Source organism: Bradyrhizobium sp. WSM3983 (genome assembly GCF_000473045.1).
Lineage (GTDB): Bacteria > Pseudomonadota > Alphaproteobacteria > Rhizobiales > Xanthobacteraceae > Bradyrhizobium.
This window is the reverse complement of record NZ_AXAY01000028.1, coordinates 1-110,523: the sequence shown is the minus strand read 5'-3', so window position 1 is coordinate 110,523 and position 110,523 is coordinate 1. Positions and strand designations below refer to the sequence as shown.

Below are 110,523 nucleotides of genomic sequence, written 5' to 3'. Positions count from 1 at the left end.
CTGCCGGTGGCGGCGTTGTTCTGGCGCCGGCCTAGCCTGTTTCGGCCCGGCTGGCTTGATGTGGTTTCTGGCCGGACCGCCACCAGCCTTGTTACGGCCGGTTTCCGTGGCCAGCATGTCTTCCGAGGACATGCTTTTGCGGAAGGCGGAAGTCCAGTATGTTTTGCCGAAATGCCGCTCGACAATCGCACGGTAGATCTGCTTCGGCCGTCGCCGCCTGTTCGGCCACTCTTAGAAATGCCACCCGACACTAAACGATCTAAAATTTCGTGCGGGTCGATCGTTTTGTAACATTGAACCCAAGATACGTCAATATGCCTGACATAAATTTCGCGACTCCCTCTCAAGACGCTGCCGAGCCACGGCCGGCGGCAGGCGATGGAGGCAATTTGCGCTGGGATATCATCGAACTGCTGTTCTTCGCCTATCGCGATTTCGTCGGCGATCCCGACCATGAGTTGGAGGCTTTTGGCTTCGGCCGGGCCCATCACCGGGTCATGCACTTCGTCTACCGCTATCCCGGGCTGAAGGTCGCCGACCTGCTCGACGTCCTGCGCATCACAAAACAGTCGCTCGGCCGCGTGCTCAAGCAGCTCCTGGATGAGGACTACATCGTGCAGAAGACCGGCGACAACGACCGCCGCCAGCGCCTGCTCTATGCGACGCCGAAGGGCGAGGCACTGGTGCAGAAGCTCGCCGGACTCCAGACCACGCGGATCACCAAGGCCCTCGCCGAGATGGCGCCGCAGGATGCCGAAACCGTCAAGCGCTTCCTGCGCGCGATGATCGACCGCGACGATCCGGACAAGGTGCTGGAGACGATCTTCGCCACCACCCATCAAGACGCAAAGGAGTGACCGTGCCGCTCGCTGCCACGCTCGCCCGCCCGCCGGTGCAACCGGCTGACGACGCCCCCCATCTGCTGCTGGTCGACGACGATCGCCGCATCCGCGATCTGCTGTCGCGCTTTCTTGCGGCTGAAGGCTATCGCGTCACCACCGCTTCGAGCGCGGGTGATGCGCGTTCAAAGCTTTTGGGGCTGCATTTCGATTTGCTGATCCTCGACGTCATGATGCCCGGCGAGACCGGGTTCGATCTCGCCCGGTTCATCCGCACATCCTCGTCGGTGCCGATCGTGATGCTGACGGCGCGCCATGAAGCCGAAGCTCGTATCGAGGGCCTTCAGATCGGAGCCGACGATTACGTGGCAAAGCCGTTCGAGCCGCGCGAGCTGGCGCTGCGCATCAACAACATTCTCAAGCGCGCCGCGCCGCCGGTCCAGGCCGCGGCGGTGGAGAAGATCGCGTTCGGTCCTTACGTCTACCATCTCGATCGCGGCGAATTGCGCCAGGGCGAGGAGGTCATCCATCTCACCGACCGTGAGCGCGAGATGCTGCGGATTCTCTCGGAGACGCCGGGCGAGACCGTGCCGCGCAGCGCGCTCACCGGCAATGGCAGCGTCAACGAGCGCGCCGTCGACGTGCAGATCAACCGCCTGCGGCGCAAGATCGAGACCGATCCCGCCAATCCGCTGTTCCTCCAGGCAGTGCGTGGCATCGGTTACCGGCTGGTCGCCTCGCCATAAAAGCAGTGAAGCACGACCGATGAGCACGATCGATACCGGCCTGACGCTGCTCAAGAGCGCCGCCGGGCGCGTCTCTGCCGCCAATGGCTGGATGGGCAACGCCTTCAAGGGCTGGATGCCGACCGGCCTCTATGCGCGCGCACTGCTCATCATGATCGTGCCGATGGTGATCCTGCAGACCGTGGTCGCCTTCGTGTTCATGGAGCGGCACTGGAACACGGTGACGCGGCGACTGTCGGCCGCAGTCGTGCAGGACATCGCCGCGCTGATCGATGTCTACAAGAGCTATCCGCAGGACAAGGACCGTGCGCAGCTCAAGAGCATCGGGCAACGGTTACAGTTGGTGGTCGATTTCCTGCCCCCCGGCGATATGCCGCCGCCCGGACCCAAGCCGTTCTTCTCGCTGCTCGACCAGACGCTGTCGGTGCAGCTCGGCCGCCAGATCGGACGCTCGTTCTGGATCGACACGGTCGGCCGCTCCAACCTCGTCGAGATCCGCATCCAGCTCGACGACGCCGTGATGCGCGTGTTCGCGCAGCGTAGCGCCGCCTATGCCTCGAACTCGGAAATCTTCCTGTTCTGGATGGTCGGCACATCGTCAATCCTGCTGATCGTGTCGGTGCTGTTCCTGCGCAACCAGATCAAGCCGATCCTGCGGCTCGCCGACGCCGCCGAAAGCTTCGGCAAGGGCCGCGAGGCGCCGAACTTCAGGCCGCGCGGCGCGCGTGAGGTGCGGCGGGCCGCGGGCGCCTTCCTCGAGATGAAGTCGCGCATCGAGCGCGCGATGGAGCAGCGCACCGCGATGCTCGCCGGCGTCAGCCACGACCTCCGCACCATCCTCACCCGCTTCAAGCTCGAGCTGGCGCTGATCGGCGACAGCCCCGAGATGGAGGGCATGCGCAAGGACGTCGACGAGATGTCGATGATGCTGGAGGATTATCTTGCCTTCGCCCGCGGCGATTCCGGTGAGCAGTCGCAGCCGACCGACATGGCGCAGGCGCTCGAGGAGCTGCGCAGTGACGCCGAACGCCACGGCCACGCCGCCACAGTGACATTCAGCGGTCTACCCGTGGTGACGGTGAAGCCGGCCTCGTTCAAGCGCTGCCTGGCCAACCTCGTCACCAATGCCGCGCGCTACGGCAGGGCCATTGCCATCTCCGGCCAGCGCGATCACCGCTATCTGACCGTCACCGTCGACGACGACGGCCCCGGCATTCCCGTCCATTTGCGCGAGGAAGTGTTCAAGCCGTTCCTGCGGCTGGACAACGCCCGCAACCAGGACGAAGGCGGCACGGGCTTGGGGCTAGCGATCGCCCGCGACATCGCCCGCTCGCATGGCGGCGACATCACGCTGGGCGACAGCCCGATCGGCGGATTAAGGGCGAGCGTGCGGATTCCGGTGTAGCTGCAGTAGCCCTAGCCTACTTCGGCAGCAGCGCCTTCAGCTTGTCGACGTCGCGCACGTTCATCTTGAAGCCGCCGGGCATCACGATGTCGCCGGGCTTCTGGTCCGGCTTGCAGGCGCCGAGCCATTTCGCTTCGAGCGTCATGGTGGTGTCGCGCCCCGCGGCACCGACAGCGCCACCTTGCGCATGCGACGAGGTCTTCACCGTATAGGCCGAATTGAAATCGCCGGTGATCTCGGCATGCGACGTCGTGGACATGCCGGCGACGCTGCACTCGGAATCGCTGACATAGCCGGTCGCCGTCTTCTTGATGTCTTGCTTGGAGCAGACCTGCTTGGCCATCGGCGAGATGTTGTTATTCATCTCCTTGTCGACAGCCTCGTCGGTGCAGTGCTGCATGGTCATTTCCGGCATCGCCGAGCCGGTCCTGACCATCTTCAATTCCCAGAGACCGGCCTTGCGTACCGGCAGATCGTCGGCCACGGCGCTCCCCGCCGACAACACGAGGCAAACGGCTGATCCGAGCAAAGCAAGCTTGCGCGTCATGCGAGAGACTCCCGGCTGAGACGTCGAGGCGTGACCTTTGGCGTTCTGAAACGCCTCAGTAGAGCGTGCGGATCGGCCGATCGGCGGCGCCGTAGGGCACCCAGCGGCAGGCGAACGAGATGTAACCGCCCTCATAGGCCTGCACCGCGAGGAATTTCACCACCTTGCCATAGCGTGCGCAGTGATCGGCCGCGACTTGGCGCGCATCGGTCTGCGTCGCCATGGAATAGGCGATGATGCCGCCGGTGTCGTTGCCCTTGAAGGGCGGCACCGGAAGAATGTCGGCGCGCGCCGACTGGCTCGCCATGATCCCCAAGACAACAAGGCTCGCAAGAAGGCCCGCGGCCGCAATGATTCGCATTCCCGTCACTCCGATTGGTTGGAGGCAGTTTACGGTGCCGACGCGGCGGTGAAAAGAACGGAAGGCCGGCTGACTGTGGCGTTGTGATCAACTCCTGGCCAAGTGTTGCCGCGTTGCACTTGACCTCTCCCGCCCTTCGCGGCACCGTCGGACCCTCGCAGATCATGCTGTCTGGATTGCCCATGCGCGCCTCGACCTCCCTGAAATCGCTCCGCTTTGCTGCCGTTCTCGGCCTCATGTTCGGGGCGCTGTCGCTCGGTGAGGCCAGGGCCGCCAATCCGCTGGAGCTGAATTTCTGGCTGAGCGGCCCTCGCTATGACGGCAATGTCGCCGAATGCGACAAGGCGCTGCCGACGATCGCCACCCAGTTCTGGGAGAAGGAAAGCTCGTTCTGGAATTCGTCGTTGAAGATCACGGGCTTCTCGGACGTTCACGAGACCGCGTTCCGGCCCTGGGCGTCCGACAACATTCCGCGCCGCTACTGCACCGGCGAAGCCATGCTCACTGACGGCAAGATGCGCAGGGTGCACTTCTCGATCGTCGAGGATGGCGGCTTTGCCAGCTTCGGCCAGGGCGTCGAATGGTGCGTGGTCGGGCTCGACCGCAACTGGGCCTACAATCCGTCCTGCCGCGCCGCCAAGCCCTAGCGCGCCGCGAAGTCCCAAGTCGAAGAGCCCTGATTCGAACCAATCAAGCGGCCGATTGGCGGTCCCTTCAATTTTGTTCTTGAAATGTTCTTGTTGCCTGCTAGGCTGATTGCACAGTCTAGTTGAGGGGCGTCGCCATGTTTTATTTTAGATTGAACTCGCTCTCCCGCCTGATGATCTCGCTCACCCTCGCTGCCGGGTTGGTTGGGCTCGCAGGCGGCGCCAAGGCCCAGGACAAGCGGCAGAACGCGCCCGGCGAATTCGATTTCTATGTGCTGTCGCTGTCATGGTCGCCGTCCTTTTGCGAGGAAGCGGCCGAGCGCGGCCGCGGCGGCGGGCGGTCGAATATCCAGTGCGAGGGACGGCCCTATTCCTTCGTGGTGCACGGGCTGTGGCCGCAATATGAGAACGGCTTTCCGGAATATTGCCAGCGGCCCTCGCCGCGGCTGAACCGCAACATCGTCTCCTCGATGCTCGACCTGATGCCCGCGCCGGGGCTGATCTTCAACGAGTGGGACAAGCACGGCACCTGTTCCGGGCTCGACGGCCGCAACTATTTCGAGACGATCCGAAAGGCGCGCGCCGCGATCAAGATTCCGGCCGAATATCTCGACCTGTCGCAGGCCAAGAGCGTGGCACCGGCGGAAGTCGAGGAAGCCTTCATCAAGGCCAATCCGGGCCTGAGCAACGCAGCCGTCTCGGTCACCTGCAACCGGACCCGGCTCTCCGAGGTCCGCATCTGCCTCAGCAAGGACCTGCAATTCCGCGCCTGCGAGGAGATCGAACGCCGCGCCTGCCGCCGCGACCAGGTGACGATGCCGCCGATCAGGGGTGGGTAGAAGGCCCCTGAACTCGTCATTCCGGGGCGCGCGAAGCGCGAACCCGGAATCCATCGCTCGGCATTCTCGGTGGGGAAATGGATTCCGGGCTCGGTGCTGCGCACCGCCCCGGAATGACGGGAGTTACTTTCATCGCGCGATATCGTAACTCTCCGCCATGAACTACCGCCACGCCTTTCACGCCGGCAACTTCGCCGATGTCATCAAGCACATCGTGCTGGCACGCATCCTGACCTATTTGCAGGACAAGCCGGCCGCCTTCCGCGTCATCGACACCCATGCGGGCGCTGGCCTCTATGATCTCGACAGCGACGAGGCGCGCCGCAGCGGCGAGTGGCTGACGGGAATCGCGCGGTTGATGCAGTCGCGTTTCTCGAACGAGACGGTCGCGCTGACCAAGCCGTATCTCGACATCGTTCGCGCCTTCAATCCGAAGGGCGAGCTCAAGGCCTATCCGGGCTCACCCTTGATCGCGCGTGGCCTGATGCGGCCGCAGGACCGGCTCGTGGCGTGCGAGCTGGAGCCGAAGGCGCGCAAGGCGTTGATTGACGTGTTGCGGCGCGACGAGCAGGCTCGCGTGGTCGATCTCGACGGCTGGATGGCGCTGCCGGCTTTCGTGCCGCCGAAGGAGCGGCGCGGTGTTGTGCTGATCGACCCACCGTTTGAGGCGAAAGACGAGTTCGAAAGACTGGGCGAGGCCTTCGCAACCGCGTTCGCGAAATGGCCGACCGGTATCTATGTAATCTGGTACCCCGCCAAGAGCCGGCGCGCCACCGACACGCTGGCGCAACTTGTGGCGCGGACCGCAGCCGCAGCAAAGACTCCGGGCAAGTGTCTGCGGCTCGAATTCAGCGCCGCGCCGCAGCTTGACGGTGCGGCACTCACTTCGGCGGGGCTCCTGATCGTCAATCCGCCCTACACGCTGCAAAGCGAACTCAAGACGATCCTGCCCGAGCTGGAAATACCGCTCGGCCAAGGCGGCGCTGCCAGATTCCGATTAGAGGTACCGAAGCCCTAAGCCGCCGCCATTCTTGGGAAAAATATGCAGTATCGGTAGTCAATCTGCAAAGAACCGTATTATGCTGTTTGCGTGACTGGCTTTACGTTCCGCTTCCGCGAATGGTTGCGGCGGAGTGAAGGCCTAAGAAAGATCCAGTCGGACCGAAGGGTCTGCCCAAGGATGGCCAGCTCTCCCGGGCTTCGTGATGCCCGGTCATGTCGCGACGCGCGTCTGCGTTGCGACGGAGGAGCAATGAGGGGGAGTTTCCCGATGGCCAATACGGGAACGGTTAAGTTCTTCAACGGCGAGCGCGGCTACGGCTTTATCAAGCCGGACGACGGCGGTCGCGATGTCTTCGTTCACATCACCGCTGTCGAGCGGGCGGGACTGAAGGATCTTGCCGAAGGACAGCGTATCACATTCGAAGTCGAACCGGACAAGAAGGGGAAAGGGCCGAAGGCGGTCAATCTCGTGATCCTTTCGTAGCGCACCTGACCCAAGAAACCTGGCGCAAAAAAATCCCGGCCGCAAGCGGCCGGGAGGCTGTAGTCCGGTATTTTCTTATTTGGCTATCAGAAGTGATAGTTCACGCCTGCGCGAACAACGCTGGCGCTATAGCCGTTTGACACGCCTGTAATTGCAAACTGGCTCGACGACAGATCGATGTAGAGATATTCGAGCTTCGCGCTCCAGTTCGGCGCGAAGCCGACTTCCGCGCCGACGCCTGCGGTCCAGCCGGCTGTGGTGTGCGACTCCGTCCAGCCGAAGGTCTGCGCGCGCAGCTCGCCGAAAGCGAGGCCGGCAGTGCCGTAGAACAGGATGTTGCTGAAGGCATAGCCGGCGCGGCCGCGCAGCGTGCCAAACCAGGGATTGGAGAACTTCCAAGGCGCGAACGTGTCGTCGGCCCCTGCGGCCTGGATGTCGCCCTCGACACCGAACACCCATGGGCCGTTCTGGAAATTGTAGCCGGCCTGCACGCCGCCAACGAAGCCGGAGGGCTTCACAGGCGTGTTGCTCACCGAACCCCATTCATAGCCGAGATTGGCGCCGAGATACGGGCCGGCCCAACTATAGGCGTTGAGCGGCTGATTGACCGTATAAGGCGCACGCTGCCCGTAACTGAGATCGGCGGCCCCTGCCGAAGCCGTCCAGCCGGCTGCAACCAACGCGGCTGCGCCCACAACGAGCCCCTTCATCACACACTCCAACGCAACTGCCGCAACCTCCTGCGATGCCCGCGCGGCCGCGCAAGGCCAGACCGCTTGGTTACGGAACCACCACTTTTTCGCGTAGGATTTATCGAGAGTTTTAAGTTAAGGGCCTGTTAAGTCCCGTTACCGCGCTGTTAACAGACTTAAGGAAGCGTTACCGGGAACTGCGCGCCATCCCGTGTGTGCGGCACAGCCGGAACTTCAAATCGGTCCCCCCAGCGCCTAAATTCGCTCCATGGTTCACGATTCTACCGACAAGCCGGACGACGCCCGCGCGCGCAAATCGCAGCAGGCTGCCCCGACTGACGCCCTGTCCCAAGAGACGGCTGCGACGGCGCCGCCCGACCTCGATCCCGCCACCACAGGCGGCGATGACGAGGACGATGCGCGGCTGCCGGATATTCTGGAAGAGAGCGGCGCGGTCGACGAAGAGCCGCTGGCGACCGGTCACGAGGCGATCGAGCGCGCGGTCCGCCTTGCGCCGACCTCGCCCGGCGTCTATCGCATGCTCAGTGCGAACGCCGACGTGCTCTATGTCGGCAAGGCCAAGAACGTCAAAAAGCGCCTGTCCAACTACGCGCGCCAGAGCGCGCCGCTGCCAGCGCGCATCCTGCGCATGATCGCGGCCACGGTGACCGTGGAGATCGTCTCGACCGCGACCGAAACCGAGGCGCTGCTGCTGGAAGCCAACCTCATCAAGCAGCTGCGGCCGCGCTTCAACGTGCAGCTGCGCGACGACAAATCGTTTCCCTATATCCTGATCACCGGCGACCATTGGGCGCCGCAGATCCTGAAGCACCGCGGCGCGCAGACCCGCCCGGGGCGCTATTTCGGTCCATTCGCCTCCGCCGGAGCCGTCAACCGCACCATCACGGCCTTGCAGCGCGCGTTCCTGATCCGCTCCTGCACGGATTCCTTCTTCGAGAGCCGCTCGCGGCCCTGCCTGCTCTACCAGATCCGCCGCTGCGCCGGTCCCTGCACCCGCGAAATCGACTTCCCCGGCTATACGACCCTGGTGCGCGAGGCGACCGACTTCCTGTCCGGCAAGAGCCAGGCGGTGAAGCAGGAGCTTGCCGGCGAAATGGAGAAGGCGTCCGGCGAGCTCGAATTCGAGAGTGCGGCGCTCTATCGCGATCGCCTCGCCGCGCTGTCGGCGATCCAGTCGCAGCAGGGCATCAATCCGCGCACGGTCGAGGAAGCCGACGTGTTCGCCATCCACCAGGAAGGCGGCTTCTCCTGCGTCGAAGTGTTCTTCTTCCGCACCGGACAGAACTGGGGCAACCGGGCCTATTTCCCACGCGCGGAAAAGACCTATACGCCGGAGGAAGTGCTGGGCTCATTCCTCGCCCAATTCTACGACGACAAGCCGCCGCCGAAGACCATCCTGCTTTCGCATGAGATCGAGGAGAGCGAGCTGCTTGCCAACGCGCTGTCGATCAAGGCCGGCCACAAGGTCGAGGTCATCACGCCCAAGCGCGGCGAGAAGAAGGAGCTCGTCACCCACGCGCTGACCAATGCGCGCGAGGCGCTCGGCCGCAAGCTCGCGGATACCGCGACCCAGAGCCGCCTGCTCGACGCCATGGCCACGACGCTGAGCCTGCCGCACGCGCCCAAGCGCATCGAGGTCTACGACAACAGCCACATCCAGGGCACCAATGCCGTCGGCGCCATGATCGTCGCAGGTCCCGATGGTTTCGTGAAAAACCAGTACCGCAAGTTCAACATCAAGTCGGAAGGGCTCACGCCGGGCGACGACTACGGCATGATGCGTGAGGTGCTGGAGCGCCGCTTCAAGCGTCTCATCAATCCGCCGGAAGAGAGCGCCACCAAGACCAAGGACGACGACTTCCCGCAATGGCCGGATCTCGTGATCATTGACGGCGGTCGCGGCCAGCTCAATGCCGTCCGGGAGATTTTTGTCAATCTCGGCCTGACCCAGGTGTCGCTGATGTCGGTCGCCAAGGGGCCGGACCGGGACGCCGGCCGCGAGACCCTGTTCATGCCGGAGCGCGAGGCGATCAAGCTGGAGCCGCGCGACCCCGTGCTCTATTTCATCCAGCGCCTGCGCGACGAGGCCCACCGCTTCGTCATCGGCTCGCACCGCAAGCTGCGCAAGAAGGACATTCGCGAGGCCGGCTTGCAGGAGATTCCGGGCATCGGTCCGTCACGCAAACGTGCCTTGTTGCATCATTTCGGAACCCTGAAGGAGATCGAACGGGCCTCGATCGCCGATCTCGGCAAGGTTCCTGGGGTGAGCGCCGAGAGTGCCCGCAGGATTTTCGACTATTTCCATCCCCAGCCGGGGTGAACTAAAGGGGCTGTAGTCATATGGTCGTCGCATCCCGTACCCCAATTGGGGACGGACGGTTGACCTTCAGGCTTGAGCGGTATTGGTAGGACGGATGAACATCGCCACGACACGAGGGACGACCAGCCGCGCGATGTCCCTCCCGAACATCCTGACCTATGGCCGGATCGCCGCGATCCCGGTCGTGGTCGGATGCATCTATGCGCAGTCGATCATGGACTACCCGCTGTGGCTGCGCTGGGTTGCGGTCGCGATCTTCATCGGCGCCGCGGTGACGGACTATCTCGACGGCTATTACGCGCGGATCTGGAATCAGCAATCGGCGTTCGGCCGGATGCTCGACCCGATCGCCGACAAGCTGCTGGTCGCCTCCTGCCTCCTCATGCTGGCCGCCGACGGCATCATCCACGGCTGGTCGCTGTGGGCCGCCATCGTGATCCTGTGCCGCGAGATCCTGGTCTCTGGCCTGCGCGAATACCTCGCCGCACTCCGTGTCAGCGTGCCCGTCACCAAGCTCGCGAAGTGGAAGACCACGGTTCAGCTCGTCGCCATCGGCTTCCTGCTCGCCGGTCCGGCCGGAGACGAGGTGCTCCCCATGGTGTCGCTGATCGGCCTCGTCCTGCTGTGGGCCTCGGCGATCCTGACCATGTACACCGGCTACGACTATTTCCGCGCCGGCATCCATCACCTCATCAAGGAGGATGAGGGATGAAGGTAAAATACTTCGCCTGGGTGCGCGAACGCGTCGGCAAGGCCGAGGAGACCATCGAGCCGCCCGCGACCGTGCGCACCGTCGAGGAGCTGATCACCTGGCTGTCCGGCCAGAGCGAGGCCTATGCCTACGCGTTCGAGAAGCCGAAGGTGATCCGCACCGCGATCGACCATACCCACGTCAAATCGGACACCGCGATCGCGGGCGCCCGCGAGATCGCGTTCTTCCCGCCGATGACCGGCGGCTAGGCCATGACCTCTTCCGTCACCAATTGCCCCGTCGCCATCCGCATCCAGGAAGACGATTTCGACATCGCGCGCGAGATCGCAGTCCTGACCAAAAGCCGCACCGACATCGGCGCGGTCGTCACCTTCTCCGGCATCTGCCGCGCCGACGAGGATAGTTCGAAGATCGCCGCGCTCACGCTCGAGCATTATCCGGGCATGGCGGAAGAAGAGATCAAGCGGCATGTCGACGAGGCCCTTTCGCGCTGGCCGCTCAACGGCGTCACGGTCATCCATCGCGTCGGGCGGTTCATGCCCGGCCAGAACATCGTGCTGGTGCTCACCGCGTCGCAGCACCGCCGGGCGGCATTCGAAGCGGCCGAATTCCTGATGGATTATCTCAAGACCAGCGCACCGTTCTGGAAGAAGGAAGAAAGCGCCACCGGCACTGGCTGGGTCGAGGCCCATGCCCGTGACGACGATGCCGCCGCACGCTGGACCCGATCCTGATGGCAAGAGCTGTGAGAAAGACCACGCGCGGCCGCGCCGCGCCAGAACTCGCGAAGGTCGGCCGCGGCGAGCTGCTCACGCTGATCGATTTCGTCCGCTATGCGGTGAGCCGTTTCACCGCGGCCAAGCTCGCCTTTGCCCACGGCACCACCGATCCCGTCGCCGAAGCCATCTTCCTGGTCTGCGAGGCCCTGCACCTGCATCCCGACCAGTTCGAGATTTTTGGCCATGCCTGCGTCACCGCCGCGGAAGGCAAGACCCTGCTCGATCTCATCCATAAGCGCGTGACGACGCGCAAACCGACGGCCTATCTCGTCAACAAGATCTACATGCGCGGCCTGCCCTTCTATGTCGACGAGCGCGTCATCGTCCCGCGCTCCTTCATCGGCGAGCTCCTGGACTCCCATTTCGGCGGCGACGGCGAGGTGGGTTCGCTGATCGACGATCCCGCGGCCGTCGAGCGCGTGCTCGATCTATGCACCGGGTCGGGATGCCTCGCGATCCTCGCCGCGCATCATTTCCCGAATGCCGTGGTCGATGCGGTCGACGTCTCCAAGGGCGCTCTCGAAGTTGCCGCGCGCAATGTTGGGGAACATGGGCTGGATGAGCGGATCGCGCTCCACCGGGGCGATCTGTTCGCGCCGCTCGGCGACAACAAATACGATCTGATCATCACCAACCCGCCTTACGTCGACGCCGAAGGCATGGCGGCATTGCCGCCGGAATGCCGGGCCGAGCCGAAGCTCGCCTTCGACGGTGGCCCCGACGGTCTCGACGTGATCCGCCGCATCCTGCGCGATGCGCCCGACCATCTGACGCCGGATGGCGGGCTGCTTTGCGAAATCGGCCGCGGCCGCGAGTCGGTCGACGATGCCTTTCCGGAACTGCCGCTGCTCTGGCTCGATACCGAGGAGTCCGAGGGCGAAGTGTTCTGGATCGCAGCCGCCGATCTCGGCTGATCTGTTACGGCAAACGCATCCCGGCGGAACAAGTCAAATTCCGCCACGTTCATTCCCCGACGAATTTCTCGCTCTCGGAGGATGTCCGCATGCTCGCGCCATCGGGCGAATTGCTGCGCGCCGGCATGGCGCTGAAACTCAACCATCTCAAGCGCGCGGCGCGGTCTTACTTGCGTGACCGCACCAGCCAGATCACGGGACGCCTGACGTCTTACGCTGTCGCCGCCGGACTGTTCGCAGTGGCGGGGCTGTTCCTGATCGCGGCCCTCTTTGTCGGCCTGATCGCACTCTACCATTGGGTTGCCATCACCTACGGACAATTCTGGGGCCTTGGCGCCGTTGCGGCCATGCTTTTGGTGCTCGCCACCGCCTGCGCCGGAGTGGCGATGGCGCAAATGAACCGTCGGACCAAGCCGATCGTGCCGCTCGCCAGCCGCATGCGCGTTGCGATCGCCACGCCGCGGATTCCGCGCGGAACGATCAAACGGGCGGTCAAGGAGGTCGCGACGACGATTCCGCTGGCGCCGCTCGCGCCGGGCGAGCGTAGCCATGGCGGCAACATTTCGCCGATGCGCGCCAACCGCCCCGTACAGCTTGGCCTGATGCTCGCGGCAATCGGATTGCTGGGCTTCACGGCCGCGCGCCGGCGACGCCACGGCCACGGACTGGACGCCTGACATGCGTGCGCGGCACAGCGAGCAGCTCGACTCCTGGCTGCTGGTCGCCGCCACGGCTATTTTCGTCCTCACCGCGGAACGCTACTTCCAGGAGTCGGGGCTGATCCGGCCTGGACCTCCCCAAGATCATCGCAATCAGGAAGCGCATTCACCGGAAACGAACCCGGCAAGCGCGGGCGCGCAGCCCGGCCATGGCCGTCGCTCGAAGAGCCCGTTCAAAATCCCCTGGGCTGGCTGGAAGGATATTTTCTGGCGCACCTATCAGCGCATCGACGACGATCGCCTGCTCGCGACCGCCGGCGGCGTCGTGTTCTTCGGGCTGCTCGCGATCTTTCCCGCCGTGACCGCCCTGGTCTCGTCCTACGGACTGTTCGCCGATCCCTCGACCATCAGCCACAACCTCCAGACGCTCGCGACGATGCTGCCGGAGGGCTCGTTCCAGATCGTCGAGGACCAGGTCGCGCGCGTGGTATCGAAGGGCAATACGGCGCTGGGCGCCGCCTTTCTGTTCGGCCTTTTGCTCGCGGTCTGGAGCGCAAATGCCGGCATCAAATCCATCTTCGACGCCCTCAACGTCGCCTACGAGGAGCGCGAGAAGCGGAGCTTCATCAAGCTGAACCTGATTTCACTGGGCTTCACGGTCGGCGCCATTGCAGCACTCTTGCTGATGGTGTCTGCCGTGGTCGCTTTCCCTCTTGCGCTCGATCATCTCGGGATTGCGCCGGAGAGCAAGCTGATCGTCGCGCTGGCGCGCTGGCCGCTGCTGCTCGTCATCCTGCTGGCCGCGCTCGCCATCGTCTACCGCTTCGCGCCCAGCCGCGACTCGCCGCGCTGGCAGTGGTTGAGCATCGGCGCGGTGACGGCCGCCCTGCTCTGGATTGCCGGCTCGGCACTGTTGTCCTGGTATCTTTCCGCGTTCGCCAATTACAGCGCCACCTACGGCTCGCTCGGCGCGGCGATCGGCTTGATGACGTGGATGTGGATGTCGGCGATCGTGATCATGTTCGGCGCCGAGCTGGATTCGGAGATCGAACGGCAAACCCTGCGCGATACGACCACCGGGCGGCCCAAGCCGCTCGGCAGCCGTGAGGCGGTCTCGGCCGACACGGTCGGCGCCGCCGCGCCCTCCTGACAGCCTCCACTCGCACCTGCGGTCGCTATCCCCTCGAATCAACAATGATGTTAACGTCATGCATGCTTGGGGAGCATGAGGCGTGACGGGTCCGAATTGCGGCCCGTGTTTTCCCGGGTGAGGCAGCCAGCTCTTGAGGCGTAACGCGCGGCATGATTCGCATTTCAACGGTCTTCATCGCCATCTGCATGGTTCTGGTCGCGGCCTCGCTCGGGCTCGTGCTCTATGCGGTCGCCGGCATCAGCGGAACCGAATCCGCGATCGTGGCGCTCACCGCGCTGACCTTCCTGATCCTCTACAACGCGGTCTCGATGCGGCTGCGTGACCGCAGCGACGTCGGCGGCCAGATCGCCGACCTCTCGCGCGGCACCGCCGACCTCGCCCGCCAGGTAGCCGAGTTCGGGCGCCGGCTCGCCGCGATCGAGGGCCGTGTCGCCTCGTCCAATTCGACCAATTCCGATCGTGTCCAGTCGGTGGTCGGCGAGATCAACGAGCTCGGCGGACTGGTCAGGCAGCTTGCCGCCACTGTGTCGACCCATGAGGACCTGCTGGCCGGTCATGCGCCGGCGTCCGCCCCCGCTCCGGTCGCCAGGCTGGAGCCGGAAGCGCCGATCGACCTGATTGCGCCCTTCGAGGAGCGACCGGCCGCTCCACCGCCGCTTCCCGTACCGCCGCCGCGGCCGATGTCGCCCACAGTCCAGACCCAGACCGCCAATGCCGTTCAGGCGGCCAACGGCCGCAACCAGACCCAGATGCTGGCGACGCTGCGCAACGCCATCGACGAGAACCGCATCGACATCTTCCTCCAGCCGATGGTGACTCTGCCGCAGCGCAAGGTCCGCTTCTACGAGGCGGTGACGCGGGTCCGCGACGAGCGCGACCAGCTGATTGCCGCGGAAGAGTTCATCAGCATCGCCGAGGCCTCCGGGCTGATCGGACGCATCGACAACATGGTGTTGCTGCGCTGTGTCCAGGTGTTGCGCCGCCTGATGGTGCGCAACAAGGATGTCGGCGTGTTCTGCAACGTCGCGGCCTCGACGCTCGGCGATTCCACCACCTTCGCGCAGTGCCTCGATTTCCTCGAGGCCAACCGGGCCCTGGCGCCGTCGCTGGTGCTGGAGTTCAAGCAGTCGACCTTCCGCGGCCTCGGGCCGGCCGAGACTGAGAATCTCGCCGCACTCGCGCAGCGCGGCTTCCGCTTCTCGATCGACCACGTCACGGACTTGCGGATCGAGCCGCGCGAGCTCGCCGACCGCGGCGTGCGCTTCATCAAGGTGCCGGCCTCGCTCCTGCTCGACCCCAAGCAGGCGTCTACCTCTGACATTCACGCCTCCGACCTGTCCGACCTGCTCGGCCGCTTCGGTATCGACCTGATCGCGGAACGGATCGAGGGCGAGCGCGCGGTCGTCGACTTGCTCGACTATGACGTGCGGTTCGGCCAGGGCTTTTTGTTCGCGCCGCCCCGGCCATTGCGGCCCGAGGGGGCATCTGCTACCGGCGGGGCCGCGTCGAACCCGGCGCAGGACATTCAGGGATCCAATGGCTCCGGTACACCCAGCCCAGGCGCGGCGCCTGCCACGCCGTCATCGCGCATCACCGGCAACGCGGCGCTGGCACGCCGCATCTGATCGGCCGCACGCATCATGACCACACTGCATTTCGCCCAAAGCCTGCGCGAACTCGTGGGCGGGGTCGACGTCGTGCTCAGCGACATCTGGGGCGTGGTCCATAACGGACTGGAATCCTTCCCCGAGGCCTGCGAGGCGCTGCACACCTATCGCAGCCGCGGCGGTACGGTGATCCTGATCACCAATGCGCCGCGCCCCGCCGCCTCCGTGCAGCGGCAGCTACGCAAGCTCGGCGTCGCCGACGAGACCTATGACGCGATCGTCTCCTCGGGCGATTTGACGCGGCTCTATGTCGCTGAGCATCCCGGCCGCAAGATGTTTTGGCTCGGCCCCGAGCGCGACAACTCGATCTATCGCGGCCTCGATGCGACGACCGCCCCGCTGGAAGAGGCCGACTACATCGTCTGCACCGGTCTCTTTGACGACGAGACCGAGACCGCAGAAGACTATCGCGGCATGATGCTGAAGGCGCGCGAGCGCAAGCTGACGCTGGTCTGCGCCAACCCCGACATCGTGGTCGAGCGCGGCGACCGGCTGATCTACTGCGCCGGCGCGATTGCCGAGCTCTATCGCGAGCTTGGCGGCGAGGTGATCTTCTACGGCAAGCCCCACCGGCCGATCTACGAGCGCGCGATGGCGCTCGCCGGCGAACGCCAGGGCCACCCGATCGACCGGAAAAAGGTGCTGGCGATCGGCGATTCCGTCCGCACCGACCTGACCGGCGCGCGCGAATTCGGCATCGACTGCCTGTTCGTCACCCGCGGCATTCATGCCGAGGAGTTCGAAGGTCTCGACCAGCTCGATCCCAAGTCAGTGACGGAATTGTTCGGCCACCCACCGAAGGCGCTGATGCGCGAATTGAAGTGGTGACGGCCTAGCCATCATCGCCTCCAACGCAGAAAGCCCGGGACGAGCGCCCGGGCTTTCCAAATTCAGCTGATGGTTTCGAAGCGCGGCTTACGCGCTCGCCATGTCCGGGAAGACCGCCTCGATCTTGGTCTTCAACGTCGCCGCGTTGAACGGCTTGACGATGTAGTTGTTCACGCCGGCCTTCTTGGCCGCAATCACGTTCTCGGTCTTCGATTCCGCCGTGATCATGATGAAGGGCGTGGTGGCGAGGTTGGGATCTGCGCGCACTTCGCGGAGCAGGTCGTAACCCGTCATCGGCTCCATGTTCCAGTCGGAAATCACGAGCCCGTACTTCTTGCCGCGCATCTTGTTCAGCGCCGCCGAACCATCGCTGGCATCATCGATATTCTCGAAGCCAAGCTGCTTCAGGAGATTCCTGATGATACGGATCATGGTGCTGTAGTCGTCGACCACCAGAACCGACATCGACAAATCAACCGCCATCTCGACTCCCCCAACGCAAACCCAGGAAATATTACGACCGGACCTGCAGGCCGGAGCCCGCGGTTCCACGTTTCAAGGACTAGCACCAAGGCGTTAAACAGCGCGTTAACTGGGCCCGCCCCCGATGAATTGAAATCGGCGTTCAACGCGGCCGCCCCTCCCGCTTGACTTCATCGGCCGGGTCACGCCACGGTCGCAGCCGGTCCCGCCGGCTCGAGAATTCCCCTGATGGCCCCGCAATTTACCGTTATCCGCGATACCACGCCGGATTCTGCGATCCTGAAGGGGGCGGTGGTCGCCATGGGCAATTTCGACGGGGTCCATCTCGGACACCGGGCCGTCATTGCCGCAGCCCTGGAAATGGGTCGGGCGCATGGCCGCCCTGCGCTGGCGCTGACCTTCGAGCCACATCCGCGCCGGTTTTTCAGCCCCAACACCCCGCAATTTCGCCTGACGGACGAGCCGGCCAAGCTGCGGCTTCTGGCGGGGACGGGGCTTGCCGGCGCCGTGGTCATGACCTTCGACAAGGCCCGCGCCGGCACCAGCGCGCAAGATTTCATTCACCATGAGCTGATCGGACGCCTCGGCGTCAAAGGAATCGCGGTCGGCTACGACTTCCATTTCGGCAAAGGACGCGTCGGCTCTCCGAGCCTGCTGGCCAACGAAGCGCCCCGGCTCGGCATCGAGATCGACGTGCAGCCGCATGTCGATATCGACGAGCGGCCGGTCTCCTCCAGCGCGATCCGGATCGCACTTGCCGAGGGGCAGGTCGAAGAGGCCACCACCATGCTGGGCGCGCCCTGGTTCATCAACGGCGAGGTCATCCACGGCGAGAAGCGCGGCCGCGACCTCGGCTATCCCACCGCCAACATCCGGCTCGATGCCAATTGCGGCCTGAAGCACGGCATCTACGCCGTGCGGGTCGGCCGCGGGCCTGAGCGTCTGAACGGCGTGGCGAGCTTCGGCCGTCGGCCGACCTTTGATAATGGCGCGCCGCTGCTCGAAATCTTCCTGTTCGACTTCAAGGGAGACCTTTACGGGCAGGCGCTGGATTGCGCCTTCGTCGGCTTCATCCGCGACGAGATGAAATTCGACAGTGTCGAAGCCCTGATCCGCCAGATGGACGACGATTCCGCCCGCGCCCGCGCCATGCTGGCCGCCGCCCCGGACGCGTTTCCGCGGCTCGGGGTCGTGGATTGATCAAGTCTCGCTAACCGAGCAGCCGTGGATCGAAGGGAGCTCGGATCACCTCGGCCACGCTAGCGCGCGCTGCGTGTGGGTGTGCAGGGTTCAGGAGAAAGTTCGCCCCTTCAACGCTTATCGCAGAGGTCACCTGTAAAAGTGCACTTGTCGATCGGTCGAGCCATCGATCTCCAATCTCACGGCTGACCATCGTCTGGGTCCGCCAATCCGGAGGCAATTCCGGCCCGACGACCTCAACGACAATATCGTCGGGAATCGCGATTCGCAGCAACTGGTAGGTCGGAGGAACGAGATCGCGGTCCATGTGGACCAGCATTTCCAGCAATGCGCTCGACGGATGATCCGCTAAGTAGACGATCCGCCTGCCCTGCGAATGCCATCTGCCGGCGGCTTTCAGCCCGCCAGCCCCGGAGAGATCGGCATAGTTCGAAATCCGCCAGAGCTTCATCTTGCGGACTCAGGCAAAAATTCCGTGATCGATCTGTTCTAGCAACTCGCGGACGACAGCCGCGCCGAGTTCGTCTTGCAGCAGATCTACCGGCTTCTGGCCTGATAGGGATCGATTTGGTCGATCAAGCCAAGCCGCTGCTTTTGCCATGTCACCAAAGACGCGGTTGGCTAGCGTCCTGATCTCTAAAATTCTGACCAGCGACCCGGATTTTTCCAGCGGAGAAAGGCCGTCTATCACCCGGCGGATTAGTTCCGCGGTATCATTCTGGCCAGCCTTGACCAACAGGGCGTAAGCGTCCTCAAGGGAGGACGTAATCCCTGGATGTGCGTGGGCATCTCGCCTTCCACCAAGCCGGCGAAGCTGCTTGAGCTCCTCGAACACTTCGGCAAGCGGCTCTGCGTTCATGGAATTAGTCTCCGTTAATCAATACATTAGTTCTGCAGTAGAATTCCGCAATAGCGTCCTCACCGACAGGATTGGGCCGTTCGCCCCTTTGCGCTTCCCTTGGCCCCCTGCTATGGAGAGCCCATGTTTGCGCGGCGCATCATAGGGATTAGCGGCCCGGCTTCCGCCTGAGCCTTCGGCTCGGCGCAAGACCGGGATTTTGTCGTTTCACCCCGCGATTCCGCATCGCCATCGGTTCCCGCGCCATTCCGAGCCAGTCAGCCTCATGTCCGAAAAGCCGCAAAAGTCCCAAAAGTCTGAAGTCAAAGACTATTCGAAAACCCTGTTCCTGCCGCAGACTGAATTCCCGATGCGCGCCGGCCTGCCGCAGCGCGAGCCGGAGATCCTCAAGCGCTGGTACGAGATCGGCCTCTACGAGAAGCTGCGCCAAGCTGCGAAGGGCCGCGCCAAATTCGTGCTGCATGATGGCCCGCCCTATGCCAACGGCAACATCCACATTGGCACGGCGCTGAACAAGATCCTCAAGGATCTCGTCACCAAGAGCCAGCAGATGCTCGGCTTCGATTCCAACTATGTGCCGGGCTGGGACTGCCACGGCCTGCCGATCGAGTGGAAGGTCGAGGAAGAGCACTATCGCAAGAAGGGCAAGCAGAAGCCCGACTTCCGCGACAGCGCCGCGATGATCGATTTCCGGAAAGAGTGCCGCGCCTACGCCACGCATTGGCTCAACGTGCAGCGCGAGGAGTTCAAGCGACTCGGCGTGATCGGTGACTGGGCTCATCCCTACGCCACCATGAATTATCCGGCCGAAGCCCAGATCGCGCGCGAGCTGATGAAGTTCGCTGCCAACGGCACGCTCTATCGCGGCTCAAAGCCAGTGATGTGGAGCGTGGTCGAGAAGACCGCGCTGGCAGAGGCCGAGGTCGAGTACGAGGACTACACCTCCGACATGGTCTGGGTGAAATTCCCGGTTACCTCGCCCGCGCATGGCGCGCTGGCGTCGGCAAGTGTCGTGATCTGGACCACCACGCCCTGGACGCTGCCCGGCAACCGCGCCATCTCGTTCTCGCCGAAGATCGCCTATGGCCTCTACAAGGTGACGGACGCGCCCACGGACAATTGGGCCAAGACCGGCGATCGCCTGATCCTTGCGGACGCTCTTGCCGAAGAAGTGTTCAAGCAGGCGCGCGTGACCGCTTTCGAGAAGGTCCGCGATATCCCCGGCGACACCATGGACGCGATCGAATGCGCCCATCCGCTCAAGGGGCTCGCCGGCGGCTACGAATTCATCGTGCCGCTGTTGTCCGGCGACCACGTCACCGACGACACCGGCACCGGCTTCGTGCACACCGCGCCGAGCCACGGCCGCGAAGACTTCGACGCCTGGATGGCGAATACCCGCGAGCTCGATGCCCGCGGCATCAACAGCGCGATCCCCTACACTGTCGACGAGAACGGCGCCTATACCGACCAGGCACCGGGCTTCACCGGCAAGCGCGTCATCAACGACAAGGGCGAGAAGGGCGATGCCAACGAGGCCGTGATCAAGGCGCTCGTCGAGAAGGGCATGCTGCTCGCGCGCGGCCGGCTCAAGCACCAATATCCGCACTCCTGGCGCTCCAAGAAGCCGGTGATCTTCCGCAACACGCCGCAATGGTTCATCGCGATGGACAAGCCTATCGTGGACGCCCCGGGCAAGCCCGGGGCTACGGACATCGCGACCGATGGCAAGACCAAGTCCGGCGACACGCTGCGCGCCCGTGCGCTGCACGCGATCTCGGTGACGCAATGGGTGCCGCCCTCCGGCGAGAACCGCATCAACGGCATGATCGAGGCCCGCCCCGACTGGGTGATCTCGCGCCAGCGCGCCTGGGGCGTGCCGATCGCCGTGTTCGTCCGCGAGAAGGGCGACGGCTCGGCCGAGGTCCTTCAGGACGAGGCCGTCAACACCCGCATCGGCGACGCCTTCGCAAAGGAAGGTGCGGATGCCTGGTACGCTCTGGGCGCGCGCGAGCGCTTCCTGGGACCGCGTGCCAGCGAGGACTGGCAGAAGGTCGACGACATTCTCGACGTCTGGTTCGATTCCGGCTCGACGCACGCCTTCGTGCTCGAAGATCCTGTGCAATTCCCCGGCCTTGCCGGCATCAAGCGCAAGGTCGACGGCGGCGCCGATACGGTGATGTACTTGGAAGGCTCGGATCAGCATCGGGGCTGGTTCCACTCCTCGCTGCTGGAGAGTTGCGGCACGCGGGGCCGCGCGCCCTACGATATCGTGCTGACCCACGGCTTCACCCAGGCCGAGGACGGCCGCAAGATGTCGAAGTCGCTCGGCAACACCATCGAGCCGCAGGCCGTCATCAAGGAATCCGGCGCCGACATCCTGCGGCTCTGGGTCGCGTCCTGCGATTACACCGACGACCAGCGCATCGGCCCCGAGATCCTGAAGAACACGGTCGAGACCTACCGCAAGCTGCGCAACACCGTGCGCTGGATGCTCGGCACGCTGCATCACTACAAGCCGGCCGACGCGGTCGCGCCCGCCGAGATGCCCGAGCTCGAGCGGCTGATGCTGCATGAGCTCGCGCTCCGCGCCGAATTGGTCCGCAAGGCCTATGAGACGTTCGATTTCAAGAGCGTGGTCGCCACGCTATCCGCCTTCCTGAACAGCGAGCTCTCCGCATTCTATTTCGATATCCGCAAGGATACGCTCTATTGCGATCCGCCGTCCTCGCTGACGCGCAAGGCGGCGCTGACCACGATCGACCTGTTGTGCAAATCGATCCTGAAATGGCTGGCGCCGGTGCTGAGCTTCACCGCGGAAGAAGGCTGGCGCATGTACAAGCCCGATGCCGAGCCGTCGGTGCATCTGACGCTGTTCCCGGAAAGTCTCGAGCAGTTCCGCGACGACAAGCTCGCCGCGAAATGGGAAACCATCCGCAACGTCCGCCGCGTCGTCACCGGCGCGCTCGAACTCGAACGCGCCGCCAAGAACATTGGCTCGTCGCTGGAGGCCTCGCCGGTGATCTATGTCGCCGACCGCGACATGCTGGCGACGCTGTTCGACACCGATCTCGCCGAGATCTGCATCACCTCGAACTACGAGGTGCGTGAGGGCGAGGCGCCGGCGTCCGCATTCCGTCTCGATGCCGTGCCCGGCGTCGCCGTCATCGTCGAGAAGGCCGTTGGCACCAAATGCGCCCGCTCCTGGAAGATCTCGCCGACGGTCGGCGAAGACGCTGAATACCCCGACGTCACCCCGCGCGACGCCCAGGCGCTGCGCGAATGGAAGACGTTGGGCGTGAGTGTCTGATCCCCGGCCATGAGCCCGCTCCGCGCCGGCATCCTCGCGGCAATGGTCACGCTTGTGGCCGACCAGGCCTCAAAGCTCTGGCTGCTGAATGGATTCGACCTCGCCCGTCGCGGCGTGGTGAAGGTGATGCCGTTCTTCGACCTGGTGCTGGCCTGGAACATCGGGATCAGCTTCGGCTGGCTCCAGAACGACGGTCAGGCCGCGCAGCTCGCGCTGATGGCGGTGAAGATCGTCGCGGTGATCGCGCTCGCGATCTGGATGGCGCGGTCACAGACCCGGCTCGCCACCGTGGCCCTGGGGCTGATCATCGGCGGCGCCATCGGCAATGGCATCGACCGCCTGGCCTATGGCGCGGTGGTCGATTTCGCCCTGTTCCACATCGAAATCGGCGGAAATACCTATAATTGGTACGTGTTCAACCTGGCGGATGTGGCCATCGTTGCTGGGGTGGCGGCCCTATTGTATGATTCCTTCCTGGGGGTACCCGCCGCAAAAGCGCCCTGATCCCGGCCGATACGGACCGGAGGCGGAACCTTGCTTGGCGAGGGGTGGTCGCGCGAGACGCGGCAAGACCGGCACAATCAAGACTGCCACAATATGGAACAGGTACAGGCATGCGCAGCTCCGAGACCAGCGGTTCGATGGGTCGAGACCCCCGGCGGGGACTTTGGCTGGCGCTGAAATTGTCAGCCGTCGCACTCGGCATCGGTCTGGTCATGTCGGCAGGCCCGGTCCGCGCCGGTGACGGTGACGACGATGACGACGACATGACCTTCGAAGAGAAGCTCATCGACAATCTGATGTCCGGCATCGGCGCCAAGAGCATGGAAAAGAAGGGCATCGAGTACCGCGAGCGTTCGCCACTGGTGGTGCCGCCGAGCCTCGACCTGCCGCCGCCCGCCAGCGCCGACGCCAAGAACGCGCCGAACTGGCCGAAGGATCCCGACGAGAAGCGCCGCAAGGAGGCCATCGCTGAGCGGAAGAAAGCGGGCAACAAGGCAACGGAGTACTGGAAAAATGCCCGACCGCTGTCGCCGGCCGAGTTGGACGCCCACAAGACGGCCGGGCCCGACAAGACCGTCAATGATCCGATCCAGCCGGGTACCAACATCAGCAACCCGACGATGAGCCCGGCCGAGCTCGGTTACACCGGCGGTCTGTTTAAGATGTTCTCGGGCAACAAAGGCGAATCCAAGCAATTCACGAGCGAGCCACCGCGCCAATCGCTCGTCGAGCCGCCGCCAGGATATCAGACGCCTTCGTCGAACTATGCCTATGGCGCCGGAGAAGATAAGTCGCGGCGGACCTATTTCGACGTCCAGTCGGGTAAGGAAAAGGAGCAATAAGCTCCTTGCCCGTCGCACCCAGGCGTGGACCCGCCGCAATCGTCCGGTATAGGCCGGACGCGGCAGATGACTTATTTTTAAGTACAACTTGACCGCGTTCTCTGCTTCGTGACCCGAAGCTCAAAGCCGCGCGGTGTAGCATACCGTGCTTTCACGCCCGGACATCAGGGTCCGGGCTTTCACAAGGATCGTGATGTCCTCACACCGATCGGTTGCCTGTCTCTTCGCCGCGCTGCTCTCGACATCTGCTTTCTCCGTCGGCAACGCACTCGCCCAGACGACGGTCACATCCGCGCCGCCCGCCAGCTTCACGCTCAGCAACGGCCTCCAGGTCGTGGTGATCCCGGACCACCGCACGCCGGTGGTCACAGAAATGGTCTGGTACAAGGTCGGCTCGGCGGACGAGACGCCCGGCAAGTCCGGGCTCGCTCATTTCCTCGAGCATCTGATGTTCAAGGGCACCGAGAAGCACCCGGTCGGCGAGTTCTCCCAGACCGTGCTCCGCGTCGGCGGCAATGAGAACGCCTCGACTTCGGTCGACTACACTGACTTTTACCAGCGCGTACCGCGCGAACAGTTGCCGTCCATGATGGCGTTCGAGGCCGACCGGATGACCGGCCTCGTGCTCAAAGACGAGAATGTGCTGCCCGAGCGCGACGTTGTGCTCGAAGAATACAACATGCGCGTCGCCAACAGCCCCGACGCTCGGCTCAACGAGCAGATCATGGCCGCGCTCTATCTCAACCATCCCTATGGCCGGCCGGTGATCGGCTGGCACCAGGAGATCGAAAAACTCAATCGCGAGGATGCGCTCGCCTTCTATCACCGCTTCTACGCGCCGAACAACGCGATCCTGGTGATCGCCGGAGACGTCGAGGCCACTGAAATCCACGCGCTCGCCGAACGCAATTTCGGCGCGATCCCGGCCCAGCCCGCGATCCCGGCGCGGCGTATCCGCCCGCAGGAGCCCGAGCCGGCCGCACCGCGCACCGTCACGCTGTCCGACCCACGCGTCGAACAGCCGAGCCTGCGCCGCTATTACCTGGTGCCCTCGGCGACGACGGCCGCGGCCGGCGAGAGCGCCGCGCTCGACGTGCTCGCGCAGTTGATGGGCAGCGGCAGCAACTCCTATCTCTACCGCGCACTCGTCGTCGACAAGCCGCTCGCGGTCTCCGCCAGCGCCAGCTATTCCAGCATCTCGCTCGACCCGACCCAGTTTGCGATCTCGGCCTCGCCGAAGTCTGGCGTCAGCTTCGCAGACGTCGAGCAGGTCATCGACGGCGTCATCGCCGACATCGTTGCAAACCCGATCCGCGCCGAGGATCTCGAGCGGGTCAAGACCCAGCTCATCGCGGAGGCGATCTACGCCCAGGACAATCAGGCGGTGCTGGCGCGCTGGTATGGCAGCGCACTGACCACGGGCCTGTCGATCGAGGACATCCGAAGCTGGCCAGACCGCATCCGCGCCGTCACCGCCGAGCAGGTCCGTCAGGCTGCACAGAAATGGCTCGAGAAGAAGCGCTCGGTGACCGGCTATCTGATCAAGGACACCGCTACCGCCAAGCGCGAGGAGAAGCGTTCGTGACCCATCCCTTCCTTCGCGCAAGACACTTCTTACGCACAAGACACTTCGCGTTGTCCTTCGTCACCGGCGCGGCACTCGCTTTCACCACGATCTCGCCGTCGCAGGCCGCTGCAAAGATCCAGCATCTGGTCTCGCCCGGCGGTATCGAGGCCTGGTTCGTCCAGGACGCGACCGTGCCGCTGATTGCCATGGAATATTCCTTTGCCGGCGGCTCGGCACAGGATCCCAAGGACAAGCCCGGCGTCGCCAATCTTGTCGGCGACCTCCTCGATGAGGGCTCCGGCGATCTCGATTCCAAGACGTTCCATGAGCGGCTTGACCGCCGCGCCATCGAGCTTTCCTTCAGCGCCACCCGCGATACTTTCCGCGGCAGCCTGCGCATGCTGCGCGACAACAAGGACGAGGCCTTCGACCTGTTGCGGTCGTCGCTCACCTCGCCGCATTTCGAAACGGCCGATGTCGAGCGCATCCGCTCGCAGGTCATCTCGGGCCTGCGCCGCGACACCACCAATCCGACTTCGCTCGCAAGCCGAAGATTCCTGGAGATGACGTTCGGCGATCACCCCTATGGTCGGCAAACCACCGGCACGCTGGAGAGCGTGCCGACCATCACGGTCGCCGACATGAAGGACTATGTCGGCCGCGTCCTGGCCAAGGACACGCTGAAGATCGCCGTGGTCGGCGACGTCGATCCGGCCACGCTCGGCAAGCTGCTCGATCACACGTTTGGTAGCTTGCCCGCCAAGGCCAATCTCGTGCCTGTCCCCGACGTCGAGGCCGCCACGCCGCCGCAGCGCGGTTTCGTGCCGCTCGACGTGCCGCAGACCGTGATCACCTTCGGCGGCCCTGGCGTGAAGCGCAGCGATCCGAACTTCATGGCGGCCTATGTCGTTAACCATATCCTCGGTGGCGGTGGCCTGTCTTCCCGGCTCTATCGTGAAGTCCGCGAGAAGCGCGGCCTCGCTTATTCCGTGTTCGAATCGCTGCTCTGGATGGAGCATTCGGCGATCTTCATCGGCAACACCGGCACCCGCGCCGACCGTGCCGGCGACACCATGGATGCCATCGAGAAGGAAGTGCGCCGCATCGCCGACGAGGGCCCGACGCAGAAGGAGCTCGACGAGGCCAAGTCGTACCTCAAGGGCTCGCAGATGCTGGCGCTCGACACCTCCTCCAAGCTTGCGCAGGCACTGCTGCAATATCAGCAGGACAAGCTGCCGATCGACTATATCGAGAAGCGCAACGGCATCGTCGATGCGGTGACGCTGGACGACGCCAAGGCCGCCGCCAAGCGGCTGTGGGGCCAAGGGCTCCTGACCGTGATCGTCGGCCGTGCCCCGCAGGCCGCGGCGCAGCCGGCGGCGGCACCGGCGACCAAGTCGAACTGACGTCGCCTACGTGTCCTGAAATGGCCGGGTTAGCCCGGCCATTTGCGTTTCGCATGAGCTCCATTGCCGAAAATGGGCGTCCGCGGTATGTCCGGGCATCACGAATGGTGCCATCATGCTGCGGATATCCCGCGATCTCGTCATTGACGAGGACGACATCGAGATCGATTTTGTCCGCGCCTCCGGCCCGGGCGGGCAGAACGTCAACAAGGTCTCGACCTCGGCCCAGCTGCGCTTCGACACGCGCAAGCTGACCATCCCGGAGGATGCGGAGATCCGGCTCGCCCGCATCGCCGGCCAGCGTATGACCAAAGACGGCGTGATCGTGATCCAGGCCCAGCGCTTCCGCAGCCAGGAACGTAACCGGCAGGACGCCATCGACCGGCTCGTCGAGATCCTGACTGAGGCGATGATCCGGCCGACGCCGCGCCGTGCAACGCGGCCGACCTACGCGTCCAAGAAGCGCCGGCTCGACGGCAAGAAGCGCCGGAGTGACGTGAAGGCCGGGCGCGGCGGCCGCTTCGACGATTAGCAAGACGGACGCAGCCAAAGGAGCTCCGGTCGCAGGGCGACCGGAGCTCTACCGTCCTAGTAACGCTTGCCCGTGGCTGCGCCGCCCGTCGCGGCATCGTCGGCGGCCCCCTTATGCACAGCGCTGCCCGTCGTGCCGACCGTGCCCCTGGTGCCCTTGGTCGATTTCATACCGGTCTTCTCACCCGCTGCGCCGGGCTGAGCGCTCATGTCCTCGTCGCCGCTGCCCATCGTGCTGCCTTGCATGGGTTTGCTTTGCACGGTGCCGCCCGTCCTGGCGGGTGGCGCGCCTTGCGCAAGTACGGGCGCGGCAACGAGAGCCGACAGAGCGCATGCGATCATCGAGGTCTTCACCAACTTCATCCATTTCTCCTGGATTTTCTCGTGACGAATGGCTCGGCGGCTCGCTACGCCGCTCGTCTGCACCGGGCCATTACATCGCGTAAGGAAATCAAGCGGCGCGATCGTCATGCAATCCGGATCGTGTGGTGATCGTTTAGGGATTTGACGGCGGTTTCGCGGAATTGTGCTCCGCATATAAGGCAGCGCGGAACACTGCGCACACCGAGTACCTTCTCTTCCTGCGAAATAGCCCGCTACTACCACCGCATCTTTGACGCCGCCTAGAATCTGCGCACGCTGAATTTGACGTGGATGGGCAGGCTCTTGGCAATACGCGCAATCGTACTGGGGTTGTGCACCGCGATGGTGCTGATGATGCGGATCGCCAACGCGCAAATGCCCTTGCCGGCAGCAAAGCCGGCGGATGGAGCGACGCTGTTCAAGCAGCAATGTGCGGTGTGCCACACGACGAACCTGTCCGAGCCAGTGCGACAGGGCCCGCCGCTGGTCACAGTCGTGGGCCGGCCCGCCGGCAAGGTCGAAGGCTTTCACTATTCAGACGGCCTCGCCAAAGCGGACTTCACCTGGGACGAAGCCCGGCTGGACGCCTGGCTGACCAATCCGCAAGCCGTCATCCCCGGCGTGGTCATGGCCTATCGCCAAGGCAAGCCTGAGACGCGCGCGGCCATCATTGCCTATCTCAAGGAGCTGAACTGAATGGCCAAGCCCGTCCATTCCATGATCCGCGTCTTCGATGAAACGCGATCCCTCGACTTCTACAGGCGTGCCTTCGGCCTCGAAGTCGCCGACCATCTGAAGTTCGCAGACTTTACACTGATCTATCTGCGTCACCCCTCCTCACCTTTCGAGGTCGAGCTGACGGTGAATTTCGATCGCAAGGAACCGTACCAACTCGGCGCCGGCTACGGCCATCTCGCCGTGGTGGTCGATGATCTCGATGCCGAGCATGCCCGCTTCGAACGCGAAAAGCTCGCACCGGGGCCGCTGCGCGACTTCAAGCATGACGGCAAGACCCTGGCGCGCTTCTTCTTCGTCAGCGATCCCGATGGCTACAAGATCGAGGTGATCCAGCGGGGCGGACGTTTCGGTTGATCAAAACATAAAATCAAACTCTACGGAGGAATGCCATGAGAGAAGTCGATCGTCGAAGCAAGCACAGCCGTCGTGTCTTTCTCAAGGGCGCGGCGACCGCCGTGCCGGTCGTGGCTGTCGCGACCAACCTCAGTGTCAGTATCGAGGACGCCTGGGCCGATGAGGCCGGCACACTTTCGCCCGCGACGATGAAGACGCTGCTGAAGGTCGCGCGCGACATCTATCCGCACGACGTTCTCGGCGACAGCTATTACATCACCGCGATCAAGCCATGGGACGACAAGGCGGCGAAGGACGCCTCAGTCAAGTCGCTGATCAGCGACGGCATTGCCAGGCTCGATCAGAACGCGAGGGATCGCCACAAGGCACCCTATGCCGAGGTGCCCTGGGAAGCCGATCGCGTGGTGCTGCTGAAAGAAATCGAACAGAGCGACTTCTTCCAGAAGGTGCGCGGCGACCTCGTCGTCTCCCTCTACAACCAGAAAGAGGTCTGGCCGCGTTTCGGCTACGAGGGCTCCTCCGCCGAGCACGGCGGCTACATCAACCGCGGCTTCGCCGACATCGACTGGCTGCCGAAAGCCTAAGTCGCACCCCAACGGGTTGAGGAGAACGCAAATGGCAAAATTCGATCTGAACGATAACAGCGTTGTGGTGATCGTCGGCTCCGGTGCGGGCGGCGGTACGCTGGGCAACGAGCTGGCGCAGAAAGGCGTCAAGGTGGTCATCCTTGAGGCCGGGCCGCGCATCGAGAACCAGGACTTCATCAACGACGAATGGGACAGCTTCTCCCAGCTCGCCTGGAGCGATGCCCGCACCACATCAGGAACGTGGCGCGTCGCCAAGGATTTCTCGGGTCTTCCCGCCTGGATCGTCAAGGCGGTCGGTGGCTCCACGATTCATTGGGCCGGCGCCTCGCTGCGCTTCGACGAGCACGAGTACAAGGTGAAGAGCACCTACGGCAGTATTCCCGGCGCGAATTTGCTTGACTGGCCGGTCACGCTCGCCGAGATGGAGCCGTGGTACGCCAAGGCTGAGAACAAGATGGGCGTGACCCGCACCAACGGCATCCCCGGACTTCCCGGCAACAACAATTTCAGGGTGCTCGAAGCCGGCGCAAAGAAGCTCGGCTACAAGACTGTGCACACCGGCAACATGGCGATCAACAGCCAGCCGCGCGATGGACGCGGATCCTGCCAGCAGATCGGTTTCTGCTTCCAGGGCTGCAAATCCGGCGCGAAATGGTCGACGCTCTACACCGAGATCCCCAAAGGCGAGGCGACCGGCAATCTCGAGGTCCGCCCCGGCAGCATGGTGGTCAAGATCGAGCACGATGCCAGCGGCAAGGTCACCGGCGTGGTCTATGCCGACGAGACCGGCGCGATGCAGCGCCAGAAGGCGCGGATCGTCGCGGTCGCAGGCAATTCGATCGAGAGTCCGCGGCTGCTGCTCAACAGCGCGTCGAGCATGTTCCCCGATGGGCTCGCCAATTCATCGGGACAGGTCGGCCGCAACTACATGCGGCACATGACCGGCAGCGTCTATGCCGTGTTCGAGAAGTCGGTGCACATGTATCGCGGCACCACGATGGCTGGCATCATCCGCGACGAAGCCGCCAACAATCCGAAGCGCGGCTTCGTCGGCGGCTATGAGATGGAGACGTTGTCGCTCGGACTGCCCTTCATGGCGGCGTTCCTCAATCCCGGTTCATGGGGCCGGCCGTTCACCGCTGCGATCGACGGCTATCCGCGAATGGCCGGCATGTGGCTGGTCGGCGAGGACATGCCGCAGGAGACCAACCGCATCACGCTTGATGCAACCGTGAAGGACAAGTTCGGGATGCCGGTGGCGAGCGTGCATTACGACGATCATCCCAACGACCTCGCGATGCGGGCCCATGCCTACAAGCAGGGCGCGGCGGTCTATGACGCGGTCGGCGCCACGGTGACCTATCCGACGCCGCCCTATCCGAGCACGCACAATCTCGGCTCCAACCGAATGAGCGAGAAGCCGCGCGACGGCGTCGTCAACAAGTTCGGCCAGAGCCACGACGTCAAGAACCTGTTCGTCTCCGACGGCAGCCAGTTCACCAGCGGCGCAGCCTGCAATCCGACGTTGACCATCGTCGCGCTCGCGATCCGGCAGGCCGATTACATTGCGGGGGCGATGCAGAAGAAAGAGATCTGAGGTCCGATACGACAAAGCGGCTCCGTCTTGCCTGACGGAGCCGCTTTTGCTTTTGCGAGAGTGCCCGGAAGCGTACGCGGCTATTCGGCCGCGTCGAGAATGGGCGCAACCGTTGCCTTGAAATCCTGCGCCAACGCTAGGCTCTTGGAGCGATAGATCAGGCAGGAGCAGCGCAATAGCGACGCGAAATTATTGACCTCGCCATGATGGTCGAGCACTTCGTTATAGAGCGTGGTCAGGAACTTTCCGACGCTCATGCTCTCCTTGGCTGCGATCTCCTCCAGCGTGTCCCAGAACGCCATTTCCAGCCGGATCGAAGTGCAGTGACCGCCGATCCGCAGCGAGCGGGTCTGCGATTCATAGTCGCGTTGGGGCTGGTGCGCGAAGAGATGGCACATGGCGTCCTCCCGTCCTGTTGCCGTTTTTTCACGATGCTACACCGCGGCCCGGCACCCCACAATCATGACGGTAGCTGGAGATCGGCCTGGGCCGGTTGCGCGATTTTCTCGAACGTCCAATATCTTCAATGTGATAGGCATCCCTCTTCCCCAGGCCGCCACGTAGCAGTTGCCCAACACATGCTTTTGACGCAACACGGCCTAGAATAGCGCCGTCAGCGAATCCAGATCGAAAGCCCCATGCCCGTCCGCCAATTGCCAGAGCAGGTCGTCAACCGCATCGCCGCCGGCGAGGTGGTCGAGCGTCCGGCGAGCGTGGTCAAGGAACTCGTGGAAAACGCGATCGATGCCGGCGCGAGCCGGATCGACGTCTTCACCGATGGCGGAGGGCGGCGGCGGATCGGCATCACCGATGACGGCAGCGGGATGACGGCGAAGGATCTCGCGCTCGCGGTCGAGCGCCACGCGACGTCCAAGCTCGACGACGAGGATCTGCTCCAGATCCGCACCCTCGGGTTCCGCGGCGAGGCGCTGCCCTCGATCGGCTCGGTCGCGCGGCTCTCGATCACCACGCGGCATGTCAGCGAACCGCATGCCTGGGCGCTGAATGTCGAGGGCGGCGAGAAGTCCGAGATCATGCCGGCCGCGCTCGCGCACGGCACCCGCGTCGAAGTCAACGATCTCTTCTATGCGACGCCGGCGCGGCTGAAATTTTTGAAGACCGACCGCACCGAGGCGGAGGCGATCCGCGAAATCGTAAGGCGCCTCGCCATGGCGCGGCCCGATGTCGCCTTCACGTTGGCGGGCGAGGAGCGCGCGCCGGTGACCTGGGCTGCTGCGCTGCCGGGCGCCGCCGGGCGGCTGACGCGGCTCGGCGACATCCTGGGCGCGGAGTTCCGCAGCCATGCCTTCGAGGTCCATGCCGAGCGCGAGGGCGTCGTCGTCGCCGGCTATGCCGCAGCACCTGCGCTGACCAAGGCCAACGCGCTCGGGCAATATCTCTTCGTCAACGGCCGTCCCGTCCGCGACAAGCTGATCTTAGGGGCGGTGCGCGGCGCTTACGCCGACTATCTGCCGCGCGACCGGCATCCGGTGCTGGCGCTGTTCGTCACGCTCGATCCGCGCGAGGTCGACGCCAACGTGCATCCAGCCAAGACCGAGGTGCGCTTCCGCAACGCCGGCCTCGTGCGTGCGCTGATCGTGCATGGGCTGAAGGAAGGTCTTGCGCGCGAAGGACGGCGCACGGCCGCCAACGGCGGCGAAAGCGCATTGTCTTCGTTCCGGCCCGCTTTCACACCGCCGCGTCCGGCAAGCTGGGACTGGCGAGCCTCGCCATCCGCTCCGGTCGTGCCAATGCCGTCATTTGAAGGCTCCGCCGCGCCGGCCTTCGCCGAACGCGCGCAAGCTGGGTTCGATGTCAGTGCGCCGAGCGCGGACGTGCGCTTCGACCCACAGCCCGTGACCGACCTCGTCGACCGTCCGCTCGGCGCGGCGCGCACGCAACTGCACGAGACTTATATCGTGTCGCAGACCCGCGACGGTCTCATCATCGTCGACCAGCACGCCGCGCATGAGCGCATCGTCTATGAACGACTCAAGGCCTCGCTCGCCGAAAACGGCGTGCAGCGGCAGATCCTGCTGATCCCCGAGATCGTCGAGATGGACGAGGCCACGGTGGAGCGGCTGCTGGAGCGCAGCGAGGAACTCGGTTCACTTGGCCTTGCGATCGAGTCCTTCGGCCCCGGCGCGGTCGCGGTGCGCGAAACACCGTCGCTGCTCGGCAAGACCAATGCGGGCGGGCTGCTACGAGATCTCTCCGAGCACATGGCCGAATGGGACGAGGCGCTGCCGCTGGAGCGCCGCCTGATGCACGTCGCCGCCACCATGGCCTGCCACGGCTCGGTGCGCGCAGGGCGAAGGCTGCGGCCGGAGGAGATGAACGCCCTGCTCCGCGAGATGGAGGAGACGCCGAACTCCGGCCAGTGCAATCACGGCCGACCGACCTATGTCGAGCTGAAGCTGTCAGACGTCGAGAAGCTGTTCGGGCGGAGGTGAAGGTGCCGTAGGGTGGGCAAAGGCGCAACGCGCCGTGCCCACCATCTGTCCATTATCGTGAGAGAAGCGGTGGGCACGCTTCGCTTTGCCCACCCTACGAGAGCTTCGCTCGTCGGCTACGGCTTCCTCAAAAACACGAACTCAGTGTCGTCATACGTCCTCCGCTCCAGCTCCTCAAACCCTTCCGGCGCCGCGAACTGCGCGGCCTTCGCCTCTTCCACCACCAGCAGCGCGCCCGGCGTCAGCCAGCCGCCATCGCGCAAGCTCACGAGCGCCTTCTCCGCAAAACCCTTGCCATAGGGCGGATCGAGGAACACCAGCGAGAACGGTTCGACGGGATGCGAGGGGCCGAGATCGGTCGCATCGCGGCGATAGACTTTTGTGACGCCGCCGAGGCCGAGCGACTCGACATTATTCCGGAGCAACGCGCGCGCCTCCGCACCGTTATCCACGAACAACGTGAATTTCGCGCCGCGCGAGGACGCCTCGATGCCGAGCGCGCCGGTGCCGGCGAAGAGATCGAGCACGCGCGCGTCCTCGATCGGGTCATCGTAGGCGTGGGCGAGGATGTTGAACACGGACTCGCGCAGGCGATCCGCCGTGGGACGGATGTCGCGCGAAGACGGTGAGGCGAGATTGCGCCCCTTCAAGCGACCGCCGACCACGCGCATGCTAGTCGTCCTTTGGCGTCAAATCGCGCTTGCCGTGATAGCCGCGCTTCGGGCGGCGCGGCGGCCCGTAACCGTTGGCCTCGTCCTCGTTGCGCTCGCGGGCTTCGTCGCTGCCGGTGCGCTGCACCAGCACGCGGCGGCCCTTGCGGTCAGCGATCACGGCGCGCTTGGACGTCTTCTTCTCGCCCGATGCCTCGCCCTCGCCTGACGGCGATTTCTTCGGCACGTCGAACTGCGCCCCAGACTTCTCGATCACCTTGTCGCCGAGCTGCTCGCGCAGCACGCGCGCGCGGATCTCCTCGACCTGGCCCTCGGGCACTTCGCCGAGCTGGAACGGACCGTAGGAGACGCGGATCAGCCGGTTCACCTCGAGCCCGAGATGGGCGCAGACGTTACGCACCTCGCGGTTCTTGCCTTCGCGGATCGCGAACACCAGCCAGACATTGGCACCCTGGTCCCGCTCCAGCGTCGCTTCGATCGGACCGTATTTCACGCCCTCGACCTCGATGCCTTCCTTGAGCTGGTCGAGCTGCGCCTGAGTGACATCGCCATGGGCGCGGACGCGATAGCGGCGCAGCCAGCCGGTGTCCGGCAGCTCCAGCGTGCGCGCGAGGCCACCGTCATTGGTGAGCAGCAGCAGGCCTTCGGTGTTGAAGTCGAGCCGGCCGACGCTGATCAGCCGCGGCAGGCCTTCGGGCAGATTGTCGAATACGGTCGGACGACCCTCGGGATCGTCATGCGTCGTCATCAGCCCGCGCGGCTTGTGGTAGAGGAACAGTCGCGTGCGCTCGCGTTCGGGCAACGGCTTGCCGTCGACCATGACGACATCGTTGGGCGTGATGTCGAGCGCGGGCGAATTGATGATGCGGCCGTTGACGGTGACGCGCCCCTGCGTGACCATCTCCTCGGCATCGCGGCGCGAAGCGAGCCCCGCACGCGCCAGCGCCTTGGCGATGCGCTCGCCGGCCTTCTTTGGCTTCGGCGCCTCTTCCCGGCGCGGCCGTCCCTCAAAATCCCGCTCGCGCGCACGATAGGCGCCACGGCCGCCGAAGGCCGGACGCTTCTCGAAGATCCTGCTCTCATCCTCGTTTTCGCGGCGCGGACGATCGCCGAAGCGGCCTTCGCTGCGCGGATGCTCGTGCCAGTCGGAGCGGCCCTCGGAGCGCTCGCGCGGACGATCGAATTTGGGGCGGTCGCCGCCGCGGGGTCGGTCACCATCACGATGGGGCCGATCGAACTTGGGACGATCATCGCGCGAACGATCGAACTTCGGCCGATCAAATTTGGGCCGCTCGCGGAACGGACGATCGCCGGAGGCGCGATCGTCCCGCGAACGCGAGAACCGCGGACGGTCCTCGCCGCTGCCACCTTCACGCTTCTGCCAGGGCTTGTCTTCGCTACGGTCGCGGCCGCCAAAATCCTTGCGCGGGCCTTTGCTGAAATCCTTGCGCGGCGGACGGTCACCGCGCGGAGCCGAGTCCCGTTTCTGCCACGGCTTTGAATCGCTCCGCTCGCCGCGATCGCGCGGTCGGTCGCTACGGTCCGGCGCGCCGCGCGAAAATTTCCGCTCGCTGTCGAACTTGCGCTCCGGGCGGTCGCCGCGCGGCGCGTAAGGCCGCTTGTCGCCGAACTTCTTCTCGCCGGAGCGACCAGCGGGACGGGAATCGTCGCGATCGCGGCTCCGCGGTGGACGATCGTCGCGCCCATAGGACGGCCGATCACCGCGCGGCTTGAACGGCCGCTTCTCGGCATCACGCGACGAGCGATCGGAAAACGGCCGGTCACCGCGCGGCTTGAAGCTGCGCTCGCCGCGGCCCTCGCCAGCGCGATCGTCGCGCTTGAAGCGCGGCCGCTCGCTGAAATCCCGGCGCGGGGCATCGCCCTCCTCACGCCGGCGGAATGGACGAGCCTCGCGGTCGCCGCGGGGCGGACGGCTATCACGGTCGCCACGGGGCGGCGGGCGGCTGTCGCGGTCGCCCTTTCCTTCAGGGCCGCGCTTGGCGAATTTCTTGTCGGGACCGCGCGGCTTGCCGCTACGGCCGCCTTTGGCCGGGCCTCGCCGGCCGCGGGAATCGTTGTCTTTGTCGCTGTCGCGAGGCATGAATAATCTCACTCAGGGGGTGGCCAAAAAGCATTGTGCGCGCTCATTCGGAGCCGCATGCTCAGGCAATATCGGTAAGCACTTCTGCTGAAGGCGCAGCTACTAGCAGGTTTCTTCGGATGATACGAGGCTTGAAAGCCCCCTCTTTCATGGAATTGGCGCTCAAAACGGCCGAAAATGCCGGAAAGGCGGGCGAAGTTCCGATCGGATGCGTGGTGGTCCGCAACTACGAGGTGATCGCCACGGCCGCCAACCGGACGCTGACCAATTATGACCCCACGGGCCATGCCGAGATCATTGCGCTGCGCGAGGCGGCCAGGAAAATCGGCAGCGAGCGCCTGGTCGACTGCGACCTCTACGTGACGCTGGAGCCCTGCACTATGTGTGCGGGCGCGATCTCCTTTGCAAGGGTCCGCCGGCTCTATTACGGCGCGGCCGACCCCAAGGGCGGCGCGGTCGAGTCCGGCGTGCGGTTCTTTGCGTCGCCAACCTGCCATCACGCGCCGGATGTCTATTCCGGGGTCGGCGAGAGCGAGGCGGCGCGGCTGCTCAAGGAGTTCTTTCGCGAGCGGCGTTAACTCCTCGCGAAAAACTCCCGCAGCGCCTTCGCGGTGACGTCGGGGTCCTCCTCGGTGAGGAAGTGGCCGGAGTCCACCGGCTGGCCTTCGACATTGGTCGCCCATTGCTTCCAGATATCGAGCGGGGTCGCGGCGGCCTGGGCGATGCCGACGCCGCCCCACAATGCCAGCATGGGAACGGTGATCTTCTTGCCGGCCTCGAAATCGGCCTTGTCGAGGTCGTAATCGATATAGGCGCCGGCGCGATAATCCTCGCACATCGCATGCACGCGGGCGGGGTCGCCGAACGGCGCGATGTAGTGCTCGAGCGCGCGCTTGTCGATCGCGTCCAGCGTCTTCGACTTGGTCTGGCTCGCCATCTTGAAGCGCAGGAAGAATTCGCCTTGGCCCGAGATCAGCGTTTCCGGCAGCGGCGCGGGCTGGGCGAGAAAAGTCCAGTGATAGATCTTCAGCGCATAGGCGCGGTTCATGCGCTCCCAGTAATTATAGGTCGGCAGGATATCGAGCACGGCAAGCTTCGACAGCCGGCCGGGATGATCGAGCGCCAGCCGATACGACACGCGGCCACCGCGATCGTGGCCTGCGAGCGCGAAGTGGACGTGGCCGAGTTGCTCCATCACCTCCACCATGGCCTTGGCCATCGCGCGCTTGCTGTAGGGCATGTGCAGCGCATCGCTCTCGGGCATGTCGGACCAGCCATAGCCCGGCAGGTCGGCGATGATCAGCGTGAACTGGTCGGCCAGCTGCGGCGCCACGCGGTGCCACATCACATGCGTCTCGGAGAAGCCGTGCAGCAGCAACAGCGGCGGCCCCTTGCCGCCGACGCGGGCGAAGATGCGCCCGAACGAGGTGTTGACCCATTCGGAGGCGAAGCCGGGATAGAGATCGGCGAGATCGGACATCAGTTCCATCCCTCAAAATGTCGAAAACAACCCCATGCACAGTAGCACGGTGATTTCGGCGGAGGACGCTAAGCCCAACAACCAGTTGCGCATTTTTGAAAAGTCGATGTGGCGGCCCGATGGCGCGCGCGAGCTAGCCCCTGGGCTTCTCGGTTTCCACCGCCTGCCAGCCGATGTCGCGGCGGCAGAAGCCCTCCGGCCAGTTGATGCGGTCGACGGCCTGATAGGCGCGGGCCTGCGCTTCGGTCACGGTCGCCCCCAGCGCGCAGACATTGAGCACGCGGCCCCCATTGGCGAGGACGGCGCCGTCCTTCGCAACCGTGCCGGCGTGGAAGATCTCGACGGTGTCGATCTTGGCCGCGTCATCGAGCCCCTCGATCCGCGTGCCCTTCTGATAGTCGCCGGGATAGCCCTTCGCCGCCATCACCACCGTGAGCGCGGATTCCGGATACCAGCGCAGATCGAAATTCTTGAGCTGACCATCACATGAGGCCAGGAACGCCGGCACGATGTCCGACATCATGCGCAGCATCAGCACCTGGCACTCGGGATCGCCGAAACGGACGTTGAACTCGAACAGCTTTGGGCCCTGCGTCGTCAGCATGATCCCGGCGTAGAGGATGCCGCGGAACGGCGTGCCGCGCTGCTTCATGCCGGCGACCGTCGGCAGAATGATCTTGGCCATGATCGCGTCGTGGATCGCAGGCGTCACCAAAGGCGTCGGCGAATAGGCGCCCATGCCGCCGGTGTTCGGCCCGACGTCATGGTCGAACACGCGCTTGTGGTCCTGGGCGGAGGCCAGCGGAATGGCGGTCTCGCCATCGCAGAGCGCGAAGAAGCTGATCTCGCGGCCCGGCAGAAATTCCTCGATCACCACCTCGGCGCCGGCTTCGCCAAACGCACCCTCGAACATCATGGCGATGGCGTCCTCGGCCTCGCGCACGGTCTTGGCGACGACGACGCCCTTGCCAGCGGCGAGGCCGTCTGCCTTCACGACGATCGGCGCGCCCTGGCTGTTGACGTAGTCGCGCGCGTCCTCAGGCTTGGTGAAGCGCTTGTAGGCGCCAGTCGGAATGCCGAACTCGGTGCAGAGCGCCTTGGTAAAGCCCTTGGAGCTTTCGAGCTGGGCGGGGATCTTGTTCGGCCCGAACGCCTTGATGCCGGCGGCGGTGAGGTCATCGACGATGCCAGCGGCCAGCGGCGTCTCCGGGCCGACCACGACCAGCTCGACCGCATTGTTTTTGCAGAAGGCTATCACGGCGGCATGGTCGGCAACGTCGAGCGCCACGCATTCCGCCTCGCGCGCGATGCCGGCATTGCCGGGCGCACACCAGAGTTTGGTCACCAGGGGAGAGGCCGCGATTTTCCACGCCAGGGCATGTTCGCGGCCGCCGGAACCAAGCAGGAGAATGTGCATCGAAGGCTCAGAATGAGGGGTTTGCTGGGGCGGAGGTCGCACGAATCGGGGTGGGGCTCAAGGGGGGTGGCCCAAACTCCCGTCATTCCGGGGCGCGGCGAAGCCGCTGTCCCTTCTCCCCTTGCTGGAGTGTAGAGCCCTATAGATATCAGCCGGTTACGGTTTCAAGTCCCTTAGAAGTCCCTGCGGGTGATCCGGAAGCCAAGGCTTACACGGCGATCACGGTAGCGGCCTTGCTACCGTGATTTTTGTTTGCTGCTCCCTGTGAATAGCGGGTGGGCGGTAGCAATCTGCGCATTGGTCGCCTGTGTTGTGTCATCGTCGCTGATCTTTGATTCTCAGGATGTCCTATGAACGCAGTCAATGACGGCAGTCAAATGCAGCAACTGAAAGCCGGAGACCGGCTTTGGGTGTGGCTGGCGGAAGAGCCGTCAGCCCTCGAAATCGAGCTAGCGGATGCCCTCACCGTTTTCCCAAAATTAGAAAACGCTGAAGATAACAATGGAGTCTTTCACGTTAGAGTATACTCATGGCGCGGCAGCCCTGACTTCACTCAGGACTTTCTGAAAACGCATCTGCCTAATTCCGTCGAACTACCCTTCGAACGAATGATCAAGTTCGTGAAAATCGACAAAAAAATAGAGTTCTCCATTCCAGTCGCTATACTATCTTTTTCGCACAGCGCAGAAGCTGGAGCAGTCCACGTCAGTCCTCTCAAATATTCCTTCTGGGATCAGACGTTGATGATATTGGCATCTCGCCAATCTGACCATGATCGCAAGGACTCAGCGCTGACTGGGTCGTTTGATTCACTCGGGCTTGTTTCGTTATTGTCCGGCCAAATTTTGCATGGCGGCTGTTTGTTGTCCTCCTACTTCTGCATTACTCGAAAAAAGTTTTTGAGCGGGACGCTAGGGGTGGTTACTCAGTCCTCTACGGACTGGGCACCGCTACAATTTGCGAGTGCCAATCAAGACGGCCTCGATGCGCGAGATGATCGGACCCATGCCGCACTCTGGTTTGCCGGTTCAGCATTTTCGTCAAACGACAACGCGTCCAAAATCGTCTCGTATATCACCGCACTGGAAATATTGATGGGGAAGAACTTACAAAACTATCTAAGCCCCCTGTATCGGAAAGATAAGGAGCTACAAAAGCTGGCATTGGAAAAGTTGACGGCCTTAAAGAGCCTTCGTGGTGACCTCGTGCATAAAGGTCGTCGCGTCGTCCTCTCGGCAGAACTTGAAAGATACGCGCAAGCATTTATCCTTGATGCGATCCGTCAGAACAACAATGTCACCACAGAGGTCTTTGCTGTGCAAAACGTGGCCTTGGCTATTATGACCGCCTCCGCGCGAGCAGCCACGCCGCAACCCTCATAAGGATGATGATTTGGCGGGCCACCAGCCTCGCGGTCAAGCGATGTCCAGCGGCGGCAAACGCAGCTTGGGATGTTCAGAAGCAGATGAGCATTGTATTTCCGTATGCCGGAGGCAGACATGGGTGAGATCGCCTTCAAGAAGGATACGCCTCGCAGTGTTTTGCCCGATTTAGACTAGAGAGCGGTGATCAGATCATGATCTCGGTGGTGGAGTCAGGCGCGGGTATTCAAAATGAAATGGGCAGGCATGTTTCCCTCGTCAACGCTTTGGGCATCAGCCAGTATGGCTCAGGCGGCGGACACATTCTTCTATGAGCAAAAGCCTTTCCAGCGTCCGCTCGACTCCATGATCGACAAACTTATTAACTACCGAATTACGGTAACAGTGCACAAAATTCCCAAAACGAAGCATCGGTTGACACTGTCTATGCCTGTCAGCGTTGTCGCTGTCATTCCGGGGCGCGCAGCGCGAGCCCGGAGTCCATTGGGCGGCAGCGTTGGTGCAAAATAGATTCCGGGCTCGTCGCGTCGCGACGCCCCGGAATGACGGAGAAGAGATGGGCGCGCGGGCTCGACGGCAGAGGCTATACCTGCTTCCCCGCAATGATCTCCTGCAACGTCGCGACGTGGCGCGCGAAGGCGCCGCGGCCGGTGGCGGTGGCGGTCACGGTCGTCTGCGGCTTCTTGCCGACGAAGGCCTTGTCGACCGAGACATAGCCGGCCTTGGCCAGGGTCTCGATATGCGCGCCGAGATTGCCGTCGGTGGCGCCGGTGAGCTTCTTGAGCCGGGCGAATTCGAGGCCGGCCGCCTGCGGCAGTGCGTTGAGCGCCGCCATGATCTTCAGCCGCAGCGGCTGATGGATGATGTCGTCGAGCTCGGCCATCAGATCCGCCGCATCCAGAGGCCGCCGACGATCAGGCCGCCGCCGTTGACGAAGGCCATCCAGAGCGGGAATGCCGCGCCGATGTAGAAGAAGCCGATCAGCGTCAGCGCGGTGATGCCGAGGCCGATCGCCACGAATGCGTAACCGAACCAGAGCCCGGCGGCGGTATAGAACAACATGAAGTAGATCGGCCAGAACGTGCCCTGCTCGCGCGCGTTGAAGTGTCCGAGGATGCTGACGCAGAACAGGCCGAACGCGAAGAACAGGACCAACACGACGAAGATTCGAGGATCGAAGCTCTGCACGCCGGTGCGTGAGCGCATGTAGGCACGGATCGCGAACAAGCCGATCACGCCGGCGGCGTGGACGCTGATCCAGATGTAGCCGCCGGAAGTCGGCCAGAGCCAGGTCACGATATTGCCGGCGAACACCAGCACGCCCCACCAGATCGCTACGAGGCTCGCCATTTCGTAGAGCCGGGACTGCCGCACGCGCTGGACGATGTCGTCGATCTCTTTCAGCGCCGACGCGGCGTCGCTGGAATCGATGCTGATCATGATCCGCTCCCTGCTTTCATCATCTCATCCGCAGTCGCCGAGACTGCCGCGGGGTCGCTGACGTCCCCATGTGATCCCCGATCAATTCGGCATCGTCGCAACAGCGCGCGGGCGGTCGACGGCAAGACGCCGTTTGCGCGCGACGCCGACGCTGCGCATGACCGTGTAGCCGATCAGGAACATCAAGGCTTTGCTGACGATGCCGTAGATCGACATGGCCGCCGACCAGGTCCCGACATCGAAATTGAGGGCCACGATCACGTTCAGCGCGGCAGAGAAGAACATCAGGCCCGACCAGGCGTAGCCGACAATGACGGCGATATCCGGCACCAGCTCGATCGCAATCGGCGGCAGATAGCGATTCATCCAGCCCCGCTTCAACATCACCACGCCGACGATGATGTAGATCACGCTCGGCTTGATCATCATGAATCGTGGATCGTTGGTGATCAGTGTGACCGTGCCGGCGCCGAGCACCAGAAACAGGCTCATCCATTGCATGGTGTCGATCGGCTTGCGGCGCACGACTTGCCAGCCGATCTGGGCCGTGCCCAGCACCATGCCGAGCACGACCGACAGGGTCACGTTGTGGGTCAGCAGGTAAAGGGCGAGAAAGAACAACGTCGCCGCCATGTCGAGAAGCAGCAATTTTCCGGCTTCGAACAGGTTTTTCATAGGTTGCTCCACGGCTCGCCAAAAGCGGGTCGCATCATGACTGGCCAGCTCCCCGCGTCGCCACATCCTCGGCGATCGCATTGACCGCCTTCGGACTGGTGACGATGCCGTTGTGGTTGACGCCCTCGATCACCTTGACGTCGACGGACGGCTTCACCGCATGGACAGCTTCCTCGTAGTTTTTCGAGATCATCATCTCATCTTCGGCGCCGCCGAAGATCGTCAGCGGATGGGTCACGTTGGGGAGATCGATGCGATAACCGCGGGTGGCGAAATTGCGCATCAGGCGGTCGGAATAGGTGGGGGTCAGAATCCGTTCCGAATTCGGCGGCACGGCGAAGGCGAGCACCGGAAGCTGCGCGCAACAATCGATGCCGAGCTTGCGCAGCGCGGCGAGAGCGAAGAGGCGCGGCAGGTCGGCATTGGCCCAGCCGCCGGCGTGCGGCTTGTTGGTCGGCGCGTCATAGCCGAGATAGGGCGCGACCAGCACGGTGCGAACGAACAGGTCCTGGATGATCGGCGTCGCTGCGACGCGGAGCGAGAAGCCGGCACCGGCGGAATGACCGACCAGGGTCAGCGGCAGATCAGGCGCGCTTCGGCGGACATGGGCGACGAAATCGACGAGATCGTCCTCGAGCTGGCCGACATAGCCTATATCGCCGCGCGTGCCCGACGCACCATGGCCGCGCGTATCGAGCGCCCAGGTCTCGACGCCATGCGCCGCGAATGCCGCTGTCAGCGCGTGATTGACCGTGCCGGAAGAGCCCGAGGAGCCATGGATGAAGATTGCACCGCGACCAGTGTCTGGCCCCTTCGCGGCGTAACGCCGGAAGCCGAGCCAGGTGCCGTCGCGGGCCTGAAAACGCTCGAGCGGCGGCAGCGTGGACCAGTCGATGCCCTTGGCGGAATCCGAGACGGAGCGCAGCTCCGCTGGCCGCTGCAGCGGCGTCGCGATCAGCGCGGTGAAGATCAGTGCCGCTGCGCCGACGGCGCAGAGCCCCCATTTCAGCAAGCCCAGCGCACCTCGCAGCAATCGCATCGCCATGGTCCAAACTCCTTGACCGGATCACCAATAGAGAACTCTATATTACAGAGTACTCTTATGATCAAGAGCCGGATTCGCGCTTGCCGGCGAAAATCCTTAACGTCGAGACCGACCCCAAAATGCCGAATCGTTTGCCGATGCCGCCTGCGGAACCGCTGCTTAATACGCCCGAATTCACCGTCTCCGAGCTCTCGCAGTCCCTGAAGCGGACGGTGGAGGACACCTATGGCCATGTCCGGGTCCGCGGTGAGATCTCCGGGTTCCGCGGCGCCCACTCCTCCGGGCATTGCTATTTCGCGCTCAAGGACGAGAGCGCCAAGATCGAGGCGGTGATCTGGAAGGGGGTGCACGGCCGGATGCGCTTCAAGCCACAGGAAGGGCTCGAGGTCATCGCCACCGGCAAGCTCACGACCTATCCGGGCTCCTCGAAGTACCAGATCGTGATCGAGGCACTGGAGCCGGCCGGCATCGGCGCGCTGATGGCGCTGATGGAGGAGCGCAAGAAGAAGCTCGCCGCCGAAGGCCTGTTCGACGAGGCGCGAAAGCAGCTGCTGCCCTGGCTGCCGGCCGTGATCGGCGTGGTGACCTCGCCGACCGGAGCTGTCATCCGCGACATCCTGCACCGGCTCGAGGACCGCTTCCCCCGCCACGTGCTGGTGTGGCCGGTGAAGGTTCAGGGCGAAGGTTCGGCCGAGCAGGTTGCAGCCGCGATCCGCGGCTTCAACGCGCTGCCGGAGGGCGGCAAGATTCCACGGCCCGACGTGCTCATCGTCGCGCGCGGCGGCGGCTCGCTGGAGGATCTCTGGTCGTTCAACGAGGAGATCGTGGTGCGCGCGGCGGCCGAGAGCACGATCCCGCTGATCTCGGCGGTCGGCCACGAGACCGACATCACGCTGATCGATTTCGTCGCCGACAAGCGCGCACCGACGCCGACGGCGGCGGCCGAAATGGCGGTGCCGGTGCGCAGCGATCTGTTCGTCGAGGTCGCCGATCTCGCGCGGCGGACGCGTGCCTATTGGCAGCGAGCCCACGAGAGCCGCCGCAGCGAGCTTCGCGCCGCCGCACGCGCGCTGCCGGCTGCAGGCGATTTGCTCGCGATCCCGCGGCAACGGCTGGATTCGGCAGGTAGCGCCCTGCCCCGCGGGCTCAAGGCCAACACGCACGCACATTTCCGCAGGTTTACGGCGGCGAGCTCGAAGCTGACGCTGCGGGTGCTGCACGGCCAGATCGCGCAGGCCGGGCACCGGCTCACCGTGTGCGGTGAACGGCTCGGCCTGTCCGCGCGCTCGCTGCTGCGGCAACGCCGCGACCGCTTTGCCGGACTTGAAGTGCGCCTGCGCGCCTCAAAGCTCTCCAACGCGCAAGCGCAGCGCAACGCGATTGCCCGCCAGCGCGAGCGCACGCACCGCCTCGCTGAGCGCGCCAACCGCGCGGTTGTCACCTTGCTGCAGCGGCTCGATGCCCGCGTCGAGAACAGCGGCAAGCTGCTCTCCGCGCTGTCCTATCGCGGCGTGCTCGCCCGCGGCTTTGCGCTGGTGCGGGACGAAGCCGGGCATCCGCTGCATTCGGCTGATAGCGTCGGGCCCGGCGCACGCGTCGAGATCGAGTTCGCGGACGGACGCGTGGGCGCGACGGCGGATGCGGATCGGGCAGCACCTGCGGCCAAACGCGCGCCATCGCAGCCGAAGCCGGCGGCGCAGGACACAAAGCCAGCGCCGAAGCGCGTCGGCAAGCCGGTGGATCAGGGCAGTTTGTTTTAGGGGCGCTGGACGGCGCCCTATCCTCGGTGTCGTCCCGGCGAAGGCCGGGACCCATACTCCCAGGGAGAAGTTTGGCGAAGACTTGTCGTTCGGTACTCCGACCGAATGCAATCGATAGATTCCGCGGTATGGGTCCCGGCCTTCGCCGGGACGACCAGAACCCTCTACCGGCAGGACAACCCGGCGTCCATCGTGGTCCAGAAGCCGCAATGTTCCGGCGCGAGCTGCGGTGCGCCGGCTTGGGCTTCGAACAGGAAGACCGCGATGGTGAAGATGATCAGTGCGGCGGAGAAGATGACGATGCGGTTGCGCATGAGAGATTCGTTTAGCCGACATCATGGTCGAACTAAGGCACCGACATCCGCTGAAACCGGTGTGATGCGCGATCCGTAGATTCACGGTCGGCCATCTCGGTCCGTGCAGGGCGGTGGTCGATGCGGGGCTGTCCGCCTCACCTTGTTCCTCGGGCGGCCCCGCTTCCGCCTTCGCTCTACCGAGCTACGGCGCGACAAGTCCGCTCATCCGAGCTACCGCGCCAGCCACTCCGCGACTTCCTTCTGCGAGTCCGCGCGCGCTTCGGAATCGGTGCCGAGATGGCCATGCTCAGGAGCGGCGGCATCGGCGCTGCTGGCGGCCGCATGCAGCGGCGTGTTGGCGCGGTCGAAATCGTGGTAGGCGCCGGGATAGACCACGATGCGCGCGAGCGCGCTGCGGCCGTGGGCGCCGTCCACCATTTGGCGGCAGGCCGGCGGCGACGAGACGTCGTCATTGGCGCCGATCAGCACCAGCGTCGGCATCCGCGTGCTCCAGCCCAAGCCAGCTGAGATCCGGCAATCCGGATAGAACGCGATCGCGGCACGGAAATCCGGTCCCGCATCACGCGCCACGCTCTGCGGACGCACGGCCCAGAGCAGCGCGCTGGCGCCGTTGGCCCAGCCGATCAGGCTGACACGGTCGCGCACCACCCAGTTCTGCTTCATCAGCCAGGCCCGCGATGCCGCGATGTCGGTAACGCGCTCGCGCCGCGCCTTGACGCGCATCTCCTTGACGCGGCATTGCGGCCCGAGCTCGCGCGAGCCGTAGCTGTCCGGCAGCAGCACGGCATTGCCCGCCCTAAGCAGCCGCTCGGCCCAGTCGCGATAGCGCGGCTGGACGGAATCAGAATGGCTGCCGAGGCCGCCGCAGCCGTGCAGCGCGATCACGGTCGGAAACGGCCCCTCGCCCTCGGGCTTGAAGAGTTGCGCATGCAGCACGCCGGACGACAGGGGAATCTCGACCTGCTGCGGCGCAGGCGCCGGCGACGCATGCGCGGCCGATATCAGCAGCGTCAGGAACAGGGCGGTCAGTCGAAGGCGCATCGGACTCTGTCGCAGGAGGTGCCGCACGGCCTCAAGAACTATCATGCGAAAACGGCGGCAAAACATCACAAACCGGTGGGTTTAACGGGCGGACAAGCCACCCTATCTATGCTACATCCGGTCCAACACATCGTGCCCCGCAAGGTTTTCCAAACGGGGTCCATCCACGGAGACTTTCGACCGTGCTGAACAAGTTCGGCCCCTCGGGCCATGGCGAAGCGCAGGTGCAATATCTCGACGGCGATTTCCGCGTGATCTCGCCCGGGACTTTCGTGCGCTGCGCCATCACCGACACGCGGATCCCGCTCGACGAACTGAAATACTGGAGCGTGGATCTGCAGGAGGCCTACGCGACGCCCATCGCCGTGCTGCAGCGGCATTTCCCCAACGCGCCGAAGCCGCAGTCGTGAGGCTTCGCCCGCATGGCTATTGCTGCTCGGGACCATCCGCGCCCACGCACGTCTTGATCGCGCTCTTGCGCGCTTCGCCGACCACCTTCTGATCGATCGCCTGCTTCAGGCAATCGACCCGCGCCTGCGCCACGCAGATCTGCATCTGGTCGCGCTTGTCCTGCCCCTTCAGATTTTGCGTCGTGGCGAGACAGGTTACGCGCTTGGTCGCGGGAACCGGTACCGTGGCGCCTGGAGCAGCGGGCGCCGGCGTCGTTTGTGCAAACACCGGCGCAACAATCAGACACACAAGGCTGGCGGCCAGGGCCGCGAGAGGCAATTTCATCGAATTCTCCGAGATCGTGTGAGATCGATAGGAGCATTGCGATGAATGTCGGCTGAATAACGAACTGTTGTAGGGTGGGCAAAGCGCAGCGTGCCCACCATTCACTCCGGACGTGAAGATAGATGGTGGGCACGCTTCGCTTTGCCCACCCTACGAGAGCAGCGCCAGTAGCGCGTTCATCGCCCGGAGAAGCGCCGCTCGCGCGCTTTGTAGAGATGGTCGCTGATCAATTGCCGCAGCGTGGCCGGGTCGTCGAATTCGAGCTGGACGGCGAACGGCACGATACCATCCGGCACGTCGCTCGTGCCGCGCAGGCGGGCGAGATCCTTTTCCGTCGTCACCAGCATGAGCTGCTCGCGCTGGGCGTCGGCTGCGAGCGCGGCGAGCTCGGGCTGCGAAAACATGTGGTGATCGGCGAAGCAGCGCGTGCGTGCGACCTCGACGCCGCTGGCGCGCAAGCTGCGGAAGAAGCGCTCGGGATCGCCGATGCCGGCAAAGGCGAAGACGGGCTTGCCGAAGAGTTGCGCGACCGCGGCCGCATCCGGCTTCAGGCGCGCGCGCAGCACCGGCTTGCCGCGCGCGGAAATCTCGGCCGCGACACCGTCCGCGGCGTGGCCGTCGCCGATCAGCACCAGCGCGTCGGTGCGCGAAAGCTGCGCCCTCAGCGGCGCGCGCAGCGGACCTGCCGGGAACACCTTGCCATTACCCAGGCCGCGCTCGCTGTCGATCACGATCAGCGAAGCGTCCTTCAACAGAAGCGGATTCTGGAAGCCATCGTCCATCAGGATCACGGTGGCGCCTTGCGATTTGGCGAGCGCAACGCCGTCGAGGCGGTCGCGCGCGACCGCGACGGGGACGTCGCGCACCATCATCAGTGGCTCGTCGCCGATATCGGCGGCGGTGTGACGCATCCGATCGACCATCACAGGGCCGTGCAAGCGTCCGCCGTAGCCGCGGCTGAGCACCACCGGGGTCTCGCCAAGCTCGCGCAGCAGCTTCGTCAGTGCCAATACGGTCGGCGTCTTGCCGGCGCCGCCGACATGGTAGTTGCCGACGCAGAGCACGGGGATGCCAGCGTCAAAACCCTTGCGCGCCATGCGGCGCGCGGCGATGGCGCCATAGAGCGCGCCCAATGGGCTGAGAAGATGCGACTTCGGGGAACGCGGCCGGTACCAGAAGGCCGGCTCACGCATTGGCGGCTCCCATCTCGATCCGCAACTGCATCAGATACGGCTCGAGCGCCATCATGGTGCGATCGAGCGCGCCGCCGAGCTCCGCGACCACGCCGGCGCCCGCACGCTGCATCTTGTCGCGCACGGTCGGGTCGGCCAGCAACAGGCCGAGCTGCTTGACCAGCGCCTCCTGCGTGTCGGCCTGGCGCGCCCCGCCGCTTTCGTCGAGTGCCGCATAAAGTTCGCTGAAGTTGGCGACGTTCGGCCCGTGGACGACCGCGGCGCCGAGCTTGATCGCCTCGATCGGATTCTGGCCGCCCTGCCCGACCAGCGACTTGCCGATGAAGACGATCGGCGACAGGCGGTAGAACAGGCCGAGTTCGCCCATGGTGTCGGCGACGTAGACGTCGGTCACAGCCGTCGGCAACTCGTCGCGCGAGCGCAAGGCCGGCTTCAGGCCCGACGCCGCGATCATGCCCGATATCGATGAGCCGCGCTCCGGATGACGCGGCACGATCACGGTCAGAAGTTGCGGGAAGATACCGACGAGGCTGCGATGCGCAGCGACCAGCATCTCGTCCTCGCCCGGATGGGTCGAGGCCGCGACGACGATCGGGCGCCCGCGCGTCATCGCCATCAGCCGTTCGAGTTTGGCGGGATCGGCCGGCGGCGCCGGCACGTCGAACTTGAGATTGCCTGTGGTGACGACGTCGCGGCTGCCGAGCGTGGAGAAACGCTCCGCATCGGTCTTCGACTGCGCAAGGCAGATGTCGAAGCGCGACAGCAGCGCCGAGATGGTTTCGTGCATCCGCCGCCAGCGCGGGAAGGAGCGCGGCGACATCCGCCCGTTGATCAGCACCATTGGCAGGCGGCGCGCCGCGCCCGCCAAAATCAGGTTCGGCCAGAGGTCGGATTCGATGAACAGCGCCAGCGACGGCTTCCAGTGATCGAGGAAGCGCGCGACGTAGCGCGGGGAATCATACGGCACGTATTGATGGATGACGTCGGGCGGAAATCGCTTTGCAACAATGGCGGCCGAAGTGACCGTGCCCGAGGTGAGCAGGATGCGCAGATTGACATCGCGTAAGCGCTCGATCAGCGCGGCCGCGGCCAACACCTCGCCGACGCTGGCGCCGTGGATCCAGACCAGCGGGCCGTGCGGGCGCACGTCCTGGGACAGCCCCCGCCGTTCGCCGACGCGCGCGGGATCTTCCTTGCCCTGCTTCAGCCGCCGCTTGATCAGCGCAGGCGCGAGCGGCACCAGGCCGGTGGCCAGGCGCTGATACATCCGCAGCGTCATGGGCAGCGATTTGGGCAGCGCATTAGCCATCTGCAGGTCCCGGACGGCCGAGCTGCGCGTAAGCGCGGCGGGTCGCTTCGTTCAGCGTGTCTTCCAGCTCTTGCCGCAGCGCTTCCATGGTGGCGGCATCGGCATCCGGCGGCACGTGGATTTCCTTGATGCCGACCAGAGCGCCCCGCCCGAACGGCAGGTTGATGGTGGTGCGGTCCCAGTTCTTGAGCCGGATGAAGCGGCTGGTCGCCATCGCGAAAGGCATGATCGGCCGCCCCGATTCCCGTGCCAGCATGATGATGCCGAGCCCGGCCACGCGCGAGCGCTTGGGGACATCGGCGGTCAGCGCGACATTACAACCGTCCTGCAGCGTGTACACCATTTCCCTGAAGGCGCCGACGCCACCTTTCCGGTGGAAGGCGCCGCCGTGATCTCCGGAACCCCGGATGAGGCCGATGCCGAGCCGCTCGACGGCGATCGCGTTGAACTCGCCGTCGCGATGCCGGGAGATCAGGACCTTGGCCCGGTAGGAGTCCTTGTTCTTGATGAACGGGGTGAGGAAATGCTGGCCGTGCCAGAACGCGAAGATCGCCGGGATCTGCGGCTCGACGATGTCATAGACATCGGGCGGATCGAACGTAAACTTGTTGGTCCGCCAGACCAGACGCAGATATTCGGCCGCCAGGACCCCGACGGCACGCTGAAACCAGCTGCTCCGCAGCGTATTGCGAAGCAGTCTTTTCAACGCGCCTTCGTTTCTTGATTCGGGTCGAGCAGCCGGTGGAGATGAACGATGAAGTAGCGCATCTGGGCGTTGTCGACCGTGCTCTGCGCCTTGGCGCGCCAGGCGACGTGGGCGGACGCATAGTTCGGATAGAGGCCGACGATCTCGACGTCGTCCAGATTCTTGAAGGTGTTGTGCTCGAGATCGAGCAGCTCGCCGCCAATGACGAGGTGAAGCAGTTGTTGCGGGGCACTATCTGGCATGGGTTCTGTTCCTAAGAGGCTGCCCGGCAAAGCAGTGTTCGACAAGCACGACGACAGCGCTCAGGCCGGGGGACGGTTTCGAAAATGCGCGACAATGCTCGCATGACGATCGCGTCCCGCTGCCACCAGCACCCCGTGCGTCACTTCCCGACGATTATAGAGGATGGGATCTCCGGAGAGGTCGCTCATCCTACCATCCGCTTCCTGCACGATCAAATCGGCCGCCGCAAGGTCCCAATCATGGCTATTGCCACCCGCAAAAGCCGCATCCAGCCCGCCATTGGCGACCCGGCAAAGCCGGAGCGCCAGCGAACCGATTCGCGGATGCAGCTTGATGTCGCCGCGGTTGTTGAGTCGCTCGACCATCGGCTTCGGGCCGGCGACCCGGGCGAAGTCGAGCGCGATCCCGCCCGTCGCCCGCACCGGCTTGCCGTTGAGCGTGGTGCCCTGGCCGCGGGCGGCGAAAAAGAACTCGCCGCAGGTCGGCGCGAACACCGCGGCCAGCACCGGCGAGGCATCCTCGACCAGCGCGACGCTGACGCACCATTCATCGTGGCCGTTGAGATAATTGCGGGTGCCATCGATGGGATCGACCACCCAGGTCAGCCGCCGAGACAGCCGCGTGGCGTCATCGACGCTCTCCTCCGACAGCCAGCCATAATCCGGCGTGGCGCCGCGCAAGCGTGCTTCCAGGAGATCGTTGACAGCGATGTCGGCTTCCGAGACCGGCGAGGACGCGCCCTTGATCCACTTTTTCAGCTCGGTGCGGAACATCGACTGCGCGAGGCTGCCGGCCTCCCGCACAGTGTCTTGCAGCAGCGCCGCGTCGCGCGTCAGGATCGTCGCGTCGAGAGTGTCAGCGTCCGCCAAGCGTCAGTCCCTCGATGCGCACCGTCGGCGCATTGATGCCGTAGCGGAACTCGAGATTGTTCGCGGGCTGCATCGACTTGAAGATCTCGAACAAATGGCCCGCGATCGTCACCTCGCTCACGGCATAGGTGAGCTCGCCGTTCTCGATCCAGAAGCCGGAGGCGCCGCGGCTGTAGTCGCCGGTGACACCGTTCACGCCCGAACCGATCAGATCGGTGACGTAAAAGCCCTGTTTGATGTCGGCGATCAGCTCGGCCGGCGTCGGCGTGCCGGGCTCGAGATGCAGATTGTACGGCCCGGGCGATGGCGAGGACGAGACGCCGCGATGGGCGTGGCCGGTGGTGGTGAGGCCGAGCTCGCGCGCGGTGGCGCAGTCCAGGAGCCAGGTCGTCAGCACGCCTTCGTCGATCAGCGCGGTCTTCTTCACCGCGACACCCTCGGCGTCGAACGTCTGCGAGCGCAGGCCGCGCTTGCGCAGGGGATCGTCGATGATGCGGATGTTCTTCGCAAACAGCTGCTGGCCGAGCTTGTCCTTGAGGAAGCTGGTCTTGCGCGCGATCGAGGCGCCGTTGATGGCGCCGACGACATGGCCGACCAGCGAGCCCGCGACGCGCGGGTCGAACACCACGGGCACCTTGCAGGTCTCGACCTTGCGCGGATTGTAGCGCGCCACGGTGCGCTCGCCGGCGGAGCGGCCGACCACTTCCGGCGACAGCAGATCGGCTCCATGCGGCGCCGAGGTGAAGTCGTAGTCGCGTTCCATGCCGGTGCCTTCGCCGACGATCGCGGTCGCCGAGATGCCCTGGCTGGAACGCAGATAAGAGCCGTGGAAGCCGGTGCTGGTGACGAGCACCATGCCGCCCATGCCGGCGGAGGCCGAGGCGCCGCCGGATTTCGACACGCCCTTCACGGCAAGTGCCGCGGCTTCGGCTTCGAGCGCACGACGCTCGAGCTCGGCGGTCGCGGGCACATCGGGATCGAGCAGATCGAGATCCGGGAAATCGCGCGCGAGCAGCGCGGGATCGGCGAGGCCGACATATTTGTCGTTAGGCGCGACGCGCGCCATCGCCACCGCACGCTCGGCCAGTTTGACGACGGCATCGCCGCTCGCGTCATTGGTCGAGACCACGGCCTGGCGCTGGCCAACCAGCACGCGCAGACCGACATCGTCGCCCTCGGAGCGCTCGGATTCCTCGACGCGGCCGTCGCGCACCTCGACGCCTTGCGAGATGCCGCGCACCGCGACCGCATCGGCCGCATCCGCGCCGGCGCGCTTCGCCGCCTCGACCAGACGCTGCGCGAGATCGGAGAGCGCGGACTGATCGAACAGGTCGCGATTGGCTTTAGGCGAAAGCGTCGAGCTTGGTGAAGGGTTCACAAACGAAATCCTGTTGGGGCGCGGGAGGTTTCGGGGCGATCAGGGGCCCTGAACACCAGATGTGCCCAAATGGTGCGGACTTCAAGCATTATCAGCCTGCAAAAGGCTCAGATTCGCGCCTTCCACGCAACGTCTCGTCAATCATGCGCGCCAAGGTCTTGTCAATCATGGCGGGCGGTGACGCTGGATTAACCAGCCTTTTTAAGTGGTTTCGGAAACCGCCGCGCTAAGGTCTTCGCATCGACCGGGAACATAATCCTGGCGGGGAGAATGAAAGCCGTGAGGCGTCAAACAGCAACATGCGGGGCCAACCCCGCCGGGTCGAGCCGCGATCTGCGGCTCGACCCCCTTTCCCTTCCGGTCCGCTTCGATGCGCATGATCCGCGCGCCGACGGATACACCAGGCAAATCGAGCTTCATCGCGAACGTGTCGTGCTGCGCCGTGCCGTCCGCGGCATGCAGATGGCGATCAACGTCCGCGTCAGTGACTTCACCGGCGTCGCACTGCGCGGCAATGACGAGGCGCAGACCCTCGTCCTGGTGCATCGCGATCCTTCGTTGTCCGTTCCGCTGCTGGTCAGTGCCGATGGCGACGATCTCGCCGAAGCCTGGGCGATCTGGAGCGAGCTCTTTGCGCTGCCGCAACTCGACGAAGGTGCCCGCAAGCCGGCACCGCGTCGCCGTCGCCGCAACGCGATCCGCGACCGCCGTCCGAAATTCCTGATGCGCCGTCGCACCGCCATGACGCGCGAGCTGCCGGTTCATCGCGAAGAACGCGAGATCATCGCAAGGAACTAAGCCGCTCGCGTCACCGCGTCGACAAGCAATCCCGCAAACAGCAGCGCCCCCGCATGCTTGTTCGAATAGAACAGCCGCTTGCACAATTCCGGGTCGTCGATCTTCAAGCGCACGATCTGCGACGCCAGATGCACGGCGAAGGCCGCAAGCCCGATCCAGGCCGGCCAGCGCGCATCGCCTGATGCCAGCGCGACACCGATCAACATCACCGATAACCCGTAGAACAGGATCAGCGCCTGATGCGTGTGCGCACCGAACAGGCGCGCGGTGGACTTGATGCCGATCAGCGCGTCGTCCTCGGCATCCTGATGCGCATAGATGGTGTCATAGCCGATCACCCAGGAAATCGCGCCGGCGTAGAGCACCAGCGCGGTGACGTCGAGGCGTCCGAAGGTGACGGCGAAGCCCATCAGGGCGCCCCAGGAGAAGGCGAGCCCGAGCACGATCTGCGGCCACCAGGTGATGCGCTTCATGAAGGGATAAATCGCAACGATCAGAAGCGAGGCGATGCCGGTCAGGATCGCGAAGCGGTTGAACTGCAAGAGTACCACGAGCCCGATCAGGGCCTGCGCGAGCATGAAGGCCAGCGCCTGTTTGGTGGTCACCTGCCCCGAGGGCAGCGGCCGCGAGCGGGTGCGCTCGACCTTGTCGTCGAGGTCGCGGTCGGTGATGTCGTTCCAGGTGCAGCCGGCGCCGCGCATCACGAAGGCGCCGATGAAGAACAGCACGATGACAAGCGGCAGGCGATGGACATCATGCGCCATGCCGCTGGCGAGTGCGGCCGACCACCAGCACGGCATCAAGAGCAGCCAGGAGCCGATCGGACGGTCGAAGCGCGACAATCGTAAATAAGGCCGCGCCCATTGCGGCGCGAGCGTATCGACCCAGTTACCGGTGGAATCGGCAACGCGGGCGGATGCGTCGCTCATCGGGTGAGGACGTTGCCGTTGAGTGTGTCGAAGGTGCTGCCGCCCTTCTTGCCGGCATTGGCTTCCGGTGCCGAGCCCGAACCCACCACTTCGCTCAGCGACGGACCGGCCGGACCGCGCGGCTGGTTCTGCATCTGCTGCGCAACGTTGCAGACCTTCGTCGCCATGGCCTCGGTGTTCTTGTGGCCGTCCTTCATCTGGGCGCCGACGTTCGGCGGGATTCCGCATTTGGCGGCATGAACCTCGATGTACTTGATCATCTTGGTCTCAGCCTGGCTGAAATTCCGGATCAGCTTGCAGGCCTCGTCCGGCGGCGCGTGACGATCGCTCGCGGCCTTGATCAGCTTTCCGCGCTTCTCGGCTTCCTCGCGGAGCGGCATGAACGCCTTCATGCAATCCTCGCCCGGACCGCCCTGCGTCGGCGGCGCCGCGCTGAAAGCGCCGGCACCACCGATGGGCGCCGCGCCGTTGGTCGGGAAGGAAGCTTGCGGCGCACCGCCGATGGAGGCGACCGGCGCCTTTCCGTTCACGGGCGGAAACGCGGAATCGGTTGCGGCCTGGTTCGGCAGCGGCGCCGGGAACCCCTGAGCATGAGCGCCCGCGGCACCCATGGTGACCATGGCGGCAGTAATCGGAACCATCAAACGACGGATCATCAAGATAGTCTCTCCGGCAGGAGCTTACGGGGTTCGGCGTCTTCCCAATTGAAGCGCGATCAGCGTGCTCGCGATTTTACGATTCCCGCCAGCGCTTAACAACCCGTCGAATAGGGCAAGAGCGCGGCGCGCCGACGCACCAATTCGGCAATATTACCCCCGAAACGGCTGCTTTCGGTTAAGAACGGCTCCAAATCGGACTTTTGATCAATGCCCTCCCACGATTTTCGCGCCCCCCGCCTGTTCGTCGAGCTCCCCCTGGCCCTGGATGTCAGGGTTCCGCTCGACCGTGACCAGAGCAACTACCTCGGCAATGTGCTGCGGCTTGCCGCCGGAGCGGAGGTTTTGGCCTTCAACGGCCGCGACGGCGAATGGCAGGCCGCAATCGAAGGCCGCAAGCGGCCCGACAACCTCGTCATCCTCCGGCAAGTCCGCCCCCAGGATCGGCTGCCCGACCTCGCTTACGTCTTCGCCCCGCTCAAGCATGCCCGGCTCGATTACACGGTCCAGAAGGCCGTGGAGATGGGCGCCGCCGTCCTGCAACCGGTCCAGACCCGATTCACCCAGGCCTCCCGCGTCAACACCGAGCGCATGCGCGCCAATGTCATCGAAGCCGCCGAGCAATGCGGGATCCTGAGCCTCGCCACCGTGGCCGAACCCGCGCCGCTCGAGCGCTACCTCGGCCAGCGCCTCGCCGACCGCCTGCTGGTGTTCTGCGACGAGGCGGCCGAGGTCGAGAATCCCATCCGGAGCCTGCAACAGGCGCGCGCGTCCGGGCACGGTATCGACGTCCTGATCGGCCCCGAGGGCGGCTTTGCCGAAGAAGAGCGGGCCCTGCTGCTGCGCCAGCCCAATATCCTGCGGCTGGCGCTCGGCCCGCGGATCCTGCGGGCCGACACGGCCGCAGTGGCGGCGCTGGCGCTGGTGCAGGCCGTGCTGGGCGATTGGGGCGGCACGGGCGATTAGGTCGCGATTTCCCGGCTAGCTGCGCTCCCGCACAGCTCGATGCAGAGTCTCGGACGGCTGCTCGCCGAACGCCGCCCGGTAGCTCGCCGCGAACTCGCTCAAATGCCAGAAGCCATGGGCAATGGCGCAGGCCTTTACGCTGCGCCGTCCCGGGCCGGTGCGCAGCTGCCGGCGCACCGACCAGAGCCGCAGGACCCGGCTATACCGATGCGGGCTCATCCCGCAGATGGCCTGCGTCGCACTCTGGAGGGTCCGAACCGACACGCCCACCCGCTCGGCCATTTCGGTCGTCTTGAGCCAGATCGTCAGATCGTGCCGGATCAATCTCTCCATGTCGGCGACGATCCGCAGATAGCTCTCCGTCGTGGCATGCACGGACCTGCTGTCCACGCTGGTCTGGATGGCGCCGTCGATCGCGCCGAGCAGGGATTGTTCGACGACCGCTCGCGACGTCGGCTCATTCAGGAAGTCCGGATCATTGGCGGCGGTTTCGAGCGTTGCGGAGATCAGGCTCCGCAGGGAGGCGAGCACGTCCGACGCCGGGCTCAGCAAATGATAGCCATCCAGTCGAGACCAGGGCCCGCACGCGGGCGGAGTGAAGTAGGCGACACCGATCAGACGGCCGACCGGCTCATAGACCAGGCAATCGGACGCACCCTTCAGAATGACGATCGAGCTTCCGATTGACTGCCCATTGATGCGGGTCGAGGTCACGTGGTCCATCGGCACCACCACGGCGGCGGCATGCGCCAACTGATAACCGCGAATGATCCGCGGGAAGGTCTTCACCAGCGACAGGCTCAGGGCCGGCAGACTGAGCCGCGCGCGCATGATCGCGGTCGACCCGGCAGACAGCGGCATGCTGGACGCACCGGCATATCTCTCACTGTCGCCGAAATGGTCGATGTCATACGACTGGAGCTCGAGCGCCGAGGATGGCTTGAGACCCTGGAAGGACAACAAGCGCTCCGCAGCGCCTTTTTGAACTCCGTCGCCAGCAATGTTGAGATGGCTTTGATCCATGTCCTACCGCTTACTTCGCCTTCGCCACGACGACTTTGGCGGCACTCAGATTATCCGGTCCGTTGATGCCGGCGCGCTTGAGATCGCGAAGCAGCTTCGTCAGCAGCAGCATGTTGGTCTTCTGTAGCTCGTGGTTATTGCCAAACTTGAATGCGTTCTGCTCGGTCACGATCAGCCCAGCCTTGGTCTCAGCGAGAATCTTCCGCCTCTTCAATCCCGCCACGCGACGGCGGACCGTCTCCAGCGGCAGGCTGAGGAAGCGAGAGAGTGCCGCGCGGGACACGCCCTGCTTGATCGTATCCGGCTCGACCGTGTGAATGCTGGAAAACTCCTCGTCCAGCGACGGATCGTTCATCACATTGATGACGTTCGCATTGAGAATCGCATGAACGATCAGAAGGTCCATCGGATCGAATTCGCCGTAGTTCCGGAACATCTCGCTGATCGAAAACAGCATATAGGCCAGCGTGTGTCGCGAGACCGTCCGGATGATATCAGAAGCATTGCGCATGAATCAGAAACCAGCATTCATCTTGTAAACGAAGGCAGCCGTCAGCGTATCATCCCGCCTACCCAAATTGAGTATGCGACAATCGAGTGCGGACGGATGCGGGAGACGCCCCTAGCCGACTTGAATGAGCACGAAACAGCCTTGCGGCGTCCCGGCGCCATTGGCAGCGCGGAAAATCCGGAATAGGGTATTAAATTACCTTAGCTCCAGTCGGTGGGGCGAATCCGGGCCCGATCATTCGGACGGCTCCAAAGTCGTTAAGCGATTGATCTTTTGGAGGTCGAAACCGTTTTCCGGCCATGGTAAGGGCTGCGCCAATTCCCGTGCCTCCCGCTTGGCGCCCCTTTGACCTCCCCTTGCCCGCCCGGTTCCGCCGGGACGATGGATCCCGAGATGACCGCGACTGCCACCTCGAATGCTGCCGGCTCCGCCGCCTGGGCGGATACGCTGCTGCTGTCGTTTGCGCAGGCCGGCTACGTCAGGGCCGAACCTGCCATCCTGCAACCGGCCGAGCCGTTCCTCGACCTGTCCGGCGAGGACATCCGCAAAAGCCTCTATCTGACGACGGACCTGTCCGGCGAAGAGCTCTGCCTACGCCCCGACCTGACGATCCCAGTGGCGCGCGACTACCTCGCGTCCAGCCGCGCCGGCCAGCCGGCCGGGTTCAGCTATCTGGGTCCCGTGTTCCGCTACCGCAGCGGACAGGCCAGTGAATTCCTCCAAGCCGGAATCGAGTCGTTCGGCCGCCAGGATCGCGCTGCCGCGGATGCCGAGACGCTGGCGCTGGCGCTGGAGGCGACCGCTGCTTTCGGCGTGCGCGACGTCGAGATCCGCACCGGCGACGTGGCGCTGTTCAACGCCTTGCTCGACGCGCTCGACCTTTATCCGGTCTGGCGCCGCCGCCTGGTCAAGGACTTCCATCGCAAGATCAGCCTCGAGCGGGATCTGGAAGGGCTGGCGCGCACCACCGCAACCACGCGCAGCGAATATGAGGGCGTGCTGGCCGCGCTCGCGGGCTCCGACCGCAAGGCGGCGCTGGCCTTCGTCACCGATTTGATGTCGATCGCCGGCACCACCAATGTCGGCGGCCGCACCACGGCCGAGATCGCCGACCGCTTCCTCGAGCAGTCGACGCTGAAGGGCGGCGCGCTGCCGCGCGAGGCGATTGCCGTGCTGAAGGGCTTCCTGTCGATCTCGGGCAATCCGGACGATGCAATTGCCGGGCTGCGCGCGCTGACCGCCGATGCAAAGCTCGACCTTGCCGGCGCGATCGACCAGTTCGAGAGCCGCGTCGGCTTCATGGCGGCGCGCGGCATCGACGTGAAGAATACGCGCTTCTCGACCGCGTTCGGGCGTGGCCTCGACTACTACACCGGCTTTGAATTCGAGTTGCATCACAAGGGCAACGGCGCCGAGCCGCTGGTTGCCGGTGGCCGCTATGATGGACTGATGACCCAGCTCGGATCGCCGGCGCCGATCCCGGCCGTCGGCTTCTCGGTCTGGGTGGACGCGCTGACCAGGATCGGCCGCAAGGTGGGAGCTTAAGTCATGAGCGCGCCATTCGTTCTGGCCGTTCCCTCCAAGGGCCGCCTCCAGGAAAACACCGAGGCCTTCTTCGGCCGTGCCGGGCTCAAGCTGTCGAAGGCCGGCGGTGCCCGCGACTATCGCGGCACGCTTGCAGGCCTCGACAATGTCGAGGTCGCCTATCTCTCGGCGAGCGAGATCGCATCGCAGCTCGCCCGAGGCTTGGCGCATCTCGGCGTCACTGGCGAAGATCTGGTGCGCGAGAATATCGCCGACGCCGACAGGCACGTGTCGCTGATCGACGGGCTCGGCTTCGGCTATGCCGACGTCGTGGTCGCGGTGCCGCAGGCCTGGATCGACGTTCGTACCATGGCCGACCTCGACGACGTCACCACCGGCTTCCGCGAGCAGCACCACATGCGGATGCGGGTCGCGACCAAGTTCGTCAACCTCACCCGCACCTTCTTCCAGAACCACGGCATCACCGATTACCGCATCGTCGAAAGCACCGGCGCGACCGAAGGCGCGCCGGCGGCCGGCAGCGCCGAGCTGATCGTCGACATCACCACCACCGGCGCGACGCTCGCCGCCAATGGTTTGCGGGTGCTCGACGACGGCGTGATCCTGCGCAGCCAGGCCAATCTGGTCGCCTCGAGGGAGGCCGACTGGTCGCCGCAGGCCCGCGAGACCGCGCGCGTCATCCTCGATCACATCGCAGCACGGGCGCGGGCCAACAAATACCGCGAGGTCCGCACCCGCTTCGCGCGCTGCGACGCGGCGCTGCTCGGCGAAGCCCATGGCCGTTTCGGCGTCGAAGCTCCGTTCGGCGGGCCGACCTCGTCCGGCATGCTCACGCTGCACTGCCCACCCGGGCAGCTTTATGCGCTCGCGAGCTTCCTGCGCGAACATGGCGCCGAGACCGTCTCGGTGGTCTCGCTCGACTACGTGTTCGACCGGGAGAACCCGCTGTTTGCCAAGCTCGAAGCGTTCCTGCGGCGGTGAGCCTCAGGTCCGTTCAGCGTAGCGACAGCAAACGGCAGCTACCATATGCTGTTGAATGACTTTGAACGCCCTCTGGAACCTTGATCGATGACGCTGGGCTCTGACGTTTCCGGCCTGACGACCACCGCGGCAAGTGCCGCCGCGAAGGGGCTGTCGGTTGTCGTCCCCGTCTATAACGAGGCGGCGGGCCTCGCCGTGCTGCACCAGCGCATCTGCGATATCGCCAAGACCTTGCGGCAGCGCTACCGGCTGTCCTGCGAGGTCGTCTATGTCGACGACGGCAGCGCGGACGCGACGCTGTCGATCGCCCGTTCGCTGCCGGCCGACGCGATCGACGTCCAGGTGGTCTCGCTGTCGCGCAATTTCGGCAAGGAGGCCGCGCTGATGGCCGGCCTCGACCATGCGCGGCTTGGCGCCGTGATGTTCATGGACGGCGACGGCCAGCATCCACCGGCGCTCGTCGAACAGCTGGTGCGGCACTGGATCGAGGACGGCCATGACGTCGTCTATACGGCCAAGGCGCATCGCCATAACGAGCCTTTCCTGCGCCGCGTCGCCGGGCGCGGCTTCTACGCGCTGATCAACTGGGGCGCGCGCCAGAAGATTCCGGAAGACGCCGGCGACTTCCGCCTGCTGTCGCCGCGCGCGGTCGCGGCACTCAGGCAGCTGCCGGAGCGCAACCGCTTCTTCAAGGGTCTCGCAAGCTGGATCGGCTTTCGCCAGATCCGCGTCGACTACGAGCCGGCGCCGCGTGTCCATGGCGTGACGACCTTCAGCGCCGCACGTCTGCTCGGTCTTTCGATCGAAGGGGTCACCTCGTTCTCGGTGGCACCGCTGCGCTTCGCCAGCCTGCTCGGCGTGATCCTCGCCGGCGGCGCCTTCCTGTTCGGCCTCTCGATCCTCTGGGAGGTCTGGACCACCGGCAAGCAGGTGCCCGGCTATCCCTCGCTCGTGATCGGCCTGATGACGATCGGCGGCGTGCAGCTCATCATGATCGGCATCGTCGGCGAATATATCGGCAAGATCCTCTCCGAGCTGAAGGCGCGTCCGATCTACTTCGTCGCCGAGCATAGCGAAAAGCGCTTTGGCGCCGAAGAGGCCGGCGACGCATCGAACAGGACCGCGGCCGAATGAGCGCGGCGGCAGCGCCGCGCCGGATCTGGCTCTGCGCCGACGATTACGGCATCAGCCCGGGCGTCAACCGCGCCATCCGCGACCTGATCGAGCGCGGCCGCCTCAACGCCACCTCGGTGATGATGGTGGGCCCCGCGATCGAGCGCGGCGAGGTCGACGCGCTCCAAGCCGCAGCCAAGACCAGCCCGCGCTGCGCGATCGGATTGCACGTGACGCTGTCGGCGCCATTCCGGCCAATCACCATGCATTTCCGTCCGCTCGACGGCGACATGTTCATGGCCTTTCCAAAGCTGCTGCGCGCGGGCTTTATGCGGCGGCTCGACCGTGAGTTCTTCCGCAACGAGGTGAGAGCGCAACTCGCGGCTTTCGCGGAAGCCTTCGGCCGCGCGCCCGACTTCGTCGACGGCCATCAGCATGTGCAGCTGTTTCCGCAAGTGCGCGACGGCTTTATCGATGCCGTCGGCGAAGCGGCGCCCAACGCCTGGGTGCGCCAGGGCGGACGCAACCTGCCGCTGGCGCAGCGGCTGGCGTCGCCAAAAGCGATGGTGCTCGATGTCCTCAGCGCACAATTCCGCCGCCAGGCCGCCCGCGCCGGTCTCGCGTTCAATCCCGCCTTTGCCGGCGCCTATGATTTCACGCGCACGGCCGATTTCGGCGATCTGATGCGGCAGTTCCTGGAAGGTCTTCCCGACGGCGGCCTCGTGATGTGCCATCCCGGCTTCGTCGACGAGGTCCTCACCGGCCTCGACCCGATGACGGATGTCAGGGAACGCGAGCATGCCTATCTTACGAGCGACGCCTTCGTGCAGCTTCTTGCAGCCAGTCACGTGACATTGGGATGAAACCGGCGAAAGCCAGCCCGCGGGGCAGTCTGTCGCATACCGAAATTTAATCCGGCCGCCACTGTTGGGGCCACAATGGAACCCTACATCCCGGTGGCGCTTGTTTCGCGCGAGGGAGACAGATCATGACGCCGCAGGAACGCCAGCTCGTCGACGAGCTTTTCGACCGGCTTTCGAAACTGGAAAATGCACCGCGCGATCCCGACGCGATCGCCGCGATTTCGGACGGGCTGCGCAAGGCGCCGGGCGCAGTCTATGTACTGGTGCAGACCACGCTGTTGCAGGATGAAGCGCTGAGGCGCGCCCATGACCGCATCCAGGAGCTGGAAGCGGCCCATGCGCCCGAGCAGGCCCAGTCCGGCGGTTTCCTGGATACCATGCGCGACACGTTGTTCGGTTCGAGCCCGTCGCGCGGCTCGGTTCCGAACGTGCCGCCGCGCGAGCAGCGACCGGTCTGGAACAGCGGCCAGGCGACGCAGCAGGCTCAGCCGGGATACGGCCAGCCGCCTTATGGTCAGGCTTACGGACAGGGCCAAGGTTATGGCCAGGGCTATGGCGCCCCGCCGGTCGGCGGTGGCGGCGGCTCGTTCCTGGGCACGGCGGCGGCAGCCGCGGCCGGTGTGGTCGGCGGCTCGCTGCTGCTCTCCAGCATCCGCGGCATGATGGGCGGCGGATCGCATCAGGCCTTCGGCGACACCAACGCCTTGGGCGACCGCAGCCCGTGGGGCGGAAGCGACCAGTCCGGCGGCTCGCTCGCCCGCGATGCCGGCCTCGACGACGTCGGCTCGAACCGGGAGTCCCGCCAAGATTCTCATCAAGGCTTCTTCGATCAGGCGTCGAATGATCGCGACGGCAACGATCAGAACGACGATAACAACGACAACGGCAATACCGACCTCGCCGACGACAGTGATTTCGGCGGCGGAGACGACGGCGGCAGCGATTACGCGTGAGGCTGCTCTGAGCCGCCAGACAAAAACGGCCGCCGATGAGGCGGCCGTTTTCATTGCGAACGTCAGGTGATCACATCACCACGACCTTGGTGCCGACATTGACGCGGCCGTAGAGGTCGATGACGTCCTCGTTGCGCATGCGGATGCAGCCAGAGGAGACGTTGGTGCCGATGGTCCAGGGTTCGTTGGAGCCGTGGATGCGGTAGAGCGTGGAGCCCAGATACATCGCGCGCGCGCCGAGCGGATTTTCCGGGCCGCCCTCCATGTGCCGCGGCAGATCGGGACGGCGGGCGATCATTTCCGCCGGCGGCGTCCAATCCGGCCATTCGCGCTTCGCCGTGATCGACTTCACGCCGGACCAGGTGAAGCCCTCGCGTCCGACGCCGATGCCGTAGCGCATCGCCCGGCCGTTGCCCTCAACGAGATAGAGGAACTTGTTGTTGGAATCGACCACGATCGTGCCGGCACTTTCCTTGCCGCTATAGTCAACGAGCTGTTTCTCGAATTTCGGATCGAACGGACGCTGCCGCGGATCGATTGCCTCCTGCTGGAGACCTGCGCCTTGCTGATATCCACCCTGCATCTGCGGCTCGCCCATCGGCGGCAGGCGGCGCGGATCGTTGTAGGCGGGCTGCTGCTGATAGATCGACTGCTGCGGCGCATAGGCCGGGCCGCGGCCGGGTCCATCGCCGAACAGGAACTCGATGAAGCCGCCGCCCATGTTGGCATTGGAGGCGACGCGCACCGGCGCCGGGGCGACCCGCGGCTGGTAGAGCACCGCAGGCGGATCGTTCGGCACGGTATTGTCGAAAGCTGCGGCGCGATCGGCGCCGACAATGAACGCGCAAGCGCTGCCGAGCAGCGCGACAGTCATTTTCTTGAACATCGACGTACTCTGTACTGTTTCGTCTAGTTGCATTCGCCGCCGAACGCGGCTGGCTGATCCGCGTCCTCGACGTGGTCAATAAAGAGCAAACTCCGTTTCGTTTGGTAAACGTATCAGGCGTTTCGATTCACCACGTCGCGAGCGGCGGGGCAATTTCGCGATCAGCGTTTATTTTCGATGAACGCCTCAAGTGCATGGTTAACCGCCCGTTTTCACGCCGTCGCGCGCGGCCGCACAACGGTTCCGGCTGTGAACCTCGTGTTAAATTGCTTCTGCCTACAAAGACGCGTGAGTGAGGTGGGGGGAGTTCCTGATGGCTATTCACCGCAAACGTTTTCGTGTCGAAGAGGCTATTGTCGGCGAGATGCCCAGCCCCGAAATGATTGAGGAGGCAGCGCCGATGCACAGCGAGATCATGGCGGAGCTGCGTGCGATCCGCGCACAGATGGCAAAGGGCGCGGTGCCCTTGACCGGCAGCGCAGCGATGGCGGCGATCGACGCCTCGACGGCCCAGGAGCTTTCGGACGCACGCACGATGCTCGATACCTATCGGGCCCAGATCGGGCAGTGCGAGAAGCTGAAGGTCGAGCTCGACCTCATCCACGACGCCATCGACCGCACCAAGCGCGAGATCGCGACCCTGCACGGCAAGAGCTTCGACGGCGGCGAGATGGCCAAGGTCAATGGCGAGCTCGGCGCGGTGGTCGGCGGTACCGAACAGGCGACCCAGCAGATCCTCGAAGCCGCCGAGTCGATCGACCAGGCGGCATCCGCCCTCGGCAAGGTCGACTCGATCGACCAGCAGAAGCGCCTCGCCGACGACATCCAGGAACGCGTTATCTCGATCTTCGAGGCCTGCAACTTCCAGGACCTGACCGGCCAGCGCATCAGCAAGGTCATGACCACGATGAAGTTCATCGAGCAGCACATCAATGCGATGATGGACATCTGGGGCGGCGTCGACGCGATCAAGTCCCACGTGCCGGCGCAGGTCGACACCCGCAGCGAGGACGACAAGCTTCTCAACGGCCCGAAGCTCGCCGGCGACGTCGGCCACGCCTCGCAGGACGACATCGACGCGCTGTTCGACTGAGCAGACGCGACAGAGAGACAACAAAACGCCGGCGCGAGCCGGCGTTTTTTGTTTTTGGGACCATAGGCCGCGGCGTACTGGATGCCCCGCCTTCGCGGGGCCTGACGATGGAGAGAGTACTACGCCCGCGGCGCGCAGCGGACGTAGACCATGTTGCCGTAGCGGGTGGCGGCGTCCTTGTCGACGAAGCGGGTGATCATGACGCGGCCGTCGAAGGAGACGATCTCGCGGTCCTGCTCGCCCGGCGTCGGACCGGACGGGCCGATATAGTTCTTGCCGCTCGGCGAGCCCTTCAGCCGCAGCTCCTGCGGCGTCGCCTGGTCGGCCAGATGCATGACCACGCCGCCGGAGGTGCCGGCGCCGATCACGTAGGGATTTTTGCACTGGGCTCGCGCTGCCGCTTCGGTGCGGGCGCGGTCGGCCGGGTTCTGGAACGAGGCAAGGCCCCAGCGGCCGACGATCTCGTCGGCGCGGATCGAGGCCGGCATCTCCGGCGCGACGCCGGGCTCGGTCTCGGGCGCCGGCTGGGACGAGGAGAAGGACGGCAGGCTCATGCCGCCGCCGCAGGCGCCGAGCAGCAGCGCCAGGCATAAGGCGACGGCCAGATTGGCAACCGTGCGCGCGTGAGCTGAACTGATCATGGCATTCCCCCGAACAAGACCATGGCCGCATCGCTCCCGCAGCCAAGCGCAAAATCACTGCCGTAGCAATGACGTCGTAATATACGCCAGCGCTCCGAACGAATTTCCAGTGCCACCATCCTATATCCGCCTCACCAATCGCTTAACCACCTTTGCTTGACAGGATCGCAGCCAAGCCATATCCCCTGCGCACTATTAGCACTCGAAAAGACCGATTGCTAAGCGCGCCGTTCGATCCTCGGAAAGAGGGTGGACGGGAGCGCCGCCCCCACCCCACTTCCGCTGCTTTCGGAAAAGCGAGCCTCCAAAGGGAAACGTCATGGCTAAGTCCAAATTTCGTCCGCTGCATGACCGTGTCGTGGTCAAACGTATCGACGCCGAGGAAAAGTCCAAGGGCGGCATCATCATCCCCGACACGGCCAAGGAAAAGCCGTCCCAGGGCGAAGTCGTCGCCGTCGGCTCCGGCGGCCGTGACGAGGCTGGCAAGCTGATCCCGATCGACCTCAAGGTCGGCGACCGCGTGCTGTTCGGCAAGTGGTCGGGCACCGAGGTCAAGATCGACAACGAAGAGCTCCTGATCATGAAGGAGTCGGACATCATGGGCGTGATGGCCTAAGGCCAGACGTCTGAACGGCCGCTGAATGCCATGCCCGGATCATCAGGTCCGGGCATCCATCATTCCACCGCACAGCACCAAACAAGACACATCACGAAACACGAGGGACTGCAGACCATGGCTGCCAAGGACGTCAAATTTTCCGGAGACGCGCGCGATCGCATGCTGCGCGGCGTCGACATTCTCGCCAATGCCGTCAAGGTGACGCTCGGCCCCAAGGGCCGCAACGTTGTCATCGAGAAGAGCTTCGGCGCGCCCCGCATCACCAAGGACGGCGTCACCGTCGCCAAGGAGATCGAGCTCGAGGACAAGTTCGAGAACATGGGCGCCCAGATGGTGCGTGAGGTCGCCTCCAAGACCAACGACCTCGCCGGCGACGGCACCACCACCGCGACCGTGCTGGCCCAGGCCATCGTGCGCGAAGGCGCCAAGGCGGTTGCCGCCGGCATGAACCCGATGGACCTCAAGCGCGGCATCGACATCGCGGTCGCGGCCGTCGTCAAGGACATCGAGAAGCGCGCCAAGCCGGTCGCCGCCTCCTCCGAGGTTGCCCAGGTCGGCACCATCTCGGCCAACGGCGACGCCGCCATCGGCAAGATGATCGCCCAGGCGATGCAGAAGGTCGGCAACGAGGGCGTCATCACCGTCGAGGAAAACAAGTCGCTCGACACCGAAGTCGACATCGTCGAGGGCATGAAGTTCGACCGCGGCTATCTCAGCCCCTACTTCGTCACCAACCCCGAGAAGATGACCGCCGAGCTCGAGGACGCCTACATCCTCCTGCACGAGAAGAAGCTCTCCGGCCTGCAGGCCATGCTGCCGGTGCTGGAAGCCGTGGTGCAGTCGGGCAAGCCGCTTGTCATCATCGCCGAGGACGTCGAGGGCGAGGCGCTGGCGACCCTGGTCGTCAATCGCCTGCGCGGCGGCCTCAAGGTTGCCGCCGTCAAGGCGCCGGGCTTCGGTGACCGCCGCAAGGCCATGCTGGAAGACCTCGCGATCCTGACCGGCGGTCAGCTGATCTCTGAAGACCTCGGCATGAAGCTCGAGAACGTCACGGTGAAGATGCTCGGCCGTGCCGGCAAGGTCGTGATCGACAAGGAGAACACAACGATCGTCAAGGGCGCCGGCAAGAAGCCGGAGATCGAGGCCCGCGTCGGCCAGATCAAGGCCCAGATCGAGGAGACCACCTCGGACTACGACCGTGAGAAGCTCCAGGAGCGTCTCGCCAAGCTCGCCGGCGGCGTCGCGGTGATCCGCGTCGGCGGCGCCACCGAGATCGAGGTCAAGGAGAAGAAGGACCGCGTCGAGGACGCGCTAAACGCCACCCGCGCCGCGGTGCAGGAAGGCATCGTCCCCGGCGGCGGCGTGACGCTGCTGCGCGCCAAGAAGGCGGTCGGCCGTCTCACCAACGCCAATGCCGACGTGCAGGCCGGCATCAATATCGTGCTGAAGGCGCTGGAAGCTCCGATCCGGCAAATCTCCGAGAACGCCGGCGTGGAAGGCTCGATCGTGGTCGGCAAGATCCTCGAGAACAAGTCCGAGACCTTCGGCTTCGACGCCCAGACCGAGGACTATGTCGACATGATCGAGAAGGGCATCATCGATCCCGCCAAGGTGGTGCGCACCGCGCTGCAGGACGCCTCGTCCGTGGCCGGCCTGCTGGTCACCACCGAGGCCATGGTCGCCGAGTCGCCCAAGAAGGAATCCACGCCTGCCGGCGGTGGCATGGGCGGCTTCTGAGCCCATCCTCACCTGACAGTGTTGCGAAGGCCGCCTCCGGGCGGCCTTCTTTTTTGCCGATCATGCCTCACGCTTTCCGATTCAACCGGCGGCCAAAACCCACTACGGTGGCGCCCGATTCCATTCGTTCGAGGATTTCGTCAATGCGCGCGCTTCTAATCTGCTCCACCGCCGTTTTGGCGATCCTGCTTGCAGTTCCGCCCGAGGTCGCCTCGGCCCAGATGAAGCTGTCGCCGAAGGCCACGGCGCCCGGCGGCATGGAGACGCGCTATTTCACCTCGATCGACGGCCTCATGGACGGCAATGCCGACGTGATCCTGAAGGAGACGCGGCAGGGCAAGACGGTCACCGCGGCCGTGCTCGACGTCTGCTATCCCGTCGCCAAGAACTCCGACCGCAAGGACCGCTTCGTCGTCAATCTCCAGATCTCAGGCCAGACGCTGACCGGCACGACCTCGAGCCTCGGCGCGAAGGCGCCTGTTACGGTCAAGCTCATGCGCAAACCGACTGGTGACACCTTCGAGTTCCGCGGCCAGATCGGCATCGGCCAGACCGTGACCGAAGTGACCTCGCCCGACAATGCCGATCTCAGCGAGAAGGAATTTCTGGACAACCAGACCACCGACGATGGCATCACGCCCCAGCCGAAGGATTTCACCGAAGTCTCGCCGGAGGCAATCGCGGTCAAGGTCAAGCTGGATAACGCGACCGACTTCCTGAAGAGCCTCAAGGGCCAGGACGTCGAGGTGACGCTGGCAAGCCTCACCGTCGGCTGCGACGCGCTGCGCGCCGGCGAGCAGACCATCAACATGTCGGTCGATCCGGAGCGCGCGGCCGCGCTGCTTGCGAAATTCAAGGCGATGCCCGGCGTCACCGCCGCCGGCTGGACTGCGGGGCTGGCGGAGATGGACCGTACCATCCGTATCCCGGCCGCCGACTGGCGCGACGGCGACAAGATCAACCGCGACAAGCTCGCCACTGCCGTCGCAGGCGTGCTGAGCAAGACGCTCGCGGCCAAGCCGGCCTCGCAGGGCTTCAACGCCGCCACCGGCAAGCTCAAGCTCGTCTTCAAGCGGCCGAACCAGGATTTCCCGGCGCTCGAGCTCACCGACACGATCGAAGTCTCGGGCCTCGTCTCCGCCGACAAGCCGGGAACGAGCGACAAGCTGATGGTCTGGATCGGCAGCCCCTCGACCACGACTGCCGACGAGAGCGCGAGCGCAAAGCTCAACGTCTCGGATGAGGCGACGGCCGACGAGGAAGGCGACCAGCCCGACGACAACGGCTCGATCGAGGCGCTCGCCAAGGAGCTGAAGGGCCAGCGCTGGGACGCCGACAAGTCGGTGTGGAAGTAGGCTCTCGTGCCCCGGACGCAGCGCAGCGCTTCTTCAGCGGTGCGCTGCAGAGCCGGGGCCCATAAGCCTCACAGTGAAGTCGCGGATAGATTCTGGGTCCCGGCTCTGCGGCGCATCGCTTGCGCGCTGCGCCTTGTCCGGGACACGAGAGAGCTAATTCCCGTTGGTGCGAAACCGCAGCGGCTTTGGGCCGATCAGCGTGAGCACGTCGCCCTGGCGCTTCCAGGTCTCGACGCTGGAGAGCGCCACAACGAGATCGTCGTCGGCCTGGGCTTTGGCCGGCGGACAGGAACGATCCTGAATTGCACCGGGAACGAAAATCACGGTGTTGCCGGCTACCGAGAACTGGCCCTTGCCGCCCTTGCACCAGAGCTCGAGCACGACCTCGCCATTGTCGCCGATCTCGATGTTCGGAATTCGCTTCGAGCCGGGCTGCGGCACGGCCTCCAGCGTCATCTCGGTGCCGAAGGGAAAGCCCTCCTCGGCATGCGCGACAGTGGACATTGCGAGCATTGCAACCGTCGCGCACACGATCTGCTTGAGCGAAACCATGAAACCTCTCGACCGACCTGATTTGCCGCACCTTCTATAAGACGGCGGCGCCATTGAGAAGGCTCGCGGCCGCGGACGCAAAAAATCCCCACGGGGGTGAAGCCCTGCGGGGATTTGCGGCAGACGAAGACCAATCACCGCGCGTAGACGAGGCTCGGAAGCCAGATAACGATTTGCGGAAAGATGATGCAAAGCATCACTCCGAGTGCCTGCAAGGCCATGAAGTTGATCGATGCCTTGAAGATCGTCGCCATACTGATCTCCGGCGGCGCCACACTCTTGAGGTAGAACAGCGAGTAGCCGAAGGGCGGGCTGAGAAAGGCCATCTGCATGTTGACCATGAAGATGACGCCATACCAGAGCGGCACGTCGGCCTGCGCCACTCCCGGCACACCGAATACGCCGTCCCAGTTCAGCCCCTTCAGGATCGGCAGGAAGATTGGAACGGTCAACAGCAGGATTCCGACCCAATCGAGGAACATGCCGAGCACGAACAGAATCAGCATCATCAACATCAGGATTCCGTAAGGAGGCAATCCCGTTCCGAGAATGGAGTCCGCGACGAATTGCTGCCCGCCCTTCAGGATGAAAAATCCGACGAACATGGTGGCGCCGAAGAAAATCCACATCACCATCGCGGTCGCTTTCAGCGTGGCGATGGCCGCCTCCTCCGCCGCCAGCCAGTTCAGGCGGCGATGGAGCGCCGAGACGAACAGCGCGCCGAAGGTGCCGATTCCCGCCGCTTCGACCGGCGTCGCAATTCCGAAGAAGATGATGCCGAGCACCAGGACGATAAGCAGCAAGGGGGCGATGGTGTTTCGCAACAGCCGCACCTTCTCCTTGAGGTCCACGCGCTCTTCCTTCGGCAAAGCGGGCCCGAGGCTGGGGTTGATGTAGCATCGGATGGTGATGTAGGCGATGTACAGGCCGGACAGCAGGAAGCCCGGGAAGATGGCGCCAACCAGCAGTTCTCCCAGCGATTGCTGCGCCACCACCGCATAGACGATCGCCATCACCGAAGGCGGAATCAAGATGCCCAGGGTGCCGCCGGCCAACAGCGAGCCGCAGGCCAGTTTCGGGTCATAGCCGCGCTTCAGCATTGCCGGCAGCGCGATCATTCCCATCGTCACCTCGGTCGCGCCCACCACGCCGACCATAGCGGCCAGTGCCGTACAGGCCAGGACCGTCGCAGATGCGAGGCCGCCCTTCACCGACCCCAGCCATTTATAGACCGCATCAAACAGCTCTTCGATAATGCCGGCCTTTTCCAGCATCGCCGCCATGAAGATGAACAGCGGAACGGCAGAGAGCTGATAATCGGTCATGAAGGGAAAGATGCGCGCGGGCGTCATGTTCAGGACGGCGGAGTTGCCGAACAGAAACAGGAAGACCACCGCAAGGCTTCCAGTGCAGAAGGCCATCGGCAGCCCGAGTGCGAGCAGCACCCCGAGCGACCCGAACATCAGCAGCGTGAGCCACGCAATATCGATATCCCAGCCCATGGCTCAGGCTCTCCCCCGCGACAGAAACACAATGTCCTTGAGGAGCTTGACGATACCCTGCAGGAACAGAAGTCCCGCGCCGATCGGCATCATCAGCTTGATCGGCCAATATTGCACGCCCCACTCCGTGAAGGAGTGCTCGTCATTGTTGATCGAGTCGGCCGCAAATCGCCAGCTCGTCCAGAACAGCACCCCGATGAAGATGAAGAAGAAGACGGAGGTAATGATGTCGGCGACGGCTTTGCCGCGCGGCGAAAACTTCGTGTAGATCACATCGACGCGGACGTGCTGATCCTCGCGATAGGCATAGGCGCCGGCGAGCATGTATTGCATGCCGTACATCAGGAACATGCTTTCATGCACCCAGTTGGTGGGTGAGTTGAAAACGAAGCGCGCGATTACCTCGTAATAGTAGACGAACACCGAGATCACCGCCCAATAGGCCGCGAACTCTCCGGCACGAACGTTGACCGTCTCGATCCAGTCCGTGAAGCGGGTGTGCAGACCCAGAGTCGGATCCTCATGCGTCCCCACCATGGCAATATCGGGCGTGGCTTCTGCTGCCGGAGGCGGGAGGGCAGCTTCGGCCTCGCGGGCCCGGCGGACCAGCCACGGCAGCAGAACGGCATCTGCGAGCAGCATCGCTGCCATCAGGATGGCCAGCCAGCGCGAGTAGCTGCGCCATTGACCGAGGCTGGCTTCGGCCTGCCCGAACTCTTGCTCGGCGACCCGGCCTTGGCTCTGCGCCTTTTGCAGGACTTCCGTCGTTTCGGGAGTCGGCGCGACGTTTGGCGGGATTTGCGCGCGCCTGATCAGGGTGTGGGACCTCTCGACCGCGGCCCGGGTACGCGAGACGTCCTCGCGCCGGTCCCTGATCTCGACGTTAGCAAAGAGAATGGCGAGAAAGACCGGGATGAAAACCAAGCCCCAGAAGTTACGCAGATAGAAGCGGTGCAGGCCCATGAAGCCCGAGCACAGCCAGAACAGGTAGGCGATGAACAGCGAAGGGCCGCGCGAAGGGCCGCGTCGTTTTTCGCGCTTGACGAGGTACATCGCAATCAGCGGAAACAGCAACAGCGTGCCCCAATAGAGCCAATGGGGCAGCACGAAGTTCAGACTTGGCATTGCTTTGCCTCACGGGACGCAGTGGGCTGCAGGTCGGAGCGGACGAGAATGTGGCGGGAAAGGCGGGAAGGCGCGCGTGCAGCGTCTCCCGCCTTGATGCGCTCGCATTGGGACGTCAGAGATCCAATTTCTGTCCCTTGTACATGTCCGGCGTTACGTAGCCAAAGCTGGGCGATTCCATCACCTCGAGCTGCGCCTTGAAGATCCGCGCGGCATCCTTGTCCTTGTTCGCCCATTTGAACCAGATCGGCACCGCGACCTTCTGGAATTTTTCGAGGTCCTCAGCTGGCAGCCGATTGATCTCGACGCCGGCCTTCTCGAACTTGCCCCAAGCCTCCATGTCGGCCTTTTGAATCGCCCCGTGATGGAGGGCGGAGTAAGCTTGGATTTCGTTCTCCACCCACTGCTGCATTTTCGGCGACAGCTTGTTCCAGTGCGGGAGGCCGACGCAGAAATCCATCAGGTCCACGGGCTGATAGATCGATTCGAGGCCGGTCGGGCCCATCCAGATATATTTCGCAACCTGCTGGAAGCCGAGATCCCAATTGACCGCCGGTCCGGTGTAGTCCGCCGCTTCGATCGTGCCCTTCTCCAGAGCCGAGAACACTTCACCGCCGGGAAGCAGGGTCGTCTTGGCGCCTATGGCGGCGAACCCCTCGGCAATCATGCCGCCCGGCACGCGCAGCTTCAGGTCCTTGAAATCCTCGATGGATCGGATGGGCTTCTTGGAATGGATGATGTTCGGACCATGATGGATGCGGCCGACATACATGAGTCCCTGCTTGGCAAAGACGTCGCGCGCAAGCTTCAGGCCGCCATTGCCGTAGAAGAACACGTCCCATTCATGCGGATAGCGCAGTCCCATCAAATAGGATGACAGGAACGCGGTGGCAGGCACCTTGCCGGCCCAATACAGCGTGAACGAGTTCATCGCCTCGAGCACACCGTTCTTGACGCCGTCCAGGAGTTCGAAGTCACCGACGATTTCCTTTGCGGCAAATGGCTTGAACTCCAGTTCGCCGCCGGTTTTCTCTTTGATCGTGCCGCACCATTGCTTGAACGTCGCGAGCCCTACGCCCGCCGGCCAGGAGGTCTGCACCTTCCAGGTGGTGGTCTCGGCAGCTTCGGCATCGCGAATGTAGGGCGCCGCGACGGCAGCGGTTGCTGCCGCGACAAGAAACTTACGACGGCTGGTTTTCGACTTGGTGGTTTCGTTGGACATTGCTACCTCCCTGTTGATCGTTATTCCGCTCTTCTGAGCGGTTATCTGTGCAGCTTAACCCTACGGAACCTGCGATTATTCCACATGGTTTCGTGCGGTTCGGATCAGCGGTCGAGAGGATCGGCTCGGCAAGATCGCTCACAAGCTCGCGAAGTCCGAAGGCCCCCACCCCGCGCCGTTGGGCCCATGCTAGGGTTGCCGGCCCGGACAAGCCAACCCAAATTGCAGAGTTTGCGACTTTAGTCTAACCACCGCGCTTATGTCCGCCGTCGCCTCAGCCATTGGCTCCGGGCATTTGCGCACACCCCGTCAGGAGATCCCCCTCTGTGAAGAACATAAGCGCCACGCTCGCGACCGTCTGGCGAATCGCCGGCCCGTATTTCCGATCGGAGGACAAATGGGCCGGCCGCGGCCTGCTCGGCGTCGTCGTCGCAATGGAGCTGGCGCTCGTCGCGATCAATGTGCTGCTCAATCAGTGGCAGAACCGGTTCTACAGCGCACTCCAGGCCTACGATCTGAACGAGTTCGTTATGCAGGTCTGGATCTTCCTCGGCCTTGCCTTCACCTACGTCGCGCTTGCCGTTTACAAGCTTTACCTGAACCAGTGGCTGCAGATCCGCTGGCGGCGATGGATGACGCAGCACTATCTCGGCGAATGGCTCGACGGCGCCACGCATTACCGCATGCAGCTGAAGGGCGACGCCGCCGATAACCCGGACCAGCGTCTCACTGAGGACGTCACGAATTTCGTCGAGCAAACGCTTGTCCTCGGCCTCGGTCTGCTGTCGTCGATCGTGACGCTGGCGTCGTTCATCGTCATCCTCTGGGGTCTGTCCAACAGGGCGCCCCTGCACATTTACGGCACTGATATCGTCATCCCGGGTTTTCTGGTCTGGTGCGCGCTGGCCTACGCGCTTCTGGGTACGGGCCTGACGCACTGGATCGGCGCGCCGCTCATCAACCTTTATTTCGAGAAGCAGCGCTACGAGGCCGACTTCCGCTTCAACCTGATCCGCGTGCGTGAAAATTCCGAGCAGATCGCACTCCTGAAAGGAGAGAGCGCGGAGCGAGGTCATCTCCTGCAGCGCTTCGGCTACGTCATCGGCAACTGGTACGCGATCATGAGCCGGACCAAGCGCCTCACCGCCTTCACGGCCAGCTACGGTCAGGCCGCAACGATCTTTCCCTATGTGGTGGTCGCGCCCGCCTACTTCGCCAAGAGCATCCAGCTCGGCGACATGATGCAGACCGGCTCGGCCTTTGGCCAGGTGCAGGATGCGCTGTCCTTCTTCGTCACGGCCTATCGATCGATCGCGGAATGGCGCGCGATCGTTGCGCGTCTCGACGGCTTCGAGATGTCGGTCGATAGCGCGGCAAACCTGCCGGCGCATGAGGCGACGATTATGCTCGAAGCGGCAGGCGGCAGCCGCAATATCGACCTCGAGAAGCTCTGCGTGTATCTCCCCAACGGCACGCCGCTGGTCGCAGCCGACGGCTTCGCCATCCATGCGCCGGAGCGCGTGCTCGTGACCGGGCCGTCGGGCTCCGGCAAGTCGACGCTGTTCCGGGCCATCGCCGGCATCTGGCCGTTCGGCACCGGCACCATCGCCATCCCCGTGCAGGCGAAGCTGATGATGCTGCCGCAACGCCCCTATTTCCCCATCGGTGCGCTGGGTGACGCCGTGATCTATCCCGCAGCACCCGGTGAATTCCAGGCGACCCAAATCCGGGACGCGGTGATCGCCGTCGGCCTGCCCGACCTCGCCGAACGGCTCAACGAGGACGGCCACTGGAACCGGACGCTGTCGCTCGGCGAGCAGCAGCGCCTCGGACTCGCCCGCGCGCTGCTGCATGGGCCGGACTATCTCTTCCTCGACGAGGCCACCGCCTCGCTCGACGAGCCGTCCGAGGCGCGGCTCTACCGGCTGCTGGCGGAGAAGCTGCCGCAGGCCACCATCGTCTCGATCGGCCATCGCTCGACGCTCGATGCCTTCCATACCCGCAAGGTGGCGATGGTGAAGGAAGGCGCGGTCCACGTGCTGGGCAATGACGATGCGCCGGCCGAGCCGGAGGCGAGCGCGGCGCGCTGAGGCGGCGCGAGCGTGCCCTCCGAAAGACCTTCGTTGCGGCCGTCCTTCGAGACGCCCGCCTTTGGCGGGCTCCTCAGGATGAGGTTTTGTTTCGCGGCGAAATCTTAGACCCTCATGGTGAGCAGCGCCGCTTTACGGCGCGTCTCGAACCATGAAGGCCCGGACCTCTCGCAGCCCTCTTTACCCCGAGCCCAAAACACAAGGGCGGCAGATTGCTCTGCCGCCCTTGTCAGTCGTCTCGGAAAGAAACTTACTTCAGGTTGGTCATCGCCGTCAGGTCGAAGGACAGCTTGGCAATGCCCGCCGCGCCGCACCAGTTGGAGCCAGCGCCGCCCGGGTTGATCGCGGTGACGTTGGTGGTGCCGGTGGCGTTGAACGCGCTGGTGAAGGCGTTGCAATCACCCTTGTTCAGGTCGGTGTCGGAGTAACGCAGATCCAGCGTGAACACCTTGTAGGTGAAGCCGATGCCGACGTTCCAGGTGTTGTAGTCCTTGTAGGGGATACCGTTGGCGAACACGGTGCCGACACCGGTGCCATAGAAGGCGTCCGAGGTGCCGAACCACTGCCGGCCGAACTCACCCGACACGTACATGCCGACGCCCGAGGTACCGAAGGCCGTGCTGGGCGCCGTGTACTTGGCAGTCAACGAAGCGTAGTTGCCCCAGGCACCCGAGTTCAGGAAGTTCGGCGAGTAGTACTCGGTCGCGCCGACCGTCCAGCTGTCGTTGATGGTGTAGTTCACCTTGCCGTAGACTTCGAAGAAGCTGACGTCCTTCTTCATGACGTTGCCGTCGGCAAGGAAGATGGTGGTGGTGCTGACGGGGCAGACGCCGCCGCCGGGAATGCCGCCGGTAAGCACGTTGTCGGCGCAGCTCCCGCCCGGATACAGATAACCCCACACGCCGATGTCGAAGGCGAAGGCGCCGAAGGTCGGGCGGATACCGCCGTAGACGTCGACCTCAGCCGCGGCGCGATTGGCGAAGGAAATGCTCTCGGCCGAGACGCCGACGTAGAGCTGCAGGTCCTTGTTGATGTTGTAGCGGGGCTCGAAATAGGCGGCGACCGACGGCTTGTGGTTCGACTGGGTCACGCCGCGGAAGATGTAGTCGCTCATGATCGCGCCGCCGAAAGCGACGTCCCAAGGATCAAACGCGGGCGCCGGAGGAGCCTTCAGAGCCTTCAAGGGCATGTCCGCCGCGAAAGCCGAACCCGTCACCATTGCCAGCGCCGTTGCTAACAAAGTCACTTTCTTCATTTCGATCCCCATCACCAGTTCTACCGAGTCGGATTCCCGGAAGCCCCCCGGGGTGTACGACTTGTCTGCAAAATTGCGTTACAGCGGCAATCTGAAGGGAGGGGCGTAAAGCGAGAAGCAAAAAACAAGAGCATCTGCCGACTTTTTGGGCGTTCTGACGATTCCACGAAAGGTTGTCAGCTGGTGTTGCTTCTCGATCACATTATTTTCACTCCAAAGTGCACAGAGCCGTCCGGGATACTACGTAGGGCGCCGACGCCGTGGCGCGCGTGCTACGAATCAACTGACTCAAAAAAGGGCAACCTCCGGCAGCCGTCGTGGCGATGCAAAAAGGCCGCAGCGTCACCGCTGCGGCCTTCCTGTTGTCGATCATGGTCGGGGGCGAACCCGGCCTTAGGGCCTAACCCTCGGGACCTAACCTTGCCCTTCGGCCGGCGTCGGTTCCGCAGAAGACGAAGGCATCGCCCAGCTCGTCTCGGCGGCAGGCTCGGGTGCCGGCGCTGCCATCGGAGCCGCCGGCTTCGGCGCGGGAGCTGCCTTCGCCTTCTTCGGAGCTGCTTTCTTGGCAGCCTTCTTCGGTGCTGCCTTCACAGCCTTCTTTGCCGTCTTCTTGGCGGCCTTCTTCGGCGCAGCCTTCTTGGCTGATTTCTTCGCAGCCTTCTTGGCCGCCTTCTTCTTCGTCGCCTTCTTCGCCGCTACAACCTTCTTGGCCTTTTTGGCCTTCTTGCTTTTTTTCTTGCTCGCTTTCGCCATCGTGGTCCTCCTGTTGCCGCCGAACAATGGTCGATCGGGCGCCCTTCGGCCGTCACTCCGGACGAAAGCTCAGCGCGACGCATTCAGTGCCGGCCGCGACCCGCCCGTAGCCCAATCGAGAAGCTCAATCGTGTGTACGACCGGAACTGACGTGCCACTGGCAATCTGCACCATGCAGCCGATATTGCCCGCGGCAATCATGTCCGGCTTGACGCTCGCGATGTTGGCGACCTTGCGATCACGCAACCGGCCCGCAAGCTCGGGCTGGAGAATGTTGTAGGTCCCCGCCGAACCGCAACACAAATGGCTCTCCGGGACATCTTTCACCACGAATCCATTCTTGGAAAGCAATTCTTTCGGAAGACCCGTGATTTTCTGCCCGTGCTGCAACGAACACGCGGAGTGATACGCGACGACGATGTTGTCCTGCTGCGTGCTCGGCGCGAGGGCGAGACCGGCGACATATTCGGTGATGTCCTTCGCGAGCGCTGACACCTTCGCCGCATCGGCTGCAAAGGCAGCGTCCTCGCGCAGCAGATAGCCGTAGTCCTTGATCACCGTGCCGCAGCCGGACGCCGTCACCAGGATGGCATCGAGCCCCTCGCCAGCGGCCTCCTTCTGCCACGCCGTGACGTTGGCGCGGGCCCGGCGCAGCGCGTCATCGTCGTGACCGAGGTGATGGGTCAGCGCGCCGCAGCATTGCTCGTCCCTGACCAGGACCACCTCGATGCCGTGGCGGGTGAGAAGGCTGATGGCGGCCTGGTTGATGCGCGGCGCCAGCACCTGCTGGGCGCAGCCCTGGAGCAGCGCGACCCGGCCGCGCTTCCTGCCAAGCGCTGCGAACACGCTGCCCGGAAGCGCGCCCGGTGCCGGCAGCCGGCCTGGAGCCAGCGCCAGCATCGCCTTGAGGCGCTGGATCAGGCCGGGGGTGGCTGAGGGCCGCGGGGTCGGCAGGAAGACAGCAAAGGGCCGGGCCAGCTGCGCCAGCCGCATGCTGATGCGAAACCGCTGCGGGTCGGGCAGGACGAAGGCCAGCACCTGCCGCAGCAGCCGCTCGGCGAGCGGCCGCTGATAACGCTGCTCGATCCTGACACGGGCCTGATCGACGAGGTGCATGTAGTTCACCCCGGAGGGGCAGGTCGTCATGCAGGCCAGGCACGACAGGCAGCGGTCGACATGCTTGACCACCTCGGCCGTCGGCGCCTGGTCCTTCTCCAGCATCTCCTTGATCAGATAGATACGGCCGCGCGGGCTATCGAGCTCGTCGCCGAGCAGCACATAGGTCGGGCAGGTCGCAGTGCAGAAGCCGCAATGGACGCAGGCGCGCAGGATCTTGTCGGCTTCCGCGATGTCGGGGTCGGCGAGCTGCGCGAGTGAGAATTCGGTCTTCATGCCGCAGCGCCCCGCGTCAGCCGTCCCCGGTTCAAAATGGACTTCGGATCGAAACTGGCGCGGACCCGTTCGCTCAGGGCGGCGATACCCGGCGCTTGCGGATGGAATACGTCGATACTGCGCCTGACGTCCTCGGCAGCCCGGATCAGCGTGGCATGCCCGCCGAAGGCGTCGGTCCGCTGGCGCACCGCCGGGGCATGCGCGTCGCTCTTCGGCGGCAGCGCCGCCCAGATCAACCCACCGCCCCAATCGTAGATGACGTCGCCACCGGTCTCGCGCGCCAATTGCGTGCCGAGTGCCGCTCCCGAGGCCGGCGGACAGACGATCCGCCACACCGGCCAGGCGCCGAGCGCGCCGCTGGCAGCGAACGGCAGCACGTCGCGGATGGTGGCCCACAGCGCGGACGAGGCTGCGTCCTCGATCAGGGTCGCGGTTCCGAACGGCGCCAGCAACTCGCGCAGCGAGCCGGCGCGGTGAGCAGCCGAAGCCGTAATGCCCTCGAGCCGCAGCACCGTCAGCGCCTCGCCCTGACCGGCGACATCGCCGAGCCCGTCGGTCCTGGCCCGAAACGCCGATTTCGGCAGATGCGCGGCGGCGGAGACGTCGAAGGGCGAGCCGAGGGCTGCGGTCATCGCCTTGTTGGCGGCGGCATCGTCGAGCCCGCGCAGCAGCAGCGTCCGCTCGGCTTCGGGCTTCGGCATCACCTTCAGCGTCACTTCAGTCATCACCGACAGCGTGCCCCAGGAGCCTGAAAGCAGCTTGCAGAGATCGTAACCTGTGACGTTCTTCACCACCCTGCCGCCGGTCTTGAAGCTGTCGCCGAAGCCGGAAACGGCATGCGCTCCCAGCAGATGATCGCGCGCCCCGCCCGCCTTGATCCGGCGCGGGCCGGCGAGACCGGCCGCGATCATGCCGCCGATGGTGCCTGATACGGGCGTGTCGAGCAGCGACGCGGTGTTGATCGGCTCGAAGGCGAATTGCTGGTTCTTGGCATCAATCAGCGACAGCACGTCGGCCAGCGGCGCGCCCGCCTGGACCGTGACGATCAACTCGTTGGGTTCGTAGGAGGTGACGGCATTCAGCGCGGAGACGTCGAGCACCGCGTTGGTCGCCATCGCGTGCCCGACGCTGCGCTTGGAGCCATGACCGATGATCTCGAGCGGCTGCTCATTGGCAATCGCCGCGCGCACCACCTCTTCGACGTCTTTGGCGTCTCTGACCCTGAGCGTATCCACGCGTCTAGCGGGTAACGAAATTTGGCGCCAAAATCAAATGCAGACACCGAACAGGGTGCGGAATGCGTCAAGCCCGGTATCGGTGATCTCGACGGAGCGCCCCTGCGGCCTGCGGCGGATCCAGTCCCGCTGGAACGCCAGCTCGGCGAGCGCCGCCCCTGCCCGCCCGGCCAGATGCGGCCGGCGTTCGCTCCAGTCGAGACAGGGCCGGCACAGCACCCGCCGGTGCCGCGCCGACGGGTCGAGATCGATACCGAAACTGCCGAGGAACGCCGTGCCCCCTTCCGTCAGCTCACCAACCTCCTGATCGAGAACCAGATATTCGCGCTCCCGCAGCGCGTCAGCGAGGGCGACACCGAGCTCGCCCGCGAGGTGATCGTAGCAGGTCCGAGCTCGCCGCATCGCGGCATCAATCCGTGCCGGCGGCCGCGTGGCGTGCGGACCGGTCACGGCAACCGTCATCATGCCCTCGAGGATCTGCGCGACCAGCGGCGTGGCCAGCCGGTACAACCGGCGCGGCCCCCGCCGCTCGACCTTCAGAAGCGCGTGCTGCACCAGCCGGCCGAGATGCCAGCTCGCCGTCTGTGGCGTGACGCCGGCGACCAGCGCCAGCTCGCCCGCGGTCTGAGGGCGTCCGTCCATCAGTCGCGACAGGATCAGGGCACGGCCGGGATCGGCGATCAGGGCCGCCAGGCCGGCGAGCTCGCGTGCGATGGTCGGCATGGCCGGCTCCGGCATATGACGAAAACCCATCAGGCTTGTCGCACAGGGCGCCGCCGTAACGTTTCGATCATGATCGAAACGTTCACGACATCGACACTTCGATCACCAGCGAACCCAACCGGCAAGCCGTCGCGACATGGTTGCGGCGATCGCGATCGAGATCGAGCAACGGAGATACGGATGGAGCGATCGACACATGCGCGGCCAGCGCCGCGTGCACGTGAACCGTTCAGCCGCAGGTCGGTGATCGCCGTCCTGGCGATCTATCTCTCGCCTTGGACGGCGGCGTCATCTCAGGCACAGGAGCAAGGAGCAAAGACAATGAACCACTATGCAACACAGAAATCGATCAGCGATGCCGTCGACGGCGGCGGCCTGCTCGTGGTCGCGCAATGGGAGGCGAAGCCTGGTGAGGCCGACAAGATCGCCGCCATCCTCGACCGCTTCCTGCCGGAGGCGCAGCGCGAGGACGGCGTCAAGCTGTTCCTGATCTCGCGCGGCAAGGACAATCCGGCGCAGTTCCTGTTCTTCGAACTGTTCCGCGACGAAGCCGCCTTCAAGGCGCATCAGGAAAGCGCACACTTCAAGACCTGCATCGCAGGCCAAGCGCTGCCGCTGCTGGCGAAGCGCGAGCGGGCGCAGTACGGGCTGCTGTAACGGCTCCTGGAGGGAAGGGCTCGCGACGCAAGCTCTTCCCTCCACAAGATCCTAGAACCGCGGAATATCCGGGAACGCCACTTTCCCCGCATGGACATGCATGCGGCCGAGCTCGGCGCAGCGGTGCAGGGTCGGAAACACTTTTCCGGGATTGAGCAGGCCCTGCGAATCGAAGGCGCATTTCAGCCGCTGCTGCTGGTTGAGGTCGATCTCGGTGAACATGTCGCCCATGAGATCGCGCTTCTCGATGCCGACGCCATGCTCGCCGGTGAGCACGCCGCCGAACTCGACGCAGGCGCGCAGGATGTCGGCGCCGAAGGCTTCGGCGCGCTCGATCTCGCCGGGCTTGTTGGCATCATACAGGATCAGCGGATGCAGATTGCCGTCGCCGGCATGGAACACGTTGGCGCAGCCGAGCTGGTATTTTTCCGAGAGCTCGCGGATGCGGGCGAGCGCCTTCGGCAGCGCGCCGCGCGGAATGGTGCCGTCCATGCAGAGATAGTCGGGCGAGATGCGCCCCACCGCAGGGAACGCGGCCTTGCGCCCGGCCCAGAACAGATTGCGCTCGGCCTCCGAGGTCGAGATCTGGCAGGTGGTCGAGCCGCAACCGTTTGCGATGGTCTCAACGCGCGTGATCAGCTCGTCGACCTCGATCTTGGGGCCGTCGAGCTCGATGATCAGCAGCGCCTCGACGTCGAGCGGATAGCCGGCATGGACGAAGGCTTCGGCCGCGTGGATCGCCGGCTTGTCCATCATCTCCATGCCGCCGGGAATGATGCCGGCGCCGATGATGCGCGCAACGCATTCGCCGGCCGCCTCGACTTGCGCAAAGCCGACCATCAGTGCGCGCGCCGTCTCCGGCTTCTGCAGGATGCGCACCGTGATCTCGGTGATGACGCCGAGCAGCCCTTCCGAGCCGGTGATGACGCCCATGAGATCGTAGCCGGAATTCTCCGCCGACTTGCCGCCGATGCGCAAAATCTCGCCGCTCATCAGGACAATCTCGCAACCGAGCACGTTGTTGGTGGTCATGCCGTATTTGAGGCAATGCACGCCGCCGGAATTTTCCGCGACATTGCCGCCGATCGAGCAGGCGATCTGCGAGGACGGATCGGGCGCGTAATAGAAGCCGGCATGCGCGACCGCCTGGCTGATCGCGAGGTTGGTGACGCCAGGCTCAGTGACGACGACGCGGTTGTCGAAATCGATCTCGCGGATGCGTTTGAACTTGCCGAGGCCTAGCAACACGCCGTCCTCCAGCGGCAGCGCACCACCGGATAGCGAGGTGCCGGAGCCGCGCGGCACCACCTTGATGCCGTGGGCGGCACAATATTTCAGGACGAGCGAGACCTGCTCGGTGGTGTCGGGCAACACCACGACCATCGGTGGCTGACGATAGGCGGTCAGCCCATCGGATTCATAGGCCCGCATCTCGGCGGCGCTGTCGATCACGCCCTCGCCGGTCACGATTGCGCGCAATGCGGCAACGATCTCCGCGCGGCGCGCGAGCACCGCCTGATCGCTCGCAGGCATCATGATGGCCATATCAAATCCTTCATGGGATATCCTTGCGGCTTCCGCCGCACGGTCGATTTAGCACGGCAAATCAACCACGTCCGCGCTGGTTTGGGTAGGCCGTCCGAAAGTCGGAGCCACGATCTCAGGCTGAGTTCGCTCTGGGACAAGTAGGAAATCATGAAACCTGTCATGGTTTCGTGGCTTGTCCAAGCCGAGCGGGCCGTGCCAAAACCGGCAGGGTTCGACGATCGCCGACCAATTGAGACCTCACCGGGAAAAGAGACGAAGAGCACCCTATGAAAAAACTGACTTTTGGCGCGCTGATGATCCTCACCGTTACTGCCACGGCCTCCGGCGCGATGGCGCAGGATGCCGCTGCCGGCAAATCGTCGTTCAACAAATGCCTGGCCTGTCATGCCATCGGCGAAGGCGCCAAGAACAAGGTCGGCCCCGAACTGAACGGCCTGGATGGCCGTCATTCCGGCACCGCGCCAGACTACAATTACTCGGATGCGAACAAGAATTCCGGCATCACCTGGAATGAGGCGCAGTTCAAGGAATACATCAAGGACCCGAAGGCCAAGATCCCCGGCACCAAGATGGCGTTCGCCGGCATCAAGAACGAGACCGAGATCAACAATCTCTGGACCTACGTGTCGCAGTTCGACAAGGACGGCAAGATCAAGCAGTAAGCGGAAGAACGGCGGCCGCTAGTCGGCGGCCGCCTGCGCCGGGGCGATGTTAGCGATCATCGTCTCGATCTCCGTCTTCACGAGATCCGGCACTGCGTTTTGCACCATGTGGCCGAGATCGGGCAGCACGATCAGCTTTGCGTTCGGCACCGTCGCGGCGAACGGGCGCGCGTGGATGTCAGTCTTCACCGTCTTGTCGGGCGCACCGGCGATGATCGTTACAGGCAGCCTGATCTCGCCGTAGCGCGGAGCCTGCGCGGCCACCGCTGCCTTCAGCGTCACCAGATCATAGGCATTGGCGATGAATTCGCGCGGACGCAGCAGCAGCGGCGTCGCGGAGTCCTTCACGAAACCGTCCGGCATCGTCTGCGGCAGGAACACGTTGCGCGCGCCGGACTCGGTGACGAAATAGCCCAGCGGCAACGTGACGGTGTAAGCGAGCAGCGGGCCGATCACCGGCATTGCGATGATCTCGTTGTAGCGGCCGACGCCGCCGCGCCAGGGATGGGTCACCGGCGCCAGCATCACGAGGCCGGCCACGCGGCTGGCATGATCGAGCGCCAGCCGCGCACCGAGCGCGCCGCTCCAGGAATGCACGACGAAGACCGCACGATCGATCCCGAGCTTGCCGAGCGCCGCGCCGATCATCCGCGCCTGGATGTCCGGCGTCGAATCCTGCCGGCGCGCGCGCGTGCTCCAGCCATGGCCGGGACGGTCGATCAGGATGACGCGATGCTGCTTGGCCAGCAGGCCGCCGAGACGATGCCGCATCACTTCGAGGTTGGAGCTCGCGCCATGCAGCATCACGATCGGCAGGCCGGCGTCGCGCGGGCCGATGTCGACGACATGGAGCGTCGCGCCATCGACCTCGATCATCCGGCCCTGCGGCGGAAAGGCGCGCTGCACGGCGACGACGCCGGCCTGCGTGACCAGCGCCAGCAGCACCAGCGCCGTCACGGCTGACATCACGATCATGGAGAGAGTCCGAGTGATCCAGGGCACATCGCTGTTACGGGTCAGGCAGGCGACAGTTTCGCCTAAGGCGGCTCAGCACGTCCACCGGAAATGCCGGCCTGTGGATATGTGCATAATTACTGAACCAAAAAACGCAATAGAATCAAGAGTTCGACCGAATGACTCACAAGCCCCGGACCAGCTTCATGCAGTCGTCTCGCAGCTTCCTTATAATCGCCACGGTCGGTTCCGCCATCTAGACGCGGATGGGCGCCGATCCCTCCTCGCGATCTCAGGGGATGCGGGAAAGACCGGCTGGATAGTCCTGGTTTGAACCGGAGGATTTTTCGATGAGCATCAGATCGAACGACACCGCAATCGACGAGATTGTCGCAAGCTGCAACGGCGATTTGCGCGGTGCCGTGCGGGCGCTGCTCCTGATCAACGAGCATCTCGAGACGGAACTCGCAAAGGCCTATGCCGCAGCCGCCGATCGCGGTCTCGCCGAGCGTGGCACCAGCGCCCTGCACTGACGCAGGCTAGCCTGTGCCGTCCTCGGCCTTCTGCTCGCCGGGCGTGAGCGCGGGACAGGCGCGGATGGTCGAGCGTGCAAGCTTGGCGTCGTCCTTGGATTTGTAAGGACCGTCGCCGAACCAGATGTCGCCGTCGATGACCGGATTGCTGGTCACGATGTTGCATTTGCCGGTGGCGCGATTGCCGACCACCCAGAACAGTCCGTCGGCGAAGCACATCGTTCCCGACGCCAACAGCAAGCTGCAAGCAAAGATCAAACGCTTCATGGCTTTTGCTCCTGCCATGCAGGTAGACCTGCGGCGGCGGCGACAATAGTCCTGACCATGCGACGCGTGAGATCGTGGTTAATCCCACCGCGCTACAACCGCTCAAGAAATGATCGAGTTATCGGCTAGATGTCGCGGCCTTCGACCTTCTCGGTCAAGGCCTTCACCTGATCGGGAATCTTCTCGAGGTGCGGGTTGACGGCGAGCGCCTTGCGATAGGCCTCGAGCGCGCGCTTCTCGTCGCCGACGTCCTGCATGATCATGCCGAGCCCTGCGAGCGCGCCGAAATGACGGGGCTCGCGAATCAGCACCTCGCGGATGTCGGAGAGCGAGCGGGCGTAATCGTTCTGCATGTAATAGAGCGTGGCGCGCCGGTTCCAGGCTTCGATGTAGTCGGGCCGAAGCTTGATGACTGAATCCAGAAGCTTGATCGCAATCTCGATCTTCTGCGCATCGACCGCCGCCTTGGCCCGCGCCATCAACAGCGCAGCGGTGTCGCTCGGGGTCTGCAGCCAGATCGCCCAGATCCGCGCTTCGACATGCTTGGCGCTGGCATCGTCAGGGGCGGCCTTGAGCGCGCCGAACAGGAAATCGAGATTCTTGGTGCGCTCCGCCTTGGGCAGCTTGGCCGGCGCCTCCGGCAGCTTCTTCTGCTGCTTCGCCGGCGGGGCCGGATCATCCTGCGCCAGTGCCGGCGCGAGGCCGGCGGTCCCGAGAACCAGGGCCAGACACATCGTACGCGCGAAAGGGAATCTCACTGCCATGGGGAAAGTCTAAACGCGCAAAGCCGCCCTTGCAAAGCAGGGCGGCGTCAAACTCGCGTGAGACCGTGGTCTTGCGGGGCGTGCGCGCGAGGCGACCGCGAGGGCGAAATCAGCCCTGGCGAGCCTTGAAGCGGCGCTGCACCTTGTTGATCACATAGACCCGGCCCTTGCGGCGGACCAGGCGGTTGGCGCGATGGCGACCGCGCAGCGACTTCAACGAGTTACGGACCTTCATGGCAGAATCCTGAACGTTCGAAAGGCCGTGTTCGGCACTACCGTTTCGGCACGCGCGAATGTGGCAAAATGAGATCTTTCCCGCTGGCGGACCGACCGCCCGGGACGGGGCGGTTCTTAAGGCATGGCGGGAGGTCATGTCAATGTTAACTGCCCGGTTCCGAACCGGCAAATTCGTGAAAACAACCCCATGCACAGTAGAAACGGCCGGATCGGCCGGATCTGTTCATGCGCGGCCACTCGAGCCAAGGCCATGTCAGGCCGCGGTTTTACTCCGCCCGCGAGCTTGCCAATTTCGTTATATCATATAATCAATTTGGCAACCCGTCGGGAGGACACCAATGCCGAAGCTGAAGCTGCCTGATATCGACGACGTCGTCGCCATCGACATCCACACCCATGCCGAGGAGCCCTGCGGCTGCCATCCCGACGACGGCTATGACGACTTCCAGGCGCAGATGGCGGACTATTTCAAGTCGCCGAACAAGCATCCGCCGACCGTGCCGGAGACCGCGGCCTACTACCGCTCCAAGAACATCGCCGCGGTGATCTTTCCGGTCGATGCCGAGCGCGAGACCGGCTTCCGCCGCTACAACAATTACGAGATGATCGAGGCCGCCTCCGACCATCTCGACGTCCTCATCCCCTTCGTCTCGATCGACCCGCACAAGGGCAAGCTCGGCGCGCGCGAGGCGCGCAAGCTGATCGAGGAATACGGTGTCCGCGGCTTCAAATTCCATCCGACCATGCAGGGCTTCTACGCCAACGACCGCATGGCCTATCCGCTCTACGAAGAGATCAACAATGGCGGCGCGATCGCGCTGTTCCACACCGGGCAGACCGGCGTCGGCTCGGGCATGCCGGGCGGCATGGGCATGCGGCTGAAATATTCCAACCCGATGTACATGGACGACGTTGCGGCTGATTTCCCCGACCTCAAGATCATCCTCGCCCATCCCTCCTTCCCCTGGCAGGAAGAGGCGCTGTCGGTCGCGACCCACAAGCCGAACGTCTATATCGACCTCTCCGGCTGGTCGCCGAAATATTTCCCGCCGATCCTGGTGCGCTACATCAACTCGATCCTGCAGGACAAGATGCTGTTCGGCTCCGACTGGCCGGTGATCACGCCGGACCGCTGGCTGTCGGACTTCGCCAAGATCGACATCCGCGAGGAAATTCGGCCCAAGGTGCTGAAGGCGAATGCGCGCAAGCTGCTCGGGATCTAGGCGTGTAGCCATGAATTGGCGGAGGCGCTTAGCCCCTTCAGCGATAGGCCCGCAGCGCGGAAGGTGATAAACACCTAGCGTCCCAGTCCGGCGTCGGACGTCTGGCCGGGCCGCGTCCGGCGGACGGCTGCCCAGGGGGAGAGCGCTTGCGGTCGCGATCCAAAATGGAGGGAGTTTCCCGCGGCAAGAAGATCGCCGCGAAGAGCCGCGCGTCTGATCCCTCGTTGGACGAACTCCTGGCGTTTGAACGTCTGCGCTTTGATCTCTCGTCCCGCTTCGCCAACGTTGCCGCTGACGAGGTGGTCACGGAAATCGAAACCGCGCTGAAGCGACTCTACGAGTTTCTGGGCTTTGCTCGCGCTACCTTTGGGGAGTTCAGCGAGAGAGGCGATCTTTCCATTCTGTGCTCGGCGGCGGCCAAAGGTCTGGAAACGGTTCCGCTTGGCAGGATCACGGGATTCAGAAAATGGTTTGAGAAAGAGCTATTCTCCGGGCGTACCATAGCATTTCGATCATGGGACGATTATCCCGCTCCGGTCAGCCGGGCCGTTGAAGAGCACTATCGCCAACGCGACATTGTCCCGCAGCTTCTGATTCCGCTGACCGTGGGCGGCAACGTGGTTGCGATGATAGCCCTTGTTGCGTTCCGATCCGGCCGGGAATGGCCGGACGAGTTCGTCGCGCGCATCAAAGCCATTGGAGAGGTGATGGCCCAAGCGCTGATTCGCAAGCGTTCCGAGGACGCACTCCGGGCGACGCAGTCCGAGCTCGCGCGGGTCAGCAGCCTCACTGCCGCCGGGCAGATGGCCGCTTCGATCGCGCACGAAATCAACCAACCGCTGAATGCGATCGTAACGAATGGCAGCGCGGGTCTGCGCTGGCTCTCGAATCCAGAGCCGGACATTCACGAAGTACGCGCCGCGTTCGAGCGCATCGTGAGGGAGGGCAACCGGGCGAGCCAGATCATCGTGGGCATTCGGGCGATGTTCAAGAACGACAGTCGGGAAGCGTCGCTGGACCTCAACCGGCTGGTCCGCGAAACACTCACGCTTCTGGATTCGGAGTTGCGAATGAACAAGGTTCTTGTCCAGTTAGAGCTAATCCCGGAGCCGTTAAGGGTGCTGGCGGACCGGGCGCAGCTCCAGCAGGTGATCGCCAACCTGATCACAAACGCGATGGAAGCCATGAATACAGTCGACGATCGCGCGCGAACACTGCGCGTAAAATCGGCGACCAGCAAAACTGATGGCGTCTTGATCACCGTCGAGGACTCCGGGCAGGGAATCGATCAGGAAAACCATCGGCGCATCTTCAACCCGTTCTTTACGACGAAGCCCCAGGGCATGGGGATGGGCCTCACAATCTGCCGGTCGATCATTGAATCTCATGGAGGCAATCTCTCGGCGTCGGCGGCTCATCCGCACGGCACGGTGTTTCGCGTCGTTCTTCCGATCGAAACGGCGGACAGCGCATGAGAGAGGACCACCTCAAGCTCCAGCCGGCCGTCTTCGTCATCGACGACGAAGCGTCCCAGCGCGACGCACTCAGCAGCCTCTTTCGATCGGTCGGATTGCAAGTCGAGCTATTCGCCTCCGCCCCGGAGTTCCTCGCGAGCAGGCGCCCCGATGTCGCCAGTTGCCTGGTGCTCGACGTTCGGCTGCCCGGCCCCAGTGGATTGGATTTTCAAGCAGAACTAGCCAAAGCGAACATTCACATCCCGATCGTCTTCATGACCGGTCACGGCGACATACCGATGACCGTGCGGGCCATGAAGGCCGGCGCGGTGGAGTTTTTGCCCAAGCCATTTCGTGACCAGGACATGCTGGACGCAGTACGCGCTGGCCTCGAACTGGACCGGAAACGACGCGAGGACGCGAGCGAGGTCGCCGGACTGACGTCGCGTTTCGATTCTTTGACTCCGCGCGAGCAAGAGATCATGCGCCTCGTGACCTCCGGTCTGATGAACAAGCAGATCGCGGGCGAGATCGGGGTCAGCGAGATCACAGTGAAAGTCCGCCGCGGCAGCGTCATGAAAAAGATGGGCGCCAAATCGCTCGCCGAGCTGGTGGCGATGGCGGAGGCATTGGGCGTTCGCGGCAAGCCAAGATAGTTTCCCCGTATACTCATGTATATTCCTTCGGACTTGGTTCCTCGTGCTTCCCGATGCACAGTGGCGAGATTCGCCCTTAGACAGCGACGTATCCAATCCCGGCAAGGACTCACGCGTTGAAGGTTCCGTTGATTTCCATCGTCGACGATGACGAACCTAATCGAGAGGCCATCGAGGCCCTCATTCGGTCGCTCGGCTACGCCGTCGCCACCTTCGCTTCCGCCGAGGAGTATCTGCAGTCCGACTGTCTCGAGAGCTCATCCTGCGTGATCACCGATCTGCAGATGCCGGGTGGCATGAGCGGAGCGGACCTGCAGGAGCGGTTGATCGCCGACGGCTGCCATACGCCGATCATTTTCATGACCGCGTTTTCCGAAGAAAAGATTCGCGCGCGAGTTCTAGGAGCTGGAGCGTCCGGCTTCCTCTGCAAACCTTTTAGCGAGGAATGCCTGATCCGGCACCTGAACAAAGCACTCAGGTCTCCCGGGGTTTGCTGAGCCCCGATCCGGCACCGTTTCTGCCGCTTCATCTCAAAAACGCGCCAAGTCCCCGCTTCGCGGGGCGCGCCGCTACGCGAAAATTCCCGAGCTATACCGACGTATAGGCCGCTTTACGTTTCGGATACCGATCATTACCGACGGACACTGGAGTCGCGTGTCGCGACGATCCTAGTCTCCCCGTGAAGAAGAACAGCAACACAACAGGGGGACGCGACATGGCAATGTGCATCGCCAGCTTTCGGGGTGAATTGGCTGATAGCGTCTCGAGACATTCGGAGCCGCTGCGGCCCGCTGCTCGCCAAGACGCAGACCGGGATTTTCTGAACCGCGTTGCCGAGGCAGACAGGCTGGTGATGCAGAGATTGTTCAAGGACGTGTTCCGATCCCGCGCCGCCATGTCGGATGCCTAACTCTTTCTCTTTCCGTTTTCTGCCGCATCGGCTCCGGCCGACTGCAACGGAAGTCTCACAAGAAAGGATCGGAGCATGAAGGGGAAAACCGTGGCCATCATGGCTGCGACATTCTGTGCCGGAATGTTCGTAGCCTTCGTTCCGGGCGATGCTCCTGGCGTCGCCACCGGCCTCGTCGAAGACAGCGGCGCCGTCGTGCCCCATGTCGACGCGGCCGACAGGTTCGCCGCGATGTGGGCGCCTTTGGCGACCGCCGGCAAGAAGATCGTCCAGGACCGTCGCCTGAGCGACAAGCGGGAAAGGACAGCCCCCAACCAGGACTGGCCCTATTGCGATCCAGCCTGTCTCGAAGCCAACAGGCATGATCGCCAGACCCAAGAGAGCGTGGTCGAGAAAAATCGAAGATTGTCGCCTTCGACCGAAACCTCGCCTGCTCCAACTAGGCCGGTGCCGCTCGGATGCGACCCATCCTTCAGTCCGGTCGCCGATCCGGCACGCGCGCATATCTACAGGCGCTGCATCGCCTGAGATTACGACGGCGCGAAATAATTTGCGCCGCACGAACATTGATCGAGATCAACATGTCTGCTCGCCGAAACTATCCAATGAACGCCGATTTCCTGAATGCAGGTCCGGCGTCGCAGACTGTCTCCATGACAACTGGCACAGGAAAGGATCCATCATGTCTATCCGGAATGTCATCGCGCTTTCCGCCATTGCCGTCATCGCTTCTCTTTCAATGGTTTCTTCCGACGCCTTTGCGCGCCCCGGACGTGGGGTTGGTGGGGTCGGCGGCCCTGGAGTGGGAGTCGGTCGTGCAGGCGCTGGAGCAGGCGTTGGTCGTGCGGGCGTTGGAGTAGGCGTTGGCACACCTGTCAATCGTGGCGGTCCGGTCAACCGCGTCGGTCGCCGCTGAACGATGCGAAGCATGTTTCGACAGGGCTGCAGGCAAGCGTGCTTCAATATCCCTTAAGAGCGGCCGAGCTGAACGAACGATTTTGCTCCCAAGGAAAGGTATTACCATGTCTCGTCGAAGCGTTTTTTCACTGGTAGCCGCGGTTATGGGCGTCGTGTTCATCGTGTCTCTTTCCTCTGACGCGTTTGCCAGGCCCGGCCGTGGAGGTGGCGGGTTTGGTGGTCCAGGAGGCGCCGGTCGGCCCGGGGTCGGAGCCGGCGGGGTAGGACGCCCCGGTGTCGGGGTCGGTGGCGCCGGGCGCCATGTCCATCATCATGTCCATCGTGGCTATCCCGTCGCCCGAGGCGCGGCGGTAGTTGGCGTCGGTGCTGCTGCTGCAGGCGCTTATTACGCCAGACCACAGTGCGGATATTAACCCTACCCGCCCTGCTACTAGCCTGGCGCGGAGGAATAGTCGCTTACGTACCGCGGTAGTTCGCCGTGTTTCGCCGACCTGAGCGAGTTCGCAATGACTCATCGCGTTCGATGTGGCTCAAGAAGTGGCTATCGGCCTGGCTTCCCAATCGCCTGTCTGTTGTCCGTCGCGGCCTCGCTCATGGGCTGCAACGATGGAAGCGATGTGTCGTCCAAACCACCGACGCTGGTCCACACCGAAAAAGCGCGGCTTCAAGATCGCCAGCGGTCGGCCACGCTGACGGGCGACGTTCAGGCCCGGGTCCTCGCTGAACTCTCCTTCCGCGTCAGCGGCCGGGTGACCGAGCGGCTGGTGGATGTGGGAGCGCATGTGAACGCCGGCGACGTGCTGGCGCGCCTGGATACCAATCAGCAGCAGGCCGATCTCGAAGCGGCGGTCGCGAAGGTCGCCGGCGCCGAGACCGAGGTCCGGGTCACGTCGGCCACCTTCACGCGACAGAACACCTTGTTTGCGCAGGGCTTCACCACCCGCTCGACGTTCGAACAGGCCCAAGAGGACTTGCGCAAGGCGCAGGCATCGCTCGAGTCCGCCAAGGCAGAGGTCGGCACCGCGAAGGACAATTTGAGCTATACCGAGCTGCGCGCCGAGTCCCCGGGCGTGATCACGGCGCGCAATCTCGAGGTCGGCCAGGTCGCCCAGACGGCGCAGTCGGCATTCACGCTGGCGCATGACGGCGCCCGCGACGCCGTTTTCGATGTCTATGAATCGATCTTCTTCGAACAGCCGGAGACCAGTGCCATCACGTTGGCGCTGGTGTCGGATCCGGCCGTTACTGCGCAAGGACGGACCCGCGAAGTCGCAGCCACCATCGATCCGAAGACGGGAACGGTGCGGGTCAAGATAGCGATCGATAGCCCGCCAGCGAAGATGACGCTGGGAAGCGCGGTCTCGGGAACGGTGCGGTGGACGCCGCGGGACCGGATCGTTGTGCCATGGAGCGCGCTGGCGGTCGCCGGCGCCGCGCCCGCGGTCTGGGTGGTCGACCCCGAGCGCAAGACGGTGTCGCTGAAGCCGATCGCCGTCGACAGTTACGACACCGGTATCATCGTGATCAAGAGCGGCGTTCAGCCCGGCGACCGCGTCGTTACCGATGGCGGCAAACTGCTGAGCCCGGGACAGATAGTGACCTTCAGCGCGGAGGGTGCGTCATGATCGAGCGCGGAATTCGTATCGGTGCGGCGCTTGCCGTCTGCGTGGTGACGGCCGGATGCCAGGACGAAACGGCCGTATCGCTCCCGGTGCGCCCGGTGTTGTCGAGCATCATTACGCCGGTGCAGGCCGAGGATGGCAGCATCGTCGGAACCGTGGAGCCGCGGTTCAAGACCGATCTGAGCTTCCGCGTGCAAGGACGGCTGATCGCGCGCCCGGTGCATGTCGGCGACACGGTCGAGAAAGGACAAACGGTAGCGGCGATCGATCCCACCTCGCTGGAGCTTGCGGTGCGTTCTGCGGTTGCGGACGTGGCGAGTGGTCAGGCCAAATTGACCAACGCCAGCGGTTTCGAAGAACGCCAGCGCACGTTGCTCAAGACCCAGGTGATCAGCCAAGCAGACATGGAAAGTGCCGAGCAGGCCACCGCCTCTGCGCAAGCCACCCTGGCACGCGAAGAGGCCGATCTGACCAAGGCGCGCGAGAATCTAGGCTACGCGCAATTGAAGGCAGAATTCGCCGGCATCGTAACCGCGGTCGGTGCGGAGGTCGGCCAGGTCGTCTCGTCCGGCCAGGCCGTCGTGACTGTCGCGCGGCCCGAAATCCGCGAAGCGGTCGTCGATGTCGCCGACGACGTGGCCGACACGCTGCAGATCGGCCAGCCTTTTACGGTCAGCCTTCAGCTCGATCCCGAAATCCGGGCCGAGGGCAAAGCCCGCGAGATCGCGCCGCAGGCCGACGCAGTGACGCGTTCGCGGCGCGTTCGTATCACGCTCGACAACCCGCCCACGACGTTCCGGCTGGGGACGACGGTAACCACGGCCGTCACCAGCAGCCGGCCGGTGCTGCGACTGCCGCTTTCGGCCATTCTCGCCAAAGACGCCAAGACGTTCGTGTGGCTGGTCGATCCGGCCAAAAGCACTGTCGCGCTGCGTGAGATCACGAGCGAGCCGGACGATAGTGGCGGCGTGCGCGTCGTCGCCGGCGTCGAGACCGGCTTGCGCGTGGTGACCGCGGGTGTGCACAGCCTCGCCGATGGCCAGAAGGTCCGTTATCGATAAGGAAGCTGACCATGAAGTCGTTCAACCTCTCGGACTGGGCGCTCGAGCATCGTTCGCTGGTCTGGTATTTCATGATCGCGTTCATGGCCGCAGGGCTGTTCTCGTACCTGCAACTGGGCCGCGAGGAGGATCCTGCGTTTACCATCAAGACCATGCTGGTTTCGGCGCAATGGCCCGGCGCGTCCGCCGACGAGATGACGCGTCAGGTCACCGAGCGGATCGAGAAGAAGCTCGAAGAGCTGGAATCGCTCGACTACACGAAGAGTCTGACGGTCGCCGGACAGACGACCGTCTATGTCAATCTTCGCGCAAGCACCAAGGCGCGGGACGTGGTTCCGACCTGGCTGCGCGTGCGCAACATGATCAACGACATCAAGGGCGAGTTTCCGCAAGGCGTGATCGGGCCGGCGTTCAATGACAGGTTCGGCGACGTCTTCGGCAACATCTATGCATTCACGAGCGACGGGCTGAGCCAGCGCCAGTTGCGCGACCAGGTGGAGTACGTCCGTTCCAGGGTTCTGACCGTGCCGAATATCGGCCGCGTGGACACGATCGGCGCGCAGGATGAGGTGATCTACCTCGAATTTTCCACCCGCAAGATCGCTGCATTGGGCCTCGATGAGCGCGCGATCTTGACCTCGCTGCAGGAGCAAAATGCAATCGCGCCATCGGGCGTTTTCCAGGCGGGACCGGAGCGGATCAGCGTCCGTGTAGGCGGACACTTCACGTCCGAGGCCAGCCTGAAGGCGGTCAATCTTCGGGTCAACGACCGGTTTTTCCCGTTGACCGACGTCGCCACGATCACGCGGGGCTACTCCGATCCCCCGACCAAGCTGTTCCGCGTCGGCGGAGAGCCGGCGATCGGGCTCGCCATCGGCATGAAGGCCGGCGCCAATCTGCTGCAATTCGGCGCAGCGCTGAAGAAGGAAATGGCCACGGTGGTGGCCGACCTGCCGGTCGGCGTCGGCGTGCATCTGGTGTCGGATCAGCCGGTGATCGTGGACCATGCGGTCTCCGGCTTCACCAAGGCGCTGTTCGAAGCCGTCGTGATCGTGCTCGCCATCAGCTTCCTCAGCCTGGGCGTGCGGGCGGGCCTCGTCGTTGCGATCTCTATTCCGCTGGTGCTCGCGATCACCTTCCTGGTCATGGCAGCTGCCGGCATCTCGCTCCAGCGCATCTCGCTGGGCGCGCTGATCATCGCGCTCGGCCTGCTGGTGGACGATGCCATGATCGCGGTCGAGATGATGGTGGCGCGGCTGGAAGTGGGCGAGACGCTGAAAAAGGCGGCGACCTACGTCTATACCTCCACGGCGTTTCCGATGCTGACGGGAACGCTGGTCACGGTCGCCGGATTCATTCCGATCGGCCTGAACGACAGCAGTGCCGGCGAGTTCACCTTCACGCTTTTTGTCGTCATCGCGGTATCGCTCGTCGTGTCGTGGATCGTCGCGGTGTTGTTCACGCCGCTGCTGGGTGTCACCATCCTGCCGGATGCGATGAAGGGCCATCACGGGCAAAAGGGACGATTGGATCGCGGCTTCTCACGCATTCTCGGCGTCTGCATGCGCTGGCGCTGGGCGACCATCGCGGTCACGCTTGCGGTATTCGGCTTGTCGCTGGCCGGCATGGGCTTCGTGCAGCAGCAGTTTTTTCCGGCATCCGACCGCAACGAGCTGATCGTCGACATGAACCTGCCGCTGAACAGTTCGATCGCCGAAACCTCTGCACAGATAGCCCGTTTCGAGCGGGAAGCGCTCAAGGGCAATCCAGCGGTCGCTCACTGGTCGAGTTATGTGGGACAGGGCGCGCCGCGCTTCGTGCTGTCCTTCGATGTTCAGCCGGCCGATCTGGCATTCGGCCAGGTCGTGATCGTCACCAAGAGCCTTGAGGTGAGAGACCGCCTCAAGACGGAATTGCAGGCCTATTTGAAGAAGACGTTCCCGGGCACCGACGCTTTCGTGAAGCTGCTCGACATCGGGCCACCGGTCGGTCGGCCGGTGCAGTTCCGCATGAGCGGTCCCGACGTCGCCGCGGTGCGGGAATCGTCCCGGCAACTGGCGGGCATCCTGAGCAGCAATCCGCATCTGGGCGAGGTGGTATTCGACTGGGCGGAACCAGCGCGCGTCGTCAAGGTCGATGTGCTGCAGGACAAGGCGCGCCAGCTCGGGGTCTCCTCCGAAGACATCGCGACGGCGTTGAACGGCGTGCTGGACGGCACCAACGTCACCCAGGTGCGCGACGACATCTATCTGATCAAGGTGCTCGGGCGAGCCAAGGCCGCCGAACGCCGTTCGATCGAAACGCTGCGCGATCTGCAATTGTCCGGTACCAATGGCCAAGCGGTGCCGCTCGCCGCCGTGGCCACGCTGCGCTACGCGATCGAGGATCCCACGATCTGGCGGCGATCGCGTCTGCCGACCATTACGCTGAAAGCAGGCATTCTGGACTCCGTGCAGGCGGCGACAATCGTCGATCAACTCAAGCCGAAGCTCGCGGAATTCACCGCAAAACTGCCGCCCGGTTATTCGCTGGCGATCGGCGGCAGCGTCGAGGAGAGCACCAAGAGCCAGGCACCGATCCTCGCCGTGATTCCGCTGATGCTGTTCATCATGGCGACGCTCCTGATGCTCCAGCTGCAAAGCTTCCAGCAACTATTCCTGGTGTCCGCCGTTGCGCCGCTGGCCCTGATCGGCGTCGTCGCCGCATTGCTGCCGAGCCGGGCGCCGCTCGGTTTCGTCGCCATCCTCGGGGTGTTGGCGCTGATCGGCATCCTGATCCGTAACTCGGTGATCCTGATCGTGCAGATCGAACATTTGCGCGACGAAGGGCAGTCCGCGTGGGATGCCGTAGTGGAAGCGACCGAACACCGGATGCGGCCAATCATGCTGACGGCCTTGGCGGCCAGCCTTGCGCTGATCCCGATTGCGAGCGAAATATTCTGGGGACCTATGGCATATGCGATGATGGGCGGCATCATCGTCGGCACGGTGCTGACGTTGTTGTTCCTGCCCGCGTTGTACGTCGCCTGGTTCCGGATCAAGACACCCGTCGGCACAGAAGCGCAGCCCTACCGGCAGGACTGAAGCGTGAACGACAAGCGGCATTGCTCCGCACAAGCATCCGCCGACCGTCCCGGACACCGCAGCCTTGGAGACTGGCCGGTGATCACGCCGGACCGCTGGCTGTCGGACTTCGCCAAGATCGACATCCGCGACGAGGTCCGGCCGAAGGTGCTGAAGGCCAACGCGCGGAAGATTCTTGGAATCTAGGACGCGGACTCATTAACTTGCCAGTGGCGCCAATCATGCCGAGCTGGGGAGCGGCTTCCGCCAGGCGAGCCAGCCGACGACTATCGATAGTATCGCCACGATAAACGGCGCTACCCCGTGCCCGTATTCGCCGTGGAGGGTGACGGTCGCGAGCGCCGCTAACATCACGGCGCAGCCGAGCGCGGAGCCCCACAGCCGCGTCCGTGCCTGCGCCAGCAGAACGGCCGTCGTGAGTTCCAGCGATCCGGTCACGAAATGGAACCAATGCGGGTATCCCCACCGCAGATATTCCTCGTAGATAGACGCAGGGGCCAAGATGTTGCTGAGCGATCCCACGACGAAGAAAGCGGCCAGTGCCAAGGCCGGGACTTGGCGCCAGGAAATCTTTGACATTTGTTCAACCTTTTCTGATGGGCCGCCGCGAAGGACCGGTGTGGGTCTGGCCAAGAGACGGCCGGCCGCGACGCATTCATTCCGAAGGAGATGCGAATTTCCGGAGCAGGTCCGAAAGTCGCATCTCATCGCTGATCCGCAGACCTACGCCGTGGCGGCTTTGTGGGCCGCCGCGAAGACATCGCGGGGAAGCGTTGTGCCGGCGACGTGCTCCGTGCCGGCCACGCCGAGGTCCATCCAGCCCGCGTTGACGGCCTCGAACATCGCTTCAGCCGGCCCGGTTTGGCCCTTCGGGATGCCGAACTGCTCGAACGCTGCCGGCCACTCGGCCCGCGGGACAGCGAAGGCCTTGACTTCGCGCTGCATGACATCGCCCAGTTGCGCTGCGACTTCATCTGCGCTGACCATCGAGCCAAGTTCGATGACGCGATGCCCCGACCACGTCGGCCCGGTCAGCAGCGTCGCCACCTCGGCGCCGATGTCGTTCGTCGCGACCATCGTCGATTTTCGGCTGGTCGGATTGTAGTAGACTGGGAGCGTGCCGCTCTGGGCGACGTGCAGGCCGTAGAGGAAGTTCTCGAAGAACCCGCCAGCGCGCACGAAGGCGATCGGCGATGTCAGTTTGCGAAGGCCTTGCTCCAGCAACGACAGGGCCGTGACAATCCCCAGCCCACTGGTCCGGTTCGCCCCCATCGACGAGAGCCCGACGACCCGCGGCGGCGCGGCCTTGGTCAGCGCCTCGACATAGTTCGCGATGACGCCCTTGGCTTCCTTGAAGTCCGGCGAGGGGGCCCAGACGGCCGGCAACATCACAAACGCGCCGTCGACGCCCTTGAGCGCCCGCTCGATGGCGGCCGTGTCGTTCCAGTCGCCGTCCACCAGTTCCACGCCCTGCTCCGTCCAGCTTGCCGCCTTCGCGCGGTCGCGAACCAGCGCGCGTACTTTCTTGCCTTGCGCCAACAGATGCCTGGCCGTTGCGCCGCCGACTTTTCCTGTAATTCCAGTGACTAGAAACATGCGTATTCTCCGGGGACTAGATGGCCTATATTCTAGGGTAGGTCTCACATAGAGACCTCCGGCCTGCACCGTAAGGAGGCAGTTTTTTGTAACCAGGAGAGAAAAAGGGGACCGGCATGAGCGACGCATTGAGCGCGATCGAGCGATTCAGCCGATATCAATCGGACGACGCCCAGTCAGTAGAGCCCGTGCATTGCCCGGTGCGCGACGTGCTCGACTGCATCGGCGACAAGTGGAGCATACTCATGATCATGACCCTGGCGACGCGACCGCAGCGCTTCGGCGAGCTTCGCCGAGCCATCCGCGACATCTCGAAGCGCATGCTCACACAGACGCTGCGCGACTTGGAGCGCGACGGACTCATCACCCGCCATGTCTTTCCGACCAAGCCGCCGAGCGTTGAATATTGCCTTTCCCCGCTAGGCCGATCCCTGCTGGACCCGATGGCGAGCCTTATCGATTGGGCCGACCGTCGTTATTCTGATATCCATGCCGCGCGCGTCCGCTTTGACGGAGCACCCCTGTGATGTCCAGCGCTACACAGAAGTTCCCTTCATCGCATGTGCAGGTTGGCGCATGCGACACATTGCGCTGCGCACGAACTTGGTCCCTATAGGGGCAAAGCGGACCTAGCCTTCGTTGCATCACGCGTCCGGTTTTATGGATACACGGCCTGGTCTAGCCGGGACTTATCGCCCCGGCACATCGAGGGCTTCGGGGGACCGAAGCCCTGATGCTCAACCGCTAAAGGCCTCAGACCTGCGCCAGACCGCCGTCGACGAAAACTTCGCCGCCGGTCATGAAGCTGCTATCTGACGACGCCAGGAACGCGGCCACCGCCCCGGTCTCTGCCGGATCGCCCACGCGCCCGATGGGCGTGGCGCTTCCGAGCGCATCGAACGCTTCCTCGCCAACGATCTCCAGTGCCAGCTCCGTCTTGGTTGGCCCCGGTGACAGCACATTGACCCGGATGCCTGTGCCGCGCAGGTCCAGCGCCCAGCTCCGCGCCAGATTGCGGATCGCGGCCTTGGTCGCGCTGTAGATGCTGAACTGCGGCGTCCCCATCACGCCCGTGCTCGAACCGGTCAGGATGATCGACGATCCCTGCTTCATCAGCGGCAGGGCTTTCTGCACCGTGAACACCAGCCCTTTCACGTTGACATCGAAGATGTGATCGTAATGCTCGGGCGTGATCTCGCCGAGCGGGGCAAACAAGCCGGTGCCGGCATTGGCAAACAGAATGTCGAGCCCGCCGCGTTCGGCCTTCACTGCCGCATACAGCCTGTCGAGGTCGGACAGATCGGTCACCGAACCCCTGACGGCGCGCGCCGAGGATCCGAGCTTCGCAACGGCGGCATCGAGCGGCTCCTGCCGCCGCCCGAAGAGATAGACGAACGCGCCTTCGTCAACGAACCGTTGGGCGGCTCCAAATCCGATACCCGTTCCGCCGCCGGTCACGACTGCCGTCTTGCCTTGTAGTCTGCTCATGATGTGCTCCTTCATTGAGGTTGCACTGAGCTGGCGGCATACCCACCTAACGACAAGTATGCACCTTTTGGTAAGTATCCAAAAATGTCGTCAGATCATTCAGAGCCAACCTTCACGCCTGCGCCAGCATCGCCACCGGTCCAGAGCTGCACACCGACCTTGCCCGGCTTTACCTGCGGCCTCGACGCAACCCTGCGGGTCGTCGCCGGCAAGTGGAAGCCGCTGATCCTGTACTTCCTCGCCCAGGACGGCCCGACCCGCTATGGCGAACTCCGGCGCGCCGTGCGCGATGTCAGCGACAAGATGCTGATCCAGCAACTCAAGGAACTGGAGGCCGATGGTCTGGTGAAGCGGACCGACCACAAGGAGGTGCCGCCCCGGGTGGACTATAGCCTCACCCCTTTGGGCCACAGCCTCGCCCAGGCGCTCGTGCCGCTCTGCTCGTGGGGCACAGAGCACATGGCCGAGGTCAGCCAGGTCTTCGCCGAGCGGGCGACCTGGACGCGGCGAGGACGTCAGCCGACCGTCTAGCTTGCGGGCACTTCGTCCGAGGTCTGCTCCGCCCCTGACAGCAGCGTGAAGCTCGCCCTGAGGCCGGCTTGGTCCGAATTTGTCCATTGCTTCCGTAAAACTTTATTGAATGGTGCCGGGCTTGGCTAACGCCTCGCGCGTAGCGTGTATCCTATGAAGATGCCCGAACGTTCATGTCATACAAGGCCGTTGCGACGCTGCGCTGGTGCTCGTCGGTGCAGACGATGCGGCAAGATGGCAGCATAGCGTCGTCATACAAACTTAGCCTCCCCGTTTTAGGATCAACACGTGAGACGCCTTGTGACCGCAATTATTGCAGCATTCGTCAAAACTGTCGTTGGCCCGTTGTCCCAGAAAAGGACCTGCCTTATCGGCTTCCTTGCGACGTGTCTGGGCGTGCTGGCGACGCAGGCTTCCGCCGATAACGATTGGATCGTCGCCCGGATGAGCGGCTCCATCCGCGCGCAGGCGACTTGGGATCAAGTCAGGTCGCAGATGCTGATCGCATTTTTTCAGAGCAATCCCGACGAGCGTGGCGTCAGCGCGCAGGGAATCGAAGATCTACGCAAAATCTCGGTGGCGCAGCGGCGATCGCAGGCCGTCGCGCAGATCCTGATCTACGACCTTGACGGCGACGGCTCCGTTACAACGGATGAAGTTACCGCGGCAATGAAGCCGCGGGCGCGTCAGATGATCCATGCCAACGGTGTACAGCTTGAACCGACACCTCAGCAGGTTCGTACGCAGCTCGACAAGCTCGTCTCCGATCTCCTCAAACCGGATACCGATCATGACGGCGTCATCAGTGCCGCCGAAATCCAGCAAGAGGGAGCTAGACAAGCGGCGCAAGCGAGCATTTCCTGGCAGCAAAGCGCCACCCAGCTTGTTCCGATGACGCTCGACGCGAATGGAGACGGGGTCGTCTCTCTCGCTGAGTACGAGGCAGCGGTCCGCGAGCAGTTCGATTTGACGGACCAGGACCGCGATGGTCGCATCTCCGCAAGTGAGGCCATGGAATTCGGCAAGCGGCTGAATGAAGCCCGCCAGGCGACACAGCGCGCGCGTGAAGCCGAGACTCGCAAGCAGCGGCTTGAAGCAGCAGTGGCTGGATGCAATGTGCCCAACCCACCGCGCGACGCGCGCCTGGTGGTTGTCGGTGCCAGAGAAGGCAGAGCGCTATCGAACGCCTGGGTCGGGAGCCAGGACCGGGTGACTTCAGTAGTAACCGTCGAAGTCACTCCGGGACCCGAACCGCTCTACCTGGCCTTGGTGAGCGATGGGGCGACCATCTGGGATGTCATAGGTGCAACCGAACGCGTTGTCGGTGTCGTTGCTCATGCGGACACCGCCGCCGAAAAAGCCGGAGACGCCGGCCGCAGTCCCGCAGGCGGTGCGATTGGGCCTCAACCCCGTGGCAAGCCTCTTGTCGGCGTGATGGGGATCCCGCGCGACAAGATTCGGTTCACCGCATACACGGGATGTCTGATCCCACCAACGGAGACGACCTTGAAGGACGGCAGCGCGCAGGAAGCAGCTACGCTGTTGTTCGGGCGGCCCGCAGATGAGATTGGCGGCAAACACAGTGCGGGAACGTTCAGCGTGCCGGGGCTGCGCCATTCTCCGGATCGGCCAGTTCGGAACACAATCCAGCTGCCGAAGGAAGGGCTGGGCGAACTGCTGTGGCGCAACGTTTTGGGAGATTACCCACTTGGGATTGCGCAAATCGACCTGGGATCAGTCGTGTCGGCTCTGCCGGTGAAAAATTATTCAGTCTTGCCAGGGAGTGCGGGGCTGGCGACCTTGGTCGACGCGGGAGACCTCAGGATTACCGGCATGTCGCGCGGCGTCAGAATCAATTTTGGTGATTATCAACCCTATACGCAGCCGGACAAATTCAGAATCACCAGAAAGCTCAGAATGCCGGCCGGCGCATCAGGTAGCTTTGTATTGGCAGATCAAGTCCCACCTCCTGAGGGCGACCTAAGCAGCGTCTGCGTTTCCTCGGAGAGCGACAAGAAGCCCGTCGGGGGCTCTCGCACGAACTGCAATTGAACCGTCCGCTCCTCAAACTATTCGGATAGAAGAAGCACTGTGGGCCTGCTGCCGTCTTTACCGGCCTAGCGGTTTTGCTTGTATGCGCCTGCCGGCTTGATCGGCAAAATGGGCGCATGGAAACAAGGCCCGCCTGGGTCACGAGCCGCTGATTACGCTTGCAGTGGCAGACTTCCGCTGTGCTTGGTAAGCTGACGATGATGCGGCACCCCCCAAGCGGAATTTTTGTGACCACAACGGCCCGAAGGACAGCCGATGAACCTCAAAGCCGTCGTCTTCGACGCCTACGGAACGCTCTATGACATCCAGTCGGTCGCTGACATCACCGAGGATGCGTTTCCGGGCTATGGCGAGATCATCACGCAGGTCTGGCGGATCAAGCAGCTCGAATACACCTGGTTGCGCTCGCTGATGCAGCGCTACCAGGATTTTTCTGCCGTCACGCGCGACTCGCTGGCCTATACGCTGCGCGTGCTCGGGCTTGCCTATGAGAACGAGGCGTTCGAGCGCGTCATCGAAAAGTATCTGCATCTCGATCTTTATTCCGACGCGACGGCCGCGCTCACCGCATTGAAACCGCGAAAGCTTGCCATTCTCTCCAACGGCAGCCCTGACATGCTGAACGCGCTGGTGCGCAATTCCGGCCTCGACCGCCTGCTCGATGCCACCATCAGCGTCGATACGAAGAAGATCTTCAAGCCCGACCCGCAGGCCTATGAGCTGATCGGCGAGATGCTCGGCACCGCGCCGGATGAGGTGCTGTTCGTCTCCTCCAATCCCTGGGACGTGGCCGGCGCGAAAGCGTTCGGGCTCAACGTCGCCTGGATCGAACGGGTGACGCCGGAGGCCATGGCGCTGGCTTGTGTCGAGAACGAACTCGTGGCGCCGCTGACCATGTTTAGGGCGATCCGCACCCAGATGGATGAGCTCGGCTTTGTGCCGGATCATCGCGTCCGTTCGCTTTCGGAGCTAGCCGGGATCGTCTAAGGATGACCCAGGGATAACTTAGGCATCGCCGCCCGCCCGCAAGTCCCCGATGAGCTGACTGGAATGAGCCTGGAATCCGTTCGCGCCTTCTTCGCCGAGAAAGCCCCCGACATCTCCGTCATGGAATCCCCGATCAGCTCGGCGACCGTGACGCTGGCTGCGGAAGCCTATGGCGTCGAGCCCGGGATGATCGCCAAGACGCTGTCCTTGCGCATCGGCGAGCGTGTGATCCTGATCGTCGCCGCCGGCACCTCACGTATGGACAACAAGAAGGTCAAGGCTGCGTTCGGTGGCAAGCCGAAGATGCTGGGGCTGGAAGAGGTCGCCGAGATCACCGGCCACGAGGTCGGCGGCGTCTGTCCGTTCGGGCTGAAATCACCGCTGCCGGTCTATTGCGACGTTTCGCTGAAGGCGTTTGACATAGTGGTGCCGGCCGCCGGCTCAACCCACAGCGCGGTGCGTATCACGCCGAAGCGGTTGGCCGAGCTGACCGCGGCGGAATGGGTCGATGTCTGCGAGCACAGACCTTAGATCAGGCGGGCGTGAAACCTATAAATCGCGGCGCGCAGATCTGGCGCACTTGATGCCCGCTATAATTCCGACAGCCGCAGAAATGCCGACGTCGCTCGTGGTCCGAGTTGGGCCATTCGCGTCGATTTGGCCGCGCGTCGACCATTTCCGGTCCCCCCCTGAAAGCCGACACGAGGACAGGCGTTCGTTCGTTTACGCCGGCCATAAGTGTCCGTGCAGTTCTTAGACTTACGGTGTGGATGGGCGGACATGAGCCTGCTACGCTGACTCCGTTCGGGAACCGGAGGGAAGGAAAATGGTTACACGAGCCAAAGCATGTCTCGGTGTAGCAGTGTTCGTTGCATACCTTTCCACCAACGCCGCCACCTTGGCGGGAGAATTGGTCAGGTTCGAAAGTGCTCCCGTTCACGTCGGCCAACTCCAGCAGCGCCTGGCGCGCGAACGTAGCGAAACGTCGAAAGCAGCGTCTGAAACGATTGAGGGTTACCTGTCGAAACCTGAGGGCGACGGCCCGTTTTCCGCCATTGTGTATCTCCACGGATGCGATGGACTTTCAGAAGACGCCCGAAGGTACAACGCGCGGGACTATGTGTCGCTTATGCTGGATAGCTTTGCGACCCGTGGCATCAAGAACGCCTGCACCCAGGTGACGCCGGGCCTGCTGCTTACCCGCCAAGGTGATGCTTTAGGCGCGCTATCCTATCTTTCCAGTCTTCCCTTCGTCGATTCTCAACGTATCGCGGTTATTGGATATTCGCAGGGTGCAATGGTTGCGCTGCAGTTGGCGTCGAATCATCAGGCCGAAATCTTTGACGTCCCCCGGGATCGAAAGTTCAAGGCCGCCGTGGCCTACTACCCGCTTTGCGGCGTCGCCTCCGAGGAACTCATCGTTCCTGCATTAATCATGATCGGCGAACTCGACGACTGGACGCCCGCGACGGACTGCGAGCGTTGGATGAAGCGGCGGGCCGACAGGGGAGCACCCGTAAAATTGATCGTCTATCCCGGTGCCTATCACGCCTTTAATTCCCCCGCCTTCGCCGATGGCAGGGAATATCTCGGACATTGGCTCAAATATGATCCCACCGCGGCCGCCCAGTCAGTCCAGGAGATGCGGAGTTTCCTCGCTGCTCAATTTTCCCATTGAGTGACGGCGAAAGCGAGTGCGCGGCATCGGCATCACGCATCGTCCGCTCTGGGTCAGTCTCGACATTCTCGCAGTTAGCCGGCGGCGTCCGGTCCACCCCCAACTTCAGACGTACCAACACACTGCGCCAGCTGAAGTGATGGGCCGGCAAAGTCCGAAATTTAGCTGATCTCGCGAGCTAGCCGCCCCAACCGCAGTAGGGACGGCAGCGATAGCGTGCGCTATGCCAATGGCCCCAGCCATGGCGCCACCAGCCGAAACGTGCTTGGGCCAGATCTTGAGCCAAATCTTGGGCCCGATCTTGGGCCAAATCGCCCTCCTGCACCGTCGGCCTGGCGGCCCCGGACAGAGGCGTGACCGGCGCGGCCATTGCAGGCGCACCGAGCAATATCGCAGCGCCGATCACGACACGCGCTCCAGGAATTTTGGTCACAGACATGCCATTCCCTCCAATCCGAAAATTTTCGACCGCAATCAACTCGGCGGACTGCAATTCGTTGCACGGTTGTGACGGGTTTGGGGCCGGCACTGGTCGCGAAACGGCCATGGCACCGGATGCGACGCTTGATGCAGATGCGTTAGGGAGGCTACCATATGGCCGATGACCGACGACAAGGTGAAACGACGACTGACCACGGTGCTGTGCGCTGACGTGCACGGCTATTCTCGCCTCATGGAAGCAGACGAGACGGGAACGCTGGAGACGCTCCGCCGCTACCGCACTGCCATTGCGGGATTGGTGGAGCGCCATGACGGCCGCATCGTGAATACCTGGGGCGATGCCGTCATCGCCGAATTCGCCAGCGTCGTCGAGGCCGTGCAATGCGCGGTCGAGATCCAGCAGGAAATTTCCAATCAGGATACGGACCCGCCTCACGTGAACCCGATGCGGTTTCGCATCGGCATCAACCTCGGAGATGTCATGGTGGACGGCTCCGACATCTATGGCGACGGGGTCAATATCGCGTCACGGCTGCAAGAACTCGCCGACCCCGGCGGCGTCGTGATCTCGAGCTCCGTCTACGATCAGGTGCACAACAAGCTGTCCGTTGGCTTCGACTGTCTCGGCCAGCGACCCATGAAGAACATTGCTCCGGTGACGAGCTATCGTCTGACCTTGGGCGGCCAAACCGCCGGGCGCGGAAGCTTCGCGGTCAACGAAAGCCCAACTCGGCGCGAGGAAGCCGGTCGCCTGCGGACGGGCGACAGGCACGAGCCATCCTCGTGGATGGGTGTCGTCTCGGGATGGCTGGCCAAGCTGCCCCGCCCCGTTGCAGCGGCCCTCACGGTGTCGGTCTTTCTGATCCTGATCAATCTGTTCACAGGCGCGCACAAGATCTGGTTCCATTGGCCCGTCGCAGCGATACTCTTCGGTGTCCTCATGCGAACAGCGCTCGGACATCGACCTGGGTCGGACAGCAAGGAGAAGCGCTGAACGAGGCGGCACGACCGCATCGTCGCAGATCTCGCGGCGTAGCGAGATCTCGTAGGGTGGGCAAAGGCGCACTTGCGCCGTGCCCACCATCTTTCAACAATATTGCAGGGGATTGGTGGGCACGCTTCGCTTTGCCCACCCTACGGCACCGTCGTCCTGCGCACGTTTCCGGATCATACTCCGGCCAGCGCTAATCGTCGTCATCGTCATAGGGCCGCGGCTGCGCCTGCAGAGGTGGCGGCGGCGCATTGTTATAGCGCGGCGGCGGTGCAGCCCGATTGCGCGGGGTCTGCTGCTGCGGCGGCATCTGATTGTTGGACTGGAACACCGCGCGGCAGCCGCTCGAGAGCTGCGGCGTGTTTTGCCGCAGGCAGGCCGTGATGCGGCTCACATCCGGAATCTGGTCGCTGCACAGGCGCCAGACATCCGGCGTGCAGGCCATCTGCTGCTCCATGGTTCCGCGATATTCTTCGGCGGACGCAGCGCTCTGCGCGACGATGCCGCCAATCGCAAGCGCCACACCCAGCGCAATTCGCTGTGTTGTCATGTCAGGATCCCTTCCGAGTCTCTCGAATTCTCGCCAATCAATGAGACGCGGACAGGTTCTGGCCCAACAAAAAAATGTGAAAACTCCGCTGGAACCTATTCGACTCGGCCGATCTTCCTGACGGCCGCGATCAGCCTCGAGCTGTCAGCGCGGCGATCGGCAAGAACAAGCTGTTTACGAAGCGTTAGCCATCTTCGCCCCGCTCCGGAACGCATCCCTGCACCCTCCGTTGCCTTCGCAGAATGTCTTGCCAGGGAGTGTGCCATGGGAAAACTTGCGACCATCGACCTCGCCCTGGACGAGATGCTGGTCAATCTCGCCGCGATCGTCTTGCGGCTTTCAAAGCCTGACGTGACGCGCACGCCGGAAGCGCGGCGCGCATTGGCGCAATCCGTTCATCAATACGCGGCCTGCGCCGCGCGCTCGACCGACCCGCGCGTTCAAGAATTGAAGACGCAACTGGAAAAGACACTGAAGCCGAGCTTGCGCATCGTCGCGATCGACGGTGAAGGTGTTGTAGTCAGAGGTGGTGGGCACGCTTCCGCCTTCGCTCTTCGAGCTACGGCGGACAAGTCGCTTTTCCCACTCTACGATAGCTTGCTCGTACGATAGACTAGCGAGATCTCGTAGGGTGGGCAAAGGCGAGAAGCGCCGTGCCCACCATCACTCGCCGAAATTTCCAGCAATGTCCCGCATGTCCCCTCCCCAATCCACGGGAAGGGTGCCTTGAGCTGCTGCCGGTTTGATGGACACCAAGATTGGGTGTTTCATGAAGCCGGAGGTTGTCATGCAGAGACGGAAGTTCAGTCGAGAGTTCAAGGTTGAGGCGGTCAAGCTTGTCAGGGAGCGCGGGGTGTCGGTGGCGCAAGCGGGCCGAGACCTGGGCGTGCATGAGAACGTGCTGCGCAAATGGGTGAAGGAGTTCGGCTCCGACCCTGTGCAGGCCTTCCCCGGCCACGGGCAGATGAAGCCTGAGCAATTGGAAATCGAGCGGCTGCGGCGCGAGGTCACCAAGCTGAAGGCAGAGCGGGACATCCTAAAAAAGGCCGCTGCCTACTTCGCGAAGGAAGCGACATGAAGTTCGTCTTCATCGCGAAGCACCGGAATATCTGGCCGGTGGCATGGCTATGCGAAGCAATGGGCGTGTCGCGGTCGGGCTTCCATGCCTGGCTGAACCGATCGCCCAGCGCCAGATCCCGAAGCGACGAGACGGTAGGCCAGCGGATCAAGGCAAGCTTCCTTGCCAGCGACCGGACCTACGGCGCACGGCGCGTCTGGAGAGACCTTCTGGCGGACGGCGTCGACTGCGGTCTGCATCGGATCGAGCGGCTGATGCGCCTGCAGGCCTTACGGGCGCGGCCAAGGCGCCGGCGCCTGCCGAAGGACGAAGGCAATCGCCAGATAGCGAACGTGCCGGCGAATCTTCTGGATCGTCAGTTTGTGGCCGAGCGGCCGAACCAGAAGTGGATCGCCGACTTCACCTACATCTGGACCGCCGAGGGCTGGCTCTATGTGTCGGCCGTGATCGACCTATTCTCGCGCCGGGTGGTCGGCTGGTCGATGAGCGCCAGCATGACAGCTCAGTTGGTTGCGGACGGCCTTCTGATGGCCATCTGGCGGCGCGGCAAGCCGGATGCCTTGATGCATCATTCCGATCGCGGCAGCCAATACGTCAGCGAACAGTTCCAGCGCTTGATGGCTGACAGCGGCATCGTTTGCAGCATGAGCCGGTCCGGCAATGTGTGGGACAACGCCGCGATGGAGAGCTTCTTCTCGTCGTTGAAGACCGAGCGCACCGAGCGCAAGACCTATCGAACCAGGAACGAGGCAAGAGCAGATGTGTTCGACTACATCGAGCGGTTCTATAACGCCGTCCGGCGTCATTCGACGATCGGATACCTCAGCCCTGTTGAGTTCGAGCGCAAGGTGGGATTAGCTTAACCGGGTGTCCATCAAACCGGCAGCAGCTCA

Annotated in this window: 115 protein-coding genes and 2 pseudogenes; 66 read left to right on the top strand and 51 right to left on the bottom strand. The window is 63.9% G+C overall.

Annotated features, from left to right (window positions below; all coding sequences use genetic code 11):
* Positions 1-314: 314 nt before the first annotated feature.
* Genes YUA_RS0131215 through YUA_RS0131205 form a run of 3 tightly spaced genes read left to right on the top strand, consistent with a single transcriptional unit; the run spans position 315 to position 2,990 of the window.
* Positions 315-857 carry a MarR family winged helix-turn-helix transcriptional regulator gene (locus YUA_RS0131215; RefSeq protein ID WP_027534228.1) on the top strand — a complete coding sequence of 181 codons (543 nt, stop codon included), beginning with the start codon at positions 315-317 and terminating at the stop codon, positions 855-857.
* Positions 854-1,585: a response regulator gene (locus tag YUA_RS0131210; RefSeq protein ID WP_027534227.1), complete on the top strand. Its 732-nt coding sequence runs from the start codon at positions 854-856 to the stop codon at positions 1,583-1,585. The genes YUA_RS0131215 and YUA_RS0131210 overlap by 4 nt, the downstream gene beginning before the upstream one ends.
* Positions 1,586-1,604: 19 nt before the next feature.
* Positions 1,605-2,990: an ATP-binding protein gene (locus YUA_RS0131205; RefSeq protein WP_027534226.1), complete on the top strand. Its 1,386-nt coding sequence runs from the start codon at positions 1,605-1,607 to the stop codon at positions 2,988-2,990.
* 16 nt (positions 2,991-3,006) lie between these two features.
* Here YUA_RS0131205 and YUA_RS0131200 read toward each other — a convergent pair whose 3' ends face one another.
* Both YUA_RS0131200 and YUA_RS0131195 read right to left on the bottom strand, forming a co-directional pair.
* Complete coding sequence (locus tag YUA_RS0131200; RefSeq protein ID WP_027534225.1) at positions 3,007-3,537, bottom strand: DUF3617 family protein; 531 nt, start codon at positions 3,535-3,537, stop codon at positions 3,007-3,009.
* A gap of 55 nt (positions 3,538-3,592) precedes the next feature.
* Positions 3,593-3,898: a hypothetical protein gene (locus YUA_RS0131195; protein WP_027534224.1), complete on the bottom strand. Its 306-nt coding sequence runs from the start codon at positions 3,896-3,898 to the stop codon at positions 3,593-3,595.
* Between the two features lie 182 nt (positions 3,899-4,080).
* Between YUA_RS0131195 and YUA_RS0131190 the strand changes: the two genes are divergently transcribed.
* The 4 genes from YUA_RS0131190 (at position 4,081) to YUA_RS0131175 (ending at position 6,870) form a co-directional block, all read left to right on the top strand.
* Positions 4,081-4,545 (top strand): hypothetical protein, encoded by a 465-nt coding sequence (locus YUA_RS0131190; RefSeq protein ID WP_027534223.1) that lies wholly within the window; start codon positions 4,081-4,083, stop codon positions 4,543-4,545.
* A 137-nt stretch (positions 4,546-4,682) separates the two neighbouring features.
* The gene (locus YUA_RS0131185) at positions 4,683-5,384 is read left to right on the top strand and encodes a ribonuclease T2 (RefSeq protein WP_027534222.1); all 702 of its coding nucleotides are present in this window, start codon (positions 4,683-4,685) and stop codon (positions 5,382-5,384) included.
* Between the two features lie 157 nt (positions 5,385-5,541).
* On the top strand, positions 5,542-6,402 hold the full coding sequence (locus YUA_RS0131180; RefSeq protein ID WP_027534221.1) for a 23S rRNA (adenine(2030)-N(6))-methyltransferase RlmJ: 861 nt from the start codon (positions 5,542-5,544) through the stop codon (positions 6,400-6,402).
* A gap of 252 nt (positions 6,403-6,654) precedes the next feature.
* Complete coding sequence (locus tag YUA_RS0131175; protein ID WP_027534220.1) at positions 6,655-6,870, top strand: cold-shock protein; 216 nt, start codon at positions 6,655-6,657, stop codon at positions 6,868-6,870.
* Between the two features lie 86 nt (positions 6,871-6,956).
* On the opposite strand, the gene YUA_RS0131170 is transcribed toward YUA_RS0131175, so the two are convergent.
* Complete coding sequence (locus tag YUA_RS0131170) at positions 6,957-7,580, bottom strand: outer membrane protein (protein WP_027534219.1); 624 nt, start codon at positions 7,578-7,580, stop codon at positions 6,957-6,959.
* Between the two features lie 250 nt (positions 7,581-7,830).
* On the opposite strand from YUA_RS0131170, the gene uvrC reads away from it, so the two are divergent.
* The 9 genes from uvrC to YUA_RS0131125 all read left to right on the top strand — a co-directional run bounded on the left by uvrC (position 7,831) and on the right by YUA_RS0131125 (position 16,615).
* Positions 7,831-9,903: an excinuclease ABC subunit UvrC gene (uvrC, locus tag YUA_RS0131165; protein WP_027534218.1), complete on the top strand. Its 2,073-nt coding sequence runs from the start codon at positions 7,831-7,833 to the stop codon at positions 9,901-9,903.
* Between the two features lie 94 nt (positions 9,904-9,997).
* On the top strand, positions 9,998-10,615 hold the full coding sequence (gene pgsA, locus YUA_RS0131160) for a CDP-diacylglycerol--glycerol-3-phosphate 3-phosphatidyltransferase (protein WP_027534217.1): 618 nt from the start codon (positions 9,998-10,000) through the stop codon (positions 10,613-10,615).
* Entirely contained in the window at positions 10,612-10,863 is a 252-nt protein-coding gene (gene moaD, locus YUA_RS0131155; RefSeq protein ID WP_027534216.1) for a molybdopterin converting factor subunit 1, read from the top strand. The genes pgsA and moaD overlap by 4 nt, the downstream gene beginning before the upstream one ends.
* A 3-nt stretch (positions 10,864-10,866) precedes the next feature.
* Entirely contained in the window at positions 10,867-11,349 is a 483-nt protein-coding gene (locus YUA_RS0131150; protein WP_027534215.1) for a molybdenum cofactor biosynthesis protein MoaE, read from the top strand.
* Complete coding sequence (prmB, locus tag YUA_RS0131145; protein WP_027534214.1) at positions 11,349-12,308, top strand: 50S ribosomal protein L3 N(5)-glutamine methyltransferase; 960 nt, start codon at positions 11,349-11,351, stop codon at positions 12,306-12,308. The genes YUA_RS0131150 and prmB overlap by 1 nt, the downstream gene beginning before the upstream one ends.
* A gap of 89 nt (positions 12,309-12,397) precedes the next feature.
* On the top strand, positions 12,398-12,985 hold the full coding sequence (locus tag YUA_RS0131140; RefSeq protein ID WP_027534213.1) for a phage holin family protein: 588 nt from the start codon (positions 12,398-12,400) through the stop codon (positions 12,983-12,985).
* Position 12,986: 1 nt separating this feature from the next.
* Positions 12,987-14,117, top strand: a complete 1,131-nt coding sequence (locus YUA_RS0131135; protein ID WP_027534212.1) for a YihY/virulence factor BrkB family protein — start codon at positions 12,987-12,989, stop codon at positions 14,115-14,117.
* Positions 14,118-14,269: 152 nt separating this feature from the next.
* Positions 14,270-15,745: an EAL domain-containing protein gene (locus tag YUA_RS0131130; RefSeq protein ID WP_027534211.1), complete on the top strand. Its 1,476-nt coding sequence runs from the start codon at positions 14,270-14,272 to the stop codon at positions 15,743-15,745.
* Between the two features lie 15 nt (positions 15,746-15,760).
* Positions 15,761-16,615 (top strand): TIGR01459 family HAD-type hydrolase, encoded by an 855-nt coding sequence (locus YUA_RS0131125; RefSeq protein WP_027534210.1) that lies wholly within the window; start codon positions 15,761-15,763, stop codon positions 16,613-16,615.
* Between the two features lie 87 nt (positions 16,616-16,702).
* Here the strand turns inward: YUA_RS0131125 and YUA_RS0131120 are convergent, their stop codons facing one another.
* Positions 16,703-17,098: a response regulator gene (locus YUA_RS0131120; protein WP_007596883.1), complete on the bottom strand. Its 396-nt coding sequence runs from the start codon at positions 17,096-17,098 to the stop codon at positions 16,703-16,705.
* Positions 17,099-17,326: 228 nt separating this feature from the next.
* Here YUA_RS0131120 and YUA_RS0131115 point away from each other — a divergent pair, with 228 nt between their 5' ends.
* Positions 17,327-18,298, top strand: a complete 972-nt coding sequence (locus tag YUA_RS0131115) for a bifunctional riboflavin kinase/FAD synthetase (protein WP_027534209.1) — start codon at positions 17,327-17,329, stop codon at positions 18,296-18,298.
* A 10-nt stretch (positions 18,299-18,308) separates the two neighbouring features.
* Here YUA_RS0131115 and YUA_RS0131110 read toward each other — a convergent pair whose 3' ends face one another.
* Positions 18,309-18,749 (bottom strand): RES family NAD+ phosphorylase, encoded by a 441-nt coding sequence (locus YUA_RS0131110; protein ID WP_027534208.1) that lies wholly within the window; start codon positions 18,747-18,749, stop codon positions 18,309-18,311.
* Positions 18,750-18,758: 9 nt separating this feature from the next.
* Positions 18,759-19,157, bottom strand: coding sequence for an MbcA/ParS/Xre antitoxin family protein (locus YUA_RS0131105; protein WP_027534207.1), 399 nt, complete (start codon positions 19,155-19,157; stop codon positions 18,759-18,761).
* 265 nt (positions 19,158-19,422) lie between these two features.
* Here YUA_RS0131105 and ileS point away from each other — a divergent pair, with 265 nt between their 5' ends.
* The 6 genes from ileS to arfB all read left to right on the top strand — a co-directional run bounded on the left by ileS (position 19,423) and on the right by arfB (position 27,318).
* Positions 19,423-22,467 carry an isoleucine--tRNA ligase gene (gene ileS, locus YUA_RS0131100; protein WP_027534206.1) on the top strand — a complete coding sequence of 1,015 codons (3,045 nt, stop codon included), beginning with the start codon at positions 19,423-19,425 and terminating at the stop codon, positions 22,465-22,467.
* Positions 22,468-22,476: 9 nt separating this feature from the next.
* Complete coding sequence (gene lspA, locus YUA_RS0131095; protein WP_027534205.1) at positions 22,477-22,971, top strand: signal peptidase II; 495 nt, start codon at positions 22,477-22,479, stop codon at positions 22,969-22,971.
* 110 nt (positions 22,972-23,081) lie between these two features.
* Entirely contained in the window at positions 23,082-23,813 is a 732-nt protein-coding gene (locus YUA_RS0131090) for a hypothetical protein (protein WP_027534204.1), read from the top strand.
* A 193-nt stretch (positions 23,814-24,006) separates the two neighbouring features.
* Positions 24,007-25,398: a pitrilysin family protein gene (locus YUA_RS0131085; RefSeq protein WP_027534203.1), complete on the top strand. Its 1,392-nt coding sequence runs from the start codon at positions 24,007-24,009 to the stop codon at positions 25,396-25,398.
* Entirely contained in the window at positions 25,395-26,786 is a 1,392-nt protein-coding gene (locus YUA_RS0131080) for a M16 family metallopeptidase (RefSeq protein WP_371259923.1), read from the top strand. Before YUA_RS0131085 ends, YUA_RS0131080 begins: the two co-directional genes overlap by 4 nt.
* A gap of 115 nt (positions 26,787-26,901) precedes the next feature.
* Entirely contained in the window at positions 26,902-27,318 is a 417-nt protein-coding gene (arfB, locus tag YUA_RS0131075; RefSeq protein WP_027534201.1) for an alternative ribosome rescue aminoacyl-tRNA hydrolase ArfB, read from the top strand.
* A 56-nt stretch (positions 27,319-27,374) separates the two neighbouring features.
* Here the strand turns inward: arfB and YUA_RS0131070 are convergent, their stop codons facing one another.
* Positions 27,375-27,788 (bottom strand): hypothetical protein, encoded by a 414-nt coding sequence (locus YUA_RS0131070; protein WP_245285308.1) that lies wholly within the window; start codon positions 27,786-27,788, stop codon positions 27,375-27,377.
* 267 nt (positions 27,789-28,055) lie between these two features.
* On the opposite strand from YUA_RS0131070, the gene YUA_RS0131065 reads away from it, so the two are divergent.
* From YUA_RS0131065 to YUA_RS0131050, 4 genes are read left to right on the top strand one after another with little or no spacing between them, the layout of a single operon-like run.
* Positions 28,056-28,376 (top strand): cytochrome c family protein, encoded by a 321-nt coding sequence (locus tag YUA_RS0131065; RefSeq protein WP_035972303.1) that lies wholly within the window; start codon positions 28,056-28,058, stop codon positions 28,374-28,376.
* Positions 28,377-28,772, top strand: coding sequence for a VOC family protein (locus tag YUA_RS0131060; protein WP_027534198.1), 396 nt, complete (start codon positions 28,377-28,379; stop codon positions 28,770-28,772).
* Between the two features lie 35 nt (positions 28,773-28,807).
* A complete protein-coding gene (locus tag YUA_RS0131055) occupies positions 28,808-29,356 on the top strand; it encodes a hypothetical protein (RefSeq protein WP_027534197.1) in 549 nt (182 codons plus the stop codon).
* 31 nt (positions 29,357-29,387) lie between these two features.
* Positions 29,388-30,956 carry a GMC family oxidoreductase gene (locus YUA_RS0131050; RefSeq protein WP_027534196.1) on the top strand — a complete coding sequence of 523 codons (1,569 nt, stop codon included), beginning with the start codon at positions 29,388-29,390 and terminating at the stop codon, positions 30,954-30,956.
* An 80-nt stretch (positions 30,957-31,036) separates the two neighbouring features.
* Here the strand turns inward: YUA_RS0131050 and YUA_RS0131045 are convergent, their stop codons facing one another.
* Positions 31,037-31,354, bottom strand: a complete 318-nt coding sequence (locus YUA_RS0131045; protein ID WP_027534195.1) for a ribbon-helix-helix domain-containing protein — start codon at positions 31,352-31,354, stop codon at positions 31,037-31,039.
* A 240-nt stretch (positions 31,355-31,594) separates the two neighbouring features.
* Between YUA_RS0131045 and mutL the strand changes: the two genes are divergently transcribed.
* On the top strand, positions 31,595-33,409 hold the full coding sequence (mutL, locus tag YUA_RS0131040) for a DNA mismatch repair endonuclease MutL (protein ID WP_027534194.1): 1,815 nt from the start codon (positions 31,595-31,597) through the stop codon (positions 33,407-33,409).
* A 116-nt stretch (positions 33,410-33,525) separates the two neighbouring features.
* Here the strand turns inward: mutL and rsmD are convergent, their stop codons facing one another.
* Positions 33,526-34,080 carry a 16S rRNA (guanine(966)-N(2))-methyltransferase RsmD gene (gene rsmD / locus YUA_RS0131035; protein ID WP_027534193.1) on the bottom strand — a complete coding sequence of 185 codons (555 nt, stop codon included), beginning with the start codon at positions 34,078-34,080 and terminating at the stop codon, positions 33,526-33,528.
* Between the two features lies 1 nt (position 34,081).
* On the bottom strand, positions 34,082-36,181 hold the full coding sequence (locus tag YUA_RS0131030; protein ID WP_027534192.1) for a pseudouridine synthase: 2,100 nt from the start codon (positions 36,179-36,181) through the stop codon (positions 34,082-34,084).
* Positions 36,182-36,300: 119 nt separating this feature from the next.
* Here YUA_RS0131030 and YUA_RS0131025 point away from each other — a divergent pair, with 119 nt between their 5' ends.
* Positions 36,301-36,759, top strand: a complete 459-nt coding sequence (locus YUA_RS0131025; protein WP_035972290.1) for a nucleoside deaminase — start codon at positions 36,301-36,303, stop codon at positions 36,757-36,759.
* Here the strand turns inward: YUA_RS0131025 and YUA_RS0131020 are convergent.
* Entirely contained in the window at positions 36,756-37,661 is a 906-nt protein-coding gene (locus YUA_RS0131020; protein WP_027534190.1) for an alpha/beta fold hydrolase, read from the bottom strand. The two genes, YUA_RS0131025 and YUA_RS0131020, sit on opposite strands and share 4 nt — an antisense overlap.
* A 133-nt stretch (positions 37,662-37,794) precedes the next feature.
* A complete protein-coding gene (purD, locus tag YUA_RS0131015) occupies positions 37,795-39,078 on the bottom strand; it encodes a phosphoribosylamine--glycine ligase (RefSeq protein WP_027534189.1) in 1,284 nt (427 codons plus the stop codon).
* A gap of 350 nt (positions 39,079-39,428) precedes the next feature.
* On the opposite strand from purD, the gene YUA_RS0131010 reads away from it, so the two are divergent.
* Positions 39,429-40,460: a hypothetical protein gene (locus tag YUA_RS0131010; protein WP_027534188.1), complete on the top strand. Its 1,032-nt coding sequence runs from the start codon at positions 39,429-39,431 to the stop codon at positions 40,458-40,460.
* Positions 40,461-41,043: 583 nt separating this feature from the next.
* On the opposite strand, the gene YUA_RS0131005 is transcribed toward YUA_RS0131010, so the two are convergent.
* From YUA_RS0131005 to YUA_RS0130990, 4 genes are all read right to left on the bottom strand, one after another.
* On the bottom strand, positions 41,044-41,343 hold the full coding sequence (locus tag YUA_RS0131005) for a transcriptional regulator (protein ID WP_027534187.1): 300 nt from the start codon (positions 41,341-41,343) through the stop codon (positions 41,044-41,046).
* Positions 41,343-41,900 carry a hypothetical protein gene (locus tag YUA_RS0131000; protein WP_027534186.1) on the bottom strand — a complete coding sequence of 186 codons (558 nt, stop codon included), beginning with the start codon at positions 41,898-41,900 and terminating at the stop codon, positions 41,343-41,345. Before YUA_RS0131000 ends, YUA_RS0131005 begins: the two co-directional genes overlap by 1 nt.
* A gap of 81 nt (positions 41,901-41,981) precedes the next feature.
* Positions 41,982-42,575: an inner membrane-spanning protein YciB gene (locus YUA_RS0130995; RefSeq protein WP_027534185.1), complete on the bottom strand. Its 594-nt coding sequence runs from the start codon at positions 42,573-42,575 to the stop codon at positions 41,982-41,984.
* A 34-nt stretch (positions 42,576-42,609) separates the two neighbouring features.
* Positions 42,610-43,620, bottom strand: a complete 1,011-nt coding sequence (locus YUA_RS0130990) for an alpha/beta hydrolase (protein ID WP_027534184.1) — start codon at positions 43,618-43,620, stop codon at positions 42,610-42,612.
* A 119-nt stretch (positions 43,621-43,739) separates the two neighbouring features.
* Here YUA_RS0130990 and xseA point away from each other — a divergent pair, with 119 nt between their 5' ends.
* On the top strand, positions 43,740-45,380 hold the full coding sequence (xseA, locus tag YUA_RS0130985; protein ID WP_084292988.1) for an exodeoxyribonuclease VII large subunit: 1,641 nt from the start codon (positions 43,740-43,742) through the stop codon (positions 45,378-45,380).
* Positions 45,381-45,544: 164 nt separating this feature from the next.
* Here xseA and YUA_RS50395 read toward each other — a convergent pair whose 3' ends face one another.
* Both YUA_RS50395 and YUA_RS0130975 read right to left on the bottom strand, forming a co-directional pair.
* Complete coding sequence (locus YUA_RS50395; protein ID WP_156947360.1) at positions 45,545-45,694, bottom strand: hypothetical protein; 150 nt, start codon at positions 45,692-45,694, stop codon at positions 45,545-45,547.
* Positions 45,695-45,907: 213 nt separating this feature from the next.
* Positions 45,908-46,738, bottom strand: a complete 831-nt coding sequence (locus YUA_RS0130975; RefSeq protein WP_027534182.1) for a dienelactone hydrolase family protein — start codon at positions 46,736-46,738, stop codon at positions 45,908-45,910.
* 182 nt (positions 46,739-46,920) lie between these two features.
* On the opposite strand from YUA_RS0130975, the gene YUA_RS0130970 reads away from it, so the two are divergent.
* Positions 46,921-47,148: a DUF2093 domain-containing protein gene (locus YUA_RS0130970; protein WP_027534181.1), complete on the top strand. Its 228-nt coding sequence runs from the start codon at positions 46,921-46,923 to the stop codon at positions 47,146-47,148.
* A gap of 16 nt (positions 47,149-47,164) precedes the next feature.
* Here the strand turns inward: YUA_RS0130970 and YUA_RS0130965 are convergent, their stop codons facing one another.
* From YUA_RS0130965 to YUA_RS0130935, 7 genes are all read right to left on the bottom strand, one after another.
* Positions 47,165-47,473, bottom strand: a complete 309-nt coding sequence (locus YUA_RS0130965; RefSeq protein ID WP_027534180.1) for a hypothetical protein — start codon at positions 47,471-47,473, stop codon at positions 47,165-47,167.
* A gap of 176 nt (positions 47,474-47,649) precedes the next feature.
* The gene (lpxK, locus tag YUA_RS0130960; protein ID WP_027534179.1) at positions 47,650-48,666 is read right to left on the bottom strand and encodes a tetraacyldisaccharide 4'-kinase; all 1,017 of its coding nucleotides are present in this window, start codon (positions 48,664-48,666) and stop codon (positions 47,650-47,652) included.
* On the bottom strand, positions 48,659-49,975 hold the full coding sequence (locus YUA_RS0130955) for a 3-deoxy-D-manno-octulosonic acid transferase (protein WP_027534178.1): 1,317 nt from the start codon (positions 49,973-49,975) through the stop codon (positions 48,659-48,661). Before YUA_RS0130955 ends, lpxK begins: the two co-directional genes overlap by 8 nt.
* Positions 49,968-50,681 (bottom strand): lysophospholipid acyltransferase family protein, encoded by a 714-nt coding sequence (locus YUA_RS0130950; protein WP_027534177.1) that lies wholly within the window; start codon positions 50,679-50,681, stop codon positions 49,968-49,970. Before YUA_RS0130950 ends, YUA_RS0130955 begins: the two co-directional genes overlap by 8 nt.
* Positions 50,678-50,923 (bottom strand): DUF4170 domain-containing protein, encoded by a 246-nt coding sequence (locus YUA_RS0130945; protein ID WP_011090249.1) that lies wholly within the window; start codon positions 50,921-50,923, stop codon positions 50,678-50,680. Before YUA_RS0130945 ends, YUA_RS0130950 begins: the two co-directional genes overlap by 4 nt.
* Before the next feature lie 60 nt (positions 50,924-50,983).
* Entirely contained in the window at positions 50,984-51,793 is an 810-nt protein-coding gene (locus YUA_RS0130940) for a 3'(2'),5'-bisphosphate nucleotidase CysQ (protein ID WP_027534176.1), read from the bottom strand.
* Positions 51,780-53,171 carry a TldD/PmbA family protein gene (locus YUA_RS0130935; RefSeq protein ID WP_027534175.1) on the bottom strand — a complete coding sequence of 464 codons (1,392 nt, stop codon included), beginning with the start codon at positions 53,169-53,171 and terminating at the stop codon, positions 51,780-51,782. The genes YUA_RS0130940 and YUA_RS0130935 overlap by 14 nt, the downstream gene beginning before the upstream one ends.
* A 279-nt stretch (positions 53,172-53,450) precedes the next feature.
* On the opposite strand from YUA_RS0130935, the gene YUA_RS0130930 reads away from it, so the two are divergent.
* A complete protein-coding gene (locus tag YUA_RS0130930; protein WP_027534174.1) occupies positions 53,451-53,969 on the top strand; it encodes a DUF6101 family protein in 519 nt (172 codons plus the stop codon).
* On the opposite strand, the gene ubiA is transcribed toward YUA_RS0130930, so the two are convergent.
* Both ubiA and YUA_RS0130920 read right to left on the bottom strand, forming a co-directional pair.
* On the bottom strand, positions 53,966-54,898 hold the full coding sequence (ubiA, locus tag YUA_RS0130925) for a 4-hydroxybenzoate octaprenyltransferase (protein ID WP_027534173.1): 933 nt from the start codon (positions 54,896-54,898) through the stop codon (positions 53,966-53,968). The two genes, YUA_RS0130930 and ubiA, sit on opposite strands and share 4 nt — an antisense overlap.
* The gene (locus tag YUA_RS0130920; protein WP_027534172.1) at positions 54,895-55,554 is read right to left on the bottom strand and encodes a hypothetical protein; all 660 of its coding nucleotides are present in this window, start codon (positions 55,552-55,554) and stop codon (positions 54,895-54,897) included. Before YUA_RS0130920 ends, ubiA begins: the two co-directional genes overlap by 4 nt.
* A 210-nt stretch (positions 55,555-55,764) precedes the next feature.
* Between YUA_RS0130920 and YUA_RS0130915 the strand changes: the two genes are divergently transcribed.
* Positions 55,765-56,520, top strand: coding sequence for a 16S rRNA (uracil(1498)-N(3))-methyltransferase (locus YUA_RS0130915; protein WP_027534171.1), 756 nt, complete (start codon positions 55,765-55,767; stop codon positions 56,518-56,520).
* A 15-nt stretch (positions 56,521-56,535) separates the two neighbouring features.
* On the opposite strand, the gene YUA_RS0130910 is transcribed toward YUA_RS0130915, so the two are convergent.
* Together YUA_RS0130910 and YUA_RS0130905 are read right to left on the bottom strand one after the other, a co-directional pair.
* Complete coding sequence (locus YUA_RS0130910; RefSeq protein WP_035972301.1) at positions 56,536-57,480, bottom strand: helix-turn-helix domain-containing protein; 945 nt, start codon at positions 57,478-57,480, stop codon at positions 56,536-56,538.
* A 73-nt stretch (positions 57,481-57,553) separates the two neighbouring features.
* Positions 57,554-58,054, bottom strand: a complete 501-nt coding sequence (locus YUA_RS0130905) for a hypothetical protein (RefSeq protein WP_027534169.1) — start codon at positions 58,052-58,054, stop codon at positions 57,554-57,556.
* Between the two features lie 393 nt (positions 58,055-58,447).
* Between YUA_RS0130905 and YUA_RS0130900 the strand changes: the two genes are divergently transcribed.
* From YUA_RS0130900 to YUA_RS0130880, 5 genes are all read left to right on the top strand, one after another.
* Positions 58,448-59,599 carry an ATP phosphoribosyltransferase regulatory subunit gene (locus YUA_RS0130900; protein ID WP_027534168.1) on the top strand — a complete coding sequence of 384 codons (1,152 nt, stop codon included), beginning with the start codon at positions 58,448-58,450 and terminating at the stop codon, positions 59,597-59,599.
* Positions 59,600-59,602: 3 nt separating this feature from the next.
* Positions 59,603-60,580, top strand: coding sequence for an ATP phosphoribosyltransferase (gene hisG / locus YUA_RS0130895; protein WP_027534167.1), 978 nt, complete (start codon positions 59,603-59,605; stop codon positions 60,578-60,580).
* 87 nt (positions 60,581-60,667) lie between these two features.
* Positions 60,668-61,714 carry a glycosyltransferase family 2 protein gene (locus tag YUA_RS0130890; RefSeq protein ID WP_027534166.1) on the top strand — a complete coding sequence of 349 codons (1,047 nt, stop codon included), beginning with the start codon at positions 60,668-60,670 and terminating at the stop codon, positions 61,712-61,714.
* On the top strand, positions 61,711-62,556 hold the full coding sequence (locus YUA_RS0130885) for a ChbG/HpnK family deacetylase (protein ID WP_027534165.1): 846 nt from the start codon (positions 61,711-61,713) through the stop codon (positions 62,554-62,556). The genes YUA_RS0130890 and YUA_RS0130885 overlap by 4 nt, the downstream gene beginning before the upstream one ends.
* Positions 62,557-62,681: 125 nt before the next feature.
* Positions 62,682-63,509, top strand: a complete 828-nt coding sequence (locus YUA_RS0130880; protein WP_027534164.1) for a DUF2076 domain-containing protein — start codon at positions 62,682-62,684, stop codon at positions 63,507-63,509.
* A gap of 70 nt (positions 63,510-63,579) precedes the next feature.
* On the opposite strand, the gene YUA_RS0130875 is transcribed toward YUA_RS0130880, so the two are convergent.
* On the bottom strand, positions 63,580-64,395 hold the full coding sequence (locus YUA_RS0130875) for a L,D-transpeptidase (protein ID WP_027534163.1): 816 nt from the start codon (positions 64,393-64,395) through the stop codon (positions 63,580-63,582).
* A gap of 313 nt (positions 64,396-64,708) precedes the next feature.
* On the opposite strand from YUA_RS0130875, the gene YUA_RS0130870 reads away from it, so the two are divergent.
* The gene (locus YUA_RS0130870; RefSeq protein ID WP_027534162.1) at positions 64,709-65,488 is read left to right on the top strand and encodes a protein phosphatase CheZ; all 780 of its coding nucleotides are present in this window, start codon (positions 64,709-64,711) and stop codon (positions 65,486-65,488) included.
* 119 nt (positions 65,489-65,607) lie between these two features.
* On the opposite strand, the gene YUA_RS0130865 is transcribed toward YUA_RS0130870, so the two are convergent.
* Entirely contained in the window at positions 65,608-66,129 is a 522-nt protein-coding gene (locus YUA_RS0130865) for a hypothetical protein (protein ID WP_027534161.1), read from the bottom strand.
* Between the two features lie 319 nt (positions 66,130-66,448).
* On the opposite strand from YUA_RS0130865, the gene groES reads away from it, so the two are divergent.
* The 3 genes from groES (at position 66,449) to YUA_RS0130850 (ending at position 69,840) form a co-directional block, all read left to right on the top strand.
* Positions 66,449-66,745, top strand: coding sequence for a co-chaperone GroES (gene groES / locus YUA_RS0130860; RefSeq protein WP_027534160.1), 297 nt, complete (start codon positions 66,449-66,451; stop codon positions 66,743-66,745).
* A 117-nt stretch (positions 66,746-66,862) separates the two neighbouring features.
* Positions 66,863-68,485 (top strand): chaperonin GroEL, encoded by a 1,623-nt coding sequence (groL, locus tag YUA_RS0130855; protein WP_027534159.1) that lies wholly within the window; start codon positions 66,863-66,865, stop codon positions 68,483-68,485.
* 143 nt (positions 68,486-68,628) lie between these two features.
* Positions 68,629-69,840, top strand: a complete 1,212-nt coding sequence (locus tag YUA_RS0130850) for a hypothetical protein (RefSeq protein WP_027534158.1) — start codon at positions 68,629-68,631, stop codon at positions 69,838-69,840.
* 153 nt (positions 69,841-69,993) lie between these two features.
* On the opposite strand, the gene YUA_RS0130845 is transcribed toward YUA_RS0130850, so the two are convergent.
* From YUA_RS0130845 to dctP, 4 genes are all read right to left on the bottom strand, one after another.
* Positions 69,994-70,392 carry an META domain-containing protein gene (locus tag YUA_RS0130845; protein WP_027534157.1) on the bottom strand — a complete coding sequence of 133 codons (399 nt, stop codon included), beginning with the start codon at positions 70,390-70,392 and terminating at the stop codon, positions 69,994-69,996.
* A 134-nt stretch (positions 70,393-70,526) separates the two neighbouring features.
* Positions 70,527-71,894 (bottom strand): TRAP transporter large permease subunit, encoded by a 1,368-nt coding sequence (locus YUA_RS0130840; protein ID WP_027534156.1) that lies wholly within the window; start codon positions 71,892-71,894, stop codon positions 70,527-70,529.
* 3 nt (positions 71,895-71,897) lie between these two features.
* Entirely contained in the window at positions 71,898-73,019 is a 1,122-nt protein-coding gene (locus tag YUA_RS0130835; RefSeq protein ID WP_027534155.1) for a TRAP transporter small permease subunit, read from the bottom strand.
* Positions 73,020-73,134: 115 nt separating this feature from the next.
* Positions 73,135-74,241: a TRAP transporter substrate-binding protein DctP gene (gene dctP / locus YUA_RS0130830; RefSeq protein WP_027534154.1), complete on the bottom strand. Its 1,107-nt coding sequence runs from the start codon at positions 74,239-74,241 to the stop codon at positions 73,135-73,137.
* Positions 74,242-74,567: 326 nt separating this feature from the next.
* Between dctP and YUA_RS0130825 the strand changes: the two genes are divergently transcribed.
* Positions 74,568-76,331: an ABC transporter ATP-binding protein/permease gene (locus YUA_RS0130825; RefSeq protein WP_027534153.1), complete on the top strand. Its 1,764-nt coding sequence runs from the start codon at positions 74,568-74,570 to the stop codon at positions 76,329-76,331.
* 250 nt (positions 76,332-76,581) lie between these two features.
* Here the strand turns inward: YUA_RS0130825 and YUA_RS0130820 are convergent, their stop codons facing one another.
* From YUA_RS0130820 to YUA_RS51255, 6 genes are all read right to left on the bottom strand, one after another.
* Complete coding sequence (locus YUA_RS0130820) at positions 76,582-77,586, bottom strand: TorF family putative porin (protein ID WP_027534152.1); 1,005 nt, start codon at positions 77,584-77,586, stop codon at positions 76,582-76,584.
* Between the two features lie 414 nt (positions 77,587-78,000).
* Positions 78,001-78,339 (bottom strand): hypothetical protein, encoded by a 339-nt coding sequence (locus YUA_RS0130815; protein ID WP_027534151.1) that lies wholly within the window; start codon positions 78,337-78,339, stop codon positions 78,001-78,003.
* Between the two features lie 69 nt (positions 78,340-78,408).
* Complete coding sequence (glcF, locus tag YUA_RS0130810; protein ID WP_027534150.1) at positions 78,409-79,731, bottom strand: glycolate oxidase subunit GlcF; 1,323 nt, start codon at positions 79,729-79,731, stop codon at positions 78,409-78,411.
* A complete protein-coding gene (locus YUA_RS0130805) occupies positions 79,728-80,966 on the bottom strand; it encodes an FAD-binding protein (RefSeq protein ID WP_027534149.1) in 1,239 nt (412 codons plus the stop codon). The genes glcF and YUA_RS0130805 overlap by 4 nt, the downstream gene beginning before the upstream one ends.
* Positions 80,967-80,999: 33 nt before the next feature.
* Complete coding sequence (locus YUA_RS0130800; protein WP_245285307.1) at positions 81,000-81,719, bottom strand: helix-turn-helix transcriptional regulator; 720 nt, start codon at positions 81,717-81,719, stop codon at positions 81,000-81,002.
* Positions 81,720-81,771: 52 nt separating this feature from the next.
* On the bottom strand, positions 81,772-81,909 hold the full coding sequence (locus tag YUA_RS51255; protein ID WP_198029534.1) for a hypothetical protein: 138 nt from the start codon (positions 81,907-81,909) through the stop codon (positions 81,772-81,774).
* A gap of 101 nt (positions 81,910-82,010) precedes the next feature.
* On the opposite strand from YUA_RS51255, the gene YUA_RS0130790 reads away from it, so the two are divergent.
* On the top strand, positions 82,011-82,346 hold the full coding sequence (locus tag YUA_RS0130790; RefSeq protein ID WP_027534147.1) for a putative quinol monooxygenase: 336 nt from the start codon (positions 82,011-82,013) through the stop codon (positions 82,344-82,346).
* 51 nt (positions 82,347-82,397) lie between these two features.
* Here the strand turns inward: YUA_RS0130790 and YUA_RS0130785 are convergent, their stop codons facing one another.
* The gene (locus YUA_RS0130785) at positions 82,398-83,891 is read right to left on the bottom strand and encodes an FAD-linked oxidase C-terminal domain-containing protein (RefSeq protein ID WP_027534146.1); all 1,494 of its coding nucleotides are present in this window, start codon (positions 83,889-83,891) and stop codon (positions 82,398-82,400) included.
* 269 nt (positions 83,892-84,160) lie between these two features.
* Here YUA_RS0130785 and cycA point away from each other — a divergent pair, with 269 nt between their 5' ends.
* A complete protein-coding gene (gene cycA, locus YUA_RS0130780; protein ID WP_027534145.1) occupies positions 84,161-84,556 on the top strand; it encodes a cytochrome c-550 CycA in 396 nt (131 codons plus the stop codon).
* An 18-nt stretch (positions 84,557-84,574) separates the two neighbouring features.
* Here cycA and YUA_RS0130775 read toward each other — a convergent pair whose 3' ends face one another.
* Positions 84,575-85,531 (bottom strand): alpha/beta fold hydrolase, encoded by a 957-nt coding sequence (locus tag YUA_RS0130775; RefSeq protein ID WP_027534144.1) that lies wholly within the window; start codon positions 85,529-85,531, stop codon positions 84,575-84,577.
* Between the two features lie 329 nt (positions 85,532-85,860).
* Here YUA_RS0130775 and YUA_RS0130770 point away from each other — a divergent pair, with 329 nt between their 5' ends.
* Entirely contained in the window at positions 85,861-86,043 is a 183-nt protein-coding gene (locus tag YUA_RS0130770) for a hypothetical protein (RefSeq protein ID WP_027534143.1), read from the top strand.
* Between the two features lie 6 nt (positions 86,044-86,049).
* Here the strand turns inward: YUA_RS0130770 and YUA_RS0130765 are convergent, their stop codons facing one another.
* The 3 genes from YUA_RS0130765 to ykgO form a co-directional block, all read right to left on the bottom strand.
* Positions 86,050-86,310: a hypothetical protein gene (locus YUA_RS0130765; protein WP_027534142.1), complete on the bottom strand. Its 261-nt coding sequence runs from the start codon at positions 86,308-86,310 to the stop codon at positions 86,050-86,052.
* A gap of 125 nt (positions 86,311-86,435) precedes the next feature.
* A complete protein-coding gene (locus YUA_RS0130760) occupies positions 86,436-87,074 on the bottom strand; it encodes a tetratricopeptide repeat protein (protein WP_027534141.1) in 639 nt (212 codons plus the stop codon).
* A gap of 109 nt (positions 87,075-87,183) precedes the next feature.
* On the bottom strand, positions 87,184-87,309 hold the full coding sequence (ykgO, locus tag YUA_RS0130755) for a type B 50S ribosomal protein L36 (RefSeq protein ID WP_006611362.1): 126 nt from the start codon (positions 87,307-87,309) through the stop codon (positions 87,184-87,186).
* Between the two features lie 340 nt (positions 87,310-87,649).
* Between ykgO and YUA_RS0130750 the strand changes: the two genes are divergently transcribed.
* From YUA_RS0130750 to YUA_RS0130725, 6 genes are all read left to right on the top strand, one after another.
* Entirely contained in the window at positions 87,650-88,534 is an 885-nt protein-coding gene (locus tag YUA_RS0130750) for an amidohydrolase family protein (protein ID WP_027534140.1), read from the top strand.
* A gap of 164 nt (positions 88,535-88,698) precedes the next feature.
* Positions 88,699-90,009, top strand: a complete 1,311-nt coding sequence (locus tag YUA_RS47165; RefSeq protein WP_051383475.1) for a sensor histidine kinase — start codon at positions 88,699-88,701, stop codon at positions 90,007-90,009.
* Entirely contained in the window at positions 90,006-90,644 is a 639-nt protein-coding gene (locus tag YUA_RS0130740) for a response regulator transcription factor (protein ID WP_027534139.1), read from the top strand. Before YUA_RS47165 ends, YUA_RS0130740 begins: the two co-directional genes overlap by 4 nt.
* A gap of 116 nt (positions 90,645-90,760) precedes the next feature.
* A complete protein-coding gene (locus YUA_RS0130735) occupies positions 90,761-91,141 on the top strand; it encodes a response regulator transcription factor (RefSeq protein WP_245285306.1) in 381 nt (126 codons plus the stop codon).
* Positions 91,142-91,323: 182 nt separating this feature from the next.
* Entirely contained in the window at positions 91,324-91,554 is a 231-nt protein-coding gene (locus tag YUA_RS0130730) for a hypothetical protein (protein ID WP_027534137.1), read from the top strand.
* Between the two features lie 75 nt (positions 91,555-91,629).
* Positions 91,630-92,082: a hypothetical protein gene (locus YUA_RS0130725; protein WP_027534136.1), complete on the top strand. Its 453-nt coding sequence runs from the start codon at positions 91,630-91,632 to the stop codon at positions 92,080-92,082.
* A 515-nt stretch (positions 92,083-92,597) separates the two neighbouring features.
* Here the strand turns inward: YUA_RS0130725 and YUA_RS50385 are convergent.
* On the bottom strand, positions 92,598-92,792 hold the full coding sequence (locus tag YUA_RS50385; RefSeq protein ID WP_027534135.1) for a hypothetical protein: 195 nt from the start codon (positions 92,790-92,792) through the stop codon (positions 92,598-92,600).
* Between the two features lie 297 nt (positions 92,793-93,089).
* On the opposite strand from YUA_RS50385, the gene YUA_RS0130710 reads away from it, so the two are divergent.
* The 4 genes and pseudogenes from YUA_RS0130710 to YUA_RS50380 form a co-directional block, all read left to right on the top strand.
* Complete coding sequence (locus tag YUA_RS0130710; protein ID WP_371259922.1) at positions 93,090-94,097, top strand: efflux RND transporter periplasmic adaptor subunit; 1,008 nt, start codon at positions 93,090-93,092, stop codon at positions 94,095-94,097.
* Entirely contained in the window at positions 94,094-95,155 is a 1,062-nt protein-coding gene (locus YUA_RS0130705) for an efflux RND transporter periplasmic adaptor subunit (protein WP_035972283.1), read from the top strand. Before YUA_RS0130710 ends, YUA_RS0130705 begins: the two co-directional genes overlap by 4 nt.
* 11 nt (positions 95,156-95,166) lie before the next feature.
* A complete protein-coding gene (locus tag YUA_RS0130700) occupies positions 95,167-98,238 on the top strand; it encodes an efflux RND transporter permease subunit (RefSeq protein ID WP_027534132.1) in 3,072 nt (1,023 codons plus the stop codon).
* 69 nt (positions 98,239-98,307) lie between these two features.
* Positions 98,308-98,424: pseudogene (locus YUA_RS50380) on the top strand (amidohydrolase family protein); the annotation flags it as partial.
* 33 nt (positions 98,425-98,457) lie between these two features.
* Here the strand turns inward: YUA_RS50380 and YUA_RS0130690 are convergent.
* Together YUA_RS0130690 and YUA_RS0130685 are read right to left on the bottom strand one after the other, a co-directional pair.
* On the bottom strand, positions 98,458-98,817 hold the full coding sequence (locus YUA_RS0130690) for a DoxX family protein (RefSeq protein WP_027534131.1): 360 nt from the start codon (positions 98,815-98,817) through the stop codon (positions 98,458-98,460).
* 144 nt (positions 98,818-98,961) lie between these two features.
* The gene (locus YUA_RS0130685) at positions 98,962-99,834 is read right to left on the bottom strand and encodes an NmrA family NAD(P)-binding protein (protein ID WP_027534130.1); all 873 of its coding nucleotides are present in this window, start codon (positions 99,832-99,834) and stop codon (positions 98,962-98,964) included.
* A gap of 116 nt (positions 99,835-99,950) precedes the next feature.
* On the opposite strand from YUA_RS0130685, the gene YUA_RS0130680 reads away from it, so the two are divergent.
* Positions 99,951-100,361 (top strand): helix-turn-helix domain-containing protein, encoded by a 411-nt coding sequence (locus YUA_RS0130680; protein ID WP_027534129.1) that lies wholly within the window; start codon positions 99,951-99,953, stop codon positions 100,359-100,361.
* Positions 100,362-100,587: 226 nt separating this feature from the next.
* On the opposite strand, the gene YUA_RS0130675 is transcribed toward YUA_RS0130680, so the two are convergent.
* A complete protein-coding gene (locus YUA_RS0130675; protein WP_027534128.1) occupies positions 100,588-101,322 on the bottom strand; it encodes an SDR family NAD(P)-dependent oxidoreductase in 735 nt (244 codons plus the stop codon).
* 159 nt (positions 101,323-101,481) lie between these two features.
* Between YUA_RS0130675 and YUA_RS0130670 the strand changes: the two genes are divergently transcribed.
* From YUA_RS0130670 to YUA_RS0130645, 6 genes are all read left to right on the top strand, one after another.
* On the top strand, positions 101,482-101,853 hold the full coding sequence (locus tag YUA_RS0130670; protein WP_027534127.1) for a helix-turn-helix domain-containing protein: 372 nt from the start codon (positions 101,482-101,484) through the stop codon (positions 101,851-101,853).
* A 300-nt stretch (positions 101,854-102,153) separates the two neighbouring features.
* Entirely contained in the window at positions 102,154-103,905 is a 1,752-nt protein-coding gene (locus tag YUA_RS0130665; RefSeq protein ID WP_156947354.1) for a hypothetical protein, read from the top strand.
* Between the two features lie 255 nt (positions 103,906-104,160).
* Positions 104,161-104,892, top strand: a complete 732-nt coding sequence (locus YUA_RS0130660) for a haloacid dehalogenase type II (protein ID WP_027534125.1) — start codon at positions 104,161-104,163, stop codon at positions 104,890-104,892.
* A 63-nt stretch (positions 104,893-104,955) separates the two neighbouring features.
* Positions 104,956-105,423, top strand: a complete 468-nt coding sequence (locus YUA_RS0130655; RefSeq protein WP_027534124.1) for a YbaK/EbsC family protein — start codon at positions 104,956-104,958, stop codon at positions 105,421-105,423.
* A gap of 295 nt (positions 105,424-105,718) precedes the next feature.
* A complete protein-coding gene (locus tag YUA_RS0130650; protein WP_027534123.1) occupies positions 105,719-106,570 on the top strand; it encodes a dienelactone hydrolase family protein in 852 nt (283 codons plus the stop codon).
* Between the two features lie 601 nt (positions 106,571-107,171).
* Positions 107,172-108,005 carry an adenylate/guanylate cyclase domain-containing protein gene (locus YUA_RS0130645; protein ID WP_027534122.1) on the top strand — a complete coding sequence of 278 codons (834 nt, stop codon included), beginning with the start codon at positions 107,172-107,174 and terminating at the stop codon, positions 108,003-108,005.
* Between the two features lie 190 nt (positions 108,006-108,195).
* On the opposite strand, the gene YUA_RS0130640 is transcribed toward YUA_RS0130645, so the two are convergent.
* Entirely contained in the window at positions 108,196-108,552 is a 357-nt protein-coding gene (locus tag YUA_RS0130640) for a hypothetical protein (RefSeq protein ID WP_027534121.1), read from the bottom strand.
* Positions 108,553-108,816: 264 nt separating this feature from the next.
* On the opposite strand from YUA_RS0130640, the pseudogene YUA_RS45540 reads away from it, so the two are divergent.
* Together YUA_RS45540 and YUA_RS0130625 are read left to right on the top strand one after the other, a co-directional pair.
* Positions 108,817-109,059, top strand: a pseudogene (locus YUA_RS45540) (hypothetical protein); the annotation flags it as partial.
* Positions 109,060-109,339: 280 nt separating this feature from the next.
* Positions 109,340-110,493, top strand: a protein-coding gene (locus YUA_RS0130625; protein WP_156947059.1) for an IS3 family transposase whose coding sequence is annotated in 2 segments (ribosomal slippage) — positions 109,340-109,589 and positions 109,589-110,493 — 1,155 coding nt in all. Because the reading frame shifts where the segments join, the coding sequence is not laid out codon by codon here.
* Positions 110,494-110,523: the final 30 nt, after the last annotated feature.

Coding starts and splice junctions, on each gene's coding strand:
- YUA_RS0131215 (WP_027534228.1), top strand. CDS start 315: ATGCCTGACATAAATTTCGCGACTCCCTCTCAAGACGCTGCCGAGCCA.
- YUA_RS0131205 (WP_027534226.1), top strand. CDS start 1,605: ATGAGCACGATCGATACCGGCCTGACGCTGCTCAAGAGCGCCGCCGGG.
- YUA_RS0131200 (WP_027534225.1), bottom strand. CDS start 3,537: ATGACGCGCAAGCTTGCTTTGCTCGGATCAGCCGTTTGCCTCGTGTTG.
- YUA_RS0131195 (WP_027534224.1), bottom strand. CDS start 3,898: ATGCGAATCATTGCGGCCGCGGGCCTTCTTGCGAGCCTTGTTGTCTTG.
- YUA_RS0131190 (WP_027534223.1), top strand. CDS start 4,081: ATGCGCGCCTCGACCTCCCTGAAATCGCTCCGCTTTGCTGCCGTTCTC.
- YUA_RS0131185 (WP_027534222.1), top strand. CDS start 4,683: ATGTTTTATTTTAGATTGAACTCGCTCTCCCGCCTGATGATCTCGCTC.
- YUA_RS0131180 (WP_027534221.1), top strand. CDS start 5,542: ATGAACTACCGCCACGCCTTTCACGCCGGCAACTTCGCCGATGTCATC.
- YUA_RS0131175 (WP_027534220.1), top strand. CDS start 6,655: ATGGCCAATACGGGAACGGTTAAGTTCTTCAACGGCGAGCGCGGCTAC.
- YUA_RS0131170 (WP_027534219.1), bottom strand. CDS start 7,580: ATGAAGGGGCTCGTTGTGGGCGCAGCCGCGTTGGTTGCAGCCGGCTGG.
- uvrC (WP_027534218.1), top strand. CDS start 7,831: ATGGTTCACGATTCTACCGACAAGCCGGACGACGCCCGCGCGCGCAAA.
- pgsA (WP_027534217.1), top strand. CDS start 9,998: ATGAACATCGCCACGACACGAGGGACGACCAGCCGCGCGATGTCCCTC.
- moaD (WP_027534216.1), top strand. CDS start 10,612: ATGAAGGTAAAATACTTCGCCTGGGTGCGCGAACGCGTCGGCAAGGCC.
- YUA_RS0131150 (WP_027534215.1), top strand. CDS start 10,867: ATGACCTCTTCCGTCACCAATTGCCCCGTCGCCATCCGCATCCAGGAA.
- prmB (WP_027534214.1), top strand. CDS start 11,349: ATGGCAAGAGCTGTGAGAAAGACCACGCGCGGCCGCGCCGCGCCAGAA.
- YUA_RS0131140 (WP_027534213.1), top strand. CDS start 12,398: ATGCTCGCGCCATCGGGCGAATTGCTGCGCGCCGGCATGGCGCTGAAA.
- YUA_RS0131135 (WP_027534212.1), top strand. CDS start 12,987: ATGCGTGCGCGGCACAGCGAGCAGCTCGACTCCTGGCTGCTGGTCGCC.
- YUA_RS0131130 (WP_027534211.1), top strand. CDS start 14,270: ATGATTCGCATTTCAACGGTCTTCATCGCCATCTGCATGGTTCTGGTC.
- YUA_RS0131125 (WP_027534210.1), top strand. CDS start 15,761: ATGACCACACTGCATTTCGCCCAAAGCCTGCGCGAACTCGTGGGCGGG.
- YUA_RS0131120 (WP_007596883.1), bottom strand. CDS start 17,098: ATGGCGGTTGATTTGTCGATGTCGGTTCTGGTGGTCGACGACTACAGC.
- YUA_RS0131115 (WP_027534209.1), top strand. CDS start 17,327: ATGGCCCCGCAATTTACCGTTATCCGCGATACCACGCCGGATTCTGCG.
- YUA_RS0131110 (WP_027534208.1), bottom strand. CDS start 18,749: ATGAAGCTCTGGCGGATTTCGAACTATGCCGATCTCTCCGGGGCTGGC.
- YUA_RS0131105 (WP_027534207.1), bottom strand. CDS start 19,157: ATGAACGCAGAGCCGCTTGCCGAAGTGTTCGAGGAGCTCAAGCAGCTT.
- ileS (WP_027534206.1), top strand. CDS start 19,423: ATGTCCGAAAAGCCGCAAAAGTCCCAAAAGTCTGAAGTCAAAGACTAT.
- lspA (WP_027534205.1), top strand. CDS start 22,477: ATGAGCCCGCTCCGCGCCGGCATCCTCGCGGCAATGGTCACGCTTGTG.
- YUA_RS0131090 (WP_027534204.1), top strand. CDS start 23,082: ATGCGCAGCTCCGAGACCAGCGGTTCGATGGGTCGAGACCCCCGGCGG.
- YUA_RS0131085 (WP_027534203.1), top strand. CDS start 24,007: ATGTCCTCACACCGATCGGTTGCCTGTCTCTTCGCCGCGCTGCTCTCG.
- arfB (WP_027534201.1), top strand. CDS start 26,902: ATGCTGCGGATATCCCGCGATCTCGTCATTGACGAGGACGACATCGAG.
- YUA_RS0131070 (WP_245285308.1), bottom strand. CDS start 27,788: ATGACGATCGCGCCGCTTGATTTCCTTACGCGATGTAATGGCCCGGTG.
- YUA_RS0131065 (WP_035972303.1), top strand. CDS start 28,056: ATGCCCTTGCCGGCAGCAAAGCCGGCGGATGGAGCGACGCTGTTCAAG.
- YUA_RS0131060 (WP_027534198.1), top strand. CDS start 28,377: ATGGCCAAGCCCGTCCATTCCATGATCCGCGTCTTCGATGAAACGCGA.
- YUA_RS0131055 (WP_027534197.1), top strand. CDS start 28,808: ATGAGAGAAGTCGATCGTCGAAGCAAGCACAGCCGTCGTGTCTTTCTC.
- YUA_RS0131050 (WP_027534196.1), top strand. CDS start 29,388: ATGGCAAAATTCGATCTGAACGATAACAGCGTTGTGGTGATCGTCGGC.
- YUA_RS0131045 (WP_027534195.1), bottom strand. CDS start 31,354: ATGTGCCATCTCTTCGCGCACCAGCCCCAACGCGACTATGAATCGCAG.
- mutL (WP_027534194.1), top strand. CDS start 31,595: ATGCCCGTCCGCCAATTGCCAGAGCAGGTCGTCAACCGCATCGCCGCC.
- rsmD (WP_027534193.1), bottom strand. CDS start 34,080: ATGCGCGTGGTCGGCGGTCGCTTGAAGGGGCGCAATCTCGCCTCACCG.
- YUA_RS0131030 (WP_027534192.1), bottom strand. CDS start 36,181: ATGCCTCGCGACAGCGACAAAGACAACGATTCCCGCGGCCGGCGAGGC.
- YUA_RS0131025 (WP_035972290.1), top strand. CDS start 36,301: ATGATACGAGGCTTGAAAGCCCCCTCTTTCATGGAATTGGCGCTCAAA.
- YUA_RS0131020 (WP_027534190.1), bottom strand. CDS start 37,661: ATGTCCGATCTCGCCGATCTCTATCCCGGCTTCGCCTCCGAATGGGTC.
- purD (WP_027534189.1), bottom strand. CDS start 39,078: ATGCACATTCTCCTGCTTGGTTCCGGCGGCCGCGAACATGCCCTGGCG.
- YUA_RS0131010 (WP_027534188.1), top strand. CDS start 39,429: ATGAACGCAGTCAATGACGGCAGTCAAATGCAGCAACTGAAAGCCGGA.
- YUA_RS0131005 (WP_027534187.1), bottom strand. CDS start 41,343: ATGGCCGAGCTCGACGACATCATCCATCAGCCGCTGCGGCTGAAGATC.
- YUA_RS0131000 (WP_027534186.1), bottom strand. CDS start 41,900: ATGATCAGCATCGATTCCAGCGACGCCGCGTCGGCGCTGAAAGAGATC.
- YUA_RS0130995 (WP_027534185.1), bottom strand. CDS start 42,575: ATGAAAAACCTGTTCGAAGCCGGAAAATTGCTGCTTCTCGACATGGCG.
- YUA_RS0130990 (WP_027534184.1), bottom strand. CDS start 43,620: ATGGCGATGCGATTGCTGCGAGGTGCGCTGGGCTTGCTGAAATGGGGG.
- xseA (WP_084292988.1), top strand. CDS start 43,740: ATGCCGAATCGTTTGCCGATGCCGCCTGCGGAACCGCTGCTTAATACG.
- YUA_RS50395 (WP_156947360.1), bottom strand. CDS start 45,694: ATGCGCAACCGCATCGTCATCTTCTCCGCCGCACTGATCATCTTCACC.
- YUA_RS0130975 (WP_027534182.1), bottom strand. CDS start 46,738: ATGCGCCTTCGACTGACCGCCCTGTTCCTGACGCTGCTGATATCGGCC.
- YUA_RS0130965 (WP_027534180.1), bottom strand. CDS start 47,473: ATGAAATTGCCTCTCGCGGCCCTGGCCGCCAGCCTTGTGTGTCTGATT.
- lpxK (WP_027534179.1), bottom strand. CDS start 48,666: ATGCGTGAGCCGGCCTTCTGGTACCGGCCGCGTTCCCCGAAGTCGCAT.
- YUA_RS0130955 (WP_027534178.1), bottom strand. CDS start 49,975: ATGGCTAATGCGCTGCCCAAATCGCTGCCCATGACGCTGCGGATGTAT.
- YUA_RS0130945 (WP_011090249.1), bottom strand. CDS start 50,923: ATGCCAGATAGTGCCCCGCAACAACTGCTTCACCTCGTCATTGGCGGC.
- ubiA (WP_027534173.1), bottom strand. CDS start 54,898: ATGAGCGACGCATCCGCCCGCGTTGCCGATTCCACCGGTAACTGGGTC.
- YUA_RS0130920 (WP_027534172.1), bottom strand. CDS start 55,554: ATGATCCGTCGTTTGATGGTTCCGATTACTGCCGCCATGGTCACCATG.
- YUA_RS0130915 (WP_027534171.1), top strand. CDS start 55,765: ATGCCCTCCCACGATTTTCGCGCCCCCCGCCTGTTCGTCGAGCTCCCC.
- YUA_RS0130905 (WP_027534169.1), bottom strand. CDS start 58,054: ATGCGCAATGCTTCTGATATCATCCGGACGGTCTCGCGACACACGCTG.
- YUA_RS0130900 (WP_027534168.1), top strand. CDS start 58,448: ATGACCGCGACTGCCACCTCGAATGCTGCCGGCTCCGCCGCCTGGGCG.
- hisG (WP_027534167.1), top strand. CDS start 59,603: ATGAGCGCGCCATTCGTTCTGGCCGTTCCCTCCAAGGGCCGCCTCCAG.
- YUA_RS0130890 (WP_027534166.1), top strand. CDS start 60,668: ATGACGCTGGGCTCTGACGTTTCCGGCCTGACGACCACCGCGGCAAGT.
- YUA_RS0130885 (WP_027534165.1), top strand. CDS start 61,711: ATGAGCGCGGCGGCAGCGCCGCGCCGGATCTGGCTCTGCGCCGACGAT.
- YUA_RS0130880 (WP_027534164.1), top strand. CDS start 62,682: ATGACGCCGCAGGAACGCCAGCTCGTCGACGAGCTTTTCGACCGGCTT.
- YUA_RS0130875 (WP_027534163.1), bottom strand. CDS start 64,395: ATGTTCAAGAAAATGACTGTCGCGCTGCTCGGCAGCGCTTGCGCGTTC.
- YUA_RS0130870 (WP_027534162.1), top strand. CDS start 64,709: ATGGCTATTCACCGCAAACGTTTTCGTGTCGAAGAGGCTATTGTCGGC.
- YUA_RS0130865 (WP_027534161.1), bottom strand. CDS start 66,129: ATGATCAGTTCAGCTCACGCGCGCACGGTTGCCAATCTGGCCGTCGCC.
- groES (WP_027534160.1), top strand. CDS start 66,449: ATGGCTAAGTCCAAATTTCGTCCGCTGCATGACCGTGTCGTGGTCAAA.
- groL (WP_027534159.1), top strand. CDS start 66,863: ATGGCTGCCAAGGACGTCAAATTTTCCGGAGACGCGCGCGATCGCATG.
- YUA_RS0130850 (WP_027534158.1), top strand. CDS start 68,629: ATGCGCGCGCTTCTAATCTGCTCCACCGCCGTTTTGGCGATCCTGCTT.
- YUA_RS0130845 (WP_027534157.1), bottom strand. CDS start 70,392: ATGGTTTCGCTCAAGCAGATCGTGTGCGCGACGGTTGCAATGCTCGCA.
- YUA_RS0130840 (WP_027534156.1), bottom strand. CDS start 71,894: ATGGGCTGGGATATCGATATTGCGTGGCTCACGCTGCTGATGTTCGGG.
- YUA_RS0130835 (WP_027534155.1), bottom strand. CDS start 73,019: ATGCCAAGTCTGAACTTCGTGCTGCCCCATTGGCTCTATTGGGGCACG.
- dctP (WP_027534154.1), bottom strand. CDS start 74,241: ATGTCCAACGAAACCACCAAGTCGAAAACCAGCCGTCGTAAGTTTCTT.
- YUA_RS0130820 (WP_027534152.1), bottom strand. CDS start 77,586: ATGAAGAAAGTGACTTTGTTAGCAACGGCGCTGGCAATGGTGACGGGT.
- YUA_RS0130815 (WP_027534151.1), bottom strand. CDS start 78,339: ATGGCGAAAGCGAGCAAGAAAAAAAGCAAGAAGGCCAAAAAGGCCAAG.
- glcF (WP_027534150.1), bottom strand. CDS start 79,731: ATGAAGACCGAATTCTCACTCGCGCAGCTCGCCGACCCCGACATCGCG.
- YUA_RS0130800 (WP_245285307.1), bottom strand. CDS start 81,719: ATGGGTTTTCGTCATATGCCGGAGCCGGCCATGCCGACCATCGCACGC.
- YUA_RS0130790 (WP_027534147.1), top strand. CDS start 82,011: ATGAACCACTATGCAACACAGAAATCGATCAGCGATGCCGTCGACGGC.
- YUA_RS0130785 (WP_027534146.1), bottom strand. CDS start 83,891: ATGGCCATCATGATGCCTGCGAGCGATCAGGCGGTGCTCGCGCGCCGC.
- cycA (WP_027534145.1), top strand. CDS start 84,161: ATGAAAAAACTGACTTTTGGCGCGCTGATGATCCTCACCGTTACTGCC.
- YUA_RS0130775 (WP_027534144.1), bottom strand. CDS start 85,531: ATGATCGTGATGTCAGCCGTGACGGCGCTGGTGCTGCTGGCGCTGGTC.
- YUA_RS0130770 (WP_027534143.1), top strand. CDS start 85,861: ATGAGCATCAGATCGAACGACACCGCAATCGACGAGATTGTCGCAAGC.
- YUA_RS0130765 (WP_027534142.1), bottom strand. CDS start 86,310: ATGAAGCGTTTGATCTTTGCTTGCAGCTTGCTGTTGGCGTCGGGAACG.
- YUA_RS0130760 (WP_027534141.1), bottom strand. CDS start 87,074: ATGGCAGTGAGATTCCCTTTCGCGCGTACGATGTGTCTGGCCCTGGTT.
- ykgO (WP_006611362.1), bottom strand. CDS start 87,309: ATGAAGGTCCGTAACTCGTTGAAGTCGCTGCGCGGTCGCCATCGCGCC.
- YUA_RS0130750 (WP_027534140.1), top strand. CDS start 87,650: ATGCCGAAGCTGAAGCTGCCTGATATCGACGACGTCGTCGCCATCGAC.
- YUA_RS47165 (WP_051383475.1), top strand. CDS start 88,699: ATGGAGGGAGTTTCCCGCGGCAAGAAGATCGCCGCGAAGAGCCGCGCG.
- YUA_RS0130740 (WP_027534139.1), top strand. CDS start 90,006: ATGAGAGAGGACCACCTCAAGCTCCAGCCGGCCGTCTTCGTCATCGAC.
- YUA_RS0130725 (WP_027534136.1), top strand. CDS start 91,630: ATGAAGGGGAAAACCGTGGCCATCATGGCTGCGACATTCTGTGCCGGA.
- YUA_RS50385 (WP_027534135.1), bottom strand. CDS start 92,792: ATGGACATGATGATGGACATGGCGCCCGGCGCCACCGACCCCGACACC.
- YUA_RS0130705 (WP_035972283.1), top strand. CDS start 94,094: ATGATCGAGCGCGGAATTCGTATCGGTGCGGCGCTTGCCGTCTGCGTG.
- YUA_RS0130700 (WP_027534132.1), top strand. CDS start 95,167: ATGAAGTCGTTCAACCTCTCGGACTGGGCGCTCGAGCATCGTTCGCTG.
- YUA_RS0130690 (WP_027534131.1), bottom strand. CDS start 98,817: ATGTCAAAGATTTCCTGGCGCCAAGTCCCGGCCTTGGCACTGGCCGCT.
- YUA_RS0130685 (WP_027534130.1), bottom strand. CDS start 99,834: ATGTTTCTAGTCACTGGAATTACAGGAAAAGTCGGCGGCGCAACGGCC.
- YUA_RS0130680 (WP_027534129.1), top strand. CDS start 99,951: ATGAGCGACGCATTGAGCGCGATCGAGCGATTCAGCCGATATCAATCG.
- YUA_RS0130675 (WP_027534128.1), bottom strand. CDS start 101,322: ATGAGCAGACTACAAGGCAAGACGGCAGTCGTGACCGGCGGCGGAACG.
- YUA_RS0130660 (WP_027534125.1), top strand. CDS start 104,161: ATGAACCTCAAAGCCGTCGTCTTCGACGCCTACGGAACGCTCTATGAC.
- YUA_RS0130655 (WP_027534124.1), top strand. CDS start 104,956: ATGAGCCTGGAATCCGTTCGCGCCTTCTTCGCCGAGAAAGCCCCCGAC.
- YUA_RS0130650 (WP_027534123.1), top strand. CDS start 105,719: ATGGTTACACGAGCCAAAGCATGTCTCGGTGTAGCAGTGTTCGTTGCA.
- YUA_RS0130645 (WP_027534122.1), top strand. CDS start 107,172: ATGACCGACGACAAGGTGAAACGACGACTGACCACGGTGCTGTGCGCT.
- YUA_RS0130640 (WP_027534121.1), bottom strand. CDS start 108,552: ATGACAACACAGCGAATTGCGCTGGGTGTGGCGCTTGCGATTGGCGGC.